General features: G+C 66.6%; 81 protein-coding genes and 7 pseudogenes. 44 read left to right on the top strand and 44 right to left on the bottom strand.

Features of this window, described 5'->3' with window-relative positions:
* The 4 genes and pseudogenes from Pmi06nite_RS38530 to Pmi06nite_RS43155 form a co-directional block, all read left to right on the top strand.
* Positions 1–256 (top strand): hypothetical protein (locus Pmi06nite_RS38530; protein ID WP_203958185.1); only part of this gene is annotated, 256 nt, incomplete at its 5' end.
* Between the two features lie 45 nt (positions 257–301).
* A complete protein-coding gene (locus Pmi06nite_RS38525) occupies positions 302–1,285 on the top strand; it encodes a dsRNA-binding motif domain-containing protein (protein ID WP_203958184.1) in 984 nt (327 codons plus the stop codon).
* 785 nt (positions 1,286–2,070) lie between these two features.
* Positions 2,071–2,376, top strand: coding sequence for a hypothetical protein (locus Pmi06nite_RS38520; RefSeq protein WP_203958183.1), 306 nt, complete (start codon positions 2,071–2,073; stop codon positions 2,374–2,376).
* Positions 2,369–2,506, top strand: a pseudogene (locus Pmi06nite_RS43155) (DUF6011 domain-containing protein); the annotation flags it as partial. The gene Pmi06nite_RS38520 and the pseudogene Pmi06nite_RS43155, both read left to right, overlap by 8 nt.
* 102 nt (positions 2,507–2,608) lie before the next feature.
* On the opposite strand, the gene Pmi06nite_RS38515 reads toward Pmi06nite_RS43155, so the two are convergent.
* Entirely contained in the window at positions 2,609–2,818 is a 210-nt protein-coding gene (locus Pmi06nite_RS38515) for a hypothetical protein (protein ID WP_203958182.1), read from the bottom strand.
* 102 nt (positions 2,819–2,920) lie between these two features.
* On the opposite strand from Pmi06nite_RS38515, the gene Pmi06nite_RS38510 reads away from it, so the two are divergent.
* Positions 2,921–3,157 carry a FliH/SctL family protein gene (locus Pmi06nite_RS38510; RefSeq protein WP_203958181.1) on the top strand — a complete coding sequence of 79 codons (237 nt, stop codon included), beginning with the start codon at positions 2,921–2,923 and terminating at the stop codon, positions 3,155–3,157.
* Between the two features lie 48 nt (positions 3,158–3,205).
* Here the strand turns inward: Pmi06nite_RS38510 and Pmi06nite_RS38505 are convergent, their stop codons facing one another.
* The 3 genes from Pmi06nite_RS38505 to Pmi06nite_RS38495 all read right to left on the bottom strand — a co-directional run bounded on the left by Pmi06nite_RS38505 (position 3,206) and on the right by Pmi06nite_RS38495 (position 5,229).
* On the bottom strand, positions 3,206–4,333 hold the full coding sequence (locus tag Pmi06nite_RS38505; RefSeq protein ID WP_203958180.1) for a pentapeptide repeat-containing protein: 1,128 nt from the start codon (positions 4,331–4,333) through the stop codon (positions 3,206–3,208).
* Between the two features lie 105 nt (positions 4,334–4,438).
* Positions 4,439–4,705 (bottom strand): hypothetical protein, encoded by a 267-nt coding sequence (locus Pmi06nite_RS38500; RefSeq protein ID WP_203958179.1) that lies wholly within the window; start codon positions 4,703–4,705, stop codon positions 4,439–4,441.
* 158 nt (positions 4,706–4,863) lie between these two features.
* Entirely contained in the window at positions 4,864–5,229 is a 366-nt protein-coding gene (locus tag Pmi06nite_RS38495; RefSeq protein ID WP_203958178.1) for a DUF4190 domain-containing protein, read from the bottom strand.
* A gap of 614 nt (positions 5,230–5,843) precedes the next feature.
* On the opposite strand from Pmi06nite_RS38495, the gene Pmi06nite_RS38490 reads away from it, so the two are divergent.
* A complete protein-coding gene (locus Pmi06nite_RS38490) occupies positions 5,844–11,975 on the top strand; it encodes a DNRLRE domain-containing protein (protein WP_203958177.1) in 6,132 nt (2,043 codons plus the stop codon).
* Positions 11,976–12,707: 732 nt separating this feature from the next.
* A pseudogene (locus tag Pmi06nite_RS38485) lies at positions 12,708–13,005 on the top strand (integrase core domain-containing protein); the annotation flags it as partial.
* 27 nt (positions 13,006–13,032) lie between these two features.
* Here Pmi06nite_RS38485 and Pmi06nite_RS38480 read toward each other — a convergent pair.
* Complete coding sequence (locus tag Pmi06nite_RS38480; protein WP_203958175.1) at positions 13,033–13,458, bottom strand: SPW repeat protein; 426 nt, start codon at positions 13,456–13,458, stop codon at positions 13,033–13,035.
* Between the two features lie 510 nt (positions 13,459–13,968).
* Between Pmi06nite_RS38480 and Pmi06nite_RS38475 the strand changes: the two genes are divergently transcribed.
* Both Pmi06nite_RS38475 and Pmi06nite_RS42365 read left to right on the top strand, forming a co-directional pair.
* A complete protein-coding gene (locus tag Pmi06nite_RS38475; protein WP_203958174.1) occupies positions 13,969–14,163 on the top strand; it encodes a hypothetical protein in 195 nt (64 codons plus the stop codon).
* Positions 14,164–14,276: 113 nt separating this feature from the next.
* Positions 14,277–14,396, top strand: a pseudogene (locus Pmi06nite_RS42365) (hypothetical protein); the annotation flags it as partial.
* Here Pmi06nite_RS42365 and Pmi06nite_RS42360 read toward each other — a convergent pair.
* Positions 14,360–15,454: a glycosyltransferase family 2 protein gene (locus tag Pmi06nite_RS42360; protein ID WP_239114491.1), complete on the bottom strand. Its 1,095-nt coding sequence runs from the start codon at positions 15,452–15,454 to the stop codon at positions 14,360–14,362. The pseudogene Pmi06nite_RS42365 and the gene Pmi06nite_RS42360 overlap by 37 nt on opposite strands.
* Entirely contained in the window at positions 15,451–16,455 is a 1,005-nt protein-coding gene (locus Pmi06nite_RS38465; RefSeq protein WP_203958172.1) for an iron-containing redox enzyme family protein, read from the bottom strand. The genes Pmi06nite_RS42360 and Pmi06nite_RS38465 overlap by 4 nt, the downstream gene beginning before the upstream one ends.
* A 607-nt stretch (positions 16,456–17,062) precedes the next feature.
* Between Pmi06nite_RS38465 and Pmi06nite_RS38460 the strand changes: the two genes are divergently transcribed.
* Together Pmi06nite_RS38460 and Pmi06nite_RS38455 are read left to right on the top strand one after the other, a co-directional pair.
* Entirely contained in the window at positions 17,063–17,359 is a 297-nt protein-coding gene (locus Pmi06nite_RS38460; RefSeq protein ID WP_203958171.1) for a hypothetical protein, read from the top strand.
* A gap of 58 nt (positions 17,360–17,417) precedes the next feature.
* A complete protein-coding gene (locus Pmi06nite_RS38455; RefSeq protein ID WP_203958170.1) occupies positions 17,418–17,720 on the top strand; it encodes a hypothetical protein in 303 nt (100 codons plus the stop codon).
* An 853-nt stretch (positions 17,721–18,573) separates the two neighbouring features.
* Here the strand turns inward: Pmi06nite_RS38455 and Pmi06nite_RS38450 are convergent.
* Both Pmi06nite_RS38450 and Pmi06nite_RS38445 read right to left on the bottom strand, forming a co-directional pair.
* The gene (locus tag Pmi06nite_RS38450; protein ID WP_203958169.1) at positions 18,574–19,158 is read right to left on the bottom strand and encodes a hemerythrin domain-containing protein; all 585 of its coding nucleotides are present in this window, start codon (positions 19,156–19,158) and stop codon (positions 18,574–18,576) included.
* Between the two features lie 175 nt (positions 19,159–19,333).
* The gene (locus Pmi06nite_RS38445; RefSeq protein ID WP_203958168.1) at positions 19,334–20,545 is read right to left on the bottom strand and encodes an SRPBCC family protein; all 1,212 of its coding nucleotides are present in this window, start codon (positions 20,543–20,545) and stop codon (positions 19,334–19,336) included.
* 929 nt (positions 20,546–21,474) lie between these two features.
* On the opposite strand from Pmi06nite_RS38445, the gene Pmi06nite_RS38440 reads away from it, so the two are divergent.
* From Pmi06nite_RS38440 to Pmi06nite_RS38430, 3 genes are all read left to right on the top strand, one after another.
* Positions 21,475–21,870 carry an STAS domain-containing protein gene (locus tag Pmi06nite_RS38440; RefSeq protein ID WP_203958167.1) on the top strand — a complete coding sequence of 132 codons (396 nt, stop codon included), beginning with the start codon at positions 21,475–21,477 and terminating at the stop codon, positions 21,868–21,870.
* A 569-nt stretch (positions 21,871–22,439) separates the two neighbouring features.
* A complete protein-coding gene (locus Pmi06nite_RS38435) occupies positions 22,440–22,778 on the top strand; it encodes an STAS domain-containing protein (protein WP_203958166.1) in 339 nt (112 codons plus the stop codon).
* Between the two features lie 1,238 nt (positions 22,779–24,016).
* Positions 24,017–25,639 carry a purple acid phosphatase family protein gene (locus Pmi06nite_RS38430; protein ID WP_203958165.1) on the top strand — a complete coding sequence of 541 codons (1,623 nt, stop codon included), beginning with the start codon at positions 24,017–24,019 and terminating at the stop codon, positions 25,637–25,639.
* Between the two features lie 204 nt (positions 25,640–25,843).
* Here the strand turns inward: Pmi06nite_RS38430 and Pmi06nite_RS38425 are convergent, their stop codons facing one another.
* On the bottom strand, positions 25,844–27,115 hold the full coding sequence (locus Pmi06nite_RS38425) for an IS256 family transposase (protein WP_203958188.1): 1,272 nt from the start codon (positions 27,113–27,115) through the stop codon (positions 25,844–25,846).
* Positions 27,116–27,424: 309 nt separating this feature from the next.
* On the opposite strand from Pmi06nite_RS38425, the gene Pmi06nite_RS38420 reads away from it, so the two are divergent.
* A complete protein-coding gene (locus tag Pmi06nite_RS38420) occupies positions 27,425–27,790 on the top strand; it encodes a VOC family protein (protein WP_174876265.1) in 366 nt (121 codons plus the stop codon).
* Positions 27,791–28,094: 304 nt separating this feature from the next.
* Positions 28,095–29,345, top strand: coding sequence for an RCC1 domain-containing protein (locus Pmi06nite_RS38415; RefSeq protein ID WP_203958164.1), 1,251 nt, complete (start codon positions 28,095–28,097; stop codon positions 29,343–29,345).
* 1,788 nt (positions 29,346–31,133) lie between these two features.
* Here Pmi06nite_RS38415 and Pmi06nite_RS38410 read toward each other — a convergent pair.
* Positions 31,134–31,838 (bottom strand): hypothetical protein, encoded by a 705-nt coding sequence (locus Pmi06nite_RS38410; RefSeq protein ID WP_203958163.1) that lies wholly within the window; start codon positions 31,836–31,838, stop codon positions 31,134–31,136.
* A 444-nt stretch (positions 31,839–32,282) separates the two neighbouring features.
* Between Pmi06nite_RS38410 and Pmi06nite_RS38405 the strand changes: the two genes are divergently transcribed.
* Together Pmi06nite_RS38405 and Pmi06nite_RS38400 are read left to right on the top strand one after the other, a co-directional pair.
* A complete protein-coding gene (locus tag Pmi06nite_RS38405) occupies positions 32,283–32,852 on the top strand; it encodes a TetR/AcrR family transcriptional regulator (protein WP_203958162.1) in 570 nt (189 codons plus the stop codon).
* Positions 32,853–32,931: 79 nt separating this feature from the next.
* Complete coding sequence (locus Pmi06nite_RS38400) at positions 32,932–34,110, top strand: GDSL-type esterase/lipase family protein (protein WP_203958161.1); 1,179 nt, start codon at positions 32,932–32,934, stop codon at positions 34,108–34,110.
* Positions 34,111–34,280: 170 nt separating this feature from the next.
* Here Pmi06nite_RS38400 and Pmi06nite_RS38395 read toward each other — a convergent pair whose 3' ends face one another.
* The 5 genes and pseudogenes from Pmi06nite_RS38395 to Pmi06nite_RS42355 all read right to left on the bottom strand — a co-directional run bounded on the left by Pmi06nite_RS38395 (position 34,281) and on the right by Pmi06nite_RS42355 (position 37,609).
* Positions 34,281–34,535, bottom strand: coding sequence for a hypothetical protein (locus Pmi06nite_RS38395; protein WP_203958160.1), 255 nt, complete (start codon positions 34,533–34,535; stop codon positions 34,281–34,283).
* Positions 34,474–34,968 (bottom strand): tyrosine-type recombinase/integrase, encoded by a 495-nt coding sequence (locus Pmi06nite_RS43150; protein ID WP_203958187.1) that lies wholly within the window; start codon positions 34,966–34,968, stop codon positions 34,474–34,476. The genes Pmi06nite_RS38395 and Pmi06nite_RS43150 overlap by 62 nt, the downstream gene beginning before the upstream one ends.
* Positions 34,969–34,998: 30 nt before the next feature.
* On the bottom strand, positions 34,999–35,745 hold the full coding sequence (locus tag Pmi06nite_RS38385; RefSeq protein WP_203958159.1) for an SDR family NAD(P)-dependent oxidoreductase: 747 nt from the start codon (positions 35,743–35,745) through the stop codon (positions 34,999–35,001).
* Positions 35,746–35,845: 100 nt separating this feature from the next.
* Positions 35,846–36,754, bottom strand: coding sequence for an alpha/beta hydrolase (locus Pmi06nite_RS38380; RefSeq protein ID WP_203958158.1), 909 nt, complete (start codon positions 36,752–36,754; stop codon positions 35,846–35,848).
* Positions 36,755–37,008: 254 nt separating this feature from the next.
* Positions 37,009–37,609: pseudogene (locus Pmi06nite_RS42355) on the bottom strand (SDR family oxidoreductase).
* A 164-nt stretch (positions 37,610–37,773) separates the two neighbouring features.
* Here Pmi06nite_RS42355 and Pmi06nite_RS38365 point away from each other — a divergent pair.
* Positions 37,774–38,295 (top strand): MarR family winged helix-turn-helix transcriptional regulator, encoded by a 522-nt coding sequence (locus Pmi06nite_RS38365; protein ID WP_203958155.1) that lies wholly within the window; start codon positions 37,774–37,776, stop codon positions 38,293–38,295.
* Between the two features lie 104 nt (positions 38,296–38,399).
* Here Pmi06nite_RS38365 and Pmi06nite_RS38360 read toward each other — a convergent pair whose 3' ends face one another.
* Positions 38,400–39,062: a TetR/AcrR family transcriptional regulator gene (locus tag Pmi06nite_RS38360; RefSeq protein WP_203958154.1), complete on the bottom strand. Its 663-nt coding sequence runs from the start codon at positions 39,060–39,062 to the stop codon at positions 38,400–38,402.
* A gap of 127 nt (positions 39,063–39,189) precedes the next feature.
* On the opposite strand from Pmi06nite_RS38360, the gene Pmi06nite_RS38355 reads away from it, so the two are divergent.
* Together Pmi06nite_RS38355 and Pmi06nite_RS38350 are read left to right on the top strand one after the other, a co-directional pair.
* Complete coding sequence (locus tag Pmi06nite_RS38355) at positions 39,190–40,161, top strand: aldo/keto reductase family protein (RefSeq protein WP_203958153.1); 972 nt, start codon at positions 39,190–39,192, stop codon at positions 40,159–40,161.
* A 39-nt stretch (positions 40,162–40,200) separates the two neighbouring features.
* Positions 40,201–41,031 (top strand): SDR family NAD(P)-dependent oxidoreductase, encoded by an 831-nt coding sequence (locus Pmi06nite_RS38350; protein WP_203958152.1) that lies wholly within the window; start codon positions 40,201–40,203, stop codon positions 41,029–41,031.
* Between the two features lie 438 nt (positions 41,032–41,469).
* Here Pmi06nite_RS38350 and Pmi06nite_RS38345 read toward each other — a convergent pair whose 3' ends face one another.
* A complete protein-coding gene (locus Pmi06nite_RS38345; RefSeq protein WP_203958151.1) occupies positions 41,470–42,315 on the bottom strand; it encodes an alpha/beta fold hydrolase in 846 nt (281 codons plus the stop codon).
* Positions 42,312–42,749, bottom strand: coding sequence for a MarR family winged helix-turn-helix transcriptional regulator (locus Pmi06nite_RS38340; protein WP_203958150.1), 438 nt, complete (start codon positions 42,747–42,749; stop codon positions 42,312–42,314). The genes Pmi06nite_RS38345 and Pmi06nite_RS38340 overlap by 4 nt, the downstream gene beginning before the upstream one ends.
* Before the next feature lie 517 nt (positions 42,750–43,266).
* Between Pmi06nite_RS38340 and Pmi06nite_RS38335 the strand changes: the two genes are divergently transcribed.
* Both Pmi06nite_RS38335 and Pmi06nite_RS38330 read left to right on the top strand, forming a co-directional pair.
* Entirely contained in the window at positions 43,267–43,704 is a 438-nt protein-coding gene (locus tag Pmi06nite_RS38335; protein WP_203958149.1) for a hypothetical protein, read from the top strand.
* A gap of 502 nt (positions 43,705–44,206) precedes the next feature.
* Complete coding sequence (locus tag Pmi06nite_RS38330) at positions 44,207–44,458, top strand: hypothetical protein (protein ID WP_203958148.1); 252 nt, start codon at positions 44,207–44,209, stop codon at positions 44,456–44,458.
* Between the two features lie 45 nt (positions 44,459–44,503).
* On the opposite strand, the gene Pmi06nite_RS38325 is transcribed toward Pmi06nite_RS38330, so the two are convergent.
* The 4 genes from Pmi06nite_RS38325 to Pmi06nite_RS38310 all read right to left on the bottom strand — a co-directional run bounded on the left by Pmi06nite_RS38325 (position 44,504) and on the right by Pmi06nite_RS38310 (position 47,767).
* Positions 44,504–45,112 carry a hypothetical protein gene (locus Pmi06nite_RS38325; protein ID WP_203958147.1) on the bottom strand — a complete coding sequence of 203 codons (609 nt, stop codon included), beginning with the start codon at positions 45,110–45,112 and terminating at the stop codon, positions 44,504–44,506.
* 218 nt (positions 45,113–45,330) lie between these two features.
* Positions 45,331–45,672 carry a hypothetical protein gene (locus Pmi06nite_RS38320; protein ID WP_203958146.1) on the bottom strand — a complete coding sequence of 114 codons (342 nt, stop codon included), beginning with the start codon at positions 45,670–45,672 and terminating at the stop codon, positions 45,331–45,333.
* A 355-nt stretch (positions 45,673–46,027) separates the two neighbouring features.
* Entirely contained in the window at positions 46,028–46,909 is an 882-nt protein-coding gene (locus tag Pmi06nite_RS38315) for an alpha/beta hydrolase (RefSeq protein ID WP_203958145.1), read from the bottom strand.
* A 36-nt stretch (positions 46,910–46,945) separates the two neighbouring features.
* Positions 46,946–47,767, bottom strand: coding sequence for an MBL fold metallo-hydrolase (locus Pmi06nite_RS38310; RefSeq protein WP_203958144.1), 822 nt, complete (start codon positions 47,765–47,767; stop codon positions 46,946–46,948).
* 76 nt (positions 47,768–47,843) lie between these two features.
* Between Pmi06nite_RS38310 and Pmi06nite_RS38305 the strand changes: the two genes are divergently transcribed.
* A complete protein-coding gene (locus Pmi06nite_RS38305; protein ID WP_203958143.1) occupies positions 47,844–48,170 on the top strand; it encodes a winged helix-turn-helix transcriptional regulator in 327 nt (108 codons plus the stop codon).
* Between the two features lie 181 nt (positions 48,171–48,351).
* On the opposite strand, the gene Pmi06nite_RS38300 is transcribed toward Pmi06nite_RS38305, so the two are convergent.
* Together Pmi06nite_RS38300 and Pmi06nite_RS38295 are read right to left on the bottom strand one after the other, a co-directional pair.
* Entirely contained in the window at positions 48,352–49,236 is an 885-nt protein-coding gene (locus tag Pmi06nite_RS38300; RefSeq protein WP_203958142.1) for a hypothetical protein, read from the bottom strand.
* 484 nt (positions 49,237–49,720) lie between these two features.
* Positions 49,721–50,461: a TetR/AcrR family transcriptional regulator gene (locus Pmi06nite_RS38295; RefSeq protein WP_203958141.1), complete on the bottom strand. Its 741-nt coding sequence runs from the start codon at positions 50,459–50,461 to the stop codon at positions 49,721–49,723.
* Between the two features lie 88 nt (positions 50,462–50,549).
* On the opposite strand from Pmi06nite_RS38295, the gene Pmi06nite_RS38290 reads away from it, so the two are divergent.
* Positions 50,550–51,413 carry an NmrA family NAD(P)-binding protein gene (locus tag Pmi06nite_RS38290; protein ID WP_203958140.1) on the top strand — a complete coding sequence of 288 codons (864 nt, stop codon included), beginning with the start codon at positions 50,550–50,552 and terminating at the stop codon, positions 51,411–51,413.
* A gap of 192 nt (positions 51,414–51,605) precedes the next feature.
* Here the strand turns inward: Pmi06nite_RS38290 and Pmi06nite_RS38285 are convergent, their stop codons facing one another.
* Together Pmi06nite_RS38285 and Pmi06nite_RS38280 are read right to left on the bottom strand one after the other, a co-directional pair.
* On the bottom strand, positions 51,606–52,535 hold the full coding sequence (locus Pmi06nite_RS38285; RefSeq protein WP_203958139.1) for an RNA polymerase subunit sigma-70: 930 nt from the start codon (positions 52,533–52,535) through the stop codon (positions 51,606–51,608).
* On the bottom strand, positions 52,532–53,380 hold the full coding sequence (locus Pmi06nite_RS38280) for an alpha/beta hydrolase (protein ID WP_203958138.1): 849 nt from the start codon (positions 53,378–53,380) through the stop codon (positions 52,532–52,534). Before Pmi06nite_RS38280 ends, Pmi06nite_RS38285 begins: the two co-directional genes overlap by 4 nt.
* A 720-nt stretch (positions 53,381–54,100) precedes the next feature.
* On the opposite strand from Pmi06nite_RS38280, the gene Pmi06nite_RS38275 reads away from it, so the two are divergent.
* The 4 genes from Pmi06nite_RS38275 to Pmi06nite_RS38260 all read left to right on the top strand — a co-directional run bounded on the left by Pmi06nite_RS38275 (position 54,101) and on the right by Pmi06nite_RS38260 (position 57,352).
* The gene (locus Pmi06nite_RS38275; RefSeq protein WP_203958137.1) at positions 54,101–54,622 is read left to right on the top strand and encodes an EXLDI protein; all 522 of its coding nucleotides are present in this window, start codon (positions 54,101–54,103) and stop codon (positions 54,620–54,622) included.
* 103 nt (positions 54,623–54,725) lie between these two features.
* On the top strand, positions 54,726–55,298 hold the full coding sequence (locus Pmi06nite_RS38270; RefSeq protein ID WP_203958136.1) for a DUF1707 SHOCT-like domain-containing protein: 573 nt from the start codon (positions 54,726–54,728) through the stop codon (positions 55,296–55,298).
* A gap of 246 nt (positions 55,299–55,544) precedes the next feature.
* Positions 55,545–56,552, top strand: a complete 1,008-nt coding sequence (locus tag Pmi06nite_RS38265) for an ATP-binding cassette domain-containing protein (RefSeq protein ID WP_203958135.1) — start codon at positions 55,545–55,547, stop codon at positions 56,550–56,552.
* Complete coding sequence (locus Pmi06nite_RS38260) at positions 56,549–57,352, top strand: ABC transporter permease (protein ID WP_203958134.1); 804 nt, start codon at positions 56,549–56,551, stop codon at positions 57,350–57,352. The genes Pmi06nite_RS38265 and Pmi06nite_RS38260 overlap by 4 nt, the downstream gene beginning before the upstream one ends.
* A gap of 41 nt (positions 57,353–57,393) precedes the next feature.
* Here the strand turns inward: Pmi06nite_RS38260 and Pmi06nite_RS38255 are convergent, their stop codons facing one another.
* From Pmi06nite_RS38255 to Pmi06nite_RS38245, 3 genes are all read right to left on the bottom strand, one after another.
* On the bottom strand, positions 57,394–57,918 hold the full coding sequence (locus Pmi06nite_RS38255) for a PH domain-containing protein (RefSeq protein WP_203958133.1): 525 nt from the start codon (positions 57,916–57,918) through the stop codon (positions 57,394–57,396).
* A 719-nt stretch (positions 57,919–58,637) separates the two neighbouring features.
* Positions 58,638–59,633 (bottom strand): WGR domain-containing protein, encoded by a 996-nt coding sequence (locus Pmi06nite_RS38250; RefSeq protein WP_203958132.1) that lies wholly within the window; start codon positions 59,631–59,633, stop codon positions 58,638–58,640.
* 81 nt (positions 59,634–59,714) lie between these two features.
* Positions 59,715–60,197, bottom strand: coding sequence for a hypothetical protein (locus tag Pmi06nite_RS38245; protein ID WP_203958131.1), 483 nt, complete (start codon positions 60,195–60,197; stop codon positions 59,715–59,717).
* Between the two features lie 220 nt (positions 60,198–60,417).
* Here Pmi06nite_RS38245 and Pmi06nite_RS38240 point away from each other — a divergent pair, with 220 nt between their 5' ends.
* Both Pmi06nite_RS38240 and Pmi06nite_RS38235 read left to right on the top strand, forming a co-directional pair.
* A complete protein-coding gene (locus Pmi06nite_RS38240) occupies positions 60,418–60,786 on the top strand; it encodes a DUF427 domain-containing protein (RefSeq protein WP_203958130.1) in 369 nt (122 codons plus the stop codon).
* Between the two features lie 989 nt (positions 60,787–61,775).
* Complete coding sequence (locus Pmi06nite_RS38235) at positions 61,776–61,985, top strand: hypothetical protein (RefSeq protein WP_203958129.1); 210 nt, start codon at positions 61,776–61,778, stop codon at positions 61,983–61,985.
* Positions 61,986–62,346: 361 nt separating this feature from the next.
* Here Pmi06nite_RS38235 and Pmi06nite_RS38230 read toward each other — a convergent pair whose 3' ends face one another.
* Positions 62,347–62,493 (bottom strand): hypothetical protein, encoded by a 147-nt coding sequence (locus tag Pmi06nite_RS38230; protein ID WP_203958128.1) that lies wholly within the window; start codon positions 62,491–62,493, stop codon positions 62,347–62,349.
* 274 nt (positions 62,494–62,767) lie between these two features.
* On the bottom strand, positions 62,768–63,058 hold the full coding sequence (locus Pmi06nite_RS43205; protein ID WP_239114490.1) for a potassium-transporting ATPase subunit KdpA: 291 nt from the start codon (positions 63,056–63,058) through the stop codon (positions 62,768–62,770).
* Positions 63,059–63,077: 19 nt separating this feature from the next.
* Between Pmi06nite_RS43205 and Pmi06nite_RS38215 the strand changes: the two genes are divergently transcribed.
* The 3 genes and pseudogenes from Pmi06nite_RS38215 to Pmi06nite_RS38210 all read left to right on the top strand — a co-directional run bounded on the left by Pmi06nite_RS38215 (position 63,078) and on the right by Pmi06nite_RS38210 (position 64,760).
* The gene (locus Pmi06nite_RS38215) at positions 63,078–63,479 is read left to right on the top strand and encodes a DUF6221 family protein (protein ID WP_203958125.1); all 402 of its coding nucleotides are present in this window, start codon (positions 63,078–63,080) and stop codon (positions 63,477–63,479) included.
* A 76-nt stretch (positions 63,480–63,555) separates the two neighbouring features.
* A pseudogene (locus Pmi06nite_RS42345) lies at positions 63,556–63,774 on the top strand (IS256 family transposase); the annotation flags it as partial.
* Positions 63,775–64,019: 245 nt separating this feature from the next.
* Entirely contained in the window at positions 64,020–64,760 is a 741-nt protein-coding gene (locus tag Pmi06nite_RS38210) for an alpha/beta fold hydrolase (RefSeq protein ID WP_203958124.1), read from the top strand.
* Positions 64,761–64,899: 139 nt separating this feature from the next.
* Here the strand turns inward: Pmi06nite_RS38210 and Pmi06nite_RS38205 are convergent, their stop codons facing one another.
* The gene (locus Pmi06nite_RS38205) at positions 64,900–65,178 is read right to left on the bottom strand and encodes a hypothetical protein (protein ID WP_203958123.1); all 279 of its coding nucleotides are present in this window, start codon (positions 65,176–65,178) and stop codon (positions 64,900–64,902) included.
* A gap of 171 nt (positions 65,179–65,349) precedes the next feature.
* On the opposite strand from Pmi06nite_RS38205, the gene Pmi06nite_RS38200 reads away from it, so the two are divergent.
* Positions 65,350–65,685, top strand: a complete 336-nt coding sequence (locus Pmi06nite_RS38200) for a DUF6343 family protein (RefSeq protein ID WP_203958122.1) — start codon at positions 65,350–65,352, stop codon at positions 65,683–65,685.
* Between the two features lie 114 nt (positions 65,686–65,799).
* Here Pmi06nite_RS38200 and Pmi06nite_RS38195 read toward each other — a convergent pair whose 3' ends face one another.
* Positions 65,800–67,098, bottom strand: a complete 1,299-nt coding sequence (locus tag Pmi06nite_RS38195; protein WP_203958121.1) for a cytochrome P450 family protein — start codon at positions 67,096–67,098, stop codon at positions 65,800–65,802.
* A 799-nt stretch (positions 67,099–67,897) separates the two neighbouring features.
* On the opposite strand from Pmi06nite_RS38195, the gene Pmi06nite_RS38190 reads away from it, so the two are divergent.
* Positions 67,898–68,149: a hypothetical protein gene (locus Pmi06nite_RS38190; RefSeq protein ID WP_203958120.1), complete on the top strand. Its 252-nt coding sequence runs from the start codon at positions 67,898–67,900 to the stop codon at positions 68,147–68,149.
* A 262-nt stretch (positions 68,150–68,411) separates the two neighbouring features.
* Here the strand turns inward: Pmi06nite_RS38190 and Pmi06nite_RS38185 are convergent, their stop codons facing one another.
* Positions 68,412–68,900: a hypothetical protein gene (locus Pmi06nite_RS38185; protein WP_203958119.1), complete on the bottom strand. Its 489-nt coding sequence runs from the start codon at positions 68,898–68,900 to the stop codon at positions 68,412–68,414.
* 255 nt (positions 68,901–69,155) lie between these two features.
* Between Pmi06nite_RS38185 and Pmi06nite_RS38180 the strand changes: the two genes are divergently transcribed.
* Both Pmi06nite_RS38180 and Pmi06nite_RS38175 read left to right on the top strand, forming a co-directional pair.
* The gene (locus Pmi06nite_RS38180; protein ID WP_239114489.1) at positions 69,156–69,857 is read left to right on the top strand and encodes an SMI1/KNR4 family protein; all 702 of its coding nucleotides are present in this window, start codon (positions 69,156–69,158) and stop codon (positions 69,855–69,857) included.
* Positions 69,858–70,304: 447 nt separating this feature from the next.
* Positions 70,305–71,192: a LysR family transcriptional regulator gene (locus Pmi06nite_RS38175; RefSeq protein ID WP_203958118.1), complete on the top strand. Its 888-nt coding sequence runs from the start codon at positions 70,305–70,307 to the stop codon at positions 71,190–71,192.
* 313 nt (positions 71,193–71,505) lie between these two features.
* On the opposite strand, the pseudogene Pmi06nite_RS42340 reads toward Pmi06nite_RS38175, so the two are convergent.
* Positions 71,506–71,811 (bottom strand): annotated as a pseudogene (locus Pmi06nite_RS42340) (FAD-dependent oxidoreductase); the annotation flags it as partial.
* Between the two features lie 156 nt (positions 71,812–71,967).
* Between Pmi06nite_RS42340 and Pmi06nite_RS43200 the strand changes: the two are divergent.
* Positions 71,968–72,210, top strand: a pseudogene (locus tag Pmi06nite_RS43200) (hypothetical protein); the annotation flags it as partial.
* A gap of 229 nt (positions 72,211–72,439) precedes the next feature.
* On the opposite strand, the gene Pmi06nite_RS38170 reads toward Pmi06nite_RS43200, so the two are convergent.
* From Pmi06nite_RS38170 to Pmi06nite_RS38145, 6 genes are all read right to left on the bottom strand, one after another.
* Positions 72,440–73,414 carry a metallophosphoesterase gene (locus tag Pmi06nite_RS38170; protein WP_203958117.1) on the bottom strand — a complete coding sequence of 325 codons (975 nt, stop codon included), beginning with the start codon at positions 73,412–73,414 and terminating at the stop codon, positions 72,440–72,442.
* Positions 73,415–73,806: 392 nt separating this feature from the next.
* Positions 73,807–74,628, bottom strand: coding sequence for an alpha/beta fold hydrolase (locus Pmi06nite_RS38165; protein ID WP_203958116.1), 822 nt, complete (start codon positions 74,626–74,628; stop codon positions 73,807–73,809).
* A gap of 67 nt (positions 74,629–74,695) precedes the next feature.
* Positions 74,696–75,994, bottom strand: a complete 1,299-nt coding sequence (locus tag Pmi06nite_RS38160; protein WP_203958115.1) for an MFS transporter — start codon at positions 75,992–75,994, stop codon at positions 74,696–74,698.
* Between the two features lie 225 nt (positions 75,995–76,219).
* Positions 76,220–76,900 (bottom strand): alpha/beta fold hydrolase, encoded by a 681-nt coding sequence (locus Pmi06nite_RS38155; protein WP_203958114.1) that lies wholly within the window; start codon positions 76,898–76,900, stop codon positions 76,220–76,222.
* A gap of 114 nt (positions 76,901–77,014) precedes the next feature.
* Complete coding sequence (locus Pmi06nite_RS38150) at positions 77,015–79,315, bottom strand: helix-turn-helix domain-containing protein (protein WP_203958113.1); 2,301 nt, start codon at positions 79,313–79,315, stop codon at positions 77,015–77,017.
* A gap of 258 nt (positions 79,316–79,573) precedes the next feature.
* Complete coding sequence (locus Pmi06nite_RS38145) at positions 79,574–80,494, bottom strand: alpha/beta hydrolase (protein ID WP_203958112.1); 921 nt, start codon at positions 80,492–80,494, stop codon at positions 79,574–79,576.
* A 123-nt stretch (positions 80,495–80,617) separates the two neighbouring features.
* On the opposite strand from Pmi06nite_RS38145, the gene Pmi06nite_RS38140 reads away from it, so the two are divergent.
* Positions 80,618–83,341 carry an ATP-binding protein gene (locus tag Pmi06nite_RS38140; RefSeq protein WP_203958111.1) on the top strand — a complete coding sequence of 908 codons (2,724 nt, stop codon included), beginning with the start codon at positions 80,618–80,620 and terminating at the stop codon, positions 83,339–83,341.
* Positions 83,342–83,383: 42 nt separating this feature from the next.
* Here the strand turns inward: Pmi06nite_RS38140 and Pmi06nite_RS38135 are convergent, their stop codons facing one another.
* Positions 83,384–84,133: an alpha/beta fold hydrolase gene (locus Pmi06nite_RS38135; protein WP_203958110.1), complete on the bottom strand. Its 750-nt coding sequence runs from the start codon at positions 84,131–84,133 to the stop codon at positions 83,384–83,386.
* 95 nt (positions 84,134–84,228) lie between these two features.
* On the opposite strand from Pmi06nite_RS38135, the gene Pmi06nite_RS38130 reads away from it, so the two are divergent.
* The 4 genes from Pmi06nite_RS38130 to Pmi06nite_RS38115 all read left to right on the top strand — a co-directional run bounded on the left by Pmi06nite_RS38130 (position 84,229) and on the right by Pmi06nite_RS38115 (position 89,741).
* A complete protein-coding gene (locus tag Pmi06nite_RS38130) occupies positions 84,229–86,865 on the top strand; it encodes an AAA family ATPase (protein ID WP_203958109.1) in 2,637 nt (878 codons plus the stop codon).
* 74 nt (positions 86,866–86,939) lie between these two features.
* Positions 86,940–87,770, top strand: a complete 831-nt coding sequence (locus Pmi06nite_RS38125; RefSeq protein ID WP_203958108.1) for an alpha/beta fold hydrolase — start codon at positions 86,940–86,942, stop codon at positions 87,768–87,770.
* Positions 87,771–87,781: 11 nt separating this feature from the next.
* Positions 87,782–88,576, top strand: coding sequence for an alpha/beta hydrolase (locus tag Pmi06nite_RS38120; RefSeq protein WP_203958107.1), 795 nt, complete (start codon positions 87,782–87,784; stop codon positions 88,574–88,576).
* Positions 88,577–88,949: 373 nt separating this feature from the next.
* Entirely contained in the window at positions 88,950–89,741 is a 792-nt protein-coding gene (locus tag Pmi06nite_RS38115) for an MBL fold metallo-hydrolase (RefSeq protein ID WP_203958106.1), read from the top strand.
* Positions 89,742–90,446: 705 nt separating this feature from the next.
* Here Pmi06nite_RS38115 and Pmi06nite_RS38110 read toward each other — a convergent pair.
* Positions 90,447–92,813 carry a DUF4132 domain-containing protein gene (locus Pmi06nite_RS38110; protein ID WP_203958105.1) on the bottom strand — a complete coding sequence of 789 codons (2,367 nt, stop codon included), beginning with the start codon at positions 92,811–92,813 and terminating at the stop codon, positions 90,447–90,449.
* Positions 92,814–92,970: the final 157 nt, after the last annotated feature.

Genomic DNA, 92,970 nt, shown 5'->3' with positions numbered 1-92,970 from the left:
CTGGCTGTTCGCCTTCGTCTCTCCTGGTGCGGCGGCCGAGCGGCTGCACCGCATCATTCAAGGCGGTGCGGAAGATCTGATCCTCGGTGTGCTCTTGGAGGAATGGCCGTACGGCATTACCTGCACGGTCGACGCGAACGGCCTGATCGCTGATCTCGACGGAAGAAGCGCTCCGGCGTGGGTCGGGCGTCGGCTTTCCATCTACCCCAGGGCTCTTGCCGCGGACCGGCTCAAGACTCTGGGGGCATCGGTCTAGTAGAGAGGCCGTCCGGATACCGGCTGAGAGATTCGCCTGTAGACCTTGAGCCTTTTCATCCTGAATACCAGGCTCTGGGACCTCCCCGCCCCGCCGCCCCACCTCGCGCTCACCGAGCAGAGCCTGCCGCACAGCGTCGCCGAGTTCGAGGAGGTCGCCGAGCAGCTGAACACCGCCGACCGGGAATGTCGCGAACGCAAGAACGCCCGTCACAAGGAGCGCGTCCACGGCGCAGCTCGCACTGCGGCCGCCGCCGGCCGGTTCACCGACCTGCCCCGAGCCCAGTTCGCGCCGATCCTGAAGCGCGCCGTCAAGGAAGACCTCCACTCCGACGAGCTCGCCGACGAGATCACCCGCCGCGCAGCCGCCGGCCTCCTGCAGATCGGTGAGCTGGAGATGGTCCTCACACTGGGCAGCAGCCCGGCGTGGGAACCGGTCCGCCGCGCCCTCGTCCACGGCATGGTCGACCAGCCGCAGCACGCGGTGAGCATCCTGACCGGCCGGTCCGCACGGCTTGGGCTGCTGCCGGTGAAGTTCCGGGACGAAGCCACAGGGGAGGCCCACCGGCTGGTCTTCACCAGCCGCGCGTACCTGCCCATCCTCGAAGAGAAGGTGAAGGCCGCGGGAGCCGCGCGGCGGGCCCCGTCGAAGAAGACCGCCCAGCAGCTTGCCGTGCTGTCGCTCCTGGCCGCCGTGTGCGGTGTCGAGGACCCCACCACTGACAAGGCGGCGCCGACCTTGGCGCCCGCTGCCGCACAGGCCCGTACCCCCACGCCAGGACAACACCCGGTCAGCGCGCTCAACGAGTACGCCAGCACCGGCTACGTCCGCGACCTCCGCTTCGACATCAAGCGCACCGGCCCTGACCACGCACCGAAGTTCACCGCCTGGGCCACCGCGACGATCGGCGACCGCGGCGAGCTCAACGCCAAGGGGGAGGCCGGGTCGAAGGCCGGCGCCAAGGAACGCGCTGCGGCCGCCCTGCTCGAGCTTGCCCACACAACGCAGATGGAGACCACACATGCCTGAGACCCGAGACCTCGTGGTCAACCTCCGTGGCATCGACCGGGCCACGCCCGCCCTCGCCCACCTCGCGGCCACGATCAAGACCGTCAACGCGGCCCTCGGCACCGTCACCGTGCAGTTCCCCGTGTGGGTCTTCGACGCCCGAGACCCGGTCATCCGCGGCCTCGAAGGAACGCCCCAGTGGGAGGCCGTCCTCGCCTGGATCCGGGACAACCACATGCGCCCGAACGAGACCCGCCGGATCGAGATCTACGACCTCACCGGCGGCTGGTTCGCCCGCACGGTCGAATACACGCCTGCACGCAGCGGCGGACGCCCTGATCGACCTGGCGGCCGAGGAGGCCGTCACGCATTCCAGCACTTACGTCCTCGCCGGACCGCCGCCCAACCTGACCGGAGGCGACGCATGATGAGCTCCGCCTTCACTACCGGACGATTGCGTCATCAGGCTGTTCGCCCGGCTGCGCTTGGAGAGGTACCAGCGGCTCAAGCGGCTGCGACATCTGCAGACGTTGCCACTCCTGCATGCGTAGCCAGCTATTCCGCCGTTGCCACTCCTGCCATTGGTGCCACTGCTGCCATTGCCGGCGCTGGCGTTTGTCCCTGTAGGAGCGCCACAGCGCGTATGACACTAAGCCAGCGATGCCTAGGAGGCCGAGCACGAGGCCCTGCAGTCTTCCCAGTTCGTAGTAAGTCACGGGGGGCCATGCAAGCGCACCGCCCTCACGGTGTCCACCACGAATATGCCTCTGCAGGGACGCTGGCCGCGATCCCCGAGGGGCGGCGACGTGGCCTCTGACCTCCGCCAGGGATACGCCGACGCGATCAACCGCGTCAACGCCGAATACGCAGACAAGATGATCTATCTCACCGACGATGTGATCCTCGATGCGCTGGTCGCCGTGGGCGACGAGGAGGTGGAAGCCCTCCGCGCCCGCCTCGCCCGTGTCGACGGGCGCCACCACAACCAGCCTCGTTCCCACCTCGGCGGCCTGATCGTCCACTCCTGGTGCGAGGCGTGCGCCAAGGCGTTCCCGTGCGCCGAGCACCTGGCCCTCCACGGCGAGACGAAGGAGACCTGCACCCATGGGTGAAGCCGCTGAGGCCGGCGGACGTCCCATGACCCTGGTCCCCGTAGAACAGCCCACGCGGAGCCGGTGCCGCCGCTGCCGCCGGCCGCTCACTGACCCGACCTCCCTCGGCTACCGCATCGGGCCCGGATGCCGCGATGCCATGGGGATCACCGTCCACCGCCGACTCAGGTTGGCGCGCGTCAGGCCCGGCGGGGACGTCCCCCGCCAAACAGACCTACTCGACGAACAAGAACTAGCCGCCGAGGAGCCTGATCATGAGGTCGGTCAGGTCGCACCCGCAGAAGTGGATGGCATCCCGGATGACCTCACAGATGCGGTCCATGGCTGCAGGCGGAAGGGGGTGGACGCCTGCGGCGCTTTCGTCGTGGAGGGCGACCAGATCCAGGATCGGCACCTGGTGGAAGTCGATGCCTGAGAACTCCGCGGGTCCCTCGGCGGCCATGGTGCCCATCCTTCGTGGTAGTCGCTCCCATTTTGCATTTTGGCGGGCGAAAGTGTCACGATTCCATGCGGATTTGGTCTCCTCGGGTGGGAGGGGGCAGCTGTGACTGACCAGAAGCCGACGGTGGTCCAGCAGCTACTTGGTGCGCTCCCCCGCATCCCGCGCATTCGAGTCTTCTGTCACCCCGACGACTACGCCAACATCGCGGCGGCCGTCGCAGGCGAACTGCTGGCTGTGACGATCCAGACCAACCCGGTGGTGCCCGCCGGCCAGCTCTATGTCCTCAACAGCAACCCGTTCGCCAAGACCGCAGAGTTGCCAATCGGCTTGATCCCATAGCTACCGAGTAGAGGTGCCGTTCCCGCAAGCGCACCGAAATCGGGCTCCTCAGATGCCGCTGTTTGGGCGATCTTCGCCCTCATTTATCAGTGGGTATCCACCCGTATCTGACTTTTGCTCTGGCGTTCGAATGATTTCAGTTCCATGGAGCTGCCATCCCGCTGGCAGCATGTGTCGCCGAAAAACTGGAATTTGAGCGCCTTCAAGATTCATAAGGTCCGCGCTCTGTAGATCTCGAAAATAGCAGTCCCCGTGGAAGACTGCCCCATGAAAGTCAACGCCACCAGCAAAGGATGCCCACCGGAAACGGCTCGACTGGGAGAATATTGCCTTGCGGAAAAGGGTGTACCCGGAGAATATCGAGTGATAGAAGTTGGCGTCGTGGCTGAATTCCGTATGAACGAATCTAGCGCCATGGGGGAAGGTTGCCTGGTTGAACTCGGCACGCGAGAAAGTTGCGTCGTCGAAGCTGGTATGTCCATAGAACGCCACATGATTAAAATTGGCCGCTCCGGCGAATAAGGCCCCGCTGAAGTCTGCGCCGCCAGAGCAGGTGGCCTCGATGAAGTCGGCGGTTTCTGCAAAAGTCGAATTCGCAAATGTGATGTTGCCGACAAATTTAGCTCTGTTGAAGTTTGTGTAGCCAGAGAATGCTGCTCCGTTAAAATTGGCGTCGCCGGTGAACGTTGCCTCTGCGAACTGCGCGTTACTAGTGGAGCAGCTGGAAAAATTGAAGTAGATGAGATTCGCGCCAGTAAGGTCGACCCGGATGTCGTCCCAGAAATGGGAAGGCGGGTCAGTGGTGTCTCGCTGATCTGGAAGCCGTTCATCTCGCAGATGCTCGCCCAGAATGCGCTGAGCAGTGAGCCGCACCTGACGCTCCCCTTCAATGTCTCCTTCTGGTTCCGCGACGGGCATGGGCGGAGCGCCAGCGATCCTTCCTGTCCGAAAGGCGTGGTAGCGGCGTCGCGCCTCTCGCATCGCCATCCGGCGAGACCGTTCCTCGTCGATCTGCGCCGGCGGGGTGTAAGGCATGCGCAGGTAGGCGCAGATGACATTCACGATGGTCTGCCGTAGGCCCACGTTGTCCTGCGCCAGGCGCTCTAACGAGTACAAGCCAGCCAAGCGGACTGCGGCTTGAGCGTGGCCGAGCTGCTCGGCGGCCTTGGAGTACAACTCCGTGATCCGCCGCTCCGTGGCGTCCTTTCGGGTGTCTTCGGCGACGCGCTCGGCGTGTGCGGCGTCCCGCTCAGCATCTCGCTCAGCGAACGCTGCATCGCGCTATGCCTGCAAGGCCGTCAGCACCAGCGTGAGTTCCTGGTGACGTTGCCGCCGAAATGCAAGCGCCAGCGTGAATGCGGCACCCACCGCGGCGCCCGCGGTCAGCGCGGTGCGGACGGCTTCGCTGATCGCGGTCGAGACCTGGATGCTTGTGGGCCCGTTCGCGGCCGGAGAGAGACTAGGGCTGGATAAGGGAGCGGCGCTTGTGGCCGGCGAGGGCAGGCCGTGTATCAGCAGCCAAGCGGTCACGGCGACCGTGATCACCACCGCTAGCACGGCTACGCCGATCCACCAACTGGTCGGGCGCGGCTCGCGCAGTTGAGATAGGCGCTGTTCCAGCGACTCAATTCGTGACGGCACGGCCGGTGGCCCTGGCGACTGACGCCTGCGCCGCCATCTCAGTCCTCGGATACTCGCCACACCAACTACCTCAACGCGTTGAGCACTTGGACGAGCACGAGGACGCTGATCACGCTGCCCATGGCCAGCCCGGTCACGGCCATCCACTTGCCGCGCTTCCCCGACTTTGTATCTTTCAGCCCGAGTATCCCGGTGATGATCGCGATAACGGGCGGCACCACAAGCACCGCAACAAAGATGCTGGCCAACCCGCAGACAAAGCTCGCGATCGCCACGCCCGAGAAGGGCGGTTGCGCAGCCTGCGCGTACGGCGGATACCCGTATGCGCCGGGCGGTGGTGGCGGGGGATACGGCTGGTAGGGCGAGCTGCTGGGCTGGATGCCATGTGGCTGCGCGGGGTCGTGGGGGAAGGGCGGCTGGTTCTCAGTCATATGGACCGCCTGACGTGGGGGACCTCAGCGTGACTCAAGACGCCTGAGCGTGCGTGCGGGTTGGCATATGTCGTCCGCGGCATCTGTGATTGCCCCCGAGAAGGGCCTGTTCCCGTCCCGCAAGCTACTCGGGAGTAGACGGTTCGACGGTTCCGTCGCTCGGACGGTTTCGCTGCAGCCCTTGTCGCCCACCTCGAACGTCCCTAGCTGACATAGTTCCCCGCTCTGGTGTGACTAGCATCACATCACTTAGCGTGCCGACCCGGGCGGCGCTTTCGAGAGCAACTTTGATCAAGGGATCGGGAGAGCGTTGTGTGCTCGACCTTGGACTTAACCTGCCCCTTACTTGCAGGTAAGCCCCTATATCGTCCTATCGCCCTCGAACGTTACATGTGCAATGTTAAATAACTGATTGTCGCTATATACGAAGACTGAGAGAGATCCCTACGATCAGGGCGTTTTGTCCGCCCGATCAAGTGGGGTTTGACGTGCGCCTGTTACGGCTGCGGTCCATGTCAGCAAAGGGTTTCTCTCCAGGTCGTGCCAGGCGTGTTCGAAGACGCGCTTTACTGTTCAGCCGGTCGCAGACCGTCTCGGCGGCGGTGGCGCTAGCGGTGGCAATTCAGGGCGCGGTCGTGCTGGCGTCCGCACCCCCAGCCGCGGCAGCGGTCAAGCCCACGAAGCCCGCGGTGGTGAAGTCGCGTCAGGATGCGGTGTCGGCATCGATGGCGGCGCGGTCACAGAAGTCCCGGGTGGAGGTAACCGACGAGCGTACGGAGACGGTTACGGTCTGGGCGAACCCGGACGGGTCGTTTACGCGGGATCAGTCCTTCGCCCCGATCCGCGCGCGGAAGTCGGACGGGTCCTGGCAGTCCGTCGACCCCAGCCTGGTGTCAGACAAATCTGGAATCCACCCGAAGGCCGCGACCGTGGATACCCAGTTCTCAACGGACGGGTCGACGTCCGATCCCGTGGCGAAGGCGGAGGACGGCGCGACTTCGGTCGGGCTCGGCTGGGCAAGCCCACTGAGTTCGCCGACACTGTCCGGCGCTACGGCTACCTACCACCTCGGCGTCGGGACGGCACTGCAAGCGCATGCAACCGACTGGGGTTTTGCACTGCATGTGGTCCTGGACAAGGCGCCCTCGGAAGCGCCGGTCTACCGGTTGCCGCTAAGCCTGTCTGGCTTGAAGGCCTCGAAGGCCGATGACGGGTCGTTCACCCTGACTGACAAGTCCGGCAAGGCGGTATTCGAAATCGCGCCGCCGAAAATGTGGGACTCGCGCGTGGACCCCGAGGATGGCTCGCCGCTGCATGCCGCGCCGGTGACGGCCGCGCTGGTGGATGGTGGCAAGGCCCTGGAACTGCGCCCGGACCCGGCCTATCTGGCGGATCCGGCGACGGTGTATCCGGTGACGGTCGATCCGGACGTTTCTAAGGTGATTCCGTATGTGCGGGACACCTATGTGCAGGAATCTACGCCGACGACGTCGTACGGCGGCGACGCGTTCCTGAAGGCGGGTCTGCACTCGGGAACCCGATTCCGGTCGTTCTACCAGGCGAGCACGACAGCCCTGGCGGGGACTGTCATCTCCAGTGCGCAGCTGACGCTGTTCAACTACGACTCCGGGACATGCTCGCCCCGTGGATTAAACATCTACCCGATCACCTCGGCATGGGGAACAGGGAACACCTGGAACACGCAGCCGACGATCACCACCAGCGCCACCTACAAGGCGGCGAAGTCATTCGCCCACGGAAACGAGACCCTGGGTTGCGCCAACGCGGCGGATTCGGTCGATGTGACCGCGATGGTGAAGGCGTGGGCGGACGGATCGCTGACCAACTACGGGATGGCCCTGTACGGGGCGACCGAGACCGACGAGACATATTTCAAGGCCTTCTGCTCGTCCAGTGAAGACTCCGCTGCCAGCATTGCCGACTGCCGGGTGGCGGCGAACAACCCGAAACTCTCGGTGACGTACAACACCAAGCCGTCCGTGGCTACAGCGCTCGGTTTGTCGCCCAAGCAGACAGACCTGAAGTCGGGCTCCTCAACGATCTTCGTGACGACCACGACGCCGACGTTGACGGCTAAGGCGACCGACCCCGACGGAAACACCGTCGAGATGAAGTACGAGGTATGGGACTCGACCGGCACCACCTTGGTAAGCACCTGGTATTCCCCATACGTCGCCTCGGGTGCCGTGGCGTCGAAGAAGATATCGGGGTTAGTGCAGGGCTCGTCGTACAAGTTCCGGGTTGCGGTCTATGACGGAGCATTGTGGGCGGGACCGTGGTCGGCTTGGTCGAGCGTGTTCACCGTCGACGCCTCCACACCCTCGGCGCCGACGATCACGTGCTCGCACTACACCGCCAACGCCTGGACTGCCTTCACCGGGGCGGAGACCTGCACTCTAGACACCGCCAGCACTGACGGGGCTGGCTACTACTGGGCCCTCGACAACTCTTCCCCCGGCACCTTGGTCGCGGACACGACAGGGACGGGCGCGGCCCAGTCCATCACATTTACCGCGACCGGCGGCTGGCACACTCTGTACGCACGTGCCCGTGACCGGGCCAGCAACCTATCGGTCGTCCGGTCGCTGCCATTCGGCGTGGGCGCGGGGCTCGTGCTAACTCCCGCCGACGGTAACCGTACGCAGCGATCGGTCCCGCTCACTGCCCGAGCGAACGCAATCTACAACCAGGTGACCTACCAGTACAGGCCCGGCAACACCGGTGCATGGATCAACGTGCCGGCCGCGGACGTGACACTGCCCGGCACGCAAGACCATCCGACCTGGCCGCAAACCCGTACTGACACGGCGAAGGATTTCACCCAGCTCGACTGGAACGTAGCCGCCACCATGACAGACGCCGGGTTGGCCGACGGTCCGCTGCAGATTCAGGCCTGCTTCCAGACCAACGGCGGCACCTCATCCTGCAGCCTCGTGGTAAACACGATCACGCTGGAGCGGACTGCGTTCGGCGGCTCGTACGCGACGAACGCTTTCGGGCCCGGTCAGGTGTCCCTGTCCACCGGTGACTTCTCCGTCACTGGCAGTGATGTGTCCTTCGGCGAGCTGTCCGTGTCCCGCACCCACACCACCCTCGCGCCGCCGGCGGCGAACTCCGGCGCCAGCGGGGTCTTCGGTGCTGGCTGGACAGCATCGCTGCCCGGGCCAGAAGACATCGGTGCTGCCGATTACATCCTCAGCGACTTCAGTAGCAAGGGATATGTGACCCTGACCGGTGATGACGGGTCGACGTTGTCCTATGTCCGGTCCGGCACCTCCACGTCGTTCGAAGGGATCTCGGACGCTGCCGACGGATCGACGCTAGTCGCGAACACGTTGCCGAGTCCGGCGTCGTTCACTCTCTCCGATCCAGATGGAACCACCACTACCTGGACCAAGACCGGTTCGACCTGGGCGGTCAGCAAGGTCGTTGAGCCGGGTGCAGACGGGACCACCGCGTTCACCCGTGATGGCAACGGCCGGGTCACCCAGATGGTCGCGCCAGCCCCGAATGGGGTGACGTGCGCCACTCTGGTGCGCGGATGCCGTGCGCTGACCTTCACCTATGCGTCATCCACCACCGCAACTGGTGGCGCTGAGGCGAACTGGGGTGACTACACCGGTCTGGTGAAGTCGATCGCCTACACGGCTTGGGACCCGGTCTCGTCGGCAATGGGCACCACCCCGGTCGCGTCCTACCTCTATGACGACACGGGGCATCTGCGTGCCAGCTGGGACCCGAGAATCACCCCGAGCCTGAAGACCCGGTACAGCTACGACAACAGCGGGCGAATCTCAACGGTCACCCCGCCCGGGCTGGCCGCTACCACAATGGGCTACGACGATGCGGGGCGTGTGGTTGCCGCGTCCACGCCGGATCCGGACAACGGCACCGCCACCACCACCGTCGTCTATGACGTGCGCGCCTCCGGCGATGGCGCCCCGATTGATCTATCCGGGACCACCACGGCCACCTGGGGCCAGAACACTGACCTGCCGTATGCGGGCGCAGCGGTCTTCCCCGCGTCCCACGTGCCCCCCGCAGATTCCAGCCACGGATACGCGCCAGCCGCCTCGGACTGGAAGTACGCCGACCTCACCTACATTGATGTCAACGGCCGTCAGACCAACACCGCCAGCTACGGCGCCGGCGCATGGCAAATTGACTCCACCACCAACGACTCCTTCGGGAACGTGGTCTGGTCGTTGTCGGCGGGAAACCGCGTTCAAGCGCTGGCGCCCACCGATGACACCGACCCCTTTGTTGCCGCGCTGCCATCCAGCGCTGACCGGGCCGGACTCCTCGCCCAAAGCTCGACCTACTCATCCGACGGGGTCGACCTGCTCTCCACCCGGGGTCCAGCGCACCCCATGCAGTTGGCTTCCGGTGCAGTCGGATCAGGACGAGTACAGACCTCCTACAACTACGACCAGGGAGCCCCCACCGGCACCTGCCCGTGCCACCTCGTCACCACCACTGTGACCGCACCGGTCATGCTGGATGGCACGACCACCACCACCGCGGACTCCCGCACCACCAAGACGGGCTACGACTCGATCGGGACGGGAGATACCTCCGGTTGGATCCTGCGCCAGCCCACCAGCCAGACCACCGTCATGCCGGGCAGTACTGACATCGTCACCAAGACCCGCTATGACGCCTCGGGCCGTGTCATCGAGTCGCGCCAGCCAGCCTCGAACGGCACTGACGCGGGCGCCACGTTGACCACTTACTACACGGCCGCCGCTAATGCGACCTATCCGCAGTGCGGCAACCATGCCGAGTGGGACGGACTGCCTTGCCGTACCGGCCCGGCCGCTCAACCGACTGGGGTGACTATCCCCATCACCGTAACCGTGTACGGCAACAAGTGGGGGCAGCCCACCGTAGTTACGGAAACATCCGGATCCACCGCACGGATCACCAGCACGACCTACACCAGTGACGGCACCACCGCTGACGCCGCTGGAACACGGATCCTGTCCGTCGCGGTGACGACCACTGGCATCACGACCAGCCCCGTACAAACGGTAACCACCGGCTACGATCCCGCCACCGGTCTTACGACGACACAGTCCACGCCCGATGGATCAGTTATCACCACCGGCTACGACAGCCTGGGACGCGTCACCTCCTACACCGACGCTGACAACAACGAGACCATCACCGAGTACGACATCGACGGCAAGGTGACGCTGGTCGCCGATGGAAAGGGCACCACTACCTACACCTACGACGGCACCGACGCCGCTGGTAGGGAAGAGCACCGCGGTCTCGTCACGTCGATGAACACCGGCATGGGCAGCAACCCGTCCACCTTCACCGGCGCGTACAACCCCGACGGGGTCATCGCCTCCCAGGTGTTCCCCAACGGAATGACCGCCACTACCACCTACGACAACAACGGCGCGGACACCACACTCACGTACGCGATGTCCGAGTGGGCCGCGCCGCTGGAATACGCCCAAACTAGTTCCCCCTTCGACCAAGTCGTCAACCAGACCAGCCTGCTGTCCGCGCAGGACTACAGCTACGACCCAGCGGGTCGACTCACCCAGGTTCAAGATGCCGACGCCTCAGCCGGCACCTGCCACACCCGGGAATACACGTTCAGCCTGAACACCAACAGGCTGGGCATGAGTGACACACCCGACAACGGCGACGGTGAATGCCCTGCGGGGGTTACACCCTCAACGACACACACTTACGACGCGGCCGACCGCGTCACTGACAGCGGCTACACATACGACACACTCGGCCGCACCCTCACCATCCCGACCACCGATGTGTCCGGCGGCGCGCCAGCCACCATCGGCTACTACGCCAACGACATGGTTGCCTCCATTGCCCAGGGGGGCGAGACCAAGACCTGGACACTCGACCCGGCTACGCGACTGCACACGGCTACGGACACCGGGGGGACGGATGCCGGTACCGTCACCAATCACTACAGCGATTCAAGTGATTCCCCGGCGTGGATAGCTGAAGCTGACGGTACCTGGACTCGCAATATCACTGGGTTGTCCGGCAACCTCGCCGCCATCCACGAGTCCGGCGGCAACACCGTGCTGCAGGTCACCAATATGCACGGCGATGTCGTCGCCACCGTTGACGACACAACCACCGCGGTCGGACCCGATTCCGAATTCGAGCAAACCGAATACGGGGCACCTCGCGAAGACAACGCCACTACACCTGCGCGTTACGGGTGGCTCGGAGGGAAGCAACGCTCTAGCGACTCGGTCGCAGGACTCACCCTTATGGGCGTCCGACTGTACAACCCTCTGAGTGGACGTTTTCTCTCCACCGATCCTGTTGTAGGTGGTAATGCCAACAGCTATGAGTACTGCACCGCCGACCCTATAAACTGCGTCGATCTAGACGGCCGCTTTGCCTGGGTTCTCGCCGTCTTCGCTGCCGTGGCATGCACTGTGTGCGACATCATTGCAGCAACGGTCATTGTGGCCGGTGGCGCTTATCTAATTGGTAGAGCTCTCTTCAAGAAGAAGAGCTCTTCCAGCACATCGAAAACGAGAAGAGCGGCCAAGGCTAAAGCCAAGCAGGACGCAAAACGCCACAACGGAGATTATCGCGGATTCTGTAGCAAGGGAGACCACTACCACTGCGACTTTAAGGATAAAAGTGGCAAGATAACACATACCAAGCACTATCGGTGGAAGCATAGGGGTGGCGGGAAGAAGCCCAGCGCCAGGCGGCGCGGCTAAAATAGGACTAGGCGGAATGTAAGAATACGTCTAGCAGTTCGATTGCGACGGGGTGATGCTGCGCTTGCAGCGCGGATCACCCCGTCGCGGTGTATCGGTGAACCGTTAAGCAACGGTGACCCCACTCCGAAAAGCTAGATGAGCTATACTTGCATAACGCATACAGTGAGGGTCCGGTGGCGCCCTGGAGAACCGGCCCTAAGGTGAGATATAAGCAGCAAACACGGATTAAGGAAGGGTGTCTCGTGGCGGCCAGTAAGAAGCGGAAGAAGGGCGAGGGCGGCCCTCGCAATGCAAATCGAGTCATGCGTGATCGAATGTGGGATGAGGTGGGCGTCGAATATCTCGCTGTAAATCAGCTGGCATATTTCGACGATTATGCTGAAGTAAGCATCATTGCGGGAAATGCATCAACAAAATTCGGCATATTGGATTATAATAGCCCCGTCGAGTGGCTTGATCGGGCTACCGCCATAAGATATCTGAGGCAGCTTGAGAGCAGTGACCATGTAAGCGTGGATGGAGACGATTTCCGGGTCAGTATCTGGCGAGCCGAATCCGGAGCGTGCGTCATTCTGCTCGAGTTTCAACACTAAGGACGCCGCTGGGACTGCTAGAGCTGGGCGGTCCGCATGGCCTCGGGCGCCGCTCCGCCGGGCACTAGAAACTGCGGGTGGACGAAGCGTGCCCCTCGCTCGCTGTCCTGGATGGTCAACGTGCCCCCGAGCAATAACCTCCTTCCGCTTCACCGCCCACCTGGTGTCCGCCTGTATCGACGCGCACATCGGCACTGTCGGCGACGCCCTGGACAACGCGCTGATGGAATCCCAGATCGGCCTCTACAAGACCGAACTCATTAAACCCCGCGGACCCTGGCGCAGCCTCGCAGAAGTCGAACTTGCCACCGCCGAATGGGTCGACTGGTTCAACCACCCGCCTGCACTCCGCCATTCGCAACGTCCCGCCGGACGAGCATGAAGCCGCTACTACGCTCAACACCCGCCCAACGAGACCGTTGGATCACCCCTGAGCTCTTCCCCATCGAAGTCGGAGCGCTTTACTGCTTCTTCCGTTGGAGGAGGGCAGCGGCCATGGCTGCAAGGCTGCACACAGCGATGACCGCACCGGTCACCACGTTGTTCCAGACGGTGTCGGTGGTGGCGGGTCGCCCGCGGATCACCCAGGGCGCGAGGATCGTCCAGATGCCCAGAAGCGGCACGAGCCAGCTCACACCGTACGTACGGCCGAACGCGGAAGCGAGGCCCATCGCGAGCGCGACAACGGCCAGGCCGACGATGAGGTTGTTGATCGTCAGGTTCCTGAACCCGTTGAATCCCACGACCCACGGCGAGATCGCCAAGTACAGGCCCGCCAGCAGAGTTAATCCGTCCCCGATCTGCGAAGGAGCGTTGGACCCTGCCCGGTCGTAGGTCTCACGTTGTTCCGCCACATCCGATCGCCCGGTCAAACCCATTCGCGTCATGATCCGTCACCTCCGACGGGCTCGGCTTTCACCTGCGGGTACCCATTCGAGAAGAGGCCATCCTTATGAGGCATTCATGAAAGTGTCATATTTGTACTTGGCCGACCAGACAGCGAGCGGTCCCGGTCAGCCAGGGTCCCGGTCGGTGATCTTGTCGCGCAGCTTGTCGGCCGGTGGCACAGCCGGCCCGGCGGTCCTGGGAACACCCGCCTTCGGCGGAGTTGAGGGTACGGGCGGATAAGCGCCCTCTTCTTGCCTTCGACGAGCTCGGCATCCTCACCGCAAAATCGGCACTCGGCCTGCAAGATTCATTCGGTTGGCTCGCCGTCCCTCTGCGGGCCGGAGACGTACCTGTCACCGCGAGCGCTAGGTGGGAGGCGTTACGGGCAGCCAGGCGAGTGGCGCGAATGCTTGTGGACCTGTGGGGTATTCATCACCCTTCGACGTATGTGACCTTTTAATGCGGTCGCGGCGACCACGGCTACGCACCGGGAAATCTTTGGGGGAACCATGACGAAAGAGCCAGATGACAGGGACATCCCGCTTGCGGATCGCCGTGCCGAACAGGAGGCCGACCACGATGAGCCTGACTTCGCCGAGGAGTTCGCCCCCTCTCCCACCGACCCGGCCGGTCAGCCGGAAAACGACCCGGACACCAAGGTCCACGGCCAAGACGAGGGATACGAACGCCCGACGTCCGCCTGATCACTCGTAGGACTCGCTGCACTGTGCCGGCGCTAATTTGACCACCCAGCCCAGCACTGGGTCAGGCGCCAGCAGTCTGGTTTGCTGCCGAAGTAGTGGGGGACACGGCGTCCATGACACGAGATGACGATCCGGTGACGGTGACTCTCTGTGAGGACGGCCCGCTGTTGGTGCGTGGGCCTTTCCGTCTGGTGACTCAGGACGGACGTGCGATCGATCCGGGGAGGGCGACGGTGGCGCTCTGCCGGTGCGGTCGGTCGGCCGTGAAGCCGTTCTGTGATGGTTCGCACAAGGCCACCGGGTTCCGGGCCCCAGGCGATTCGGACGTGCCGAGGTGATGGCGCGCTCTAAGTTCGCGCTTGGAGTGCGCGGCCACGCGTATTCGGTGTCCTGCGTAGGGGATTCCACCGTAGGCGAGGCGGGCGGTCAGGGCGAGCCAGCTGCAGGTTGCCCGCTCGATGATCCAGACAGGGGCGAACAGGCTGGACGTGACGGGGAACACGCGGCGGCCTCCGGCTCGGCGGCGGCCGGCTTCGGCCATGGCCACGGCGAGAGCGGCGCCGGTGAGAACGGCGTGGGGGCGTCTGCGAGTGAGGAGAACGGCAACGCTCGGCAGTATGGCAAGGAAGCAGGTCATGCGGGCAGGTTGCGCCAGATCGTCGTAGGCCTGGCGGACGCGTTGGGACCAGAACCGCCTCGCATCGGGCGGCAGGCGCCGTACATAGAGATCATCTGGGTGTGCCTCGACGCCGTCGTAGGCTCTGACGGTGCGGATGAGCTCGAGGTTTTCGAAGAGCACGTCACCGTCGTAGCCGCCCATCCGAGTGAAGAAGGATCTTCGTATGCCGAAGGTTCCGGGATAGTCGGTTCCGAGCGCGCGGTTCAGCAGGGTCCGGGCGGTATCCCACCGGGCGTGCCAGGGTAGCGGGAGGAAGTAGTTCTGGGGTCGGACCAGGTCGGCCCTCCCCAGCAGGGCTTGGACGCGAGCAAGCCCCGTCGAGTCGTAGCGCACGTCATCGTCGGCTATGACGACGGCCTCCGTCCGAGCCATCCGCATTCCGGTGAGGACACCGGCCACCTTGCCATTGGCCGTGCTGAGGTCGCCGTCGGGCGGCACATGATGCAGGAGCCCTCTCCAGCGGTTTGCGTGTCGATGGAAGAGACGGGCGGGGGATCCGTCGACGACGATGATCTGCGCATGGCCGCTCAACCAGCGTAAATAGGTGGTGAGTTCCTCCAAGCCCGCGTCGTCATCCCACCGCAGTGGCAGGACGTACTCCAGGTCGCTCATCGAGGGCCCGCTTCCGGATACTCCTCACGCAGCGAGGTGACGCCTTTGGTCCAGCAGTTCATGACGTGTTCGGCGAACATCCGATCCAGGGTCAGAGCGCAGTCGGCACCGTACAAGATGTCACCGGCCAAATTGGGATGCGCATCGGCGAAACTGCCGCACATGTCGTGCACGGCGATCTGTTCGTGTACGGCGTCAGCCTGCACGTGCTCGTCGTAGAAGCGACGAGCCCTCGCGCCGCCGCCCAACCGTCGCAGGCCCTCGCTGTACTTGAAGTTCGGTAGTGAGGAGGTCATCTCGAAAGCCGCGAGGTGACCCAGCAGTGCGCCGCGGTATCGCCGGTGCAGGCCGAACATCGACATGACGTTGCTGATCGCCAGGGTGACCGCCGGAACCTGGTCCAGGTAGGCACCGTAGGAGTCGTCGAGCTCCAGCGCACACATGGTGGTTCGGAACAGCTCCGAATGCATGCGCTCGGCTCGGCCACCGCCGTACTCGTCTGCCTGGATCTCCACCAGCGCGGCCTTGGCGGGACCGTACAGGCGGGGGATCCCCCAGGTGTGAGGATCGGCCTCTTTCAAGTGATAGATCGAGCGATGCATGACAAATTCACGGAACTGCTCGAGGCTGGCTGTCTTATGGAGGAAGCCCGACAAGGGTGGCCCGCTGTCCGCCGTGGCGACCAGTTGCTTGAGTTCTTGCGGCACGCTCGCTGCCGACACATGAGGCCGAAGCGGAACCGGCGCCAACTTCTGGGCGAGTCGTTCCTCTAGTTTCTCCCGCAGTGCCAGCAGGGACAGGTACCATTCCCACTCGTCATCCACCCCGTCAAAACTTTGATAGTGCAACTCGTAGCAGGCGAATAGCGCGAGCTGAAGGTCCTCGTCGCCGATGGCGGAATCCGCGCTGTGTGCGGACTTGATGGTGAACGGGTGCGGAGCGGCCCTGAGCTCGAACAATAGTTGATCGGTAATGGGGCCTCTAGGCATCGGCAACTTCATGGTGGCCTCCAACCGGAAGAACCCATCGACGGTCAAACCTCACGATCATTTGAGGTGACCGAAGTCTCTAACGGCCTCCAGCGGGGGTGTCTAACAGCGAACTGTTCAAGGCCTTCCAGGTCCAGCTGAAACGCATCCTGCGTGGTAGGCGGACCGCATGATTAATCGCAATGACTCCCGCGAGATGTTCTTATGCCCCGATCCATCGCGTGTTTCGTCACGTCTACCCAAAAACCGGGCGATAAGGCATGACCGAAGTGCGGTGGGCCGATCAACCGGAGGACCCACATCGGGCGGGGTCGTTGTCGTGGCGGACAGGCCACCGAGTGCCGTGGGCGACCAGCGTGTACGGGGGCGGCCGGTTCGATCAGTAATCGCCAGAGGGCTCATGACTGGATGCATGTGCGGCGGATGCTCGCCCTCCAGCAGCACCGCTGCGGGCTCGGCAACCAGCCTTGTTTGTCAGGCTCCTGAATGGATGCAGCGCCCGCGGCTGTAAGGCGAGCGTTCTGTGACCATCGCTGCAGGTCAAGGCTCCAACATCATGTTACGAGGTGGTGGGTCCGGGTACGGGGCACCCGAACGAAGCGACCCTAAGGGGGCAAATGTGATCCGCGCACTGCAAAAGATCGGATTGCGCTCCGAGATGATGTACATCGCGGGAGTCGCGTCCATCGGTATGTCCGTCGCCGCGTGGGTGGCGTCCTACTTCGGGGAACGGGCGGATACGGACCGGGCCGACCGCTGGGGCCTGTTCGTCGGCGAGTGGGCGCCCACGTTCTTCGCGCTCGGGGTCGCCATGCGTATCGAGGAGGCCCAGCAAGGTCCGCAAGGCCTGCCGGAGCAGGAGCGCGGGCAGCAGGGGGAGCGGGCCGAAGATTACGTCGGGACGGTGAGCTGGTGAGCGCTCGCTGAGAGCCGCCCCAGTCCACCTCCCGCCATGAGCGAGGGAGAACAACATCATGGACACTCCTCACGGCCTGTCAAGCCATGCATCCGGCCGTTCAGGCGCCGGATCCTACGCCAGAGAGTCGACGGAGACACGGCCGGCATTCAGGACGACAGAGTTCATGGCCTATATCGCCGCGGTCATCGCGGTTATCGTCACGGCCTTCGTGGTCAACGACGACACTCGCGGCCCCGGAGGTGACCCCTTCGGAGCCGATCAGGCCATCCGCTACATCACCTTCCTTACCATCGGTTACATGCTTGCTCGGGGTCTGGCGAAAGCCGGAAGCTGGAGACGGCACGACGATCGTCCTTAGCCGGACGCTCGTAAATGTCATACCACCGCGGCGTGACCTTGCACTGCCCCGCTCTCGTTCCGAGGACGGGGCAGTTTGAGGTCGGCGACGACCAAGGGGACATCCCAGGGCACCGTTGAGCACTTACTCACAGCTCCGCTAGAGCCGGCAGCGTACGCCTGAAAGCGGACGCTTGGGCAGTTCGAACCGCACTTGACCACAGCACCTGAACAGCCGCCGCGACGAGTTGCCCCTTGCGCCGGGAAATCAGGCTCCTTGTGATCTTCCTGCGAGGGCTGACTCTGAGACTTCGGCCGTCGTTCCAGCTGCGCACAGACGTTCGCGAGAGGCGCTGCCGTCGGCCTTGAGAACGAAGAGAATGTTTGATCAACCTGGCGACCGACCCCGTGTCAAGCACGGACGGCCCCGGCTAGTGCGCCAACACCCTGCGCCGGGGCCGCGGCCTATCTCCTGCTGTCCCCAGAAGACGGCGCTTTGTGAGGCGTACCCGACCTGTCCGCGATGACACCCGGCCCACTGCCTTGATCAGACTGTGCCTTCGACTTTGAGCTTCCGCCCTTGCCCTGGCAACCACCGGAAAGCGGCCACGCAGGTCGATTACACGACGTTGGGTACCGGGTACGTCCAAGAGGCGCACGAGCGGTTCCAGCGCTGGCAGGAAGAGATCCACGGTGGCGAGCAACCGCCGAGCGAACGTGTCATCGAAGACGAACGGGCGATATCGGGGGAGGAGTACCGGCTTCAGGCCGAGGGGCCGCATCCTCTGCCCAGCCTTCGGCAGCACTGATCCGCACACCGTACGTACGGCTCGCGCCTTGTGCGCGAGCCGTATCGTGTGTGACTGGCACGCAGGTCAGGTGTCCTTCTTGGTCACCTTGCGGATGGCGTCGCGGACCCGATCCATGATCGCTAGCGGTGGTCCCATGAGAAGGTTGTCCACGGCGGACTCGAGGCCGGCGTGGGGATGTGTCGGCGCCATGGACTCGGCCATCCTGACGGCGACGGCCATCACGTGGCGTTCGGCGTCCGTGGTCATGGCCCGCAGCTGCGGGAACTCGTAGCGTTCTTCCGCGCGCGCGTGCTCGAGCACGGCCACGCGCAAGATGTCTAGATTCTGCATGAACTTCGGGTTGGCGGGGCCCATGCGGTCGAGCTGGGTGAGCATGTGCTTGGCCTCGTTCTCCTCGGCCAGCCGATCGTCGACCATTGCGCCTGCACCCTCGATCCTTCGGCTGACGTATGGGTGGACCATCTCTTCCTCGGCCGTTTCGTGCACGGCCAGCAGGCGCACTAGCCGTCGGAACGGCTCCTCACGCTGATCGGCCGGTGCGTTCCGGACCTCGTCGAACAGGTCTCTGATCGCAGCGTGCTGCCGAAGAAGGAGATCGACGACGTCGTTCTCCGCTGCCGTCTTCGCAGCCGCACGGGAATCGCCCACTGGGTTCTCCTTTCGGATTCAGTCGGCATACCCGTGAAGATGGACCGAAATCTCTCATCAAGACCAACTGACGCTCGCTTGAGGGCAGGGCACACCACCTGCAGCGAGATCGCGACCTCGTCGCGGATCAGGGCCCAGTCGGACGCGTTTCCCTCTCCTGCGCTCGTTCGCCGGCTCAGTCGCCCCGCTCCCCGCCGCGGCGGTGTACCGGAGCCTGCTCCCGGTGGGGGCGGCGCCGGATCGGGCGCTGCCTTCCCTCGGTCTCCCCGCCTCCGGGCTTCCGAGAGCGACGCTCCTCAGCAGGCCTGCGGGCCGCACCGGCGGCTGACCTGGCCCGCGATCCGGCCCCCGCGTACGCGGGCCTGCGTTCCCGCTCCGGCTCCTCTTCGTCGGGCTCCTCTTCCTCGCGCCCCTCGTGTTCCTGCTCCTCGCGCAGGGCCGTCTCGTGGTCCTTGACGACCTGGCTGTTGCGGATCTCGCCTCTCCAGCCCTCGGTCTCGTCGGGGTGCAGCAGGACGTTCGTCATGACGTGCCGTCTGAAGTGCTTGACCTCGAGGCGGGCACGCCGGCCCTGGGCGCGCCACAGATTGCCGGTGTGCTCGAACAGGCCCTGCGGGTGGTACTCAAGCACGAGGAGGACGCGGGTGGTGTCGGGCGTCAGCGCGTGGAATGTCACCGCGCCGTCGACCTGACCCTTCGCCCCTTGGGACCGCCAGATGATCCTGCTGTCGGGGACCTGCTCGACGATCGTCGACTCCCACGTGCGGTGGGACCACCAGACCTGGGCCTTCCAGCCGAGTTTCTCGTCGGACTTCTGCTCGACGGTCTCGACCTTCTTCATGAAGCTCGGGAAATCCTCGAACTGCGTCCACTGGTCATAGACCACGCGCAGAGGGGCGCCGATGTCGAGCGACTCGACGATGTTCGTCACCTTCAGCTTCTTGCCCTTGGCCCCCGTGCCGCCTTTTCCGCCGCCGAAGATGCCCTTGACCTTTTCCTTGGCGTACGTCATCAGGGCCGCTCGCACGGGATGGCCGCCGCCTTCCCCTCCCGTGATCGCTCCAAGCAGGCTTGATCCGCCCGCCCCGAGTTTGTCGGTGACCCTCTGCAGCAGCCCCTTGCCACCCTCTCCGCCGGTCAGCCTGCCGGTCACCGCGCTCAGGAGTCCAGAGCCCTGCTTTCCGGTGATCGCGCCGAGCAGGCTGGAGCCGCCATGCTCCACGTAGTCGTCGAGGCGGCCGGCCAGCCCGTCGACCTTCTGCGTGACGGATGACATGGCCCGCTCCGTTACCGCTGTGGCCACGTTCTGGAACTCCTGGCTCAGTCTGTGCGTGGGAAGCTGGTTCTCCGCTGTACGCGGCGCCTGCGCCCGCCGTTCTTCTGTCATCGGACTCACCTCCGAAGTGTCACGGGCCCCGTGAGACGAATCCTGAGCTGCGGCTCTCCCCAGGCTCGGGCTCGGTTCGATCTCCTCTTCGTGGCCCTCTTCCGGCTCGGTTCGGCTTCTGCTCGGGCCTGGCAGCCGGGGCGGGGCGCCCTGCGCCGTCCTTCCGCCGCCGAACTGCTGGTCTTGGGCCCCATGTGTTGCGATGCGGTCGTGGATCCTCGGGCTGAGAGCATCGATCTGATGGCTCGCCGCTGGCGCGGCCGCTGTCTGCCGATGTCCACCAAATTGCCGCGGTCGCGTTCAGTGATCTCGCCACGCCGCGGTGGCGCCGCCCCGTTTTAGGCTCGCCCCTCCTACCGGCTTCGGAGGCGCCGGTCCCGAGCCTCATCGCCCTGTCTCGCCGCGCGGTGCCGTGATTTGACCGAACGGCATGGATGCCCTGCTGGGGCGCATGAAACCTCGTTCGATGAGATACGGACAGATTTGGGATGGGCTAAGCCCTCACTTAGCTTCATCTTTTGACCTATGGCTCGGTGAGCTGCCCGGAGGCTTAAGGCTCATCTGCGGCGGCGATAGCGGGATTTGACGCTCGTAGGCTCCGCATAGCGCCCTTCCGGAGTGCGTAAGTGGACCTGCAATCTGCAGGGGCGATGAGCTTTGCTTGCACTGCGTGTATCCCGATGCCGGGTGCACGTCATTGACTTGGGGTGTTCGGGTCCGCCATCTGACGTGTATGCCGAATGCCCGAGGCCACGTGACGCTTCCAGTAGTTGGAACCATGCCTTCTCGGGCACTGGAGATCCACCGGAGATCATCACGGCAACCGACCCGCACGCGATGACTTATCCGCCTACCAGCACGCCGGTCGAACAGGCCGCACCCGGCTACTCGAAGGAGTGACCGCCCCGCCGTGATCAAGAGGAGTCGGCATGGACACCACCGAGACAACAGGGCCACCACTCTGCACCTTCAGCGAACGCGTCGCCAAACCGGCCGTTGCGTCCCTCACAGCTTCCAGAAGGCGCCTGCGCATTACCTCGTCTCTTGATCCACGGCAACTGAAGATCGAGGGTGACCTCGACCGCGCCACCATGCACGCCCTGACCGAGGCGCTGGCCTCCACGGCAGATGACGCCAGCCCGGTCGTCGATCTGAGCGGCTTGATGTTCATCGACGTCGGCGGCCTGCGGGCCCTGGTCATTGCCGCCGCCCGACTGGAGGGCGACCACGTTCTCACGTTGCGTTCCGCTTCTCCACACGTGCGACGCCTGCTCGACCTCACCGGCTGGCACGACACGCCCCACCTCAGACTGGAAGGCCCATGAACGAGCGACAAACCAGGCTGGAGGCCCGTGCGATAATCGGCACGGATCCTGGCCGACGTCGACGTGTCCGTGCTGGCGGCGGAAACCCGCTCCTCCTCCCAGGCGCATATCCAGGACACGTAAGCCGTGCCATTAGACGTCTGGTGCGAGCCACGACCATCGATGCGTGACCGCTGACGCGCGCCGGACTTGAGGCGCGGCGTGATCAGCGCTGCCGAGGCGACCATCCAGGGCAATAAGACACGCGTCAACATTGGGCCTATAGATCACCAGCAGCGTCGAACGCAGATTCGTCACACCATCCAGAGCGCCGGCAAAGATCCCGGGCCAGTCCCGGTGCCCCACCAGAGATCAGTGCGCTTCCCGCACTCGGAGATCGCGCAATCCCACTAGCGACGTCACCCGCCCCATCGTTGATGGTGGTCCCGGTCCCTCCATGCAGCAACCGAAAACCCTGTTCTCGAACATATTGCGTTTTGTTGACCTTGGCCTCGCGCGCGGATGGAGGTCGATCTGTTAGCAAGGTGACATTGGGGACGGTGCCTTGGGGCTGACCTCAGGAGGTGGCGATGGAGGGCCTGAACGTCACCATAGAGCTTGAGCATCAACAGGTTGTGGTCCGTCCGTGCGGCGAGCTCGACCTGGCTTCCGCCGGCCTGATGGAGCGTGCACTCGATCAGGCTCTTTCGCCGCCGGCGGTCTGTCTGCTGGAGCTCGACATGAGCCGCGTACCTTTCATCGACTGTTCGGGGCTTCGGGTGTTGATCGCTGCGAAGGAGCGGCTCGCTAAGGAAGGCGGCACGCTGGTCTTGAGCGATGTCACGCCTCGCGTCGAGCGACTGCTGTCGATCCTTTGTCTTGATCACCGGCTCAACCCGATTCAGGTGGATCACCGGTCGCTGAGCTAGCCGGCGAAGCGAGCCCGTGTCTCCCCGAGGTCGGGCGCTCTTCGTCGGAACGGCGATGTGCCTCGGCTGGGTGGCGCAAAATGGCGACTCGGATCTGCGACGTCGACCTTGGTGACCTGAACCGATCACGGGGGACTACAGAATCTCGGGACTTTACTGCCCCCAACCCCCTGCTCGCCGTGGAAGCCATGAGGTGATCAGGGGCAACCCCACTAGCTGATCTTGCTAACGCTGCTGCTAACAGCAGCCGTGGACGGTCCTGGATGATGCTGGACCGAATGACCTCATCGACATCACCCGACCAGGGCCAACGAGATAATGGTGGACGGTCCTGGATGACCGTGTTCTAACTTGACCGCTCCACCGGTTCGTCGAGTTCCTGGATGGTGGAGTTGGAACGCGACGGCGAGTCCGTCATCTGGCCGAGCTTGAACCCGACCGCGACGGCCATCACCGACATCGAGGTACTCGACGGACGTGACCTCGGCCCAGCGAGTCGCAGAGGGGATGTCTCTGCGTGACGAACTGCGTGACAACGCCAACGGACGACGCTGGACAGTGGCGGAAGATGATGGACGCTCAACGCAGGTTGGCAACGTAGCCGGGCAGTTCCGGCGTCCCTGTTCCCCGATAAGGAAGAGGTTCCTAGGGAGCGTTCGGCTGGCTTGGGCGGTTCCCCATCCGGCTGCCCTCTCCGGCGGGACGATCAGGCCTGTGGCCATGTCAGTTGGGGCAGCACCAGGCCTACGGGGGAGCTGCCGGGGCATGGCCGGGGCTCCGTCCGCGCCTTGCGGTACGTGGGTGGTTGCGCAGGGCCATCCCGCCAGCCGACGACCCTGGCAAGCCGAGCAGACCCCCGCCCGGCCCGCCAGCGTCAGAACGTGCGTCAAGGTCCGCTTGACGTGGCGGACCGGGCGGCGGCCCGCTCCCCGGAGGGCGGGTCGGCGGCAGACGGGATGGCAGCCAGGTCTGCGGGTTGGGTTCGCATCCCCTCCCGCCTTATCAACGGCACGGATGTTGCGAGCGTCAGTGGCCATCGGTAATGGCACAGGGCGTGGCCTGTGCTGCTGTACGTTGCCGTGACTGCCATCTGTCGTTCATGCCTGCGTAGCCGTGTTAATCAGCCTGCTCCCTAGCATCTGCGACGTGCGCCGCTGGCCTCCCGCGGCCCTCTCGGGCTCGGACTGCTGCCATCCCTCGGTGCTCGATTAGCCTCCGACGACTGATAGGCCACGGGAATGTCCGAAGAACGAAAGCAGACTCGAATCTCGCGCCGCAACGCGCTCGGCGTGTTCGGGGCGGCAGCCTCTGGTGTCGCGGCCGGGCCGATGCTGCTCGGTGCACGTGCCGCCGAGGCCGAGGCGTACCCGGCCTCGTCGGCGGTACGAAGCCTCAGGAACGGCTCGGGCTCCACGCCGGTCCAGGGCCTGCACCTCCAGTTCGGTGGCGACCCGCGCAGCCAGATGGTGGTCTCGTGGATCACCGATGAGGAGGTGAAGAACCCGCGGGTCGTCTACGGCACGCTCAACGGAGGCTTCGGGTCCACGGCGTCCGCGGTCACGAAGTCCTACACCGACGGACACTCGGGCAAGACCGTCTGGGCGCACCACGCGCTGCTGAGCAAGCTCAAGTCCGACACCGACTACCTCTACGCCGCCCAGCACGACGGCGCGACGCCGGACGCTGGCACGTTCCACACAGCGCCGTCGGGTCGAGCGCCGTTCACGTTCACCAGCTTCGGCGACCAGGGTTCGCCGACGGTGACGTGGAAGAACGGTTCGAACCCGGTCGACGCCTCGGGCCGCGACTTCGAGCCCAACGCCACTCCGGCCGCCGGTGACATCGTCACGGGCGTGGAGAAGGTCGGTCCGCTGTTCCACCTGCTCAACGGCGACCTGTGCTACGCGAACAGCGGCCCCGACCGGGTTCGCACATGGAACCACTACCTGACCAACAACAGCCGCTCGGCGCGGTTCCGTCCGTGGATGCCGTGCGCCGGCAACCACGAGATCGAGGCCGGCAACGGCGTGCTCGGCTTCGACGCGTTCCAGACCTACTTCGAGCTGCCCTCGACCGAGACCGACCCCGAGCTGGACAACCTCTGGTATGCCTTCACGGTGGGCGCGGTCCGGGTCATCGCCCTGCAGAACGACGAGATCGCGCTGCAGGAGGGTGGCGACATCTACAACCGCGGCTACTCCGGCGGTCGTCAGCTCGCCTGGCTGGAGAAGGAGCTCAAGGCGGCTCGTGCCTCCAAGGACATCGACTGGATCGTTGTCTGCATGCACCAGGTGATGATCAGCTCCGCGACCGCGGCGAACGGCCCCGACCTGGCGCTGCGTGCGGCGTACGGCCCGCTGTTCGACAAGTACGGCGTCGACCTGGTCGTGTGCGGCCACGAGCACGACTACGAGCGCTCGCTGGCCGTCCGTGGTGTCGTGCCGGGCAGCGCAACCCTCACGCCCAACCCGAGCCAGAGCGCCACCGACGTCGTCGAGAGCGAGTTCGGTACCACGCACATGGTCCTCGGCGGCGGCGGCGTCTCCGGCGTCACCAACACCAGCTTCACGATGGACGACTTCGACGGCCACGGCCACCACTCGGCGTACGTCCAGACGGAGCACGTCGGCAAGTTCAACTCGGTCAAGGAGCAGGAGGCCGCGGTCTGGATCGGTGTCCGCGACGACATGCACCCCTACGGCTTCGCCGAGTTCGCCGTCGACCCGGGCCGCCACCCGGGCGACATGACCCGGATCTATGTCACCTATTACAACGTGATCACCCCGACAGGTGAGCTGAAGGTGTTCGAGCAGTTCACGCTGCAGCGCCGGCGCAGCGACGGCGGCAACCGCCACCACTAACCCCTTCGCCAGCAGCCTCAATCGTCGGCCCCCCCCAGGGGCCGGGACCACGTCCCGGCCCCTGCTCGACAGTCGAAGAGATCGCAGCTGACGCCCTCGTCCGGGGTGGCAGGTTCGGCGAACCGCCGGTGCGGCGTTGAACACCAGTTGGTGGCTAGCGGGCGGGTCTGTCCAGTGAACGGTGTAACTCGATCTTGATTGGTTCTATCGGGGGTTCGGGGACAGGCGGCCTTCGAAGGTGATGGCGAAGGCGTTCAGGGCCGCTTTCCATCGGGTGACCCAGCGTTTGCGGCCCTTCCCGGTCGGGTCCAGGCTCATGATCGCCATGTAGACGCACTTCAGTGCGGCCTGCTCGTTCGGGAAGTGGCCGCGGGCTTTGACCGCCCGCCGGATGCGGGCGTTGACCGACTCGATCGCGTTGGTCGAGCAGATGACCCGGCGGATCTCGGTGTCGAAGTTGAGGAACGGGACGAACTCGGCCCAGGCGTCCTCCCACAACTTCACGATCGCCGGGTACTTGCCGCCCCACACCTCGGCGAACTCCACGAACCGCTCGAGGGCTGCGGCTTCGGTCGGTGCGGTGTAGACGGGCCGCAGCGCTTTGGCGATGGCGTCCCAGTGCTGGCGGGCGGCGTATCGGAAGCTGGCGCGCAGCAGGTGCATCATGCAGGTCTGCACGACCGCCTGCGGCCAGGCCTGCTCGATCGCCTGCGGTAGCCCTTTGAGGCCGTCGCAGACGACCATCAGCACATCCCCGACGCCCCGGTTCTTGATCTCGATGAGCACGTGCAGCCAGGACTTGGCGCCCTCACCGCCGTCGCCGGCCCACAGCCCGAGGATGTCGCGCTCGCCGTCGACGGTGACCGCCATCGCCACGTAGACGGGCCGGTTGGCGACCTGGCCGTCACGGATCTTCACGTGGATCGCATCGACGAACACGACCGGGTAGACGGGGTCGAGCGGACGGTTCTGCCACTCGGTCATCCCATCGATGACTTTGTCGGTGATGGTGGAGATGGTCTGCTTGGACACCTGGGCGCCGTAGACCTCGGCCAGGTGCGCGGAGATCTCCCCGGTCGTCAGCCCCTTGGCGGCCAGCGAGATCACCATCTCATCGACCCCGGACAGGCGCCGCTGCCGTTTACGCACGATCTTCGGCTCGAAGCTCGCGTCCCGATCCCGTGGCACGGCGATCTCCACCGGTCCTACGTCGGTGACGACTGTCTTGGCGCGGGTGCCGTTGCGGGTATTGCCGCTGCCCCGACCGGCCGGATCGTGCTTGTCATAACCGAGGTGGTCGGTGATCTCGCCTTCCAGCGCCGACTCCAACACGAGTTTGGTCAGCCGGCCCAGCAGCCCGTTCTCACCGACCAACTCCAGCCCCTCGGCGCGGGCCTGGTCGACCAGCTTGGCCACCAGCTCCCGATCCGACGCTTCATGCTCTTTCCGCGTCACCGCGGCGTCCTCCAGGTCCATCGCTTCGGATGCCTGGATCAACGTACTCGTCACAGGTGTCTCCTTGATCAGGAGTTACACCGTTCGTCTTACAGTCCCGAGCAGGGCGGCGAGTCATCTACGAGGGGCTTGCACTTCACTCGTAATGAGGTGATCAGGGGCGACCCCACTAGGGCGTGTATCGAAAGCGCCGGTCACAGCCACCCGTTGCTCTGAGGCAGGGGTAAACCGCTACTTCTGCGGTGGATGTGGCGAGTACGGTGTGGCTGTGGCCGGTGATCGCGTGCAGCGGCGGCTCACGGAGACAGACGCGCGGACGCGAAGGAGTGAATGGTGCCAGGCGCTGTACTGCGAGGGGTGACTCTGGACTGTGCCGACCCGCAGACGCTGGCGGGCTTCTACGGTGCACTGACCGGGATGCGCGAACTATTCAGTACGGACGAGTTCGTCGCTCTGACGGACGACTCCGGCTGTGATCTGGGGTTCCAGAGGGTTGACGGATACCGGGCTCCGCAGTGGCCGGGTCAGGACGTGCCACAACAGTTCCACCTGGATTTCCGCGCTGACGACCTCGATGCGATGGAAGAGCTGGCCCTGGAACTCGGCGCGGCCAAACCGGACCATCAGCCCGGCGACGGACGCTGGCGGGTTCTCCTGGATCCGGCTGGCCACCCCTTCTGCCTGACGTCTTCCTGACATCACCGGCGGCCTGGGTGCCGTTCCTGTCCCGGGGTAGGAGAGACGGCTCAATGTGTGAAGAACTCCAGGCCGCAGGCTCTGGTTAGTAGCTCGCCCAGGCCACTCACATAAGCACGCCCGCCCATTCCCTGTGCGAGGGATGGGCGGGCGTCCTCTTGTGTTTCTAATCGCCTATTAACGCCACGTCGCTTGGTTCCCGGGCTTCGCATTCGCCTCCTGATAGCGTGCGCTCACCGTTTAACCCGTGGCGGTCAGAATGAAAGCCGCCGCAGACGACATGCTTTCATTCGGGGGATAAGTAATGAATTTCGTTACGGGTGCATTCTCGGAAAAACGGCGCAGGGTAGCCTCGGCTGCGGCAGGGGTGGCACTTGCGACCCTGACGCTCGGCCTGGGGCCAGCTCCCGCGTCGTCGGCGGCGGCAGATCCACCACAGGTCAAATCCTGGGGAACCAACCTCCTCGGCCAGCTCGGCATCGGTACGCCCGAAACTCGCCGGACGACGCCCGTGACTGTGGCCGGGTTGGCGGCGGCCAACGTCACCGCTGTCTCCGCGGGCGGCCAGCACAGTCTGGCGTTGCTGGATAACGGCACAGTCCAGGCCTGGGGTAACAACGATTCTGGTGAGCTCGGCGACGGCACCAGCGAAGACCACCCGATACCGGGGGTCGTGACCGGCCTGCTCAGCGTCCGCTCCATCTCGGCCGGCGGCTCGTTCAGCTTGGCGAGGCTGAGCAATGGCACCGTCCAAGCCTGGGGTGACAACGCCATCGGTCAGCTCGGCAACGGCGTCGTCAGCCCAGCCGTTTTCCTGCCCGCACCGGTCACCGGGCTGACCGGCGTCGTCGCCATCGCCGCCGGCGGCACCCACGGCCTGGCCCTGTTGTCCAACGGCACCGTCCGGGCCTGGGGCGACAACAGCTCGGGCCAGCTCGGCAACGGCATCACGGGCGGTAACAGCCCCGTCCCGGTCCCTGTCGTCGGCCCTGGCGGCGTCGGCGTGCTCAGTAACGTCAAGGCCATCGCCGCCGGCAACGATTTCAGCATGGCGCTGCTGAACGACGGCACCGTCCGGGCCTGGGGGATCAACACCTCCGGCCAACTCGCCCAACCGGCACCCATCCTCTCCAACTCTGTCCCGGTCCCTGTCGTCGGCCCTGGCGGCGTCGGCGTGCTCAGCAATGTCAAAGCAGTCGACGCCGGCGGCGCTCACTCGCTCGCTCTGCTGACCAACAACACCGTCCGGTCATGGGGCTTGAACAACTTCGGTCAGCTCGGCAACGGCGTCACCGGCGGCGTCAGCAGAACGCCCGTCACTGTGCTCGGCCCCGGCGGCGTCGGCGTGCTCAGCGACGTCGCACTCATCGCCGCCGGCAGCAGTCACAGCATCGCCTATCTGACCAACGGCCCCGTCAACACCTGGGGGAACAACTTCGACGGCGCACTCGGCGACGGCAGCATCGTCAGCCGAGATACACCCATCGGCATCCGGACCGGTCTCATCGGAATCACATCCATTGCTGCCGGCACGTTTTTCAGCCTCGCCGCATAACCGGGAAGTTCGCGATCTGACTCCTAGCGCGGCCCGACCTCGCTGGTCTTCATCGCTTACGCCCGCCCACCCCCTCGCGCAGGGGTGGGCGGGCGTCTCGCGTCCGTGAAGGTGAGCGTGCCCAGGGTCTCGTCTAGCCGCCATAACTTGCTATACGGCTCACGCATCTTTCTCGATACCGCCAAAAATCGAGGAACCCCTCACATCTTGCACTTGGGCTTCGCCTTTCCCGCACATACCAGGGCCAATCGGATGCGCGAGGCTTCGGCCCATCTGCCTATGGCAGGGCACACTCCGTCCGTACGTCCAATCAAGCGATGTACTCGTACATCACATCGAGGTAGAACCGTTCCCGGTGTGCCAGCAGGCTGAACACTGCACACACGCTAGTTGGCGTGAGGATGCTCGACTGCTCGCCGAGGTATGCGGCTGGTGGACGCCGACGCCTGGGCGGGAGGCTGAACATCGCGGGTATCAGTGCCTGGACGCGCAACCTGCCGTCGGCTTCCTTCACGTGCACGCGGTCTCTGTCTTTGCTGGACCAGGGTTGCATCGAGGAGCGGGCAGCGAAGCCGTCATCCGCGAAAGCGGACGGTCATGCTGCCGCGCCGCTTCCGGTGCTCGGGCCTGCTTAGGCGGCGTCGTCGCGGGTGAGTTCCAACTGGTGTGCGTATCCTGGGCGGTGCGGGGTCCATCCTTCGTTTATGGCTCTACAGATGCAGTCCGCGACAAGGGCAGGGCGAACGCTCATCGATTGTTCGAGAACCCAGTTGTCAGGCCTGGCGTAGGGGAGCGTGACGAGTAGGACGTTGTGTGGCCTCTCCGCCAGTTCAACCGCGAAGGTCATATGAGACCAGCCGACTCCTTCGCAGTAGGTCGGTTTGTGGCGGACGCGCCAGCGGTATGTCGTGTCACTTACGGTGATGAGGCGAGAGCCCTTCTTGGGGAGCGTCATGAGCCCTTCTGATCATGATCTGTTCCGTCATTGTTCCGTGGGAGCGCCGAAATCAACGGCAAACGATGGAAGGTCGCGGCAAGCGTATTCCCTGGTCAACGACAAGATCCAGCGGTTATCGCAGGTAGATCAGGGGCGCGGCGGAGATCACCCAGATCTTGGTGGGCAGGGGTAACTGCAGCGCGGCTTCCGGTGGTCGGTTTGGCGGCTTTGCGGTCGGGTCCCTCGCCGAGGTCTGGGAAGCGCAGCTCGAACCACAGGTAGTTAGCAGCGGCAGCCGTCATGGCTGGCATTCTTGCTTACGGGCCGACAAGCTTGGCGGGGGAGTGCGGCCCAGCGTGCTCAGGAGAACGCACGCCGAGGCCACGTCAGGTATCTCCAGATCGCCTCGGACTGGGTGACTATCTGGGTGACTATCGCCGTGGACGGCCGCATACACCGGTGGATGGCTGAGGATCGTTTCCGCAGGTGGAGGCAGAGATCGGGGCTGTTCTCGCCCCCGTCTGGGTTGCCTGGGGGTCAAGGGGTCGCAGGTTCAAATCCTGTCGTCCCGACTCTGTTTCTGCAGGTCGGAGCCACAGTATCCGTGATCGGATACTGTGGCTTTTCGCTTGTGTCACCCAGGCTCGCCGTCTCAGGGGCTGTTGTCGGGTGACAGGTCTCTCTCCTCAGTGTCACCGTCTTCGCCGACTCCTGGCTTGATGGCCGTTGCGGAGTTCAAATGCGCGGCGGATCTACGTTGTAAAGGACGGCGCTCGGACACGGTGCGGGAAAGATCGTGGGTCGTGCTGGAGACGTTCGGGCGTCTCCAGAACGCGCGACTCGTACTGTGATCAAGCTGGGTGTGCGAGGACCCTGCGAAGGACGCTGAGGTTGTAGGTGCGCAGGGTCTGCGCCGGGGCCTTCTCTGTGTAGTTGACGTAGTCGAGGGCGAGAACGACCGGGCCGCGCTGCAGGATGAGCACGGTGCTGACGGATGCGCGTTCGCCGTTGACGTTCATGAGTTGCTCGATCTGGTGGCCGTGCCAGCCGAAAGCGTCGGGCTCGTAGGTCTTGGGGTTGGAGATGCCGCTGATCCGTCTTGTCGGGTCTACCGGGTCGCTGGCAGAACCGTTGTAGCGGCATTGGGGGAGTCTCCGGGTGACCTGCTTCATGAGAGCGGAGGCGGCGGCCTCGCTCGGCAGCACCCAACCCTGTTGGGTGAGGTGGCCCTTGTAGGGCACGGTGATCTCTTCCTTGGCCGTCGCGTACCGCTTGTTGACGGCTACTTCGGGGGTGTTCAGCGGGTTGAGCGGCACGCAGATGCTGAGCTTAGAGAGCGTGCCCGCAGGGATGGTTCGAGTTTCACCGCCAGCCAAGCCGGCCTCTGCGGGATCAAGGAAAGACGATGCGACGTCCTCGTCGGTCGCAGCCTTCGCGGAGTGGGCGATGGGGGTGGGGTGGGCGGTCGAAGGGCGTGTGCTGGGGTGGGAGGCACCATCGGTGCTTGCCCCGCAGGCGGCCATTGCGAGCCCGAACAGTCCGACGTACATGGTCACCCAGCGACTCATCTCTCCGCTCCGCTCTCCCGTTTTGCGTCGAAGCGACTCTGGGGCACGCGTCTTAGGCAGTTCAGTTACAACCCCGAAAGATTGGGGTTCTCTTGCTTGCTCCTTGTCGGGGCGTCACTGGAGACAGCACAGTGATGGTCAATGTCAGCTTGGTGCGTCGGCCGTTTTCAGACGTGAAGAACGTTCAGGAGCGATTGAACGCGCGTGCGGCTGCGGCGGCGTGGTGACCAGGACCCAGGGCTGCCCGCCGCGGGGCCCGGGGCCGGGGGGCCCGGGGGCATATCCGTTTTTTTCCCGTCTCCCGGTAGGTGCGGCGGTGCCAGGCGCGCGTGATCCGCTTCACGGCTCTCCCCTGAAGCGGTCCATCGATTTGCCTACAGGATTTAGGTAGACGCATACTTCATGTAGGTAAATCGATAGTAGGTGATGGTTGTGGTTCGGGCAGGACTGAGCCCGGAGCGGCTGACGCTCGCCGGTGCGGAACTTGCCGATGAAGCCGGTTTCGACCAAGTGACTCTGTCGGCGCTCGCCCGGCGCTTCGACGTGAAGGTTGCGAGCCTGTACTCGCACCTGAAGAACTCCCAGGAGCTCAAAACCCGGATCGCGCTGCTTGCACTGGAGGAACTCGCCGACCAGGTCGCCCATGCCGTGGCCGGACGTGCGGGCAAAGACGCCCTGATGGCCTTCGCGAACGCCTACCGGGACTACGCCCGCGCGCACCCCGGCCGGTACGAAGCAGCCCGGTTCCGGCTCGACCCGCGGACGGCCGCAGCCAGTGCCGGCGTCCGGCACGCGCAGATGACACGGGCGATTTTGCGCGGCTACAACCTCACGGAGCCGGACCAGACGCACGCGGTCCGCATGCTCGGCAGCGTCTTCCACGGTTACGCCAACCTGGAGGCAGCCGGTGGCTTCAGCCACACGGACGTCGCCTCACAGGAATCCTGGGTGTGGACCCTGGACTCCCTCGACGCCGCATTGCGGAACCGGGCCACCCCCTGACCAGCGGCACGCACCCTTCGAACGGTCCCCGCGTACTGACCCGATTCCCCCACCCACCCAGAACCAAAGGCTTGAGGCAATGAGCACCGATCACAACTGGATCACCACCCCCATCACCGCCGACTTCCTGCGCGGGCACCTCGAGGTGGAAGAAACCGCGCACGGTCTGCTGCCGCACCGGCTGCCCGCCTGGGCGCGCCGCCAGATCCCCGACGACCGGCTGGCCGTGGCCGAGGCCCAGCCCTCCGGCGTCCGACTGGCTTTCCGCACCCGCGCCACCACCATCGAACTGGACACGCTGCCCACCAAGCGGGTCTACCTGGGCTTCCCGCCTCCGCCGGACGGCGTGTACGACCTCCTGGTCGACGGCCGGCTCACCGCCCAGGCCACCGTGGACGGCGGAAACCTCAGCACGATCACCGACATGCAGACCCAGACCGCGGAGTTCACCGAGGGACCGGCGGGCACCGCCCACTTCACCGACCTCCCCGAGGGCGAGAAGAACATCGAGATCTGGCTTCCGCACGCGGAGATCACCGAGGTGATCGCCCTGCACACCGACGCCCCCGTCGAGCCGGCCCCGGACAACGGACGCAGAGTGTGGCTGCACCACGGCAGCTCCATCAGCCACGGCTCGAACGCCGTCTTCCCGAGCACCATCTGGCCCGCCCTGGCCGCGGCCGCGGGCGGCGTGGAACTGATCAACCTCGGGTTCGGCGGCAGCGCACTGGTGGACCCGTTCACCGCGCGTGCGATGCGCGACACCCCCGCCGACCTGATCAGCGTCAAGCTCGGCATCAACGTCGTCAACAGCGACGCCATGCGCCTGCGCGCCTTCGCCCCCGCCATCCACGGCTTCCTCGACACCATCCGCGAGGGCCACCCGACGACACCCCTGCTCCTTGTGTCGCCGATCCTGTGCCCGACCCACGAAAACACCCCCGGCCCCCTGATGCCGGACCTCGAAAGCGGAACCCTCCAGTTCAAGGCCACCGGCGATCCGGCCGAAACCGCCGCCGGACGGCTGACGCTCACGATCATCCGTGAGGTACTCGCCAACATCGTCAAGCAGCGAGCCACCGAGGACCCGAACCTCCACTACCTTGACGGACTCGACCTCTACGGCGAGAGCGACCACGCCAAGTTCCCGCTGCCGGACGCGATCCACCCCAGCCCCGAAGGGCATCGCCGCATCGGCGAGAACTTCGCCAAGCTCGTGTTCGCGAACAACGGCCCCTTCACCACCAAGACCGGCTGACCCCGCACTGCCCCGGCCGACGAGGAGACCGTGCCCGTCGGCTCCCCCCACATCGGCGAGCATGGCGGAGAGGTCGAACACCGGCTGCGCCTCGCGTTCGACAGCGACGACCCCGAAGTTCACTCGCGGCTTCGAAGCTGGCAGATCTGGGAGCGGCTCGAGCGCGACCGCTACGTGCACCAGTCCGCCGCACGCGCCACCAACGCCGAGATGCTCATCCGCATGGCCGAGACGTTCGGCTTGCCGTTCCGCGCCAAGCACCTCGCCGACGACTGGGTGTCCATCATGATCGGCCGGCGGGTCTGCTCACGCTTGCTCCGCGGGAAGGTGAGGGTGAGGCCGATCTCACCTCCCAAGTCCTCTTCAACTGCGCGTTTGCGGCGGGCGACGAGATCCTCCTCCAGTTCGTCGAGGTGGGGCAGCATCTTCGGTTGATGCTGAGCATCGGGCAGCGGATGCAGGCGAGTTCGTGGGCGCAGGGCGTCCCGTAGGGCGGCCGCAGGAGCCGAGTTCAACGCGCCGCTTGTCGAAGTGGTCTCGGAAGTCGGACCACTCCTCGGCGGTGGGTTCGCGGTATTCCTCCACCGGGCACATGGACCGGCGCTGTGCGAGGAACTGCTGGTAGCGGGTGATGACGTCTTCTTCGAAGACGGCGACGTAGCCGCGGGTGGTCCGGATATCGAGGTGCCCGAGCAGAGCGGCACCGATGTGGATCGGCAGACCATTGTTGACCAGCTCGGTGGCGAAGGGTCGACGGGAGTCGCGGGGTGCGAACTTCACGTTCTCGAACTCGGGTCGAGTGGCCGCGAGTTCCTCGCAGGCGCGGCGGATGACGCGCCAGACAGTGGTCGAGGACAGGGTGCTCGTCGGGGACGAACTGTCCCACTCTCATACGACCGTACGGCCACCGTTCACATCGAGCACGGCACCGGTAATGAAGCGGGCCTGATCGCTGATGAGGAACGCGATGGCCGCGGCGATGTCTTCCGGATCCGCAACGAATCCCAGCGGGGCCTGCGCCGCGAGCTGCTCCAGCGCCTCCCCCAAGGCCTCGGATCCCGGGGTACGGGTTGGGCCGGGGCTCACGGAGTTCACGCGCACCCCGGCGGGACCGAACTCAGCTGCCCAGCTCTTGGTCAGCAGGTCCAAGGCCGCCTTGCTCGCTCCGTACACCGACAGCCCCGGAAGCGCGACTTCGGCGGCGAGCGTGGACACATTGACGATCGCGCCCCCGCCACGTGCCGCCATCGCCGGTGCGATGTTCGCGACCAAATAGAACGGGACCTTCAGGTTAGTGGCCAGCACCGCATCGAAAGTCGACTCCTCGGTGCCCGCCGTAGGCCCACCGGATCCGATCGCCGCGTTGTTCACCAGAATGTTTAGGACGCCACCAGCAGACTCGGCGACCTTGGTCGCCTTGGCCGCGAGTTCCGCCGCGGACTGGGCATCACGTAGCTCGGCACCGACGAACTCGGCCCCTCCTCCTTCGGCGCGGATCCGCTTCACAACTTCCATGCCTCGGTCAGCGTCGCGGCCGGAAACCACGACGCGGACGCCGTCACGGGCGAGCTTGAGGGCAGTGGCACGACCGATTCCACTTGTCGAGCCGGTAATGAGGGCAGTCTTGGTCTCCATCGGGTATCTCCTCAGATGAATGAGTTCAGGCGGGGCGGATGGGGTTCGGCTGAGTTGACGCGGTTGTGTGCAGGGGGTGGGGCCGCGTCGCCAGCTCCGATCACAAGCTCTGCAGGAAGGCGACACGATCGGCGAACGCATGTCGTGCCAGCCCGGAGCCGGGCGCGAACTGGTCGAAGCCGTGGATCGCGCCGGGACGGACTGACAGATGTACGGCCACGCCGTGTTCCATGAGCCGCTCGGCGTAGGTCACGGTCTCTGCGCAGAAGAGATCCAACTGCCCAACCTCGAGGTAGGCCGACGGCATGTCATGGAGCGAGTCCGCACGAGCGACCGAAGCCGAAGCAGGCACCTCGTCCGTGCCGTACCTCTCGCCGAGATATGCCTGCCAGCCGGTGATGTTGTCGGCGACCGACCAGGCGAGGAACGGCTCAATAGCTGAGTCGGCGATCGCCGTGCGGTCGTCGAGCATCGGGTACACGAGGATTTGCGCGGCCAAAGGGCCGATCTGACGGTCGCGGCATACCAGCGCCGTTGCGGCCGCAAGGCCGCCCCCGGCGGAGTCACCCATGATTGCGACGCGCGCTCCGGGCGCATGTTCCGCAGCATGCCTGATCGCCCACTCGACCGCTGCGACGCAGTCGTCGACGGCTCCCGGGAACGGTGATTCGGGCGCGAGACGGTAGTCGACTGCGATCAACGCCACCCCGGCCTCTGATGCGTATCGGCGGCAGACGTGGTCGTATCCGTCGAGGCTTCCCGCGATGAGGCCACCGCCGTGCACGTAGACGACAAGGGCATTCGGCGCATGTGTCGGCTTGTACATGCGCAGCGGGACGGCGTGCCCGTCGGATGACGGCACAGTGAAGTCGGCCGCTTCGATGCGGTCGTCCCGTGCTGCGGCGGCGGCCAGCGCGCCATAGACGGAATCGATGGTCGCCCGCCGCGTCTGCCAGTCTCCGATGGCCGGCGGCGTCTGCGGGGTGGCGGCTGCGATCGCGCCGACCACCTCGAGAAGTTCGTTGTCGATGCTGAGCACTGTGATCCTCCATGTTTTGGTGAGAGTTGTTCCGGGGTCGCCCGCGGCCGCAGCCGCGTGAGCGGGTCTCCGGCAGCGGCGGCCGTCGTTGTTCAGCGAGCGGCAGCTGATCGATGGCATCCGCTGACGGGCGGGGCCGCCGGTGCGCCCTGGCTTTCAGCGACGCGGCCATCTTGTGGATCCGAAGCCTCAAACCGGCCTAATGATTCGAACGTCGAACACGCCTAGGACTGGCCCATGCCCCCGGAGACGAACAGTTCGGTGCAGCTGACGAAGCCGGCGTCGGCGGAGGCCAGGAAGAGGGCGGCCTTCGCCACCTCTCGGGGCTGCCCAAGTCGGCCAATGGTGGTAAGTGACATGAGATAGTCGCGCGCCTCGGGGGCGAGTCGCCCCAGCGCCGGTGTGTCGATCGGGCCGGGGTGCAGTACGTTGACGCGGATGCCGCGGCCGGACAGTTCGGCGCTCCATACCCGCGCGAACGAGCGCAACGCCGCCTTACTGGCCGCGTAGACTGGCCGACGTGATCTCGTGCAGGGGTTCGTGGAGTTTGCCGACCCCTGCGCTGGCGTAGAGGATGTCCAGCTTCCCTGCTTCGGCCGTGATGGTGGCGAACAGGGTCTCGATGTCTTCCAGGCTGGCCGCATCGGCACTGATTCCTCGCAGTCGCGGGCCGAGACGGCTCGCCGCGTCGTCGAGGGGCTGCTGGCGCCGGCCGGTGATGTAGACCAGGGCGCCTTCCTCCACGAACAGCTCCGCGGTGGCCAGCGCCATTCCCGATGAGCCGCCTGTGATGAGCGCGACCTTCCCGTCGAGCTTGCCTGACATGCACTTCTCCTTCTTTACGGGGCCGGCTGGCCGTCCGGCGCGGGCGATGTACCTGCGTCACGTGGTTGCCGGGCGAGCACTCGTGCTCCTAGCTGGGTTGCATCGGCACACTATCTGATGCGTGCGCAGGCACCTAAACTTGGGGGCATGTAGACGCTGGTAGTGTGGATTTCGTGAAGGCGCCCCGAACAACGTCCGCGGTCATCTCCCAGCCGGAACAGGACGGCTGGTTCGGGCTGATCTACGCCCAGGCGGCCATGCGGTCACGGATCGAGGCCGTACTGATGGAACGCCACCGGCTCTCGTTCAGCGCTTTCGAGATCCTCTGCCGCCTCAAGGACCTCGAACCCCAGCCTGTCCGCTCCCTGGCGAGTGAGCTGGTGACCGTCAGTCCTACCCGGGCGTCCCGGCTCGTGCAGGATCTGATCGACGCTGGCCACCTCGTACGCGGTGCTAACCAAGCTGATGGCCGGATTTCTTTGATCAGCCTGACCGAGGAGGGGCGCCGCTACATCCAGATCGTGGCGCGGACCTTCGAAGAATCAATTAAGCAGTTCTTCGTCGATGTCCTCGATGCGGACGACATTGCCGCGCTGGCGCGGATCTGGCGGAAGCTGGAAACAGCTGAGGACTCACCGGAAAGTCACAGAAAAGACCTCCACTCGTCCGATGTCGGCAGGTCGTGACTGGCACTCATCCACTGAGCGCCCTCGGCAGGGTTGCACCGTAGGTGTCCGCACTACGGGGGAGCTTCAGAACGACACAGCTCTGGGCGTAAAGCAGGCGTAGGTCAGCCCTTGGCTCCAAGAAGCCGGGTCAGGAACTGCTCCCGGCTGAGCGCCTCACCGGGGAGCGGACTCGGCGCATCCGCCCGCAGCCCGTCGAGCAGGATCGGCACGAAGCGGCGCCACAGTTGCGGGTCGGCCTCGCCAAAGGTCTCGATCAGGTGGGTCATCACAGACATCAGCACGCCGATGTCTGTCGCTGCAAGATCGGCGCGGATCACCCGCTGCTCGCGACCACGCTGCAAAAGCAGCTCGATACAGCGTTCGACTCGGCTCTGCACATCGTTGGCGTCGGGCTCTGAGGTTTGCGTGCTCCTCAGAAGTTCCCCAAGAGCGCGCTTGCTCGCCTGAGGCTCGAGCACAGCCTCGAAGAAGGCCGTGAGTCCAGCGGCCGCATCCTCCATCGTCGCCGCCCTCTCCGCGGCGTCAAGCATCGCTTCCATCGTCTCGGCCAGCACTGCCTGCGCCAGAACGTACTTGTTGGGGAAGTGACGATAGGCGGTCCCCACGCCCACGCCGGCTCGTCGCGCCACATCGTCCAGCGTCGGCATCATGCCAGCCGCGTCGAACAGCTCGGCGCCGGCCGCGATCAATGCCGCACGGTTCCGCGTCGCGTCCTTGCGCCGTGCCCGCTGATCAGCCGACTGGTTCGTCGCGTTCTCTTCCATGCGGCTCCTCACCTCACAGCATCAGACCGGAATCGGAGATTGGTCTCCGCTATGCTAGCTTCCACGTAACGGAGATACATCTCCGGTACAGACGTTCGCTTTGCTTCAAAAGATGAGGAGGATCGCCGTGCCTGTTGAACGGATCATCTTCGGCACCATGACGCTCGGCTATCACGGGCGCGGCGCGCGTGTTCGCGATGCGTCCACAGCTCGCTCGATGCTCGATCTGTTCCATGATCGCGCCTACCGCGAGGTCGACACCTGCTACGTGTACGGCGACGGATCCTGCGAGCAGATGCTCGGCGATCTGCATGCCCCCGATACGTTTGAGATCGCCGTCAGATACGACCCCCTCGCCACCGAACGAGGACACGAGCCGGACGTGCTCCGCGCCTCCCTGCGGGCGAGCCTTGACCGGCTTCGGGCAGAGCGCGCCGACCTGCTCTACCTCAATGTGCGCGCACAGGACACGCCATGGGAGAACACGCTGCGCACCGTTCATGAGCTTCATGACGAAGGCGCCATCGCCGAGTTCGGACTGAGCAACGTCGCCGCTGACGACGTCGAGGAGACGATTGCCATCGTCAAGGACAACGGCTGGCTCCGCCCCACGGTCTACCAGGGTCTCTACAACGCCGCGACCCGTGCGGCGGAGACCGAACTGCTGCCGGTCCTTCGGCGGCACGGGCTTCGTTTCCATGCCTACAACCCGCTTGCGGGCGGGGCCTTCGCTGCGTCCTTCGGCGACGAAGCCGCCGTGGACTCCGGATCGCGGTTCGACGGAAGTCATGCCCAAGGCGCGCAGTACCGCCGTCGTTACTGGAACGAGCCGTACCTGCAGGCGATGCGCACATTCAAGGCCAGTTGCGAATCGTCTGGGATCTCGCCGACCGATGCGGCCCTGCGCTGGCTCGTGCATCACTCGCACCTCGACGTCGTACACGGCGACGGGATCATCCTCGGCGCATCCCGCCCCGAACACCTCGCCCAGAACCTCGATGCGGTGCAGGACGCGCCACTGCCTCCCGAGCTACTCAGAGCGATCGACGAAGCGAGCGAGACCGCGCGCTTGGCCTGGCCGTCAGCGCGTCCAGCCTGACTCTCACAGACAACGAAAGCCACGAAGGAGATCACTGATATGTCGAACACACCCAAGACCTGGTTCATCACCGGAGCATCGCGAGGCTTGGGAGCCCAGTGGGCGGAAGCCGCGCTCTCTCGCGGCGATCGTGTTGCCGCGGCCGCCCGCTCCGCCGGCACGCTGGACTCACTCGCTGAGAACTACGGCGACCTGGTCCTTCCCCTGGAGCTCGACGTCACGGACGAGGCCGCAGTACATCGGGCGGTCGCGGCTGCCGAAGAGCGGTTCGGCGGGATCGACATCCTCGTCAACAACGCGGGACAGGCCGTGATGGGAGCGGTAGAGGAAGTCACGGCCGCCCAGGCCCGTGAGCAGATGGAGGTCAACTACTTCGGCGCCCTCTACACGTCGCAGGCAGTCGTCCCGCACATGCGGAAGCGTCGCAGCGGTCGGATCATCCAGATCTCCTCAATGGGCGGGGTCGTGGCGCTTCCAACTATGGGGACGTACCACGCGACTAAGTGGGCGCTGGAGGCGTTGAGCCAAGCGTTAGCGGCGGAGGTCGCGGAGTATGGCGTGCATGTCACGCTCGTTGAGCCGCTCATGTTCCCGAGCGAGCTCGGGAACATGGCGCCACCGATGCCCGAATACGACCACGCACGCGCGCTGGTGATGGCCGGGTTCGAGGGCACGGGAATCGCCCCAGGAGACCCTGCGGCGGCTGGGCGAGCAATGCTTACCCTCGCCGATGACCCCAATCCTCCGCTGAGGACTCTGTTCGGCGCGAACGGGCTTCCACTCATCCGCCCGGAGTACGCCCGCCGGATTGCCCTCTGGGAGGAGTGGGACCACCTCGCACAGCTCGCACAGGGGACCTCGCCAGCCTGAAATCCGCGGAGGCCACGAGCACCATACAGAGTCAGTGTCGAGCATCCGCAGGGATGCTCGACACTGACTGCAACCGCCCACCATCTTTCCTTGCGTGGATTCCCGAGCGGCCGCGTAGGTGCCGAGGCAGCAAGCACCGCGCCTTGCCTGCATTTCCCAGAACATTCGCACGACGACCGACTCGGCTCTCGACACCGTGCGTCGTCGTCGGTACCTTCCACCGCGCCACGAAGGGCCACTGGGAACATCCGTCGCCCACGGTGTGGCCGCCGCCAGCTGGCCAGGTCGCCGGCGCGGCGTCATGCTGCAGCTCCTGTGGCGTGGTCGTGCGGGGGCGAGGAAGGGGGACGTGGTCTGGGGTCGGAAGCGTGGGATTCAGCTTGGCCAGGTCGACGACGAAGGCCTGCCCGGCCGGCATCACGGGGGTTGGCCCGGAGATCACCACAGGAAGAACGCCTGAGCCCGCTCGGCCACAACCGGGGCTGTCTTCCCTTCCGGCCCGAAGTGGTTGAGGCCGTCCAAAGTTTGGAGTGTGGCGTTGGGAAGGGTGTCGCGGAGCATGGCGAACTCCTCTCGATGCGCGCGCGGGGAGCGGCTCCCGCACAGGAGCAGCACCGTGGCGGTAACGCTCGCGAACTCGGGGAGCCGACCCTGTTGGGCTGCGATCTGCTCGTGCTCGGCCAGATTGGCCTCCAGAAGGGGTCGCATCCGCTGCCAGCTCGGCCCGCGGAATCCCACCCGCATCACCATGCGGAGATACCAGTGCGGCATCTTGGTCATGAAGGCCGGCGCGCCGCCCGAACCTTGGATGAAGTGAACGAAGGCGCCGTAGGGATCGCCGGCGGCCAGCCGCTCTCGGTACGGGGCCATCCAGTCGGTGGGGACGGGAGCGGCGGGCACTCCGGGCTCGTAGACCGTGATGCGATTGAACAGCTGGAATGAGCGTGCGGTCTCCAGGATGACGAGTCCGCCGTAGCTGTGTCCGAACGCGAGGCGCGCCCCGGTCCCCTCCTGGACGGCAAGGAGATCTTCTACTTCCTTCGCCAGGGTGTACTCGGGCCCCTGAGGGCCGCTGGCGCCGCGCCCTCGCCGGTCGACGAGGTGCACTGTGAAGGAGCGGGCCAGCTCGGAGGCCAGTGGCAGGTAGTCCTCCGATGTTCGCAGATTGCCGCCGAGCACGATGAGGCCCGGCCCGGTTCCCATCGTCTGATAGCTGATCGCTGTGCCGTCGGCTGAGAAGACGGTGCGCTGGTGCACCGGTGGGGTCTGGGTGTTCCGGCTCATTTGCCTGCCTCCTGCTCAAGGTGGTTGAACGTCGCCAGCAGCCGCGCCGTGTGCTCGGCGTACTCGGCGTAGGGCACGCCGCTGTGGGCGACGATCGCGGCCAGCCGGTCTTCGAATCCCTGCCGGATCGAGGTCATCAGCTGCTTTCCTTCGTCGGTGAGACTCAGCCGCCGGCGGTTCCCCCCGGCCGGGTCGGGCTGGACGTCGAGAAGCCCGTCGGCGGCGAGGACGGCGGTCATGCGGCTTACCGACGGCTCAGTCACACCCAGGTATTCGGCAAGGGTCCGTTGTGTCGAGGCCCCTAGCTCCCCCACCAGGGTCAGCGCCAGGAAGCGGCTGTAGGAGATGTTGTGCTCCGCCCGCAGGATCCGGTCAGCCGCCCGGTCCAAGCGGGCGGTGAGCACATGCAGGTTGAAGCTCAGATTTCGTTCCATGCCGCTAACTTAACACGCTAACTTAGCAATGCAAGTTACCCTCACGACTTTCCTTGGCCGTGGAGAAGGAGCTGCCCACGGACGAGGCAATCGCCCGGGACGAGGATCCCGCCATACGGGGATCACGATTGGTCCCGTCGTCATGGATTGCGTGACCGTCGCGTACGGAAGCTCATCTTGGCGGGCTCGCTTCACGGCCTACGTGCGGTGCGGCGGCGCCTGTGCAGCGATGATCCGACGAGGACCACGATGGGCGAGGTCACGACGGATACAAGATCGAGGACCGTGCGGGCGATCTCCAGTACGGCTCCGCCGTGGTGCCCGCTTGGTGAAGCGTCAGAGCAGGCAGAACTCATCTCCTGCCGGTCGGCTACCACCACCTGATCAGGCCTTCCCTTTAGGTCGTCCCGACGGATCTCCGTCGCACCCGCGGCGGCGGTCAACCGCTCGTCCGCCTCGACCACCCGCGGCCACCAGACTTCCCAGGGCGTGCTTCGGCCTCATGAAGGAGTACAGGGTGACCGCGGCGTGCGTGGTGCACGTCCCGATCGCGACGCAGGCCGGCACGGCCCTGGGCACGCTCTACCGGGACGCCGTGTTCGTCGGCGACCCCGACAGCGACAAGATCCGGCACCTGCTGGACAGTGGCATGGTCGTTGAGTTCGGCCAAGACGGCCAGGCCGTGACCGCTGGCGCCGTCGACAAGCCCGCACCGGCCCCGGCCAAGCCGGGGGCGGAGACGCCGCAGGTGACCGCCCGGTCGACGAAGCCTGAGCTCGTCGACTACGCAGTCGACCCAAGGCCAGGACCGCGCCAAGGCGGAGAAGCTCACCGTCAAGGAACTGCAGGAGCGGTACGTCCGCCCGCAGTAACCCAAGGCGTGTCCCCGCCCGGGGCCCCACCCCCTGGAGGCTCCGGGCCCGGACACCATCCGGGCGGGCTGGCCACCACGTAGAGTCCTGGACCCGTCCGGCCGAGCGGTGTTCCACCTGCGCTGGGCGGTCCTCCAGGCGCATTACTGATCATGCCCTGAAAAGTGGGATCGAGGCTTGGCCGGTCATGATCACGGCGCAAGTAGCGTGCCCAGATCCACTCGTAGACGGCGATCCGCGTGAATGGCGTCTGCCTGCCCAGCGGTCGTCAATGCGCGGGCGCCTGGAGGATCAGCCGCCAATTCTCAGTGCCCTCGGCCACACGCCCTCCTTGTCTCCCAGCATCAAAACTGGCGACCGGGAGGTCGGGCAACTGCTCCGGACCCTCGCCGTCGGATCGAGCGCGCTGTCGGCGGCAGAAGAGTGTGTCTGGCTCGGTCGACTGATGCCCTAAGTGGACAAGTCACAGGTACGCGAGGGGGGCTGGTCGTCGGATCGGCTGGCGTGCGACCGTGGGCCGTGGCCAGGGTCTCCACGCGTCTCGAACGCCGCATCCGCACGGACTTCCCACATCATCCCAACGTCGTGATCGCGGCCCTGACCGAACTGACCAGTGAAGTCTTTGCCGGTGAACCTCGCGACGCCCTCAGGATCGAGCGCATTCAGCTAGCCGCGCTCATCCTCGCCAAAGGCAACCTCCGACGACTCGACGACGCGCTGGTCCTCGGCAACACGGACTGGCGCGACCTCCTCGTCTCCGCCGGCCTGGCCAACGAAGGTTGGCAAGAACGCGTAAACGCCGAACTCGAAGCTCCGCCCGCCAAGCACATCTGGTGAAACCACTTCGCCGCAGCACCATCCGCGGCATGAGCGGGTGCCTCGTCAGTGGCGGGTGCCACGGTGCAGTCGGCTCTCGGCTCCCCACAGGTAGAAGGCTGGCAGGCCACGCTGCAGTCCGGAACGATAGATCCCTATCCCATCCACCGCTGTTGCCTTGTTGAGGTGTTCGGCCTGGACGGCTCGGGCTTTGCGCAGAAGTTCATCAGTGGTGAAGAACGAGCCGTTGTCGGCGCTGACTCGGATCCCCGGCTTGGTGCCTCCGCCCGGTCCGAAAGGCAACAGGTACAGCTGCGGCACCTGGAGCCGGGAGTCGGCCGCGACAAGCCTCGCCGGATCGCCAGAGGACCACGTCAGGTCCGTAGCCTGTACGGCGACGAAGGGCAGATCGGGCCGGTGGACCGTGCGTTCGTCATCCGACAACGGGTCCGATCGGACAAGGGCCGCCTGATCGGCGACCGTTGAGGCGGCGGTCACGTAGTACGTGATCCGTTTGCGCTTGATCTGCTCCAGGTCCGCGAGACCCCAGCCGTCGAGATGCGGCCACCAGCAGTCATACATGACGATGTTGCTGTCGTGGACGAGCACCCGGAGGGGACGCTCGTCGTGCGGAAACCGGAACACCGTGCCGGGCTCGAGCTGGGACAGGTCCACGAAGCGCAGCGTAGTCCGACAGATGGAACCAGCGCGGGTCACCGGCAACGGATTCAGACATGGCGGAAGACACCAAGAGGACAGACCGAGTGCGTGCTCATCGAGCGATGTCGTGCGCCCTGGCACCGCTCGAACGGGCGCTGGCGACGGCCAGTATGGACTGTTCCAGAGCTCCGGCGGACAGCGCGCGCCGGGTGCCATGTCCGGACGTCTGTTCGTCAGATCCAGGTATCCAGCGCATCCGAATCGTCGGCTGATCCGTCCCGCCTGAACACGCCGCTGTCGTTCACCCGCCAGTTCGTTTGTATGCCTGTTGGTCGTTGGAGCCTTCGTCGTACCTGCTCCACGTCGTCCAGGCGGAATGAGTCCGGCATCCGGAAATAGACGATGCCGTCCACGACCGTGGGATGGAGCCCGAGGTCGGCCAGCAATTGTGTTGCCACGTCGCAGCTATCGGCGGTGGGCACCACGTATGCGCGTCCGCCGTCGTTCTCGCAACAGCTCCGCGTGTCGCACACAGCCCACAGGCTGGCCAGCAGTCCGGCAACGCCTTGATCCACACACGCCTCTTTGCCGTGCGCTCGGAGATGAACCTGGCGGTGCCCGACGGCGATCAGTCCGCCGTTCGTCTTCCGGCAGGCTGGACACAGTGGGTAGGGCCCAAGCACGACCGGCATCACTACCCCCAGACCGAGAAGATCGAGGGTCCAGATTACGGACTTGCGCTCGGAAATCCCAGCAGACTGCAGCAAACACCTACCAGCGCGATCCCTCCTGCCTTACCTTGCCTTCCCCGTCCGGCGCCCCTCTCTTCGACCAAGACCGGGTGCGCGCTCATACGGCATGTCAGTGTGTTCCGGTTCGGCTGAGACTGAACCCGTTGACTTGGAACGGGCGGCTCATCGTTCCCAGCCGTCAGGGCCTGAGGTTGCGGTGGAGGAAGTCGGCGGTCGCCTGAGCGGCTCGGGTGACGTGCGGTTTCACGTCATAGAGGTCGATATGCTGGTCGGCGTCCAGCCAAAGGATCTCCTTGTCGCCGGGCTTGCGTTCGTAGAGCTCCCGAGCCAGCTCCGGCGAGCAGTAGGCGTCGGTCTTTCCGTGGACAATCAATAGCGGGGTGGCGGCCAGGAGATCAGCCGCACTGAGGGCGTCGAAGGTCATCAGGGAGTGGAGCGATCCTCCGGTGACTTCGTCGCGCCAGTACGGCGACGCGGACCGGGCGGTGCCGTAGTAGGCGTACGGTTCATCGCCTGCCATCGCGGCCTCGCCGCCGTCGGGCGCCACGGCGGGCACGTACTCGTCGTACCGGTCCAGGAAGCCGCCGAGCGCGGACCGGTAGGCGTCAATGCCCATGGTCTGGGTGATCCGAGCCGGGCTGTTGTAGGCACCCGCTATTCCGGCCACCGCCTTCACACGGGGATCCGTGGCGGCGGCCCGCACCGCATAGCCCCCGCCGAGGCAGACGCCGACCACACCGATCCGAGCCGGGTCTACCTCGGGCCGGCCGGCCAGCACGCCGACCGCGGCTCTCAGGTCGGCCAGTTTTCCCTGACTGTCCTCATGCTGGCGGCGTCCGCCGCTTTCCCCGAAGCCCCGGTGGTCAAAGGCGAGCGTGACGAGCCCAGCCTGAGCGAGTAGCTCGGCGTAGGTGCCGACCACTTGCTCTTTCACCCCGGTGAAGGGGCCGGTGAGTGCCACGGCAGGCTGCGGACCGTCCGCGTCCGGAACCCGGAGCTCGCCCACCAACTCCACACCTTCGCTGCCGAAGGTGATCCGCTCAGTTTTGACAGTGGTCATGAGCCCTCCCAGGCGCCGAGATCCCAACCTTCGTGATCACGCGGCGAGTTCGGCGGCAACGGCGTCCGCGCCCAGGCCGACCAGCCAGCCCAGGGGCGCATCAGGCAGGAAGCGGGTCATGGTCTGCGTCAGCTCCAGCTTCTGCGTGTCGCTCAGATTCGGCGCACCGGCGGCCAAGTGCCCCACCGCCTCTCGGTACATCAGCAGGTACTGGCGCTGCCGGGTCAGCAGGCCGGTGTCGCCGGGCGCGCCGTGGCCCGGATACAGCGGCACCCCGGCCAGCTCGTCCACCAGCCGGTCGAGCACACTCAGCCACGCGCCCGAATGCCCGTCCACCGTGTAGGAGTGCACGCCGTCGAAGGCCAGGTCACCGATGAAGGCATTCCGCTTCTCGCCGGCCTCGACGAGGAGATAGGAGTCGGCGTGACTTTCAGCGGCCCCGAGGTCGTGCACCTGAATCCGCAGCCCGGCGACGTCCACGGTGCCGCCACCGTCCAGCGGCCGGTCCGGCACCCGGAACCGGTCCGGCCACTCCTCGCCGTAGGTGGGCTGCCACTGCTCCCGCTTGGCGACCGCAGTCTGCTCGATCGTCTTGGCGACCAACGCCGTCGCATAGACCGGCACGTCGTCGCCGACCACGTATGGCAGCCCGTTGAAGTGATCCGGGTGGGGATGCGTCACGAACGCCGCGACCAGTGGCTTGCGCAACGCCGCGAGCCGCGCGGCCAGCGCCCTGGCGTCGGACACCAGCAGTCCGGCATCGACGAGCACCACGCCGTCCACCGTCTCCAGCAGGTAACTGTTGACGAAGATCCCGGGCTCCGCGGCCGTGTACGTGTGGACCTTAAGCTCTGTCATGACCGAGACACTAGGCGCCCTGATCTTGAACCGGCCAGAAGGCACTTTGAGGTGCCCCTCCACACGGGAGAACCCCATGGCACTGGTGATACCCGACGTCCTGGAAGAAAGCTGCACGACCCGGCAGGCGCTGGAGCGGCTGGCCGCCAAGTGGCGCGTCCTGCTGATCTACGCACTACTCGCGGGACCACAGCGGCACGCCGAGCTGCGCCGCAGGCTACCTGGTATCACTCAAAAGGTCCTGACCGAGACCCTGCGGAACATGGAAAGCGACGGGCTGGTCGAACGACGGGTGCTCAAGGAAACCGCCCCACAGCATGTGGAGTACGCCCTGACCACACTCGGCAAAACCCTGCGGGAGCCGCTGTCGGCCATCTGCGCCTGGGCGGCGGAGCACGGCTAGCGATGCCTCACGCAACAGCGGCATCCGCTCATCGGCATGTCCGTGCGCTGACGGCGCGCCGACTTGCCGTAACTGTGGAGCGCGCGGATCGCGGCATGAGAGCGCGCGGATCACGGCGTTGATCGGATGTTCGTGTCCGTCCGCGACTTGTCCGACTTTGAAGATCTTTCAGCTGTGGCGGTCATCTCACCGGGATGGGCATTCCATGCTGCACCTCGAGGACCGCCCGCGTGCCCAGCGGTTGAGCCAGCTCGACGGTGGTGGCACGCTGTGCGCCGAGGGCCAGGCATGCCTCGTCGCCCGCGTGCCGGTGTTCGATGACAATGATGACGACCGCATTGGCCGACTCGACGGCTTCTGCGCTGTAATCAGCGCCGCATGGCTGGCTTCTCGGGCCCCGGGCGCCGGTGAAGGCTACGGTCAACTGCCGACCGGACGTGGTAGTGGTCACCGACCCGATTGCCACGCCGCCGGGTGGGTTGTAGGGATCCGATGACGGCGGCGTGACGTGGATGGTGGCCGAACTGGCAACCGTCACGCGGGTCACCCGTACCCCCGTTCCCTTGAGTGTGTACTCCCAGGCCGGCGCTGTCGCCGGGCCGCGGGTGGTCTGGATCCGCATTGTGGTCATACGCGCACCGGTGACCTCCAGCGGTACGCATTCGGGACAGGACCCGGCGCCCGCGGCTGCCATCTGGTTGAGTGCCTCGTCGGCTGAGAGCAGAGGGACTGTCTGGGTGGCTCCGTTCTTCCAGACCACCTTTCCCGTCCGTCGCGGCGCGGCGGGCAGCGCCGCGGCGGCGAGGACACGGCCAGACAGCAGCGCTTGTTTGTTGTCGCCGTTCTTGGGCTCCCAGTCGCCGAGTTGGCCGGTCAGCTCCCCGACCGGGACGAATCCCTGGTGCCCGCCGGCATCGAGGACCGCCTTGTCGTATCGGGCCAGGGCGTCGCGAGCCTGCTGGTGCAGCTGGTCCAACCCGTCCGCGCCCCGGCCGTTCCCAGCCGAGCCGCAGCCGCTGAGTATGGCCACCACCGCGATCCAGAGCATCCAGCGCCGTCGCGCCATCCTGGCTCACCTCCGCCCTCCACATCCTTTCATTCAACGACAGGAGGCCTCGAGGGGTTCAGAGATGGGGAGTGCGGCTGCGATAACGGTTCGGTACTACGCGATCGCCTTCGCGAGTTATCGCTGGGCCGCGTGACCGCAACGACCCTCATCCGCTCGCTCATCGGCAGAGTCGAGCACCTGTGCATGCTCCGCCCGGTCAGCGGCAGATGAGTGCGCGTCCGGGCCTAGGCGCCCGCCCGCACCCGGCGATCGCGTTGATCAGACCGCGCTGGTCTTCAGCGTGGTAGCAAGGGAGCACGAGCGAACCTGTGCCACCGACCTGGTGGCGACGTGGGGCTGAGCGTCGGATCGACGTCCGGACGCGCATCCGCTCAACCCGACACGCCGTCGATGCCGCCGCGATGACGGGCGACAGAACTGCCGGGAACGGAACAATCCGCTCGCGGATGCGGTCAATCTTGGACGGCACCTGATCGCGGTCTCAGTCTGGGCCGGCTGAGGCACCGGGGGTGGTTGGGCCGTCGCCGGTTCGATCCAGCCACTCCGACAGCAGGGCGCGCTCGGCGCCGGTGAGCATTGTCAGCTTCGGTGCGACGGCCCGGAATGCGACAGCGACTGCGGTCGTGCTGTCCGCGGGAAGCGTCGGCACGTCGGTGAGGATCGATCGCATCACCGCCTCGTACATCGCGTCGGCAAGGTCGCGGTCCCGGTGTTCCGGCGGGGTGGAGAGCAAGGTGAGCACGGCGCCGGTGCCGGCGGCGTGGATGAGTTCGACGGCACGTTTTTCTGGGACCCGAAGCCGGCCGATTGCCGCAACGCGGTGCACCCGGGCGCGCAGTACCTCCAAGCCGGCGGCCGCCGCCGGTGAACGAACCCCACGGCTGGGGTCGGTGAGGAGACCGAACAGCGCTGCGTTGGCGAGACCGAAGCCAATATGCGTGTCCCACCCCGCCCGCAGGTCTGCAACCGGGTCGCCGCTGTCCTCGACGAGGGTCTTCCCGGAGACGTAGGTGGCGAAGACATGTTCGGCAACGGCGTCGAGCAGCGCGTCCTTGTCCTCGAAGAACCGATAGATGGTCGGCGCCTGCATGCCGACCGCCTGCGCGACCGCACGGGTGGTGACCGCGCTTGCGCCCTGCTCACGCAGGAGCTGCGCCGCGCACTCGACGATGTTCGCTCGCGTCTTTCGCCTGCTGGCGCTATCCGGCCTCACCTCTGCCATGTTTCCAAGGATAACGAAATTTTGCTATCCCTGTTGCTAACGTTGGTAGCATTCAAATCGTTCCAGCGTTAGCAGGAGGGGAAAGATCATGATCATCATTACCGGCGGTACCGGCCAACTCGGCTCCCAGATCGTTGATCGGCTGCTCGATCGAGTCTCGGCAGACCGGGTCGGCGTGAGCGTCCGCGACACCGACCGCGCCGGCGAACTGGCCGCACGCGGGGTGCGCGTGCGACGCGGCGACTTCACCGAGCCCAAATCCCTCGCCGATGCGTTCGAGGGCGCAACACAGGTGCTCATCGTCTCGACCGACCAGGCGGGCGAGGCAGCGGTTGCCCAGCACGTCGCAGCGATCGACGCCGCTCGCGATGCCGGTGCCAAGCGCATCCTCTACACCAGCCACCAGGGCGCCGCCGAGGACTCGGTCTTCGCGCCGATGCCCGACCACGCCGCCACCGAGCGCTACCTGTCGAAGACGGGCACACCGTTCACGGCGCTGCGGAACGGGTTCTACACCAGCACCGTCCGGCACCTACTCGGCCGGGCGCTCGAAACCGGCGAACTCGTCGCACCGGCCGACGGGCCCGTATCCTGGACCACGCACGCCGACCTCGCCGAAGCGGCAGCGATCATCCTCGCCGACGAGGGCCGGTTCGATGGTCCGACCCCGCCGCTGACCGCACCGGACGCGCTCGACCTCGCAGCCATCGCCGGCATCGTCACCGAACTCACTGGACGCACCATCCGCCGCGTCGTCGCCGACGACGCCGAGTGGACGGCCACCATGATCGGCCACGGTGTACCCGCGGATCAGGCGGACATGCTGCTCGGCATGTTCCACGCAGCACGCCGCGGGGAGTTCGCCACCACCGGACCGGAGCTCGAGAATCTCCTCCAGCGCACACCCACGCCGGTCCGTTCGATGCTGGAGGGACTCACCACCCAGCCGTGACCTCTCCTCTTCTCGATGATGTGGCCGCCCCACGGGGCGGCCACATCACACTCATCTCGCCATGAGAGGTCGACTCCAGCCCCGCAACGGAGCGCTACTCCCAGTGGCCTGCGGACCGATACCCGACGGCCGGAGCCGTCATGATGAACAGCAACGCGTCATCGTGAACGTGGCGGCCGAATTTCGGCCGGATCATTCCGGTGTCCCATGTTCATAGGGTGTGGCATCCCGTGCTCGGACGGGGGCCGAGATGAACCTTTCCACGAGTGCAGGGTCGCCGAAGACCGTGATCCCCGCGATTCCGTCATGACGTACATCGAGCACCGCGACGCCAAACGGCTGCCCGCGCAGATAGGCCGCGACCGCGGGCTGGCCATTCGCGACCGAGCGGTCCATACGCCAGTCACCGGGACTGCCCACGGCTTCCGCGAGGACGCGCGAGCAGGCGGCCTTGCCGGCGTACCACGCTCGGTCTGGCAGCAATTGAAGGGTCGCGTCGGCTCGCAGCACGGCCGTCAGCGCCTCGACGTTTGCCGTTTCGAACGCGATCACGTAGGTGTCGAGCAGCCGCCGCGCCTGGGGGTCGCTGGGCTCGACCACGTCGTAGGGGCCGGGCGCGACCTCGGCTATCCGAGCTCGAGCGCGCTGGAGGCTGCTCTTCACCGCCGCCACCGACATGTCCATCATGTCCGCGACGTCAGAGGCCGGGAACGCCAGCACGTCCCGCAGCAACAGCACCGCCCGCTGAGTCGCTGGCAGCGTCTGCATCCCCGCGATCAGCGCCAGCCGCAGGTTGTCGCGGTCGCCGGCGAATGGTTGGATCCAGGTCTCGGGTGGCAGCACGTCCGGCGGTCCGCCGATCTCGTCGGTCGGAGCGCCGATTCCCGACGGCAGCGCGCGCCGGCCGCGGTCGCGGACGGCGTTGAGGCAGACGTTGGTGGCGATTCGGTGCAGCCACGTGCGCACCGAAGCGCGCTCCTCGAAGCCGTCCCAGGCCCGCCAGCCACGCAGGTATGTCTCCTGCACCGCATCCTCGGCCTCGTCCCAGGACCCGAGCATCCGGTAGCAGTGCGCCAGCAGTTCGCTGCGCAACGGGGCGGCCGCTTCCTCGAATCCGGTCATGTAACCAGGGTTGACCGCAGCCACGACCCTGCCCTCCCGATCGCGTCGTCGGCCACCCTCGTGCGGCCGGCCCCCATCTGAAACGTATGCAGCTGATCGGCGAACTCGTCGAGGCGTACCTCGACGCCCGCCTCCCGCAGTCGGTCCGCGAGCCGCTTGCTGTCATCCAGCAGCGACTCCTCGGCGCCGACTTGAAGGTACGTCGGCGGCAGCCCGCGCAGGTCGGCGTGCAGCGGCGCGGCCAGCGGGTCGTGCGGGTCTGCCCCGGCCAGGTAGCCCGCGGCGAGCCCGCGCACCAGTTCGCGAGTGAAAAACGGGTCACTGCCGCTGTCGTAGGACGCGCCCGTGGCCTCGAGGTCGGTCCACGCCGACATCAGCAGCAGCGACGCCGGCAGCGGCAGGCCCTCGTCCCGGGCGCGCACCGCGAGGGCCAAGGCCAGCATGGCGCCGCACGAGTCGCCGGAGACGCAGATACGGGTCACCCCCCGGTCGAGCAGCCACTGGTAGGCCGCCGTGACGGCGTCGAGCTGGCTGGGAAATACATGCTCAGGCACCAGCCCATACTCGACCGCCAGCGTGGCCACGCCTGCGGCTCGGGCCAGGTGGCCGAACATCCGCCGATGAGTCGCAACCGAGCCACTGACGAAGCCGCCGCCGTGGATGGCCAGCACCGCCGGCCCGGTGAGGGCGCCTGGAGGTCGCAGCCAGAGTCCGCCCGGGGCGTCGAGATACTCCTGCTCGATGCCGTCAGGCTCCGAGGCCAGCGCCTCCCAGTCAGGGGTCTGCTCGCCGCGCGCCCGCGCCTCCCACAAGGCACGGTTGGGGTCCTGCGTCGTGGTCGTCATGACGGATTGACCCCGCACACCACCTAAAGGAATCGGTCGGTGGCGATCGTCACAAACGGAGACTGGACGGCTGTTGGCGGGTCGAGCATGTGCTGTGCGTCGAGCCGAGAGCCTGCCCCAGTCGGGTTGATCCCGCCCAATATCGTGCGGACCCCGGCTGACGAGCCCACCCCGGAACAAATCGAGGCCATCTGCCTGGTTTGGGCCGACGTGGCGGCTTGACCGCGAAACACGAGGGCGAAGGCTTAGCGCACGATCTCGCATGGATGTTCCTCAGCAACCCGGCATCGCTGACCACGCCGCCAGCTCGGGCGGCTCTGCTGGGTGAGCTCGTCGCACGGGCTGTGGCAGGCGAAGGCGAAGGCGTCGCGGTCGTGGTCACGATCCTGCCGCTCTTCCTCCCGCCATGCCGAAACCTCCGCCCCCGAGGGAGAAACGCGCCCTGCCGCGCCGGTTGGGGGCCGCCGGGCTGAACAGTGAGCGTTGTCGGTCGGCCAACGGGAGCCACGGTGTGCAAACCGCTGGCCACCCCTTACCGATGTACGTCGTCGCCGCTGGTCGGCGTCGGCGGAAACCCCGTGTCACGCGCGCAGTGGCAAGGCCGCTGAGTGCCAACGATGTTCTCGGCCGAGCACGGCGGTGATCGCACTCCCACTGATGACAGGCGTTTGTCGAACCGGTCTCTTATACGTAGACTCATACGTATAAGGAGGCTTGACGATGCCGAACAAAACGATCTATGTGTCCGAGGACGATCTGGCGCTCTTCCAGCAGGCTCAGGAGTTGTCCGGGGGAAACCTGTCTCAGGCGATCTCGGCGGCCCTGCGGCGCTACATCGAGATGGAGGAAGGACGCCAGGAAGGTTACGACGAGATCATCGTCGAGGTCGGCCTCCAGGGCGTCGGGCGCAAGCAGCGCTTCTCCGGGGTGCTCCTCGGCGAGTGGGGGCGTACCACTGGAAGCCGGGTCGAGATGTTCCGGGTCTATCGGTCCCGCAAGGGCAAGTTCGTCCTGCATGTGGATCGCTCTCCCGACTGGACGGACGGATCGGATTCCGACAACTGGCTGTCGTGGCGGACTCTGCTTGGCCTCGGTGATTCGAGTTGGGGCTTCGTACAGGGTGAATCCACGTTGGAGGTCGTCGACTCCTTCCAGGACCTGCGCGGGAAGGTGCCCGACGAGTTCTACGAGTTGATCGCCGACCTGGCCGAGCGTCCCGCCGTGGAGGATCTCGACATCTGAGGGCTCGACCCGTCGGCGGGGGACCGTCGGTCGTCGAACCGGCGGTGGTCCGCCGGATCGCCCCTACCGGATCGAACAGGAGGAGCAATGGAAGGAGAAAGGCATGGCAGAGGCCGGGCTGAAAAGTATCTCGGAATCGCAGGTCCGTGTCTCCGACGATGATCGCGACAGGGCCGTTCAGCGTCTTCAGCGGGCGTACGCCGAGGGGCGCCTGAGATCTGAGGAGATGGACGAGCGGCTCGAGGTGGCTCTCACGGCCGAGTCTCATGGCGATCTGATGCCGGCCGTCGTGGGTCTGCCTGACGATCTCATGGACGACGTGGTCCAGTTGAAGTCCACGGGCGGAAGGGTCAGGCGAGTGGGCGAATGGCGGGTTCCGCGCCTGCTTCGGGTCGCCTCCACGCATGGCGGCGTGAGGCTCGACCTGTCCGAGGGCGTCATCGACCATCCGGAAATCCAGATCGAACTCCACATCACATACGGCTCCGCGACGATCGTCCTGCCGCCCGGCGCGACAGCGGACGCGGATGAGGCGTTCGCTGAGTGGGGCACCGTGAACTGCAAAGTGTCGGGGCGAAGGCGTCCAGGCAGGCTCCACGTTCGGATCACCGGGGAGCTGGCCTACGGTTCCTTGAAGATCCGCTACCGGCGCACATGGTTCAGAACGCCTCGCTGAACGACGGGGACATGGCGCGCCAGCGGAATCCCCGCGCTGATCGATCGGGCATGGCCGGGCGGCGGCAAACAGGCGCCCCGTACATGCCCGTCACCCGGTCGTCGATCGACGTTATCGACGGCTGAACTCCGGTTCGACAGCCAGTCGGGCGATCGGAAATCGATCGCCCGCCATGCCGGCATGCCATGAATCCAACCCCGGACCCTCGAGGAAGCAAGCCCGGCGAAGCAAGCAGAGGAGAATCCCATGCCCCCCGCGATCACGGCCGAAGGCCTGGTCAAGAAGTACGGCGACGTGACAGCCCTCGACGGGATGGATCTGTCCGTTCCCGAGGGAACGGTGTTCGGGCTGCTCGGCCCGAACGGCGCCGGAAAGACGACAGCCGTGCGGATCCTGACCACCTTGCTGAAGCCGGACGCCGGCCATGCCACCGTCGCCGGACTCGACGTCGTCGGCGACGCCCCGCGGCTGCGATCCCGCATCGGAGCGTCCGGACAGTACGCAGCAGTGGACGATCACCTCACCGGCGCGGAGAACCTGGAGATGGTGGGACGCCTCTACCACCTGGGCACCCGGCGCAGCAAAGAGCGCGCTCGAGAACTGCTGGAACGCTTCGACCTGGTGGAGGCGGGAGATCGCCCGGTGCAGGGCTACTCCGGAGGCATGCGGCGCCGGCTCGACCTCGCCGGGGCGCTGGTCGCCAACCCGCCCGTGCTGTTCCTGGACGAGCCGACCACCGGCCTCGACCCCCGGGCCCGGGTGGGCCTGTGGGACGTCATCTCCGAGCTCGTCGCCGGCGGCACGACGCTGCTGCTCACCACCCAGTACATGGAGGAGGCCGATCGGCTCGCCGACGGGATCGCGGTGGTCGACCACGGCCGCGTGATCGCGCTCGGCACGGCCGATGAGCTCAAGGACCAGGTCGGCGGCGACCGGATCGAGCTGACGGTGACGAAGGAGACGGACCTCGAGACCGTACGGCGGGAGTTGGCGCCCCTCGCCGTCGGAGACATGCGGATCGATGCCACCGCGCTGCGGGTGACGGTCCCGGTGACCCATGGCGCGGCGTCGCTCACCGACGCCCTGGGCAGGCTGGCCGCCGAGCGGGTCACCGTACGGGATGCCGGCCTGCGACGGCCGACGCTGGACGACGTGTTCCTCGCGCTCACCGGGCACGAGGCGTCCGCGAACGAGAACCCCAGCGCGAACGAGAACCTCACCGCGACCGCTACCGCGAAGGAGCACAGCCGATGAACGCCCTCCAGACGGCGATCGCAGACGGCATGACGATCACCAAGCGCAACACCCTCAAGATCAAGCGGGTGCCCGACCAGCTCGGGGGCGCGATCATTCTCCCGATCGTGTTCGTCCTGCTGTTCGCCTACGTCTTCGGCAGCATGATCGATGTGCCGGGCATGTCCTACCGCGAGTACATGGTCCCCGGGGTCTTCGTCGTGGCGATCGTCTCCGGTGCGCAGATCACCGGCTACACCCTGACCCTGGACCTTCGGAAGGGCATCTTCGACAGGTTCCGCACGCTCCCGATGGCGCCGTCGGCGGTGCTGATCGGCCAGACCCTCTGCGACGTGCTCATGAACCTCACCAGCGTTGTCGTCATGGCCGTGGTGGGGCTGGCCGTCGGCTGGCGGATCCACTCCACGCCGTACGAGGCGGCCATGGGCCTCCTGCTGCTGTTGTTCTTCTCCTACGCGTTCTCTTGGGTGACGGCTACGGTCGCGCTGGCTCTGCGGACGCCCGAGGTGTTCAACAACGTCGCCACCGTCGTGTCGATGCCGCTGATGTTCCTGTCCAACGTCTTCGTCGACAGTTCGCGCCTTCCCGGGCCGCTGATGGTCGTCGCCGAGTGGAACCCCGTCTCCACGATCGTCCAGGGCGCGCGCGTGCTGTTCGGCAACACCAGCCCTGCCATGCCCGTCCCCGGCGCATGGCCGCTCCAGCACGCGGTGGCGGCGTCGCTGCTCTGGTCGGTGCTGATCCTGGTGGTGTTCGCTCCGCTGGCCACGCGCCTGTACAAGAGGGCGGTCAGCCGGTGATCGCAGGCAAGCTTGCACCTTATGGGTGGAGCCATATTCGGTTACATGTAGTCGGAATCCAGAGGATTCACCGGGACGCCGTGTCGGTGTAGCGCCTTCATGAAGGCACGGTCGTCAGCCGGGGTGAATCCGTAGTGGTGCCCGTTCCTGGTCTTGATCACGAGCACGTTGTTCGACGGCCGGGTGGCGCACATGCGCACGCGGCCGATCCCGGTGCAGCGCATCCCGTACAGGGCGATGCCGGGCAGGGCCAGGGCGGCGACGAAGTCGGGTGACAGGTGCGCACGAGTCACCGAGGTGACGTCGGACAGTTGGATGCGGTAGCGGAGCAGCGGGCCATACCGGGCTGTCAGCGTCGTCTCCGAGACCACGTATCGCATCAGGGGAAAGCACAGCGCAAGCGCGAGCAGGTACGCCGCCACGAGAGTGAGGCCGAGACCGACAAGGAATTCGGCGCCGGTGCCGGCGGACAGGTTCCTCACGGCGGCGAAACCCAGCGCCGCCGTCACAACGGCCAGCGACAGATAGCCGCGGGACGGGCGCGGATGGAAGAGCTGGGTCAGCATGATTGATCACTTTCTCGGGCCTGGCGACTCCGACGTGCCACGCGCCGGAGCCGCCTCGGCTATCAGCCGTGGCCCGGCTTCATCCGATGGTTGGCGTTCTTGTTCTTGCGAATGCACTTATTACGGGCACGCTTGGACGTGGTGGTCTCTCTCAGAAGGGTCAGGCGCCGTTGCGCGCCCCTCTCGATGTGCGGGAGCGCGGCCGATCGCGTCGCTGACGTCGGTGATGGCGTGCTCGTGACCAGGCACGGTTACGGCCTCCACGGCATCTACGGCCACGCCGGGTGGAATGCGGTGGGCCCGGCGCGTTCTCGTTCGCCGGCCTGTGGCATTTACCGGGAGGCCATCCCGCCGCACGCCGTTGTGATCACGGCTGGGTACGGGTCAGTCTCGATACGGCGGAGTCCCGACCCTTGAATGAGCGCCCCGACTTAGGGGGCGCGATGTCGAACGGGCGCAATCAGGGGAGGTACGACACGCGCTGCCGGAGATTCCCAAGCAGAAGATCCGCGATGCCATGTTCCCCCTTCTACTGACCGATTCCTTCAAATTTGACTATTTCGGTTCGCATGCCCAATGGGCAAGAGGCGTTGACGCATTCCTGATGCCCATTCCACGCGAACGCTTCGGCCCCGCCTGAGGCTTTACATGATCACGGCTAGGTCGGCGACACTTCCTCTTCTGCCGAGATGAGGATGTTGCCAGTCCCGCCGGGGCAGCTATATCGCCGGTTGGGAGTCGAGCAGGAATCTGTCCAGGTCACTGGGGGCAGCGAGATTGGTCGGGGTCAGCCGGCGGATCTCACCGCGAAAGGACCGGACTTCCAGCCAGCTGTCGGGTGAAGCTGCCGCGAGCTTGGGCATCAGGGTGTCCAGGCGGGCACGTTGGTACACCTTGAAGGTGCGATCGCGCTCGGGGTCGGGGCCTTGGATATCGAAGCGCAGGTCGACGACCGGATGCGGTCGACGGGCCCAGTCGCTGTACGGCAACGCCCCATGCCCGCGGATCCGGGCGTCAACGAAGACCTCCGCATCAGCGTCGCCGATCTCGCAGTCATAGATCGGGAAAGCGGTGGCCACCCTGGCCGCAATCGTCGGGTACGCGACGGCGGCTTGACCCAGCGCGGGCGAGCACAGCAGCGCGTGGCTGAACGGCCCTACTGGACGGGCAAGGGCGATCTTGTGGTGCGGTCGCCCGTCGAAGGGCAGGTCACGAACGGTAACGACCGTCTCCAGGAACCCCGTGACGGCCTCCGGCCGATGTGACGATTCGCGGACGTTGAACGCGAGAGCGCTGCGGCCTTCGTCACGCAAGACCAGGTAGTGGTAGAACCCCCTACCGGGAGACTCCGGATGGATTCGCGCGTGGCAAACGACGTCACGGAACCCCTCCACGGGCCGATACTGAGGGCGGGGAAGCCCGTAAGCCGGCTTCGCTTGCGCGTCGGCAATGGTCTCTACCACGAGCGCGTCCGGGTCGCCGATCGGTGCAGGTAGTCCGGCCACCTCAAGGAAACCCTTGCGAAGCTGCCCCCTGATCTTCTTCTGGACGTGGGACTTCGCGTGACGCTCATCCAGCAGTGCCACTGTCGTCGACCCGCCACGACGGCTACCGTCACGGCCCCAGCTGATGTGGCAACGGATGCCTTCCTGACGAATCTGCCAGAACTCGCAGGCGCCGTCATGGACCCGCTCGAACCGCCGCCAATTTTCCACCCGAGGCCCGCCTTCCTGCCGCAGGGACCCTACCAACGACGCACGCTCATGCCGCGGACCGGGCGCTCATGCCGCCGACGGTCAGCAGACGCATTCGAAGGACAACTGGCTGCTCGCTGGGATCGCGCTCCACACGGCCTGGAGAGGCGCGTACCGCTGCATATCCGCCCGCATTTCGGCCAGCTCCGCGGCTCGGGGTGCGCCTATAGGCTCGAATCTGAACCCCGTGTTCCGGATATCCAACCTGTCGAGGCCCAGCAGGTGGGGCTCGTCGTTGAAGGCCATCTCCAAGTCGAGCTGCCACAGTTCGGGTTGCCAGTAGGGATCATCTCTGTCGCCGATGTCAGCCACGGCAAGTTGTCGAGTGAACGACAGGGTAAGGCGGCTGTCGCTCCAGGAGCGGCGACCCCACTGGACGATGAAGTCGTCAGCGTCGGAGTCTGGAGTCGGGTCGATGCCTTCGACGCCGAGTTGCAGGAACTCGGCGAACGCGAGCCAGGCCGCGTCGACCTCGGTCACTGAATCGGGTTCGACGCCGTGCCGCCGCAGGATCTGCTTGAACACATCAGCGCTGGTTCCCCAAGGAATGGGCATGGCGGATGGTAGCAAGAGCGCCTGCGACTGGATCGGTCGCGCGTATGTCGCCGCCCTGCTGCCCTCGCGACATCACCCGTGATCGGCGAGCGTTTGCCGTTGTGACGTCCTCTTCTGGCGTTGGTCGCGCGGTCATGCCGGGAGGTGTTCCGCTGGCGGCGCGCGGGGAGACGTTTGATTGGATCGTTCTATGAAGACACGAGGACATGACATCGAGGTCACGCCTGTATCGGATCAGGTCGTGGTGCGGGTCAAGGACGTGGTCGTCGCGACCTCCTCCCGGCCGGTCCTGCTCACCGAGACGGGCTGCCCACCGCGGTACTATCTGCCGCCGGCGGACGTGAAGATGGACCTGCTCAGATCATCGACAACCACGTCGCACTGCCCGTTCAAGGGCGACGCCGTCTACTGGTCGGTTCAGACCGGTGACGGTGCGGCCGAGGACGTCGTCTGGTCCTACCCGGAGCCGTTCCCGAGAGTTGAGGAGATCGCCGGACTGCTCGCCTTCTGGGCCGAGAAGCCAGACGTCACCCTTGAGGTGAACGGGCAGACCGCGTAAGCGTCGCGGGATTCGATCGCCGCCACACGCAACAGACTGTCCACCATGACGGCGCTGAACATCCGCTTCTGCCGCTGATGGAGCATCATGGCCGACAAGAGTGGTGGGGCAGCGGCCCCGACCCTGCCGATGAGCGTGCGGCCGGCCTTGAACGGTGCCCGGTCGATGAACGTAGCTTCAGTCCATAGCTGGTACTACGGTCGCGGACCACGCGGCCACGCGTCTACGGACTCCTCAGGTCGATGCCGTTGTAGCCATTTGCGCGCTGCCTCCCGGCCGGCTCTCTGCACCGAGTCAGCATCGTGGCGTCTCGGTCGTCAGCACTGACTATCTTTGGCGACGTGACCACAGACTGGGATTCTTCCGGCCGTGGCGACTGGAAGGTCGTCAAGCGAGTCGGAACCCGTGGGGGCAGGTGCCCGCAAGCTCGTGGGTATCGTGCGCGACGGTGTGGAAAGGGGCCGGGAGCGCATGATCTTCGCTAGCGAGAAGCAGCGCGACCGACTGCCCCGGACCAAGATCCGGCGACGGGCACAGACGCGGCTTCGGTGCTCGCAGCGGACGCCCCAGGGCGAATACATAGAGCCTCCTGGCTGCTGCGTAGAGCAGTCGTACGCCTTCGCAGTGGGTCCGGACGTCGCACTCTGCGACCAGGGTCTTCATTTCCCCGCGTCGGACATGTGGCCGTACAAATAGCCAGAGGGAACTAAATTTTGACGTCCGCACATGCCGCGAGTCACGCGCTCCGACTCTGCCAAAGAGCGTGCGCCGAGTAACTGGCACTGACCTGCCACCGCGATGTCGGCCCTACTCGGCGAATCAGGTGCTGTAGTGCCCGTCCCACGGTTCGCGGGCGTTCACCGATTCTCCACCGCGGCCGGGCGCGCGTTCACCTCGCTGTTACCGCGGCAAGTTCGATGCTTTAGACATGGCTGGCTATGCCTGACAGGTCTGGCTGTGGACCGAACGTGTCCGTGAGGGGAGCCGCAATGAACGGTCGTGTGTTGGATGCCTTGCTGATTGGTGTCTGGGTGGTGGCCTTCTTCATCGTGGCGATGGTGCATCCTGGTCTGGCGAACGCGATCATCGCTTGGGGAGGCGCGGTGGGGTTGCTTTGGTACAACTCACTGGGCCGTCATGACCCGAAGGATGATTCGCTGCGGGCACCGTGGCGGCGCAGGGAGCCGGTCGTCGGGTAGCTCGCGCTCACGCGACAAGGGCGCCACCAACTGCTTGGTGGGCTCCGAGACGTACTGGTCCACCAAGCAGCTGAAGCAGATCGTCACCGAGATCAACGGCGGGTCGGTCATTTCGCCGGCGTACAAGGCGGTCGACGAGTACGACCTCGATCAGTCGTTCCCCGACCCAGGCGACGGGTCCTCCTCGGCGCTGCGCTTGCTTCGACTTCTGGATCGCGCTTGCGGCTGGCGTTCTCGTCGGCGGACTGCTGTCACTGCTGCGCTGGCTAACGCAGCAGGCCCGCCGCGCCGACCAGGTGCGGGTGCTGCGAGAAGCCCAGCGTGGTCAGGGCGAACAGGGCAACAAACACGGCGCCGCTGGTCATGCTGAGCGTCGCCCACCACGGAGCGCGGCGGCGGGCGTAGGCGTAACAAGGACGAACATCGCCGCGGCGAACGCCGCGAACCCCGGCAGCGAGAACGCCAGGTTGTGCAGCTGCCCGTGCCACGTCGGCGGCGTAGTTGACATCGCATGGATCGTCAACCAAGGTTGACGTCTCGCGTCATGCCGAGCATGAGTTCGCGGTTCGATCTGCGCCAACATCGCTTGATCGGGTGCACGCCAATGCCGCGAGTCGCACCCCCGGCCCCACTCCGGATTGATCACGTCAGCCATCAACCGAGGCCGCAGTGTCAAGCATCAGCCGAGGTAGCACGACGGCAAGATCGGCATCGCGCCCGTTGATCGTTCTCTTTCGCGTCGGTGGTCCGTGCGCCGGACGGGGTCCGGCGCACGGTCCGGGCTAACCGAGTAGGCCGTCGGCGAGGGGGCCGAGGGAGAGCGCGGGCAGGAAGTTGAGCAGCGCGACGATCAGCGCGACGCCTGTGGTCAGGGTCACGAAGCTGACGACTTGGGTGTGCAGTGTGCCGGCGTCAACCGGCGCTTGCCCGAGAACTCCGGCGTACGGCCCACCATGAGACCGCCCAGGAAGATGGCCACCCAGCACGACCATGATCAGGCCGTACAGGCCGCTGCCCGTGACGCCGGAGCGGGTATATCGACGGGTGGGACGAGGCGCATGCGATCTCGGCACGCGTGAAGGGGGCCACGTCATGAGCGCTCTGGACCAATGGCTCCGCGCCACCATCGAGGTGACCCTGCGCGACGCGCAGAACGCCGGCAAATCCGTCGGCCCGGTGTGGGACAACCCGTCCATCGGCGACCTGCGAACAAGCGGCGGTGAGCTCTATCAGTTGGGCGACCGCAATGTGGCAATCCACATGGCCGCCAACGACCCCCACGAGACGATTGCCCGCTGCGAAGCGGAGCTGGCCATCCTCGACGCCCACGCCATCGTTCAGGTGAGCGGGATCGGGGAGGACATGCGCGCCACGCAGGTCCCGGCATGCCGAACCTGTAGCCACAAGCATGGGGTGCCGTGCCGCACGGTTCGCCTGCTTTCCAGTGGCTACCGGCACCGCGACGGCTACGACGACGACTGGTCTCCGCCCTGACCTGCCGATCAAGTTGCGCATCTTGGGACGAGGAGGGCTGCTGAGGGCTGCGGCTCGACCTCGATGATCCGGCATGCATTGGATCCACCTGTGCACCATGAGCCCGATCGAATCCAACTTTCGCGGTGATGCGTTTGCGCACCAAGGTCACCAAGGCCCTGGGTCTCGCGCCGCAGGCCTGGCGATGGTCTGCAAGTTGATCGAGGCCGCGCAGACCCGCTGGCGGTCGGGCAACGCGCCCTACCTCGTGCTCGTACGCGCAGGAGCGACGTTCCGCAAAGGCAAGTTGCTTGAGTGGCCGGTCGACCTCATGTACAAGACCTCGTCTGCCGCTTCCTCTGCCGCCATCGAGGAGGTCGCATTACCCGCCTCGGTTGATCAGGGCTGGACGATGCACGAGCCGCCGCGCACACTGGCGCAATGCCGACCGTATATAAGAACCCACGTGGTCAACGTGCGGTGCGGCAATGGTGTTCGGAAGTTTTCGCGCGAGCGGACTTCCCACTCACCAGCGCGACCTTGGACACCAGCGTCGGCCGAGTGGAACTCACCTCTGCCGGAACTGGACGGCCGCGGGTCGTCATGGTGCCCGGGACCGGCTCCAACGCTGCGGTGGCTTTGCCGTGGCTGCAGGCGCTGTCGGTCCACTGGGCGACCACAGTGGTGGATCTGCCGGGTCAGCCCGGACTCAGCGATCCGCGTCGGCCTCGCCGGGCACGGCTGGCCTGGTACGGCCGAGCGCTGGAAGAGATTCTGGCGGCCATGGATGCCGACGGGGTTGTGTTGGTGGGCAATTCACTGGGCGCCGCCGTCGCCCTGGCCGCCGACTCGCCCCGAATCACCGCGCGGGCGCTGGTCTCACCCGCCGGCTTCATCCGTCTCAGTGTGGACCCGAAATTGGCGCTGGCTTCGGCCGTTTGGCTACTGCGTCCCACAGCCGAACACACCCGCCGCATGCTCCGGTTGTTCGTCGCCCCCGGCGCGGACCCGCCCGAGACCGAGGTGGAGTGGATGGCCCTCATGGCCACCTGTTGCCGCACAACGCTGGCCCCTCCGCCCCTGCCCGCCGAACTACTGGCCAGTCGCGCCGAGCAGCCGTGCGTCGTCGGAGTCGGAGAACATGACCGGTTCCTGCCACCCCATCGACTGGCACCGGCAGTGCGCCGAACCATGAACCTCGACGTTCGGGTCTTCTCCGGCGTCGGCCACCTGACCACCCCAGCTCACCTCCACGAGGTGGTGTCCCTGGTGGCCGAGGTCGTCGATCCGCCCGCCAACTGAGCCATGCCGTCAGATGCGGTGGCGCCAGGAGCCGCCCGTTGAACGTCACCATGACGGTGTGATCGTGCGACCCGCGGAGATCGGCCCCGGAACTGCCGGCCGTACCGTGTGACGTGACGTGAACTCGCCTTCGAGGAGCCTACGCTGCCGACGCGGCCTCGCCGGCCTGTTGCAGGATGGGGGACCGCTGCTGCTGAGAAAGGAAGTGGCCGCCACCGACTATGAGCACCAAAGGCCACTCGATGATCTCGAGCACACCCACGAGCCCCAGCACCGCATAGAAGACGAGATGATCGCGTGGGGGCATGGTCACCTCGCCGATCAGCGGCAGGGTGACGCATTGCTCCTCATGCTGCTCCTGTCGCTCCTTGCGAGGCCGGCTGCGTGCTCTGCCGACGGAGGTCGATGCCTGGGCCATGACGTCCTCCACAGATCGGGCCGGGTCCGCTACCGGGCCCCATGCCCGCGATACCCGACCGCACATTGATGGCGACGCAATTTGGGCTGGAATTTGCCCCACCGATAGGTGAAGACCGTGATCATCGACGATGCCTGCCGTGTGGGTAGGGGTGCAGGGTGAGGAAGGAGGATGAGCGACATGGAGAAGCCGCCCCACAACGGTGGGCCCGGGATCGGCGACAGCGGACGGAAGGAGGCCCGCGAGCGGCGTGCGGGTGCCCGTGACAGGTTCTGGTCGGTGTTCTCTCCGACCGCGGAACGGCCGCAGAGCGCGCTCAATCTGCGGATCGTGCTGGCCGCCTTCGGACTGGTCGTCTGCGCCGTCTTTGCGGCGGCGGCGTCCGCCGTGGGGCTGACCACTCTGGCGATCGGCCTGGCCGTACTCGCCCTCATCGCCGGTGTCGACCTCGCCGTGGTGATCCGCCGCCGCGTCAGGCGCGGCGACGGGCACTCCCTCTTCGGCTGACACCCCGGCCTGGCGGTCCGCGCCTGAGCTCCGGGGAGTGGTGCGGTCCACATCCGCTCCGGCGCCGGTCGGGTGTTTCGGCGCGCATGAACCGCCATGTCTCAGCGCGGTAGATCAGGAAGATGCTGTCGCTTGTCCTGAGATCCTCAGCGGCAATCGCGCCAGGCGCCACGAACCGGGGAGCATCTGGCGCTCCAGATCCTTCGGATCGATGGCCAGTGCGAGATCGGGGAAGTGGCGCAACAGCGCTTGGAACGCCACCTCGCCTTCCTGGCGAGCCAGCGCCGCGCCCAAGCAGTAATGCAAACCATGTCCGAATCCGACATGGCTCTCCCGGCGTTCGTCCGGCTCACGGGTGATGTCGAGCCGATCCGGCGCATCGAACTCGCGCGGGTCGTAGTTGGCTCCCACAAGAATGGCCATCACCGCCTCACCTTGGCGAACCGGCATGCCGCCGATCTCAAGGTCCTCCGTGGCGTAACGCATCCGTGTCGCGTGGACGGGGCCGCACCAGCGCATCAGCTCATGGACGGCGCGAGGCATCAGCCCTGGTTGGTCCCGGAGCAGGGCAAGCTGCTCAGGATGCGTGAGTAGAGCCGCGATCCCATTGCCGATCAGGTGCGCGGTGGTCTCGTGCCCCGCGAGGACCAACGTCAAGACGAGCGTGATCATCTCGGTGTCGCTGAGGTGATCGCCGTCCTCGTCGTGGGCGCGGATCAGCCCGGTGAGCAGGTCGCCGGCGGGTTCCGCCCGGCGCCGCTCGATCAACTCCTGGATGTGCGCGACCATGGCGGCGACGACGTCGCCGAAGCGTCCGGGTTCCAGCGACACCAGGGCCTTTCCCCATTCCCGCCACTGCGGGCGGTCCTCCGCGGGAATGCCGACCAGTTCGCAGATGACGGTGATCGGCAGAGGGTAGGCGAATCGCTCCATCAGTTCGACGACGCCGTCCGCGGTTGTTGCGGCCAGTCTGTCCAGAAGGTCCTCGGTGATCTCCTGCACCCGTGGCCGCAGTTCGGAGACCCGGCGGGCGGTGAACGTGCGGGACACGAGCTTGCGCAGGCGGATGTGGTCCGCACCGTCGACGTCCAGGATGCCGTCCAGCAGGTACTGCGCGTATTCCGGAGGGATTCCACGCGCCTGGATCGCCTTCTCGCGGATGTTCTGCACGTCCATCCCGGGCACATTCGCGGGGTCGTTGACGAAACGCCGGTCACTCAGCACCAGCTTGACGTCGTCGTACCGGGTGACGAGCCAGATCGGTGTGTCGGTACCGGGCAAAGTGCCGCGCACCATCGGGGCCGTTTCTCGCATTCGCGAAAACCCGCCGAACGGGTCGCTCATCAGCACGGGGTCCATCAGGTCGACTGTCTCGGCGGCACCGGTTGTCTTCGGCTCGGCCGGACTGCTCATGGCTACCTCCACAGATGGTCAGAGTGACGTCCTCCGCCTGGACTCCTCGAGCAGGCGGTCAAACAGGCACCGGTAACGAGCGAAACCCGCCCCGACGCCCGGCCCTCGAAGATCTCGGCCGGGCGCACGGCTCGGGTCAGATGGCGCGGGCCCCTGCGAAACACATACCCGCGGTCCTGACATTGTGTTTCTGCGGCGACGCACTCGCTCGTCAGCCTTTGCTCGACCCGTGCAGCGGCGAATCGCCGGCCGATTCGGCATCGTCTGCTCGCGACCATGGGGCACCAGGCCCGCCGATGGTGCCACGAGACCAGTGGGGCACTCACAGCCGCTCGAGCGCCCTCACGGCAAGTCCAAAGATCGCGAACATGGCGATCGTCAGAACGACGATGATGATGTCGGCCATCTCCACTCCTCGGATTCGCGAGACCACCTCAAGTCATCGAAGTCGGACGGCTTTATATACAGAGAATCGCGAGACTTCGGGCTTCTGATGCGTCTTGACGGATTCCTTGCGGCTTCAGCGCGAATGTTGACCTGGTCGCTAGGCGACGCGTCAGTTCGCGGGCTGTCCGGAGTCGGATCGGCCGTGGCGCCCAGGACCCCGGCCGACGTGGACGCGTGCCTGCGACCGCGAACGAACATTCAGAGGTTCTTCGATCCCGGTGATCACATCGACGCGGTCACCGCCGACGTCTCCGGTCTCGCCCCGCAGATCTCGGCGGGCTGTGCCGCACCGCGGGCGAGAGGGCCGCCAGAAAGCACCGTCTCACTCTGTAACAGGTGAAGACCCTGATCTATGCGCTTAGCCGAGTTCAACGCCTACCTCGACCGCCAGGGCGCGAGTCCCACCGCCGACGCAGTCTCCTACCGCCAAGGCACCATCTGGCTCACCCCAGACGAACTCGGCGCCCTCATCGGGACACTGCTTGCGGTCCTCGACCCCACCTCGGAAACCAGTCTGTCCCGGGGGCCGCGCGCCGTACCTGCTCAGCCCCATCCTGTTCCCCACCGGCCCGCCAACCCCCTGACGGCCATCCCGGCGGGATGAGGCCTGTACCGATTGCGAACCAGTTCCTCGCCGCAGGGGAGCGCTGGCCCGCTGTCACCTGGTACAACGACGGAGAAGATCCGTAAGGCATGAACCTCGGACAAGGAACGCGACTCTAGCGGGGCGCTCCGGCTCCAGGGTGATTGTGGAGTAGTTGAGCTGGCCGAGCTGACAAAGCGAGCTGTACAGCAGCCAGGTACAGCAACGTGGCCGCACGAGAGCGAGGCAGTGGTCTTCGTTCCAGACTCACGTGCCGGCTGTGCTATCGATTCCTGCGCGAGGATCCCTTTGGGGGAGGCGTAATAGCAGGCAATTGCCCGATGGGAGCAACCAGTTCACCGGTCTTCGGGCAGAACCACGCTGCCTCGCCGCATGCAACCCTGGCGACCAGAGGGTGCGAATCGGGATGCGACGGGCAGTGAGGCCACACCGCGGACAGGCCTGCGGTCCACAACGCTTCCACCGCCCACTCCTGCACCTGATCTGCGAGCCGCGACACCTGCTCGGTCGGGTCCTGTCCAACCACCACGGAGACGCCCTGCCCGCTGCCGTCGGGAGCATAGAACATGGCGGACGCCAACCCTTCCCACCCGTCGGGGATCTCGCGGATGTCGGGAGGGACGGCGCAGTTCGTGTGCAGGTCGCGACATACCGGTTCCAGCGCAGCCAGGAGTTCCTTGTGCACGTCACCAGCGTAGATCGAAAGAGCGGCGCTGAAGCGGCTTGCGTCGTATGCGCGTAGCCCGGACATTCTGTGAACCATTTCGATGACGTTCTAGCAGGTAAAGCGATGTGTGCCGACGTAGTAGACGCCGCTCTGTAAAACCGTCGGCTCAGCCTACGCAAGTTCGAACCTTGCACCTGCCACACCAGCCTAAAGAGGCCCCTGATCAGCAGAAATGCCGGTCGTGGGCCTCTTTGTTCATGATCCGTGAATGACCGTGATTCCCCGCTGTTTCCCATGGGATATGGCACGCCTGTGGCACGTGATCAAGCTCGTACCCGCGTGCGAGAGGCGCTCTGCGGGCCTTCTGTTTACAAGGTCCCCAAACGATCTCCAGCGGCGTTCAAGTCAGGTGTGGCGCTGGTCGCCGACACCGCGGTTGCCCTGGCGGAGGCGGGAGAAATGTCATGCACGGATGGCAGGATCATCGTCGTGGCAAATATAGATGATCTTATCCAGCGGGTGTCAGTGAAGGCCCTCGCGGCCGAGGGGCAGTTGCCTCGTACGGCGAAGGTAGAGGAGCTGGCCCAAGCAGAGAGCATGCTGGGCTTCACGTTGCCACCGGTGCTCGTCAGGCTCTACCGCGAGGTGGCCAATGGCGGCTTCGGCCCTGACTACCAACTCTTCCCACTCCTGGGAGAGGGGCGTACCGCCATCGACACCTACTTTGAGGAACGTTCGATGTTGCTATCCGGAGATCGCACACGCTGGCCGGCGGGAGTCTTACCGATCCTGGATTGGGGATGCGGCATGTACGCCGCCGTGGACTGCCTCAGCCCTGAGGGTGCGGTACTGCTCTTCGAACCGAACGCGATCGGAAGCGACGACGACTGGCCTGAGGCATGGTTCGTCGACTCCGGGAGCCTGACCGAGTGGCTGGAAACCTGGCTTTCAGACGCGGGTTGGTACGTGGGAGACGCCGACGACGATGGCGACATGCGGCCCTGGGAGATGGCTAGGACACGTTTGTCGGAACATGGCTGAGGGACATCGCCATTGCCCGAAGCGGGTGACGGGAAGCGAGCCCGCGCTGTCAGCTTGGGAAGTGTATGGATCACGCCTCGTAGGCTCGCTGAGCTGGGCTTCGGGGCGGCCATGAGTGACCGTGATTGACCCATCGTCACCCTAGCTAATGGCCCGCTGATGGCCCGTCGATCACAGATGACCTCGTCGCCGGGGCCGCACACGATCAAGAGCATGACCTGATTTCGGAGCAGGGTCGGCGCCCCTAGTGGAGACGAGCATGCGCGCATCAAGGGGCACAAGATGTCGTTAACGAAGCCGTCACCAGGTTTGCCCATCGAAGGTGTCATGTCGTCACTGCAGGAGTGGCCCGACTCGGCCGTGACTAGGATCAACGCGACGACAACCCCGAAACAACGGCAATCTACGCAGGGCCGTATTACCCCCCGAGTTAAGCGAGAGAGAGTCGTGGAACTTCGCGACATCGAGATCTTCCTGACCCTTGCCGAAGAGCTGCATTTCGGGCGGACCGCCGAACGGCTGCGCGTGAGCCCCGCACGCATCACCCAGGCCATCAAGAAACAGGAACGCCAGATCGGCGCCCCGCTGTTCGACCGCACCAGCCGCACGGTCCGGCTGACACCGCTCGGCCGGCAGCTCTGCGACGACCTCTGGCCCGTCTACTCCGGGCTGCAGGACGGCATGCGCCGAGCCAAGCTGGCCGCCCAGGGCGTCACCGCCGTGCTGCGCGTCGGCATGATCCCCCTCAACGCCCACGAGCTGCGTCCCTACTGGGACACCTTCCGCACGCGTCACCCGCAGTGGAAACTGCAGATCCAGCACGCCCCCTTCATCGACCCGTTCGCCGGGTTGCGTCGCGGCGACCTTGACATCCTGATCTGCTGGATGCCGGTCGAAGAACCCGACTTGACGGTGGGTCCGGTCCTGTTCGCCGACCCGCGGGTGGTGGCTGTGGCCGCCGACCACGAACTCACCCGGCGCACTTCCGTCTCACTGGAGATGCTCGCCGACTTCCAGCACAGCGACGGCCCGTCGATACCGGACTACTGGGCCGACAGCTTCTGCCCGTTCTACACCCGCAAGGGCCGCCCTATCGAACGCGGCCCGTTGGTACGCAACACGGAGGAGATTTTCACCCTGACCAGCACCGGGGAACTCGTCAATCTCTTCCCCGCCCACATGACGCGCTATTGGAACCGGCCCGACATCGCCTACCTGCCCGTCAGCGACATCGACGCCCTGCCATATGCCCTGGTGTGGCGTACTGAGACCGAGAACGAGCGCATCCGGGCCCTCGCCCAAGTCGCCGCAGACATCGGCACCCTCGTCGTCTGAGCCGCGCAGCCTCCGCGACGGCGCTGGCCCGGTGACCGCGAGGACGGCCTGGCCGCGACCGCCACCCTCGTCGGAGCCATTCTCCTGGCCCGTGCCACCGCGGGCCTTGCCGGCGATATCGCAAAGACAGATGACGACGACATAGCCCCCGTGAGACCTACGCCGACGGCGTCCGAGAGTTCGCCGACTGGCTGTCGGACACCCAGCCCGTGAAGCCCCACCTGGCCATGACATGGACGGATGTAATTATCGGCAGGCGCAGGTATCTGGCCGCCCAAGGGGAGCTTCCATGGCCGCCGTCACCAAGGGCCGCTCATGAGTCGAACCCTAGGCCTAGCCTGTCCAGCGTGCGCAACCACAGGTTGCGGCGACCGGTTGCGTCGTGCAGAGCGAGCGACCGACGCGTGGCCTGGATCGCCACCCAGGCGAAGGGCTCTGGCGGGAATGGCAGCGGCTTCCGACGTACCATCTCCAATTCCGTTCGTTCGGTCGGCCGACCATCGAGGAGGTCCAACATGACGTCGGCGGCGAACCGAGATGCACCCACTCCTAGTCCGGTAAACCCGAGCGCATAGGCGGTTCGGCCCCGATGTGCCGTGCCATAGAACGCGCAGAAACGGCGGCGTGGGGCAGGGAATCGCGACGCTGTTCGCGCGCCCCTGACCTGGCGAGGGAGTATTCGGGGACCACACGTCATGCGCGTAGGGTGACGTCCCCTCGGGTGGTGTAACTCCAAGCTGGTGAAGCAAGCCCCGGACATGGGGCGAGCCATCGTGTGACGGTCAGCGAGTTCCCGACCAAAGGCTCTCGCGAAGGACGCCACACGACGGCTCTGGACCAGTCTGCCCTGCTCGACCTGTTGGAGTCTTTGAAAGCCGCCGACGCCGCCGACGTCATCCGCCACGCTCTGCAAGCCGTGCTGCAGGCACTCATCGAGGCGGAGGCGACCGCGGTGTGGCTGGAGCGGGGGCCCGATAGTCACGGTCGGGGCATCACCCGGAGATCTGCACAACCCGGGAGGTGCGCCTGGCGGTGGCTACGACATGGCTAACAGCGGCGCAAGAAGAAGGCCCCGGTCGGCGCCCAGGCCGTCCTCGACTTGGCGATGTGATGCGCGGCCGCCGGCTCAGGGGCGCCAACCGACAGCTGGCCCCGCATGTCATCCCCTGGGGTCGGACGCGCCGGTCCGCTTACGGGTTCCCCGCCGTAGCCGCCGCCGAGCGCGGAGCGGCTACGGCCGGGGTGTGTCATGCCGCCGGGACGGTCTCCTGCTTCCAGGAGAAGACCTCGGGCGACTTCGGCTTGACCGTGACTCGCAGCCACTGGCTGGCGGTGTCGCCGAACGTCTCCAGCCGGGTCAGGTTGGGAACACCGGCGTAGTTCGGCTCCACCTCCTGGACATGCTCGTCACCGTGTACGAGCAGCACCGGCTTGCCGTACGCGCGAGAACGTTCGACGATGCGCTCGCGGATTTCGGTGAACCCCGCGGACTGCGTGGGCTCGGCCTGCAGCAGGAGCAGGACACCAGGGGCGTGGGTGCGCCGGGCGGTGTCGAAGGCGTTGTCGATCCAGTCGAGCGAGGCGGCTTTGCGAGCCTCGTACTCGGCCGTTCGCAGCTCTGGCTGGTCCCCGCCGGGCAGCTGAGCCCACGGGGCCAGGTCGTTCGCGCTGCCGACCACATGCACCGTGGCGAAGACGACGCGCTTCTCAGTGAAGAGCACGTTCTCGACGTAGTCGCGGTGCTGCGGGTCGCGGGCCTGGGTCTCGACCTTCATGGGGTGGCGGCCGAGGGTACGGCCGGCGACCGGGTAGAAGATCCGGCGGAAGGCCTCGAGCCGTTCCGTGGGGAGGAAGCCACCCGCAGCGGTGCGGTGACAGTCGGTCCAGTCGTTGTCGCCGGGAGTCAGCACGAACGGGTCGTCGAAGGTCTGGTACTGCTTCGCCGTCGCGGTCAGGTGCGCGTCGTCACAGGAGGTGGAGCCGCTCTTGACGTCGCCCGCGTGCAGGACGAGCTTGACGTCCCTGTCGGAGTTGATGTCCTCGACCAGGGTGGGGAACGCGGCTTCCTGTGCTTCCCCGTAGGGCGTGTCGCCCAGCAGGGCGAAGGTGAAGGAAGGTCCGCGGCCGGAGTGACCTGAGTCGGCGCCGGCGATGCCGGGTGAGGCGATACCGGCGGCCAGTGATGTGGCGATCATGGTGGCGGCGAGCAGGTATTTACGCATAAGGAATTCATCGCCGCTCCAGGCCACCGTTCGATGACGCCCAGCCGACACCACGTGTAACCTCAGCAGACAACTTGATCATCCACGGCGGGCACCGCTCCACGCCACGTTTACTCGATCCAGCCCGCCTTGGCCTGCTCGGCGTGCTCCTGGTTGGTGCTTCTAGGTCAAGATGGTTCAGCGCTCCCAACGCAATGATCAGCGGGTGAGGCGTCGCCAGCAGATGATGGCGACGCCTGCCTCGTGCATGTCATCGTGGATTCCCGACGGATGCGCAGGCGACGAACCAGATTCCATGCGTTGCACTCTTTGCGGTCCTCAGCGGCCGGCCGGCCCTCGGTGCGAGCGCCGGCCGTCGGCATGCTGTCCATAGGATGTGCGGTGGGGGGCCTTTACCGGGTGATGAACGCCAGCAGGTCGTCGTTGAAGTCACTTTCGAAGGCACCCGCCAAGCCGTGCGGGGCACCCTCGTAGATCTTCAAGGTGGCGCCCTTGACGAGCTGAGCTGATTCCAACGCGGAGGCGACGATAGGCACGATCTGGTCGTCATCCCCGTGCGCGATCAGCGTGGGGACGTCGAAGCGCTTGAGGTCCTCGGTGAAGTCGGTCTCGGAGAAGGCCTTGATGCAGTCGAGCGCGCCTTTGACGCCCACCTGCATGCTCCAGAGCCAGAAGGCGTCGATGACGCCCTGCGACGGTTGCGCGCCTGGCCGGTTGTAACCGTAGAAGGGGACGGCCAGCTCCTTGTAGAACTGGGACCGGTCGGCTGCGACCCCGGCCCTGATGCGGTCGAACTCCTCGATCGGCAACCCGTGAGGGTTGGCGTCGGTCCTGAGCATCAGTGGCGGGACCGCACCCAGCAGCACGGCCTTGGCCACACGGGCGCTGCCGTGCCTGCCGATGTAGCGGGTCACCTCGCCGCCGCCGGTGGAGTGCCCGACCAGCACGACGTCGCGAAGGTCGAGCGTGTCCAGCAGGGCGGCCAGGTCGTCGGCGTAGGTGTCCATGTCGTTGCCGTGCCACGGCTGGTTGGAGCGGCCGTGGCCGCGACGGTCGTGGGCGATGGCGCGCCAGCCGTGGGAGGCGACCAGATGGAGTTGGTTGTCCCACGCGTCGGCGTTCAGCGGCCATCCATGGCTGAACACGATGGGATGACCACTGCCCCAGTCCTTGTAGAAGATCTGTGTGCCGTCGGCGGCGCTCACGTAGGGCATTTCACGTCTCTTTCGGATGGGTGTCGATGGGCTCGACGCTAGATCCGCGGCGCTCGGCGGCAATCGGTCAGATGACTGCACCCGTACGGAACGCCGGTTCGCTCACGACTTCGGTCAGGTTCCGATGGCGGGTTTCCGGAGCGAAAAGGACGGCGGTGAAGGTGATCGCCGCGCACACCACCAGCAGGAGGGCGATGGGCCAAGACGCTCCACCGGCGCCCGCCACAAGGGCTGCCGCCACGAGCGGGGCGGGGCCGCTGGTCAGCGCGGCCGTCCACTCGCGGGCGATCGCGACGCCGCTGTAGCGGTAGCGGGTGTCGAACAGCTCGGTCAACATCGAGGCCAGCACGGCGAACATCCCGGCGACGCAGACGCCGTAACCCACCGTGACAGCGAGGATCACCAATGCGGGGTGACCGGTGTCGACCAGCCATAACATCGGGAAGGCGAACACGCCGAGCAGGAGCGCGGCGCTGAGGAAGACGGGACGACGGCCGACGCGGTCGGCCAGAAGCCCGAACAGCGGCGTGACCGCGATCGCCACTGCGGCGGCGAGCAGTTTGGCGACCAGACCCACCGTGGCCGGCAGGCCGAGCGTCCTGGTCACGTATGACAACATGAAGACATTCAGGATGTAGGCGATCGCGCCGAAGGGAGCATTGGCCGCGAAGGCGATCAGCAGGATCCGCGGCTGCCTCCTGACGACCTCCAGCGCCGGGAAGCGGCTCAAGCCGCGCGCACGCTCGCGCTCGAAGAGCTCCGACTCCTGCACCTGGAACCTGAGGAACAGTCCTACGCCCACGCCCACGAGGCTGAGCAGGAACGGCAAGCGCCAGCCCCAGGTCTCGAACGACGGCAGCGCCGCGGCCCCGGTGAAGACGAGCGTGGCGGTCAGGATGCCGATCTGGACGCCCGCGCCGGGAAGCGAGGCCCACAGGCCCCGCCGGCGGGGGTCACTGCTCTCGGCCACCATGACCAGGGCGCCCGCGTACTCGGCTCCCGCGCCGAAACCCTGCGCCAGCCGGAGCAGCGCCAGCAGGACAGGCGCCGCCATGCCCACCTGATCGTAGGTGGGCAGCAGCCCGATGCCGACCGTGGACAGTCCCATCAGCAGCAGCGTCAAGACCAGCATGGGCTTGCGCCCGACGCGGTCGCCGTAGTGGCCGAGCACGACACCGCCGATGGGACGGGCCAGGAATCCGACCGCGAACGCGGCGAAGGAGCCGAGGGTGCCCGCGAGAGGCTGGCCGGCCGGGAAGAACTGTTTGTCGAAGACGATCGCCGCTCCCAGTCCGAAGAGGGCGTGGTCGTAGAACTCGAGCGCGGTGCCGATGACGGCGGCCTTGGTCACCGGTCTGCTTGTCATGTCTGCCTCCTGTTGTCAGGGGCCGAGCGCCCGGGCCAGAAGGCGTTCGGCCTGATCGATCGCCGCCTTGCCGCGCAGGGCGTTGAGCGTGAGAAATCCGTGGATGGCTGACTGGCAGTTGGCTGTGGTCACGGGCACGTCCGCCCGCCGCGGGTTGACGGCGTAGGCCTCGCCCTCTGTCCGGCTGGACGCGACCGGTATCCGAGCGCGCGAGGGCGGACGTCGTCAGGCGGCTGCCTGGCGGATGAGGTCGGCGACCGCGGCGGGCTGGGAAACGTAGACGGCGTGGCTGCCGATCGCGTCGACGACGAACGATCCGGCGCGTTCTGCCATGGCGCGCTGGGCCGGCGGCGGGATCATGCGGTCCTCGGTCGCGACCAGGTACCAGCTGGGCCTGTGCCGCCAGGCCGGTTCGGTGACTGCGCCGTTGAGGGCGTCGACGCCCCAGGGGACCTGGGCGTCGGCCATGAACGCGGCCAGTTGCGGGGGCAGGTCGGCGGCGAACGATCCGTGGAACTTGTCGCGGTCAAGGAACAGGAAGCCGTCGCGCGGGGGCAGGATGGGCGGCACCGGCGTCCCGGGCGGCGGGTCGGCGATGAGCGTGTTGACCGATTCGCCCTTGTCGGGGGCGAAGGCGGCGATGTACACCAGCGCCGCGACGTTGGGGTGGGTGCCGGCTTCGCTGATGACGGCCCCGCCGTAGGAGTGGCCGATCAGGATGGCCGGGCCGTCGAGGCCGTCCAGGACCCGGCGGGTCACAGCGGCGTCATCCTCCAGCGACAGTGTCGGGTTCTGCACGATGTGGACGCGGAGCCCATCCCTGGTCAGCTCGTCGTAGACGCCCTGCCAGCCGGATCCGTCCACGAAGCCACCGTGCACGAGCACGATGTTCCTGATGCTTGTCATGGTTGCTCCTGATCTGGAGGGACAGGCCCGATGCCTGTCCCGGTGCACTCCATCGAAGCCGCGCGCACGCGGCCCGGCCACGAAGAACAGGACGCAGAAGTAGCGCGGACACTGTCAGGGTGCGGCGTTCGCCAGGTCGCGGCAGCGGGTGCTCGCCTCGGCGTCGTCGATGGCCTCGTACACCTCGGCCGCCCGCGCGTAGGCATGGCGGCTCTCGCCGGTCCGGCCCTCCTCGGCCAGCAAGGCCGCCAGCGTTTCCAGGGAGTGGGCCTGCGGGACGGGTAATTGAGCCTGCTCCATGAGGCCGATCGCCTCGGTGAGCTTGATGATCGCTTCGGCCCGGTGGCCGAGCAGTCCCAGACATTCGCCGACGCGGGCAAGCGCGATCGGCCGGGTGAACGCTGCGACGCTCGGCGTCATCCCCGACCGGTCGTCGTTCAGCAGGGCCGACAGATCGAGGTATTGCTCCAGTGCCTCGGTGTGGTGTCCGGCATCGCGAAGGCAGGTGCCGAGGGCGCCGAGACACTGGCCGTACCGATCGATGTCGCCGCTCGCCTTGAACATCTCCGCCGCCTGGGTTTCGGCCGCAATGGCCTCCTCCAGCCGCCCGAGCCTTCGAAGCGCGCCCCCCGCGTTGTGGTGGGCCAGGGCGATCTGCGCCGTGGCGCCACTGCGGGTGGCCAGGTCGATCGCCTGGGCTGCGTACCGCAGTGTGGTCTCCAGGTCCTCTCGCGGCACCAGATGGACCCAGGCCAGCAAGTTGAGCTGCGCGGCCTGCCGGGCCGGATCGCCCAGGGCGGCGGCGGCCTCGGCACCGAGGGTGAAGACCTCGTGCCAATGTGGCGCCTGCATCCAGCGGTCGGAGAACCAGTGCATCGACTCGGTGCAGTCGAGGACGGCGGCGAACCGGCCGATGCTCGCCACGTGGCGTAATGCGCCCAGCCAGTTGTCCACATTGGCGCGCAGCCAGTGGTCGGCCTTCTCCGGGGAGGACAGGTCGGCGAGGCCGATGTCAGGTCGGTCGGAAGGACTGTAGGCGGGTTCGAACCACCGCCCTGCGGTGGTGGCCATCCGCAGCAGCCACGACGTCACCGTCACGGTGACCGCCTCGCGGTCGGCCTCGGACTCCTCCGCGTGCAGCCGGTCGCGGGCGAACAGCCGGACCAGGTCGTGGAAACGGTAGCGTCCCGACATGTTGTCCTGCAGCAGGCCGAGGTCCACGAGTTCGTCGAGGGCGTCCCATGCCCCCTCGGCCGATGCACTACCGGCCACCACCGCGGCGAGAGCGGCGTCGAAGTTGCGACCCGGCACCAGGGAGAGCCGGCGGAAGACCCGCTGCGTCGAGTCCGCCAGCTGCTCGTAGGACAAGCCGAACGCGGTGGCGATCTTCAGATCGCCGGCGCTGAGCTGGTCCAGGCGGTGCTCCTCGTTCGTCAGCCGGACGGCGAGGTCGGCGGCGTTCCATCCGGGCCGGCTGACCAACCGATTTCCGGCGATCCGCAGCGCGAGGGGCAGACCGCCGCACAGCTGCGCGAGCTGCCAGACGGCCGATCCTTCGTCCGAGGCGCCGCGGTCTTTCAGGATCTCGGTCAGCAGTTCGGTGGCCTCCAGCAGGGGCAAGGGCCCGAGGCTGAGTCTGCGTACTCCTTCCAGACCGGCCAGCAGGCGGCGGCTGGTCACCAGGGCTTTGCCCGCGCCGCCGCCCGGCAGCAGCGGCCGGACCTGTTCCTCGGAGGCGGCGTTGTCGAGCACGACCAGCACGCGCCGCTCGCGCAGCAGCGACCGGTACAAGGACACACGCCCGGTGACGTCGCCCGGGATCTGCTGATCTGCGATTCCGAGAGCGCGAAGCAGCATGCCCAGGGCCTCGTCGACGGGCAGGGGCTGCGGGGACATGCCGAACAGGTCGAGGAAGAACACCCCGTTGGGGAAGTCCGGCCGCAGGGCGTGGGCGGCGCGGACTGTCAACGTGGTCTTGCCCAGCCCGGCAGAGCCGGTGATGAGCCCCACGCCGGCGACGCCCGGCGCGTTGCCGGCGTGCACCAGCTCGTTGGTCCAGGCCAGTTCCGCGGCTCGGCCGGTGAAGTCGTCGACGGAGCGGGGCAGCTCGCACAGCCCGGTCTGACGGTTCCAGTGGTCACGCAGGCGGCCCACGCGCGCCAGCTCGACAAGCTGTTTGCGGTCGGCGTCAGCCAGGCCGAGGGCGTCGGCCAGTGCGGTGACGGTCCGGTGCTGGGGGCCCCTGCTGCGTCCGCGTTCCATGTCCGACAGCGTCCGGTCGCTGACCCCCGAGGCCTCGGCGAGCTGCTCCAGCGTCATCCGGGCCGAGTGCCGATGGCGACGCAGCGCTTCCGCGAAGCTGGATGGGGTGGTGATCGGGTGCTCCTTCTCCGCGATCTGGTGGAGATCACACAAAGCTTGCGTGGAAGGCCGGTGTACCCATCATTTGCGAGGCTTCAAAACAGGCGTTCGTGAAGGATGCCGCTCGGACGACATGAGACGACGTAGGGGCCTTCAATACTCCTTCAACAATCTCGGTGGATCAACAACCTCCGGCGATGTTGATCACGCCTCTGGACCTCACCGCGGATCCCACTCGCAGCCTTCTCCGCCCGCCCAGCAAGATCCGCACCGGCTACGTCTGTGTCTCCACCATCGGCGAGAATCTCGGCGTCATGACTGCCTCCTGTTGTCAGGGTCGAGCGCCCGCGCCAGAAAGTGTCCGGCCTGATCGATCGCCGCCTGGGCGGCATGGGTGCCGCGCAGGGCGTTGAGCGTGAGGAACCCGTGGATGACGCCCTGGTAGCGGACTGAGGTCACGGGCACGCCCGCTCGCCGTAGGTTGGCGGCGTAGGCCTCGCCCTCGTCCCGCAGCACGTCGGCCTCGGCGGTGATGACCAGGGCCGGCGGCAGCCCGGCCAGCTGGTGCGCCGTGGCCCGCAACGGCGAGGCGGTCATCTCGTCGCGCTGTACCTCGTCCACGGTGTACTGGTCCCAGGACCAGCGCATGCCGTCGGCGCGCAGAAAATAGCCCTCGGCGAACTCACGGTAGGAGGCGGTGTCGCAGGACGCGTCGGTGGCCGGGCACAGCAGCATCTGCGCGGCCAGGCGCCCACGGGCGGTCAGGGCAAGCGCGGCGGCCAGGTTGCCGCCGGCCACCGCGATCCTCGAGGCGTCCAGGCCGCAGGCGCCGCCGTACGCGCGTATCCAGTCCAGCGCCGCCTCCCCCTCGCCGAGCGCGACGGGGTAGCGGGCCTCGGGCGAGAGACTGTAGTCGACGAACACTGTCGCCGCCCCCGACTCGGAGGCCAGTTCGCGTGCCAGCCGCCCGTGGGCGTGCTCGCCGCCGAACACCCAGTCGTCGTGCAGGTAGAGCACCGCGGGCAGCAGGCCCGCGGTGTTCTCGGGGCGGAAGACGGTGAGCCTCGTCCCCTCGATCGGCTGCCGGGTGACGCCTGGCACGCGGATGTCCGGGCACTGGACCTCGGCCAGCGCCCGGCGGCCCACTTCGAGCGGCATGCTGTGCAGGTACGGAGGGCCGGTGGTGGCATCGGCGAAGGCCTGGGCAGCCGGTTCCAGGACGGGTTTGATCATTGACCGCTCCACGGGCTGATGCGAGGCACTGCTGATGCTAAGGAGTAGTCAAGACCTCGGTCATTCGTAACATGACGTACTTGTGCCACAATTTGATCATGGCGCTCCGGCGGGAGGTGGCGCGTGATCAGGCTCTTCGGGCGCGAGCGCGAGGTCGCGAAACTCGCAGGGCTCGTGGACCGCGTGCACGAGCGCGGAGACGCTCTGGTCGTACGCGGAGCGCCGGGGATCGGTAAGTCGGCCCTGCTGGCCGTCGCCACGGAGCGGGCCGAGGCCCGGGATCTGCTGGTGTCCACCGCTTCCGGGGTGCAGAGCGAGACACATCTGCCCTTCGCCGGGCTCCACCAGTTGCTGCGGCCGATGCTCGGCGCCGCCGATCAGCTGCCTACTCGTCAGCGCGAGGCCCTGCTCGGTGCCTTCGGGATGGCCGAGGTCGGCGACCCCGAGCCCTTCCTGGTCGCGCTGGCCGTCCTCAACCTGCTGGGTGACGCGGCGACCCGACGGCCCCTGCTGATCGTGGTGGACGACGTCCAGTGGCTGGACGGACCCACCACCGAGGTGCTGGGATTCGTGGCCAGGCGCGTGCGATCGGATCCGATCGTGCTCCTGATGGCCCTGCGTGACGGCTATCCCACCAGCCTGGACGCCAGCGATGTCCCCGAGCTGCGGCTGACCGGCCTGGAGTCCGCCGCGGCCGAGGCGCTCCTGGACGCCCAGGCCACCGGGCTCAGCGTCGGCATGCGCTGGCGCGTGCTGAGCGAGGCGGCCGGCAACCCGCTCGCCTTGGTCGAGCTGCCACTCGCGCTGGATGCCGGGATCACGGACGAGACGGGGTTCCTGCCGCTCACCGCGCGCCTGGAGCAGGCCTTCGCCGTGCGGCTGGCCGAGCTTCCGCCACACACCAGAGGAATGCTGCTGGTGGCCGCGGCCAACGATGGACACGATCTGGCCTCCGCCTGCGCGGGCGGAAGTGTGGTGACGGGCACCGAGCTGACCGCCGAGGCGCTGGCTCCGGCCGTGGACGCGGGCCTGGTCGAGCTCCACGACCAGACACTTCGCTTCCGCCACCCGCTGGTGCGTTCGGCGATCTACCACAGGGCCGGCCGCACCGATCGCATGGCCGCCCACGCCGCGCTGGCCCTGGTGCACAGCCACGACCTGGACCGCAGGGCATGGCACCGTGCCGCGGCGATCGCTCACCAGGACGAGTCCGTCGCCGCCGAACTGGAGGAGGTGGCCGCGCGGGCACGGCAGCGCGGCGCGATCCCGGTGGCGGTGACCGCCCTGCGCCGGGCGGCGGAGGTCAGCGAGGAACCGACAGCCGGCGCCCACCGCCTGCTGGCCGCGGCCGAGCTGGCCTTCGAGCTCGGCCGCAGCGATCAGGCCGCCGAACTGCTCGCGCTGGCGAAGCCGTCCTTCCTCGGCGAGCTGCCGCGCGCCAGGGGCGTCTTGCTGAGCGAGGTGCTCGGCGAGGGACGCAACGAGGGCCCCGCGCGGGTCCGTCGGCTGGTCATGACGGCCGAAGTGGCGGAGGCGGCGGGCGACCGCGAACTCGCGCTCAACATCGTCCGTGCGGCGGCCATCCGCTGTTGGTGGAGCGATCCCGGCTGGGATCAGCGCAGCCGCGTCATCGCCCTGGCCGAACGGCTCGCGGCCGGCGACGACGACCCGGAATTGCTGGTCACCCTGGCCACGGCGGGTGCGGTGGAACGCGGGGCGGACGTCATCGAGCGCCTGACCAGGGTGCGCGACGCCCGGCTGGACGGAGGCGTGACCAGGTTGCTGGGTCTCGCGGCGAGTACGGTCGGCGCCTTCGACCTCGTCGGCGACTTCATGGAGATCTCGATCGCAGACCTGCGAGCCCAGGGCAGGCTGGGCCTGCTCACGCGGGCGCTCAGCACGCAGGTGTGGCGGCAGATCTTCTGCGGCGACTGGGCCGGGGCGCTGCTGGGCGCGGAAGAGGCCGAACGCCTGGCCCGCGAGACCGCGCAGCCGCGCCGGCAGGCCACCGCCCTGGGGATGCTGGCGCTGCTGGCCGGACTCCGCGGCGAGGAGGAGCGCGGCCTGGCGCTGGTCGCCGAGGGCGAGCGGGTGCTCGGCACCGTTGCCATCAGCTCGGTTGTGGCGTTGCTCCAGCATGCCCGGGGCATTATCGCGTTGTGCGCCGGGCGGCACGACGACGCGTTCGGGCACCTGTGGCGGCTGTTCGAGCCGGGCGACGCCGCCCACCACAGGATCTGGCGGCAGTGGGTGATCAGCGAGCTGGCCGAGGCCGCCGTCGCGGCCGGCCGGCCGGAGCCGGCCAGGCGCGCGGTGGCAGAGCTGGATCAGGTGGCCGCCCGTACCCCGTCCCCGCTGCTGCACGTGGGGCTCCGGCACGCCCGTGCGTTGCTGGCCGACGACTCCGACGCCGGGGCGCTCTACCAGGACGCGTTGAGCGCCGACCTGTCGCGCTGGCCCACCGCCAGGGCGCGTCTGCTGCTCGCTCACGGCATGTGGCTGCGCCGCCGTCGGCGGATCCAGGAAGCACGTGTGCCCTTGCGGGCCTCCCGCGACGCCTTCGACGTGCTCGGGCTGCTCGCCTGGGGCGAGAAGGCCCGCCAGGAGCTGCGGGCCGCGGGCGAGGTGAGCGACCTACGCGTCGCGCCTGCCGCCGAACTGCTCACCTCGCAGGAACTGCACATCGCCCGGTTGGCCGCCGCCGGGCTGTCCAACCGCGAGATCGGTCAGCAGCTCTACCTGTCGCACCGTACCGTCAGCACTCACCTGTACAGGGCCTTCCCCAAGCTCGGCATCACCTCGCGGGCGCAACTGCGCGACGCCCTGGGAGATACGTCACGCGACTGATACCCGGGTCCGTCACGCGGAACGTACCGTCTCTGCGTGCCGTCATCTCGCCAGGAACTCCAGCATGAGCTCATTCCACTGCTCGAAGTGGGTGAGCGGAGCACCGTGCGGTGCGGCGGGAATCGTCACGAGCGAGCTGCCGGCGACCGCCCGCGCGACGCGCGTTCCGCTGTCCTCCGGGGGCACGAACGCATCCCCCTCGCCCTGGATGATCAGCGTGGGCACCGTGACGCGGGCCAGCTCGGGGTAGGGGTCGGCGGCGCCCCACACCGCCAGCGAGTCGGTGGTTCCCTTGGGGGAGGCATCCGCAGCCTGCCGCAGCAGGTACTGGCGCGTCGGCTCGTCCAGCGTGCTGTGCCCGTCGACTGCGAAGAACCTGAGCAGCAGATCGTCGAGCATGGGGATGCGGTGCCGCTTCGAGGCGGTCCGGAGCTCGTGCGCGAGCGGGTCCGGATACAGCACCGGACTGCCCAGCACCAGCCTGGCCACCCGTTCGGATGCGGCGGCGTAGCTGACGGCCTCGGCGCAGCCGGTGGAGAAGCCCACCAGCGTCAGCCCGGTCAGGTCAAGGCTCTCGATCAGAGCCGCCAGATCGGCGGTGAAGGTGTCGAGGTCGTAGCCGTGCCAGGGCTGGCTGGAGCGCCCGAAGCCACGCCGGTCGTAGCAGATGACCCGGCGGCGGGCCTCGACGAGCGGGCCGATCTGGAGCTCCCAGAACCGGCGCGACAGGGGCCAGCCATGTACCAGGACCACGGGCGGCCCGTCACCGACGTCCTCGTAGAAGAGGTTCACGTCTGTTCCCACCTGTAGCCGCGGCACCCGCCCAGCATGCCGCAATCCGGAAGCACGGCAATCGGTCAACTGACTGCACCGAGGAGGAGAACCACGTGGACATCATCGGACGGAACATAGAGCTGACCTCGCTGTGGCAGACGATCGACCGTGCCCCCGGCGTGCCGCCCAACGTCGTGCTGCACGGAGACCCGGGCGTGGGCAAGTCCGCACTGTTGCAGGCCGCAGTCGCCTACGCCCGGCAGCAGGGCGTCAGGGTGCTGGGCGGCAGTGGCTTCGAATCCGAGGCACAGCTGGCCTTCGCCGGGCTGCATCAGTTGTTCGCACCGGTGATGGAGTACCTGGACCGGGTGGAGCCCTTCCACCGGGACACCTTGCGCCGGGCGTTGGGGTTGCGGGACGGGCCGGCGCCCGACCGTCTGGCGACCTCGGTGGCGTCCTTGGCGGTGATGGCGGCCGTGGCCGAGGACGGGCCGGTGCTGATCGCCGTGGAGGACGCGCACTGGGTGGACCATCCCACGCGCGAGGTGATGATGTTCATCCTGTTACGGCTGCAGCCCTACGACGCGCGGGCCGTCTTCGCCCGCAGGCCGCTGACGGCCACCGAGCGCGTCACGCCGGGCATCCACATGCAGGAGGTCGGGCCGCTCGACGACGAGGCGGCCGGGCAGCTGCTGGACCTGCTCCACCCGGGCCTGCCACCGTCGGTGCGCGAGCGCGTGCTCGCCGAGGCCGCGGGCAATCCCCTGGCGATCATCGAGCTGCCGCAGACCTCCGTGGGCGTGGAGCTGCTGCCCAGCGGCGCGTCCCTGCGCACCCGGCTGGAGACCGGGTTCGCGGGCCGGCTGCTGGAGTTGCCGCCGCGGATCCGTACGACGCTGCTGGTGGCTGCCCTCGACGGTGACCGGCTGGAGCATCGGGCCGAGCTGTCGCCGTACGAGCTGCTGGAGGCCGAGCGGGCGGGTCTGGTCACCCGTGACTCGACCCCGTCGGGCCTGCGGTTCCGCCACCCCCTGGTCAGATCGGCGATCATCAAGACGGCCTCGCCGGAGGAGACGCGCGAGGCGCACGCCGTGCTGGCCGAGCAGCACAAGGCCGATCCCGAGCAGCGCATGTGGCATCTGGCGGCGGCTACGGTGGAGCCGGACGAACGGGTGGCGGCCGAGATCGAGAAGGCCGCTCGCGCGGTGAGTCTCAAGGGCGGCACCGGGCTGGCGGTCAAAGCGCTGCAGCGGGCGGCCGACCTCACCCCCGACCCGCCGGCCCGCGCTGCGCGGCTGGAGCACGCCGCCGAGCTGGCGAGCGAGTCCGGGCAGCTCGACCTGGCTCAGAACCTGCTGGACCAGGCGCGCCGTTACCTCGACGACCCGGCCAGGGCCCTGGCCACCAGGGCGCAGATCCTCATGCTGCGCGACGGCGATCTCGACGCTGCGCGCCGCCTGCTGCGCGGCACACCAGCGGCGGGCCCTCTGGTCAGGGTGATGGCTGCCTCGTACACGCAGGATCCGAAGGAATGGGCGGAAGTCACTGACGTGGTCACCGGGTGCGACGACGACCTCGTCCGCCTGCTGCACGACGTGTTCCTGGGCCGGGGTTCGGCGACGCTCGTGCGTACCGCCCTCGACGCGCTGCCTGCGGACGCCCCGCCAGGGCGCGTGGCCGCGCTGTGCCGGGCGGCTACCTGGATGGACCTGCTGCCGGACTACCGGGACCGCATCCGCGGTCTGATCGAGGGCGAGACCGGTCGGGGTGCGGTGACACACGCCGCCAGTGGCTACTGGCTCGCCGCGCACGACCATTTTCTGGCCGGTGAATGGGAGGACGCCGAAAACGCAGCCAACGCAGGACTCGACCTGTGCGTGCGCCACGACCTGGACCTCCTGGCTCACGACCTGCGCTGCAGCCTCGGCTGGCTCGCCGCCGCCCGGGGCGACGCCGACAGCGCCAAGGAGTACAGCAAGACCGTCGAGCAGTGGGCCGCGCCGCGCGGCAGCGGCCTGCACCTGTCCCTGTCAGCCCGCAATCTCGCGCTCGCCGCGATGGCGCACGGTGACTACGACAGCGCCTACGCGTACTGGACGAGCGTCAGCCCACCAGGCGTCATCCCCCCATATGTTGCCTACGCGCCGTGGGCGGTTTTCGATCTGGTGGAATCGGCGGTGCGCACCGGCCGGATCGAGGAGGCCAGGGCGCACGCCGCCGCGGCCGAGAACCTGGCCGAGCGGGCACCCCGGCTGCGCCTGCACGTCAGGGCCGCACAGGCGCTGGTGGCACCGCCCGGCGAAGCGGTCGCACTGTTCCGGTCCGCGCTCGCGCTGCCGAGGACCGAACGCTGGCCGTTCGACCACGCTCGGGTACGGCTGGCCCTGGGCGAGTTGCAACGCCGCCGACTGCAACCCGGCGAGGCCAGGCCCGAGCTGCGCCGGGCTGCCGACCTGTTCGCCCGCGTCGGTGCGACTGCCTGGCAGCAGCGGGCCGAGCAGGAACTGCGGGCCACCGGCGTGGCGGTGACTCAGCGGCCCAACGCCGCGCATGGCCTGACCGCCCAGCAACTGGAGGTGGCGAGGCTGGCCGCCTCCGGACTGAGTAACAAGGAGATCGGTGAACGGCTGTTCCTGTCATCCCGCACCGTCAGCGCCCACCTGTACCGGATATTCCCCAAGCTCGGCATCACCTCGCGGGCTGCACTACGTGACGCACTCGAAGGGGTGACCGCAGATGCAGTCAACTGACCGATTCATACCACCGGCGGGCCCCGGATGCTCGTGCTGCAACGACAGTACGGGCATCCAAGGAGAAACCCGCCATGACCCGCACCCGGCTCCGCCCCGGATTGAGGCTCGCCCTCGCCATCCTGACTCTCGCACTCGGCCTGACCGCCACCGTCGCCCCTGCCTCGGCCGCGCAGTCCACAACCACTGCCGCGAAGCCGACCGTGGTGCTCGTCCACGGGGCGTTCGCCGACGCCTCCGGTTTCAACGACATGATCGACCGATTACAGCGGGACGGGTTCCCGGTGATCGCGCCGTCCAACCCGCTGCGCGACGTGGCTGGTGACGCCGCCTATGTCTCCAGCATCCTGGACACCATCACCGGCCCGATCATCCTCGTCGGGCACTCCTACGGCGGCATCGTCATCACCAACGCCGCCCGCGGCCACGACAACGTCAAGGCCCTGGTCTACCTCGGCGCCTTCGCGCCCGACCAGGGCGAAAGCGCCCTGCAACTGGCCGACAAGTTCCCGGGCAGCAAGCTGGGCGACGCGCTGCTGGCGCGGCACTACCCGCTGCCCGACGGCACGATGAACGGCATCGACGGCTACATCAGGGCCGAGAAGTTCCGCGAGGTGTTCGCCGCCGACCTGCCCGAGAGCAAGACCCGGCTGATGGCCGCCACCCAGCGGCCCGGCAGCGTCAACGGCCTGAGCGGCGGCAGCGGCGAGCCGGCCTGGAAGACCATCCCGTCCTGGTACCTGATCCCCACCCAGGACAACGTGATCCCGCCGGCCGTGCAGCGGTTCATGGCCCAGCGCGCCGGCAGCAAGGTCCGTGAGATCCGCTCGTCGCACGTCGTGATGATGTCCAACCCCGCTGCCGCGACCGCGGTGGTCCTGTCCGCCTACAAAGCCACACGCTGAAGGAGCAGACCATGAAACCCGACACCATCGTCCTGATCCACGGCTTCTGGGTGACACCCCGCAGCTGGGAACACTGGATCACGCGCTACCAGGCCCAGGGCTTCACGGTGCACGCCCCCGCCTACCCCGGCTTCGAGGTCGAGGTCGAAGCGCTCAACGCCGACCCCACCCCGATCGAACAGGTCACCGTCCCCCAGATCATCGAATCGCTGGAAACGCTCATCCGCGGGCTGGAAACCCCGCCGATCATCATGGGCCACTCCGCGGGCGGGGTGTTCACTCAGGTCCTGCTCGACCACGGCTTCGGCGCCGCCGGGGTGGCGATCAACTCCGCTCCCACCGAGGGCGTCCAGGTGGTGCCGCTGTCGCAGATCCGCGCGACCTTCCCCGTATTGAAGAACCCGGCCAACCGCCACAAGGCCGTCGGCTTCACCTACGACCAGTGGCGCTACGCCTTCACCAACACCTTCCCCGAGGACGAGGCGCGCGCCACCTACGAGCGGTACCACATCCCCGCCTCCGGTCACATTTTCTGGGGCAGCGCGCTGGCCAACATCCACCCGGGCAAGGACGACAACTGGGTGAACTACCACAACGACGACCGCAAGCCGCTGCTGTTCATCGCCGGCGAGAACGACAACCTGATGCCGCCGAAGGTCCAGCGTTCCAACGCCAAGCACTACAAGTCCGACACCATCACCGAAGTGGTCGAGTACCCCGGCCGTGCCCACCTGATGCCCGCGGAGAAGGGCTGGGAGGAGATCGCCGACCAGGCCCTCGACTGGGCACTCAAGCACGCCGGCTGAGGCGGGTGGTCCGGCGTTGCCACACGGCCATGCCGGACCTCGGCACTCCGCGAGAGCCACGGCCATGACCCAGACGAACCGGCGCTGGGCCGAGTTGGCGGCAGGCGGCGGCCACAACCCTGACGTGTTCTTCCCCTGGCCTGGGAGACCATCCCGGCGGCGCAGACTGCGACAATTCGCCGGATCTGCGCCGCCTGCCCCCCAGGATCGCGATGAGGAGGGTGCCACCAAGGAGGGGCCCTGCAGGACGACCGCGTGAACCATGGCGGCAGCCTGATCGCCGCCGCGCAGGTGGTGGCGCGCTGGTGTTCGCCACCATCGACTACTGGCGTGCTGACCGGTACGAGGACACCACGGGGAAGGAAGCGTTCACATGACGAGGGTCCATTTCACCCACATCGGCGGCCCGACCGTGCTCATCGACTTCGACGGGTGGCGCCTACTGACAGACCCGACCTTCGATCCCCCCGGCCGGACCTACGCCTTCGGCTGGGGAGCCTCCTCCCGTAAGCTCACTGGTCCTGCCATCGCCCCTGCTGACCTGCCGCCCATAGACGCGATTCTGCTCACCCACGTACACCACGGCGACAACCTCGACGACGCCGGCCGAGCCCTGCTGCCGGCCGCCGGAACTATTGTGACGACCTTCTCGGGCGCCCGCTCCCTGCCCTATTCAGCCCGCGGCCTGCGAGTGGGACAGGCGACCCGGCTGGAAGCCCCCGGGCGCCCGCCCATCGACATCGCCGCCACCCCATGCCGGCACGGCCCCCCATTCAGCAGGCCGATCGTGGGCGAGGTCATCGGCTTCTCCCTCACCTGGCCCGGGCAGGCCCATGGGCCACTCTGGATCACCGGAGACACCGTCTACTACCGCGCGCTTCGCGACACGGCCACCCGCCTGCGGCCCGGAACGATCCTGCTCCACCTGGGCGGCGTCGGCTTCCCGATCACCGGAGCGCTGCGCTACACGATGACCGCGAGGCAGGCCACCCTCCTTCACGAGGCGATCACACCGCGCACCGTCCTGCCCATCCACTACGAGGGCTGGCAGCACTTCCGGGAAAACCGCGAAGGCATCGAGCGGGAACTCGCCGGCGGGTCATCCATTCTGCGTGAGAGCCTCCGCTGGCTCCCCAAGGGCACTTCAGCGGACGTGGTCGTGTGACCAAACGCCGCGCCCGCTTCGCCCGCGAGATCAAAGCGAACACCACGCGCGGCGGGAAGCTCTGACCGTCGATGACATCAAACGCCTCATGCGAGACACCGCCGAACTCACCGTCCTGGCCGCCGGAGTCATGAGATGGGTGCTGTCAGCCCGCAGTGGGCGCCCAGACCTGATCGTTCCCCAGGGGGTCGTTCGAGGATGGGTGCACAGCGCTGTCTTGGGGACCACGATCATCTTGCGTCCGGCCTGGTAGCGCTGCTTGACCGGTGGTCAAGGCGGCCCGTGTGCGTAACCAACCAGCGGGTGAAGAACGTCACTCAGGTATATAAGAATTGCTCCTGGGGCTCGATGACGGCGTCAGTCTGGTACTCGATCACCGTACGCACCAGCCCTCTCGGTGCTTGCTCCGCAGCCGGCCGCCAAGAGGCAGAACAGCCCGACAAACGAAGGGACCCAGCGACTCATTTTCAGCACTCCGCTCTGCGTTTTGCACACTGGAGCGACTCTGAGGCAAGGATCGGGTTGCTTCAGCCGGGCCCCTGCAACGTTGGATCTCTCTCGAGCCTTTCTTGGCAGATCCGGTACCTCGGTGGCCCTGGGCGCGGCTCCACATCCGGATGGTCGGCGTGGCCGTGTTATTCATCCTGGATGCGGCTTCGAAGCGCTGCGCGATCGTCTCGTGTTCCCCTGGTTAGCCCAGACCTGTCAGAGATTCGCTCCAGCTTGAGTCGGAACTGCCGTCCTCTGAATCTGCTGGAGGATGGTCTCGTCCGTGATCTTTTTGTCGTCGGCGAGGAGGAATGCCTTGCTGAGAATGAGGGATAGGCGGCCGTCTTCTTCGAAGGGGAGGAACAACCTGGCGTCGTGTTTGCGAGCGGAGACGATGCACAAGTAGACGTCGCCGGGGTCCATGAGGATGTTGGCACTGCCCAGGTGGATCTTGTAGGTGCGCAGGTCTCCGCGGACGACGAGGAAACGGTCGGTGAGGATGCAGCGGTCGGCGAGAGCCGTACGGGGAAGCAGTCGCGCCAGCGCGTCGCGGCGCACCTCGGCCGATGGCGGCAGAGCGCCGAAGGAGGTCTGTCTCCAATAATCGTGGTGCCGGTCCTCGCCGCGGTCCACCCATTCGGGGTCGGCGGCGATCGAGGTGACCGCGACGAAGAGATCCACATCCCGCATCGCCTCGCTGAACACCAGCGGCGGCACGTCGGCGAGCGTCGCCTCCCGCCATTCGCCGTCCACGTTGAGGTGGAAGCGGATCTGGTCGGTGGCGGCGTAATTCCCGGCGTCGTGGAGGTGGTCGTGGAAGAAGGAAGCCCGCCAGCGTCCCTCGGCCAGCACGCGCCGGGCCTCGCCCGCATCGCCGCCGTCCCAGGGGCCGAGAAAGCCTGCCTCCCAACCGCGCTGCTTGAAGAGCGCGTACAGCTTCTGGTAGTCGACAATGTGGGCGGCGAACCGGTTGGAGTAGGCGCGGGTCTGTTCCTCGGCGGGGGTGAGCAAGTAGACCTCGCGGAACGCCTGCTTGAACGGTTGGCGCAGCCGTCGCTCGGTTACCATCTCCCGCCACGCGGTGACCTCCGCCAGCGAGGCGCGGGCGGGGTGCCACAGCCGGACCGGGGCGTCGGGTGCGGGCTCCGCGAGGGAGCGCCCAGCGGCGTCGTGGAGGTCTGGCAGCACGGTCTGCCAGTGTCCGGGTGAGGTTTCGATTTCCCAGATCAGGCGGTTCGCGACAGTGCCGGCGACGGGGTGCGTCGCCATGTCCTCGCGCCACTTCGCATAAGGGTGGACGGCCTCGCCGGTGTATCCGGCCTCGAGGGCCCGGACCAGAGTGACGATCTGGCGACGGACCTGCGCCACCAGCTCGCGAAGGCGTTTGACCTCGTCGGCGTGGTCTTTGCGCAGTGCCGAGGGGATGCTCTTCAACTGCCTGTCGCCCAGCCACCACGTCAGTTCGACGTCCTCGCCGATCGTGATCAGCGCCGTGTGGTCGCCCAGCGGGACGCTGATCCGTCCGCTGGAGTCGAAGCCGAGATCCGGCATCCTGAAGGCCACCTCGACCCGGTCGGCGAGTGCGCGTTCGATCCGCTTGATCATGCGGTCGAGCTGTTTGGGCACGCCCTTGTGCCGGGTCACCGCGCTCGCCGCGCGCAGGGCGACGAGCACCTCGGGGGTCGGGAACTCCTGAGCGGCGCGGCCGACCTCATACAGCACGGCTTGGGAGGGCAGGGTCTTGGCTGTGGTGGGCGCGACCGCGGCCCCGGCCAGCAGTCTGGTCAGCAGGTCGGGTAGCCACGGCTCGTCACGGAGGAGCGCCAGCCGTACGGCACGGCCGATCGTCTCCTTCTCCGCGTCGTCGAAGGCACGGTCGGCCTTGAAGGGAAGCTCGTAGGCGTGGATCGCGGCGATCCTGGCGTCCGCCGCTTCCAGAGTCGTGCGGGCGAAGGTCACGTAATCCGGAAGTGCTGCCAGCCGCTCCCAGGCGTCCGGTAGTGGAGTAGGGGAGTTGTACGACCTGTCCTGGACGACTTCGAGCAGCAGGGCCCGGCGCTGCACGTCCCAGCCGCGCAGCAAGTCGATCTCGTCGACGGCGATCGGCCCTCGGCCTTTCTCGAGCGTTCGGGTGACCTCATTGTCCAGCCCGCCGAGTCCGGCAATCGTCAGCAGCGCATAGGGGTGGTCGGTCCGGCCGGCTCGGAGCAGAAACCGGACCAGAGTCCGGGCGGGGTCCGCGAGGGCGGTGAGGGGCGGCCCGTCAGGGCAACGCAGCAGCGCGCCCGCGGCAACGCACAGGTCGGCCCACTTCCGGGTTTCCAGGCCGTCGACCAGTGCCGCGAACAGGTCCTGGCAGGCCTCAGGCGTGAACAGCGGCTGGCGCTGCTTGGCCGTGTCCTCCACCATGAACCTGGCCCCTCCCGCCGCGCTGCCGTCTCCGGCGGTCCGGTAGGCGATCGGCAGGAGAGTTCCCAGGTCGAAGGGGCTCAGCTGGGAGTGATCAGGCCATGGTGACGGACGGTCCGCGGCCGGATCGGTCATGAGCGTGAGCAGTTGGCCTGCCGCTGGGGAGAGTTGCATGTGGGTCATCCTTTGATCTGCTGGAGGAGTCGGCTCCCCATGTCGTGGCGGACCTGCTCGGCCTCACGCCGCAGCTTGGCGCCGCGTGCTTCGGACCAGCCCGCCGGGCGAGACAAGGGTTGAGAGAGGCGCTCCAGCTCCCGTTGCCGGGCGGCCG

The sequence above is a fragment of the Planotetraspora mira genome, assembly GCF_016863275.1.
Classification (GTDB): Bacteria; Actinomycetota; Actinomycetes; order Streptosporangiales; family Streptosporangiaceae; genus Planotetraspora; species Planotetraspora mira.
This window is presented reverse-complemented; position numbering and strand designations above follow the sequence as displayed.

Bases quoted from the DNA above. Each gene is read 5' to 3' on its own strand.
- Pmi06nite_RS38515 (WP_203958182.1), bottom strand. From the start codon at position 2,818: ATGGCCGCCGAGGGACCCGCGGAGTTCTCAGGCATCGACTTCCACCAG.
- Pmi06nite_RS38495 (WP_203958178.1), bottom strand. From the start codon at position 5,229: ATGACTGAGAACCAGCCGCCCTTCCCCCACGACCCCGCGCAGCCACAT.
- Pmi06nite_RS38480 (WP_203958175.1), bottom strand. From the start codon at position 13,458: ATGACGCGAATGGGTTTGACCGGGCGATCGGATGTGGCGGAACAACGT.
- Pmi06nite_RS38475 (WP_203958174.1), top strand. From the start codon at position 13,969: ATGACGAAAGAGCCAGATGACAGGGACATCCCGCTTGCGGATCGCCGT.
- Pmi06nite_RS42360 (WP_239114491.1), bottom strand. From the start codon at position 15,454: ATGAGCGACCTGGAGTACGTCCTGCCACTGCGGTGGGATGACGACGCG.
- Pmi06nite_RS38465 (WP_203958172.1), bottom strand. From the start codon at position 16,455: ATGAAGTTGCCGATGCCTAGAGGCCCCATTACCGATCAACTATTGTTC.
- Pmi06nite_RS38455 (WP_203958170.1), top strand. From the start codon at position 17,418: ATGGACACTCCTCACGGCCTGTCAAGCCATGCATCCGGCCGTTCAGGC.
- Pmi06nite_RS38445 (WP_203958168.1), bottom strand. From the start codon at position 20,545: ATGACAGAAGAACGGCGGGCGCAGGCGCCGCGTACAGCGGAGAACCAG.
- Pmi06nite_RS38440 (WP_203958167.1), top strand. From the start codon at position 21,475: ATGGACACCACCGAGACAACAGGGCCACCACTCTGCACCTTCAGCGAA.
- Pmi06nite_RS38435 (WP_203958166.1), top strand. From the start codon at position 22,440: ATGGAGGGCCTGAACGTCACCATAGAGCTTGAGCATCAACAGGTTGTG.
- Pmi06nite_RS38430 (WP_203958165.1), top strand. From the start codon at position 24,017: ATGTCCGAAGAACGAAAGCAGACTCGAATCTCGCGCCGCAACGCGCTC.
- Pmi06nite_RS38425 (WP_203958188.1), bottom strand. From the start codon at position 27,115: ATGGACCTGGAGGACGCCGCGGTGACGCGGAAAGAGCATGAAGCGTCG.
- Pmi06nite_RS38420 (WP_174876265.1), top strand. From the start codon at position 27,425: ATGGTGCCAGGCGCTGTACTGCGAGGGGTGACTCTGGACTGTGCCGAC.
- Pmi06nite_RS38415 (WP_203958164.1), top strand. From the start codon at position 28,095: ATGAATTTCGTTACGGGTGCATTCTCGGAAAAACGGCGCAGGGTAGCC.
- Pmi06nite_RS38400 (WP_203958161.1), top strand. From the start codon at position 32,932: ATGAGCACCGATCACAACTGGATCACCACCCCCATCACCGCCGACTTC.
- Pmi06nite_RS38395 (WP_203958160.1), bottom strand. From the start codon at position 34,535: ATGCTGCCCCACCTCGACGAACTGGAGGAGGATCTCGTCGCCCGCCGC.
- Pmi06nite_RS38385 (WP_203958159.1), bottom strand. From the start codon at position 35,745: ATGGAGACCAAGACTGCCCTCATTACCGGCTCGACAAGTGGAATCGGT.
- Pmi06nite_RS38360 (WP_203958154.1), bottom strand. From the start codon at position 39,062: ATGGAAGAGAACGCGACGAACCAGTCGGCTGATCAGCGGGCACGGCGC.
- Pmi06nite_RS38350 (WP_203958152.1), top strand. From the start codon at position 40,201: ATGTCGAACACACCCAAGACCTGGTTCATCACCGGAGCATCGCGAGGC.
- Pmi06nite_RS38345 (WP_203958151.1), bottom strand. From the start codon at position 42,315: ATGAGCCGGAACACCCAGACCCCACCGGTGCACCAGCGCACCGTCTTC.
- Pmi06nite_RS38340 (WP_203958150.1), bottom strand. From the start codon at position 42,749: ATGGAACGAAATCTGAGCTTCAACCTGCATGTGCTCACCGCCCGCTTG.
- Pmi06nite_RS38315 (WP_203958145.1), bottom strand. From the start codon at position 46,909: ATGACCACTGTCAAAACTGAGCGGATCACCTTCGGCAGCGAAGGTGTG.
- Pmi06nite_RS38310 (WP_203958144.1), bottom strand. From the start codon at position 47,767: ATGACAGAGCTTAAGGTCCACACGTACACGGCCGCGGAGCCCGGGATC.
- Pmi06nite_RS38305 (WP_203958143.1), top strand. From the start codon at position 47,844: ATGGCACTGGTGATACCCGACGTCCTGGAAGAAAGCTGCACGACCCGG.
- Pmi06nite_RS38300 (WP_203958142.1), bottom strand. From the start codon at position 49,236: ATGGCGCGACGGCGCTGGATGCTCTGGATCGCGGTGGTGGCCATACTC.
- Pmi06nite_RS38295 (WP_203958141.1), bottom strand. From the start codon at position 50,461: ATGGCAGAGGTGAGGCCGGATAGCGCCAGCAGGCGAAAGACGCGAGCG.
- Pmi06nite_RS38290 (WP_203958140.1), top strand. From the start codon at position 50,550: ATGATCATCATTACCGGCGGTACCGGCCAACTCGGCTCCCAGATCGTT.
- Pmi06nite_RS38285 (WP_203958139.1), bottom strand. From the start codon at position 52,535: ATGACCGGATTCGAGGAAGCGGCCGCCCCGTTGCGCAGCGAACTGCTG.
- Pmi06nite_RS38280 (WP_203958138.1), bottom strand. From the start codon at position 53,380: ATGACGACCACGACGCAGGACCCCAACCGTGCCTTGTGGGAGGCGCGG.
- Pmi06nite_RS38275 (WP_203958137.1), top strand. From the start codon at position 54,101: ATGCCGAACAAAACGATCTATGTGTCCGAGGACGATCTGGCGCTCTTC.
- Pmi06nite_RS38270 (WP_203958136.1), top strand. From the start codon at position 54,726: ATGGCAGAGGCCGGGCTGAAAAGTATCTCGGAATCGCAGGTCCGTGTC.
- Pmi06nite_RS38265 (WP_203958135.1), top strand. From the start codon at position 55,545: ATGCCCCCCGCGATCACGGCCGAAGGCCTGGTCAAGAAGTACGGCGAC.
- Pmi06nite_RS38260 (WP_203958134.1), top strand. From the start codon at position 56,549: ATGAACGCCCTCCAGACGGCGATCGCAGACGGCATGACGATCACCAAG.
- Pmi06nite_RS38255 (WP_203958133.1), bottom strand. From the start codon at position 57,918: ATGCTGACCCAGCTCTTCCATCCGCGCCCGTCCCGCGGCTATCTGTCG.
- Pmi06nite_RS38240 (WP_203958130.1), top strand. From the start codon at position 60,418: ATGAAGACACGAGGACATGACATCGAGGTCACGCCTGTATCGGATCAG.
- Pmi06nite_RS38235 (WP_203958129.1), top strand. From the start codon at position 61,776: ATGAACGGTCGTGTGTTGGATGCCTTGCTGATTGGTGTCTGGGTGGTG.
- Pmi06nite_RS38230 (WP_203958128.1), bottom strand. From the start codon at position 62,493: ATGTCAACTACGCCGCCGACGTGGCACGGGCAGCTGCACAACCTGGCG.
- Pmi06nite_RS38215 (WP_203958125.1), top strand. From the start codon at position 63,078: ATGAGCGCTCTGGACCAATGGCTCCGCGCCACCATCGAGGTGACCCTG.
- Pmi06nite_RS38205 (WP_203958123.1), bottom strand. From the start codon at position 65,178: ATGGCCCAGGCATCGACCTCCGTCGGCAGAGCACGCAGCCGGCCTCGC.
- Pmi06nite_RS38200 (WP_203958122.1), top strand. From the start codon at position 65,350: ATGAGCGACATGGAGAAGCCGCCCCACAACGGTGGGCCCGGGATCGGC.
- Pmi06nite_RS38195 (WP_203958121.1), bottom strand. From the start codon at position 67,098: ATGAGCAGTCCGGCCGAGCCGAAGACAACCGGTGCCGCCGAGACAGTC.
- Pmi06nite_RS38190 (WP_203958120.1), top strand. From the start codon at position 67,898: ATGCGCTTAGCCGAGTTCAACGCCTACCTCGACCGCCAGGGCGCGAGT.
- Pmi06nite_RS38185 (WP_203958119.1), bottom strand. From the start codon at position 68,900: ATGTCCGGGCTACGCGCATACGACGCAAGCCGCTTCAGCGCCGCTCTT.
- Pmi06nite_RS38170 (WP_203958117.1), bottom strand. From the start codon at position 73,414: ATGCGTAAATACCTGCTCGCCGCCACCATGATCGCCACATCACTGGCC.
- Pmi06nite_RS38165 (WP_203958116.1), bottom strand. From the start codon at position 74,628: ATGCCCTACGTGAGCGCCGCCGACGGCACACAGATCTTCTACAAGGAC.
- Pmi06nite_RS38160 (WP_203958115.1), bottom strand. From the start codon at position 75,994: ATGACAAGCAGACCGGTGACCAAGGCCGCCGTCATCGGCACCGCGCTC.
- Pmi06nite_RS38155 (WP_203958114.1), bottom strand. From the start codon at position 76,900: ATGACAAGCATCAGGAACATCGTGCTCGTGCACGGTGGCTTCGTGGAC.
- Pmi06nite_RS38145 (WP_203958112.1), bottom strand. From the start codon at position 80,494: ATGATCAAACCCGTCCTGGAACCGGCTGCCCAGGCCTTCGCCGATGCC.
- Pmi06nite_RS38125 (WP_203958108.1), top strand. From the start codon at position 86,940: ATGACCCGCACCCGGCTCCGCCCCGGATTGAGGCTCGCCCTCGCCATC.
- Pmi06nite_RS38120 (WP_203958107.1), top strand. From the start codon at position 87,782: ATGAAACCCGACACCATCGTCCTGATCCACGGCTTCTGGGTGACACCC.
- Pmi06nite_RS38115 (WP_203958106.1), top strand. From the start codon at position 88,950: ATGACGAGGGTCCATTTCACCCACATCGGCGGCCCGACCGTGCTCATC.
- Pmi06nite_RS38110 (WP_203958105.1), bottom strand. From the start codon at position 92,813: ATGCAACTCTCCCCAGCGGCAGGCCAACTGCTCACGCTCATGACCGAT.